The sequence below is a fragment of the Glutamicibacter sp. TV12E genome, assembly GCF_052441935.1.
Lineage (GTDB): Bacteria > Actinomycetota > Actinomycetes > Actinomycetales > Micrococcaceae > Glutamicibacter.
The window spans coordinates 1,263,970-1,377,606 of record NZ_JBQVVF010000001.1; the positions used below are offsets into that span (position 1 = coordinate 1,263,970).

Sequence of the window (113,637 nt, forward strand, 5' to 3'; positions counted from 1 at the left end):
CTCCAGGGGCAAGTGCCGCTATTGCGGTGACTTGGTTTATCGGAAGACGACTAAGGGCGAAAAGCGCCCTGAGATCGAACATGTTGACCCCAAAAAGGCCATCGGTATTCAAAACCTTGTTCTGTCCTGTGGAGCATGCAACCGAGAAAAGGGGAAGCGTACTCCCCAGCAAGCAGGGATGGTTCTGCTGCCCGCTCCAGTTAGAGAAGAAGCTCCTGCTCCGTTGAGCTCGACGATCGCGCCAGAAGGCTCGCAGAACGTCGCTCCAGAGCAGTCGAACTCGACGATCGCGCCGCAAGGCTCGCAGAACGTCATTCCAACTGTTGAGCCAGGGCAGCAGAACCTCGCTTCAGGCTTCGGCCTCATCCTTGACACCACCATTGAAGCTCCTGCTCCGTCGAGCTCGACGATCGCGCCGCAAGGCCCGCAGAACGTCGCTCCGGAGCAGTCGAGCGTTGAGGCGGCCACCGAGGGTGAACCATCTGAAGCTTATGCCTGGATGCGCGAAGAAGACCCTGATTTACCGGCTGCAATAACCAGAACCTCGACCAGCCGTGGTCCAGACGCTGGTCAGGAGCGACCAGAGCCAGACCAGCCGAATGGAGCTATCCACGGGCCTGCGCAGGCGCGGGTACGGGCTGGTGGGGTAGGGAGGGGTGGGGATGGTCAAGGGGCCCGGCAGGGTCAGCCCGACCCGAGCCTTGATTCCTCCAAGCCTCGAAGATCCAGATCCAGACGTAAACGAGGAAGACGAGGAAACCAGCAACCAGACGTGATTAGTAACCATGCTGGGGCTGCTCCTGAAGTTCTTACTGGTGGGAAGTTCGGATCTCCGTACAAGGGAGCTCATGGATGGCAGGAAGAGGCACCGAATTCAGTTTGCGAGATTCACGGGTTGCACCTGCCTTGCCGAAAGTGTGAAGACGAAGTTGAACTCAGGTACCTGGAGGGGGAGTAGCCATGTCGGCACATGTTGATAGCCCAGAGTGTGAGTGCTGGGGATGTGTCTCGCGCCAAGCTCATGAAGCGGGTGTGTGCGTGGTGCACGCCAAAGGCTGGGGTCTGGGCCCGGCGCCGGTCACAGGTGTCGGATCGAGGGTTTGCCATGAGTGCGAGGACCGGATGCGTTCGGATCTGAGGCTTGTGGCTGAGCGGTGGGATGCGGCGCAGGAGGGCTTGCTCCCAGGGCAAGGATCGGGAGGACGGCAGGGGACAGCGGTATCAGCACCGTTGCCGATCCGTGTGCATGTGGTTGATGCAGTGATCAAGGCCAGCCGCCAGGTATGGAAGATCGTGCCCTTGCTTCTGGACGAGTACCCTGATGTGCGATTGCCCGATGACCAATCCACGCCCTCGATCGCCGAGTGGCTGTATCGGTGGCAGGTGCTCAGAGTGGTGCAGATTCAGGATGCCAGTAAGGTGCTGAAGGCCTATTGGTATGCAGCCGAGGCCGCAGATCAGATAGCCCGGGTAACCATAGCTGATGCCCCAACAGTAGAGCTGCCCGTGCCAGACCAGTGCAAGGCCCCCACGCGTCTAGCGGATGGCAGCATAGCCATGTGCGGGGGAGACCTGGCCACCATGTGGGACCAGACAGGGAAGGCCAAGACCGTGGTCTGTACCACCGACAGGTCGCACATGATCCCGTGGGACTCATGGGCTAAGTCCATGGCAGCACGTAGACCGAGAGGCGCTAGACCCCGGAATCATGCGGGAATCTAGTTCCTTGACTTAGCATGATTAAATTAGTGATGAAGTGGAATCACTGACTCCAGCGAAGCCCGACTGTTCCCCAAAGCAGTCGGGCTTCGTCATGCCCAGGACACTGGAGGTGCACGAGATGAACATCAATCAAGCACCAGTCAAGCCATGGAGCGGACGAGCTGCAGGTGAAGCGCTGAGACAGGTCAAGGCGCAAGGCAGACGAAACCAAACTCCATGTGTCATCTGCAACCAGGGCATCGACTACTCGTTGAAGTACCCACACCGACAGTCCTGCAGCGTCCAGCACGTCAAATCACGAAAGCAATTTCCACAGCTCACGTGGGACCCAGCCAACTGGGCACCGGCACACCTCGACTGCAACCGAGCTGCCGGCGCACGAGTTCAGACCGGACTCGGAGTCACCGATGATTGGTGACCTCGGCCGAGGCGAACCCCAAAAAAATCCAGCGCCCTGCCGAGCGGACACTTCACGCATTGCAGTTTCCTCTCCCCCCGGGAAATTTTGAACCGATATTCAGTCTGACAAGGCATTATGGCGGTGAAAGTGAACCCGCCAATGCAGAAAGGTAAGGAAATGCGCGTTATTGACCCTGACGGAACCCATCTTCCTGACAGGACCCATCGTGATGCGGTCTGCCAATTCTTGGAAGCCAACGGCATTGATCCGGAAGACATTGCTAGCCGGCCGATGGTCTATGACGGCCGCGCTCTCCGTGTCCGTGCGGACTACGTGCCACGCATAGATGGATTGCTTATCCCCGATAGATCGCAACACGGATACGTGATCATCCCGATCTGGTACAAGGTCCACCGGGAAGCAACGCCGCGCCGATACGGCATATAGAGCGGCAATCCCATGAAGGACCGCCCCAAGATCATCCAACTACACGGCAGCGGTCATGCCATCAGAGAGATTGCCCGAGACCACGAGGTATCCCGCAACGCTGTCCGCCGGGCGCTCGCCGAAGACGCCCGAATGGAATACTGGCGGCCGAGTGCTTCCGAGGAATTCGAACCGGCTGTTCGTGACGTTCTCGCCGACTACCCCCACATGTCCGTGCCGGATATCGCGACCATGATCGACTGGCGCAAATCCCGCCGGACGCTCTCAGATCTTGTCGCGAAGCTTCGTCCCGAATACATCGAGCGGGCAGAATCCGAAGCGGCAGACGATGGAAACATCTCAGCGGTCAGCATGGACTCTTTGCGAGCTGGCTCATTCAAGGCACTCAATGTTCTTGGCTGCGGCGATCTTGAAGCCCACGAGCTGACTGCCAAGGAGGTGGAATGGTGGACCGAGCTGAAGAACGCGACCCACGTCTAAACCCGCCCGAACGGCTTCCCGACAACGTCAAAGCTGTCTGGGATGAAATTGTGGCCAGTAACGATGTAGCCGGCACCGTAGACCGCCAGGCACTTGAAGCGTTCTGCTACCTGGTGGCAAGGATGCGGCAGGCTCAGGAACGGATCGAAGAGGAAGGCATGGTGGTCCGCGACGCTCGCGGCAAAGTCCAGCCACATCCCGCGCTAGAAGTAGAACGCAAACTAGCCGAGCAGATCCGCGCCTGGGGAGACCGCTTCGCACCGCTGGTCAAGCCAACCAGGAAACGCGGCTACATGGCCGACGCAACCGCCGCAGCCGTGGCCAACGCCCCACACCTGCAGGGCGAAGACGGCAAGAAGTACGCGGGCTTGATCGCCGCTGCTAGGACTCAAGCATGGTTGATTGATGAAGCGCAGCGCGACTCGATGGAAGCGCTCAACGAGGCGGTCATCAAGATCATGCCGCAGTACATCAAAGCCTGTTCGGAATTACAGATCACCCCAGCATCCTTGAGCGTTGGCGTCGCGCCAGAGACTCAGAAGCAAGACAAGGGAGGCGGCAGTGGCAGCAACGTCTCAAGCCTCCAGGAGAGGGCAAACCGCCGCCGGACAGGCTAAGAAAAAACGGCCCAAGCTGTACGGCAAGGAACTGCCACGCGTCTTCACGCCGCCCCTGAGGCCGCTGGAACCGCGCTCGCCGGAGACGGAGCAGTGGACGCTTGGCTACGACGTGATTGACTTCGCCGAAGAGGTTCTGAAGATCACGCTGTATCCATGGCAGAAGTGGCTGCTGGTGCACATGCTGGAGCTGCTTGAAGATGGCCAGCTGCGATTCCGTACCGTGATCGTCTTGATTGCCCGCCAGAACGGCAAGTCCACGCTGTCGCAGGTCCTAGCAATATGGATCATTTGCGTGTGGGGCTGGCCCCTGGTGCTGGGCACTGCCCAGGACTTGGAAACTGCGGAGGAAGTCTGGCAGGGCGCCGTGGACATGGTGGAGGAGTCCGAGGAGCTTTCACCGCTGATCGACAAGGTTGTCAAGGTCAATGGCAAGAAGGCTTTGGAGATCATCCGTGATGTCGAGGATTATCGTCAGGTCAAGAAGCGCAGCAAGACCCGGTACAAGGTCAAGGCAGCCAACCGAAAAGCTGGCCGTGGCTTTACCGGAAACCTGATCCTTCTCGATGAGCTTCGCGAACATCAGAACTGGGATGCCTGGGGAGCGATCACCAAGACGACGATGGCCCAACTTGAGGCGCTGGTTTTGGCGCTGTCCAACGCGGGCGATGTCACCAGCGTAGTCCTTCGGTACTTGCGCCAGATGGGACACGAAGGTGCTGGCGATCCGGACGGAATTTGCCAGTCCGGAGAAGACCTGCTGCCTGATGTCATTGACCTTGGCATGAGCAAGGAAGATGACCCAGATGATGAAGGGTACGACGAGGACGACGAGTGGGAACAAGAACCTGAAACGCTAGGTCTCTTCGAGTGGTCGGCACGTCCTGGCTGCTCCAAGTGGGATCGTGATGGATGGGCCCAGGCCAATCCCTCAGTGGGATGGAACCCGGGATTCACGGAGCGCACTCTCGTTGCTGCCTGCAAGACTGATCCGGAATGGGTGTTCAGGACCGAGTGCATGTGCCAGTGGTCGGATGGCGTTCTGGAAGGGCCATTCCCACCTGGAGTGTGGGAGGAAGGCCAGAACAAGCCCGAGGTCGGGCCGGACGGAACGACCCACATCGCCGAGGAAGACAAGATCGTCTCCGACGTGACAGTGGGTCTGGCACAGTCCAGCGACCGCGAGTACGTCTACATGGCCCGTGCAGGGTACAGGGCAGACGGGCACCCTCAGGTGGAGCTGGTAGCGGCCAGGCATGGCACTGAGTGGACTTTCGGTTACCTGATGAACTCCAAGCGCCGGGACTCAATCAAGGGCGTCACAGGGCAGTCTAAGGGCGCTCAGGTTTCGGCGCTGATGGAAGATCTTGGTGAGGCCAAGAGCGATCCCGAATTGCCATTCGATGTGCCCGTGATCCCTTGGCAAGGCACAGATCTGACGAACGGCTGGGCGCGGTACATGGACTTCGTCACCCAGAAGAAGCTCCGGCATCACAAGCAGCCACCGCTTGATCTGGCAGCCACCACGGCTGTCTTGAAGACCTTTAGCGGCGGCGCAACGATTCCCGATGACAAGGCCTCGCCTTCGGACACTGCGCCGTTGATGGCCACTGTGGCCGCTCTCTGGCTGCTCACTCGCAAGGATGATCGTGAATTGCCGCCACCTCCTCCGCCGGCGGCTGTGAAATCGGCTGATCTGGACACGTCATATGGGAACTATTCAGGTGGGGCGGCCGCTGGCCAGTCATTCTCCTCTGACATTGGTTCTATCGGATTCTGAGAAAGGAGGGACATTGAGCGCACCTACGAACGAAACCGGGTATCAGACTTCAAACTTTTTCGCCTACAGCAGCGACGAGGATACCCAGGAACTTCAATGGCCAAATAACATCGAGATCTACGACAAGATGCGGCGCCAGGATTCACAAGTCATGTCGGTTCTCCGTGCAGTCACACTGCCGATTCGTCGAACTATCTGGCGAATCGAGCCCAACGGGGCCCGACCTGAAGTAGTCCAGATGATCTCCGAAGATCTGGGGCTGCCTATCAAAGGCGAAACAGCATCAACGGCACCGCGTTCCCGGGATCGGTTCTCCTGGAAAGAGCATCTGCGCCTTGCTCTGCTGATGCTTCCCTTCGGCCACGCGTACTTCGAGCAGGTTTACCGCATCGATGAGCAAGGCATGGCACGGCTTCGAAAGCTCGGCTACAGGCCGCCACGAACGATCTCGAAAATAGACGTCGATCGAGATGGCGGATTGAAGCGGATCTACCAGCACGGCGACCAAGCCGGGAACAAGAATGCAATGGACGTTGACCGACTGGTCGCATACGTCCTGGACCGCGAAGGCGGCAATTGGCTTGGCCAGTCGCTGCTTCGGCCAGCATATAAATTCTGGCTGCTCAAAGACCGCATGCTCAGAGTGCAGCTGCAATCAGTAGATCGAAACGGCATGGGATTCCCGGCATACACCACCGGAGATCTCCCCGAAAATCTGCCGGCGGATAAGTACCAGGAGCTCAGGCAGCAGGAGATCGACGCTGGATTGCAAATAGCCAAAGGCGTGCGATCTGGCGAAACCTCCGGCGCTTCCATGCCCAAGGGAGCGAAGCTTGAACTGCTCGGCGTCTCCGGCCAGTTGCCAGACGCCGAGAAGCCTATCCGCTACTACGACGAGCAGATTGCCCGCGCAGTGCTAGCGCACTTCCTGAACCTTGGCACCGAAACCGGTTCCTGGGCGCTGGGAAGCACATTCGCCGACTTCTTCACATTGTCGCTCCAGACGATTGCCGGAGACATCGCGGAAACCGCCTCGCAGCACATCGTCGAAGACATCGTGGACCTGAACTTCGGTCCTGAAGAGAGAGCGCCATTGGTGACATTCGATGAAATCGGATCGCGCCACCCAGCCACAGCCGAAGCCATCAGGGCCCTCATTGAGTGTGGAGTCCTGACAGCTGACGGCAACCTTGAAACTCACGTGCGAACGGTCTACGGACTGCCTGAAGCAGACCCTGAGACGGCCCGCAAGAACACCTCAGAAACCACCGGGGGGTAGCGAGCATGAAGAGATCGAACTCATGAGAGCTCGAACTGAAACCATGGCGACCCTCGCCCGTGCTGGATTCGATGCAGTGGATTCAGCCACCGCAGTAGGTCTTCCCACGATCCAACACACCGGCCTTGTCCCGGTCACAGTCAAAGAACCTGTCGAGAACACGGAAGGGGCCAAAACAGATGACACAACCACATCAGAAGAACATGCTGAAGCCTCCTAGCGATGCAACCAAGGCCAATTGGTACCGCATGGAAGCCACCACCGACGAAGAAGCCGAGATCTTCATCTATGACGCCATCGGCGGATGGTGGGGAGTCGAAGCATCACAGTTCGTCAAGGACCTGTCACGAGTCACCGCGTCGAAGATCAACCTCCGGGTCAACAGCCCCGGCGGTGACGTTTACGATGCCCTGGCCATCATGAACGCTCTCAAGCGCCACAAGGCCACCGTCTCGGTGACAGTAGACGGGCTCGCAGCCTCGGCCGCAAGCTTCATCATCCAGGCCGCCGACGACATCAGCATGGGCAAGGGCGCGGAGATCATGATCCACGACGCGCTCACCATTGCAGTGGGCAACCCGTCGGATTTCCGGGAAGCAGCAGACTTCCTAGACCGAATCTCCAACACCATCGCCTCGGTCTACGCCGACCGAGCCGGAGGTACCAAGGAGGAATGGCGCGAACGGATGACCGCCGAAACCTGGTACACCGCAGAAGAAGCGGTGGCCGCTGGCTTGGCGGACGCCATTGTCGGTTCCGAAGCCACAGAAAAACAGGCTGAAAACCTCAAGAACCATATGGATTTGAGTGTCTTCGCCTATGCCGGCCGACGCGAGGCCCCAGCACCACCCACACCAACCAATGCCACGCCCGCACGGCGTGACATCCAAGACCACTTGACCGAGGCGCTCGCCGTCGCTGGTGAGTGGCGAACCGATCTGGCTGAGACGGAATCCCCGACACAGCCCACACCAAAGGAAGGAGCCGACATGTCGGACTCTCTACTCCAGGGCGTCATCGAGCGTCTGGGGATCAAGAATGAAGGCCAGGAAATCAACGAGGAAACCGCGCTCGCGGCACTCGATGAGGTGCTGGCCGAACAGGCGGAAGCTGACGGCGAGCAGCCAGCGGCAACCGCGGCCAAAGGCACTGTAGTGCTGGACGAGGCCCAGTACTCGCAGCTCAAGGCTGACGCCAAAGCAGGCCGCGAAGCTCGCGATCAGCAGGAAGCGGAACATCGTTCCCAGGCCGTTGAGAACGCCGTGCAGGACGGCCGTATCCCGCCCGCGCGCCGCAATCACTGGCTCAACCTGCTGGCGACAGATCCAGGCGCTGAGGAAAGCCTCAAGGCGCTGGCTCCAGGCCTCGTACCGGTAGAAGCCAAGGGCTACACCGGCGGGGTTGACGAGTCCCCTGACGAGGACCAGCTCTACACGAACATCTACTCCAAGGAGGCCTAACCATGGCTACTCAGTACCTGCCACTCTTCCGTCCAGGTGACACCGTCACCTTCGACGTCACTGCACCTGTAACCGGTGGCCATCCAGTCCAGGTTGGAGCTGCAGACCGCTCTGTGGCTCCCGCCGCAGCCGGTAGCACTACTTATGTCGGCATCGCTGGCCATGACGCTGAGATCGGTGACAAGGTCACCATCGAAGTCGGCAAGGTCATCCACGAGCTCAAGGCTTCTGGACCCGTCGCCCTCGGTGCCGAATTGGAAGCCGCTGGAGCAGGCGCAGTTCGAACCGCAACCACCGGAACCGTCATCGGTCTGGCCCTGACCGCAGCTGCCGATGGCGGCCTCGTTCAGGTGCTCCAGCGCTAAGAAAGGACTCAACCTAAAATGATGACTTACCCATACACTCCAAGCCAGGTGGCGAAAGCCAGCGCGGCAGACCTGATCGCATTCATCAAGTCACCGACCTTGCTTGCTCGTCGTCTGGACGAGATCCTGAAGGCCCAGCAGTTCATTGGCAATTTCTTGCTGCAGGGACGCTACCAGGTGCAGGGCGGCGGCATCATGGTGCCGACCAAGGAGAACATCCGCACCGACCGCCGCGCCGAGACCGTAGCACCTGGTGGAGAGTACAAGCTGACCCAGATGTCTCCGGAGCAGTACGAGATGTACACCGCCTTGAAGGACGGCATTGCTACTGAAGTCACCGATGAAGAGGTTGGCCGCCTGCTGCGCCAGCCGATCGATGACGCATTGAGCTACCTGCAGACTGAACTCGTGTTCAGCGCCAATGACACTGCTCTAGGCGTGATCACTTCCTCGGTCACCCAGACCGTGGCTGGTGGTGCCTGGACCAACGGCAAGCAGATCCTCAAGGATGCCATGGTGGCTAAGGCCAAGGTGCGTGCACTGAAGCTTGGCTACGACATCGACACAGTGGTCCTGGACGGCGTCCAGCACGCCGAAATCGTCCCGGAACTGCTCGACATCCTCCCGGACAACGACAACACCGCTACGACCGGTGCATTCCCGACCATCGGCGGTATCACCTGGGTGGCAGCTGACGGCGGAGAAATCACCGACCCGTTATTCGTTGACCGTCGAGTACTCGGCGGCATTGCCCGCGAACAGATCCCGTCGCCGGAATACCGGCCAGTCGGCAACGACACCGGCGTGGAGATCGCGTCCTTCCGTGAAAAGTCGGACAAGACGCGCCTGCAGGCCCGCAACCCTCATGTGCCAGTGGTAACCAACCCGCTGGCTGGAATCTACGTCACCGGAACGGGGGCTTAACCCATGGCTATTTACAAGGCCAAAGCGCGAGTTGTGAAGGTTTCCGTCGGTTCGCCTGACGGCAACCGCGTTGCTCGCATCGTCCCTGCAGGAAGCATCATCCCGCAGGGCGTGCACGAAGACCAGATCAAGCATCTCCTGGCACGAAAGCTGATTGAGCTCGTGGACGGTACCGAGGACGCGGAGCCGAAGGAAACCGCGGCTGAACGTTTGCAGGCTCAGCTTGAAAAGGCCGTGAAGCAGGCGAACGAGGCAGAAGCAAAAGCGACGGCGGCCGAGGCGAAGGCAACGGAGGCCGAAGCCAAGGCCGCTGCTGCTGAAAGCGAACTGGCTCAGCTGAAGACGCCGCCGCCAAAGGCACCAGGCGCTAAGACCGCCGGAGCGAAGTAGGGGAGCGGGTGACCATGGACGACTTTGCAGAGCCTAAAGATATTGAGTCCGCATGGCGCCCGCTCAACCCTGTGGAAACTTCACGGGCGTCTTACTGGATCGGTGCGGCATCACGCAAGATCCGGCGGGATTGGAAAGACATTGACGCACGGATCAGTGCCGGTGAGCCTACCGCCGATGACGTGAAAGACATCGTCATCGCACTAGTCATCGGAATCCTTCCCGGACTGGAAACCGAAGGCAAGAAATCCCTTTCGGTGCAGGCCGGCAACATGACGCGGTCCTTCACCGTGGAGGAACGACGCAACGAGGACCGGCTCCACTTCGAAAACTGGATGATCGAGATCATCGAAGGCAGTACAGGGAAAGCCGCCTTGCCGAGGATCGAGTCACCGAAACCCTATGGACTCAACCGGATCTTCCCGCAGTGGAAAGACACCTACTAGCAGGCCCAGTAAGGAGACTCGATGATCGTACTTGACGGATTCCCCGAAGACTGGCGATGCACAGTAGCTGTCACCCGCGCCGGAGGCCTGGACGACAACGGCGATCCACAACCAGGACAAAAGTTCTCCGTTGAAAATTGCCTGGTCTCCACCAGCTCGTCAACGAAAGATGACGAAGCCTCCGATGTCGTCACCACGAAGTTGTCACTGTTCAGAGACCCGGATCCAGAATTCGAGTTCCAATCAACAGACAAGATCGTGATACCAGACAGCGCCATGGGGGCAGGCACATACTTCGTTGACGGAAGGCCGCGAGTCACACCACTCGGTGTCGAAGTACCCCTGAAGGGAGCCGAATCCAATGGCTAAACTCTACGAACCAGACCCGATAGGCATTGCAGAAGTCGCGCGCTCGCCGAAGATGCAGGCCGCAATGGTCGCCATAGCAACGGCTGGTGTCTCTGGTGTTCGAGCGATCAGCCCGGTGGTATCAGGCGAGTACCGTGCGGGGTTTGCCGTTGAACCGACAACAAGCATCGTCGGTTGGAAGAATGAAGTGCGGGCAGCAGCTCGCATCGTCAACACCGTTCCATATGCGTCAGCGGTTGAACGGAAGCATCGGATCCTCAGCAGGATTTCCTCAATCGTTGAAAGCGGGTAAATGTGTCTCTCTATGTATTTCCAGACGCTGTGAAGTGTGCGAAGAACGCATTGGCCACTGGCGGATTCAACGCTACCTTGCAGTTGAACCCGGAAGATCTGGACGGTCGCGAAGTCGTGCACATCCAGGACGGCGGCGGTAACGAGCAGAGCATCTTCCGCACTGACAAGATCCTGGTCGACGTGTACGCCACAGGGCGCACGGCGGCCAAGGACCTTGCAGAAGCGGTCAAGGCGAGCCTGATGAATGGCCCGCTGGACACGGAAGATGGAGTCATTGACAAGGTATCTGTCGAAATGGTGCCAACGAAAGAAGATTATCCTTCCCCGGAAATCTGCAAGTTCGTCGCTATCTATCGGGCTGAATCCCGACCGATCTAGTTCGAAATAAAAAAATCAACAGAGGCCTTCCCCGCCGGGGTGGGCCTTTTCTCTTGCCCTCGCATGGGGCGGAAGGAGGCGGCTCAATAATGACCGCTATGACTTGGGGCGCTTTCCAAAGCGCCAACGAGAACACGAAGGGCGTCCGCAAGACGCTCGGTGCCGCGCTGTTCCTGGCACCGGAAAACGCTGAGGTGCCAGGCGATTTGGTTGACACCACCGGCCTGCTGATCAACACCCTGCCGGAAGCTTACCTGCCGGTGGGTCTGCTGTCGCCGGATGGAATCAACCACGAACGCGAAACCGATTCCGAGGGCGTGGATGCCCTGGGTCACCTGTCTCCGGTTCGCGAAGACGTTACCGGCGACACCCGGAGCATCACCTTCACCGCATTGGAGACCGTCCGCGCCAGCATCGTTTCCCTGGTTGAGGGAATCGTTCTGCCGAAGGTAGGCGCTAATGGCTTGGTCAAGTACGAGATCCCGGACTTCCCGGAAAACAAGTTCTTCCGGTGCGTGGCCATCACCTTTGACGGATCCACGACTGAGCCCTGGTTCGAGTCGAAGTTCTACCCGCGTGTCTCAGTGACCAGCTTCCCATCGGAGGCCTGGAGCAAGTCAGATGCCCGTGCATTCGAGATTGGCTTGAAAGCCTACACGGACAGCGGCCTCGGGTACATCAAGGCCGAGCAGAAGGGCGGCCTCGGCTTCAAGAACAACGCTGAAGCCCTCGGCTGGGAAATCACTGCCGCGTAACCACGCCTGGCCAGTTTTCGTGGCGGCCGGATCCATAGGACGTTTTCCTTTCTCACTGGGTGTGTAGGAAGACAACGCTGCTGGCCGCCACGGATTACCTCACACACCCAGAAGACAACAAGGAAAGAGGAGGAGCCACCATGGCAATTCTCATCAGCCCCGACAAGAAGACCCAGATCCCCACTGACAATCCAACAGAGATCGTCCGGCTCAAGGCGCAGGGCTTTACCGTGAAGCCTGAATCAGCAGGAAAGTCTGCCGCTGCCGAGAAGCCGGCATCGCAGGACGCACCTGCAAGCAAGTCCGCCAGCAAGTAGCCCCACAAAAACGCCGCTAAGGCAAAACACACACCCAGAAAGTGAGGGTACATCCAATGACCGATGCACCTAAGATCAACGCAACCATGGCCGACCTCGACTCTTCGGCCCAGGCAGGCCCCTTCATCCAGGCGCTCAGCGGAGGAAAGCGAATCACCTTCCCGGATCCAGGAACGATGGAATGGACCAATGCCGAAGAGTTCCTTGAGGATCTGGACAAGTCCAATACTCGGGGCATGCTCGAAAAGTGGCTATCGGAAGCGGATTTCAAGAAGCTGTTGGAAGCTAAATTGAACCTGTATCAGATCGCTGAGCTTGGCCGCCGAGTCAATGCCCACTACGAGGCAATCTTTGGCCCCCAGGGAAACGGCACCGGCTCTACGGGATCCTAGCCAAGTACCGTGACGCGGTCACGGCGGACCTTGCCCAGGTCTACAATGCAGACCTTGATCGATTATGGGGTGAACGTCGATGGACGTACTTGCTTCGTTTGATCGATGGTCTGCCGTCCGCGTCGCGGTTCCAGGCAGCGATCCTGAAAGATCCAGAGATCGCCAGGATTCTGGTAGAGCAAGACACCGGCGGGGAATACGCCCCGCCACTGGAAGAGTACGACGCCCATCTTGTAGCTCTTTCTGCCATTCATGACCGGCTGGGAGACGTCGCCCAGGCGGTTCTTTCCTCGATTCCAGTAGACAAAGGCAAGAGCACTCCGAAGTACCGGGGTAAGCCCTACGCGCGTCCGCACACGGCTGTCGAAGATATCCGCGAGGAGATGGCCCGTGAAGCTGGCCAGATGCTCATCAACTGGTTCACGCCGCATGCAGCTGAGCATGTGGCCGCTGAATAGCAGCACCCTCCCTAGAAAACTCGACCTTCGAAGGAGGGTGTTTTGGCATTTAACGCTGGTAACGCATTCGTCACCGTGACCCCGCGATTCATCGCTTTCCATTCATACGTCCGTAAAGAGATGAACTCGGTCATGCCGGCCGAAGGACGTGCCGCTGGCAACGTTTTCGGCCGGGCGATGACTCAAGGCGCGCAGGCCGGGATCAACTCCGAATTGCCGGCGTTGAAGCGTGCAGCCGAAGCGGCCGGCAAGACCGTCCAGACTGCCGCCGAAAAGGCAGTGAAGGCCCGCGACTCCGCTGCTGACGCTGCAGGCAAGCTCCGCGTGGCAGAGGAGAAGCTGAACCAGGTTCGCGCTTCTACCAAGGCAACTCCTGACCAGCTGGCGGCAGCTGAAGAGCGCGTGGCATCGGCACAGCGCAGGGTCCAGCAGACCTCCTACGCTGCCGAGACCGCGCAGAAGAACTACGTCGGGGCCATGAAGACCTCGACTGCAGCTCACGAAACCCTTCAGAAAGCCACCGAAGAGTCCGAACGCGCCACGAAAGAAGCAGCCAATGCTTCTTCCGACGCCTCGAAGAAATACGCCAGCGGATGGCGCGGCGTCGGACAGCGTATCAAGGGGTTCGTCAAGACAGGTGTGAAGAACGCCGTCGGCTCGGCAACCAAAGAAGCCGAAGCCGGCGGACGCCGGGCTGGTGGAGGCTTCTCCAGCGCGTTCAAGACTGCTGCAGGCGCGCTCGCCATCGGCCTCTCAGTATCCGAGGCCTTCCAATTTGGCAAGGAATCCATTGACCTTGCTGGAGCTGCTGAGCAGTCTGTCGGGGCAATCGATACCGTCTTCAAGGAGACGGCAAAGACCATGCACGACTTCGCTGCCCAAGCGAAAGACACGGTAGCGCTGTCTGCAAATGAGTATCGCGAGCTGGGAACCCTGCTGGGCTCGCAGCTCAAGAACATGGGTACTCCCATGGACGCCCTGGCCGATAAGACTGACGGCCTGATCCGCATGGGCGCCGACATGTCCAGCATGTTCGGCGGTACGACGAAGGAAGCAATCGAGGCGATTTCATCTGCCCTGAAGGGTGAGATGGACCCGATCGAGCGCTACGGCGTCACTTTGAGTGCTGCTGCACTTGAAGCGGAGGCTTTGTCCAAGAACATCATCAAGCCAGTGGTGGACTCTGAGAAGGTCCAGACGGCGGCTACGAAGATGACGCTGGCCCAGTCGAAGTACAACGCCACGGTCAAGAAGTTCGGCAAGGATTCGGACGAAGCCAAGCGTGCGCAGCTTGCCCTGACTTCTGCAGAGAATGCTTATGAGAAGGCCACCGCAGGCAAGGTCCCGCAGATGGATTCCGAGTCGAAGGCCTTGGCGGTCCAATCGGCTCTGTATGCCCAGAGCGCCGATGCTCAGGGCAACTTCATGCGGGAATCGGATACTTTCCAGCAAAAGCGTGAAAAGGCCATCGCTTCCTGGCAGGACCTGAAAGTAACCCTTGGTAAGGCTTTCCTGCCGGCCATGACTCAGGTATTCGGGTACATCGGTGGCACTGCGATCCCTGCCCTGGAAACTTTCGCGGGCTGGGTCAAGGAGAACCAGAGCTGGCTCAAGCCTCTGTCGATTGCTTTGCTGTCCACGGTGGGCACGATGATGGCCTTCAGGGCGGTGATCCCGATAATCTTCGGGATCACGCGGGCGGTAGCCCTGTTCAAGGGCGGTTTCGCTGCTTTGAACATTGTCATGAAAGCCAACGTTTTCGGGCTGATAGTCAGCGCGATCGCTGGGCTTGTGGCCGGTTTCATCTACCTGTGGAACACCAACGAGGGATTCCGGAACTTCTTCATCGGTGCCTGGGACGCGATCAAGAACGCTGTGTCAGCAGCGGTCTCGTGGATATCCAGTGCGTTGGAGACGATGGGAACGTTCTTCTCGGGGGTGTGGGCCAGCATCGAATCCGGTGTAGGTACAGCTCTTGGCGTCATCCAGGAGATGGCGTCCGGCGTAGCTTCGTTCTTTTCCTCGGTGTGGACCGGCATTCAAACAGCAGTAGGCACAGCCGTCGGATTCATCCAAGGGCTGGTGGCCGATGTCGTTTCGTTCTTCACCGGAACCGTTGCACCGATGTTTGTATGGTTCTACCAGAACGTGATCCTGCCCGTGTGGAATGGGATCAAGACGGCAATCGCCGTAGCGCTATTGCCGACCGTGTTGCTGATCCGCGGCTTGGTCTGGGTATTCCAGAACGTCTTGGCCCCGGCCATGACCTGGCTTTACCAGAACGTGGTTGTGCCGGTATGGAATGGAATCAAGACTGCAATCAGCGCTGTCGTGCTCGCGGTGAAGACCTCCATTGATGCGTGGGTTTATCTCTGCAGGAACGTGCTCGCTCCGGCGACCCAATGGCTGTACCTTAACGTGATCGTTCCGGTGTGGAACGGGATCAAGACCGTGATTTCTACCGTCTGGAATGCGGTCAAGTTCGTGTTTCTGGCAATCGTGAATTTTGTCCGCTCGACCCTCTCAACTGCGTTTACGTGGCTGCGGGATTCCGTAATCGTGCCAGTCTGGAATGGAATCAAGACAGCCATTAGCGCGGTGTGGACGGCCGTCAAGATCACCTTCTGGGCGATCGTGAACTTCGTCCGGACTACCCTCTCGAACGCGTTCACGTGGTTGCGCGACTCGGTGATTAAGCCGGTCTGGAATGGCATCAAGATTGCGATCTCCACGGTATGGACCGGAATCAAGGCCGTCTTCTGGGCGATCGTGAATTTTGTCCGCTCAACATTGACGAACGCGTTTACTTGGCTGCGGGATTCGGTGATCAAGCCGGTCTGGAACGGGATCAAGTCGGCAATTTCCTCGGTCTGGGAAAAGGGAATCAAACCTATTTTCGAAGCCCTGGGCAACTTCATCCGGGACAAGGTTGCACCGGTATTCCAGAAAGGCATCGACTCGGTCAAAGCAATCTGGGACACGCTGAAGGACATTGCGAAAGCTCCTGTGAAGTTCATGGTTGACACCGTGATCAACAAGGGCCTGATCGATTCCTTCAACAAGGTCGCGGACTTCATCAAGATAGGGAAGCTGGATCACGTCAAGCTGCCTGAAGGCTTTGCAGAAGGCGGTTGGACTGGGCCGGGCCACAAGTACCAGGAAGCCGGAATCGTCCATGCTGACGAGTTTGTTGTCAAGAAGTCTTCCCGCCGGCGCATCGAGCGCCGCGCGCCGGGCTTCCTTGACTCGCTCAACCAGTTTGGAGACAAGGCTCTCGGGTACGCCAATGGCGGCCTGGTCCGGCCTCTGCGTGGAGGGCGTGTCTCTTCTGGCTTCGGTGCCAGTCGTGGGCGCTACCCGCATGCTGGCCAGGACTTCGCTACTCCGGTAGGAACACCCATCTACGCGGCCATGGATGGCACCGTCCTGAAAGCTGGATGGAACGCTATCACCGGCCGTACTGGCATTGGCGCGTTCCTGGGTCACGAGGGCGGGCGCAACACCTACTACGGCCACCTCTCCCGTCTGCTTGTGCAGGTGGGCGACATGGTCAAGCAGGGACAGAAGATCGCGCTGTCCGGAAACACCGGCAGGAGCACCGGTCCACACCTTCACTTCGAAACGTGGACTGGTGGCAAGCCGGTGAACCCGGCACCCTTCCTTGGTGGCGCCGCGCTGCCGGAAGGAGCTGAAGGCGGAGGTGGCTGGAATCCCATCCAGTCGCTGCTCGACGTTGGCGGGAAGATCAAGGGCTGGTTCTCGGAGAAGTTCCCAGAGGGCGGAAAATTCCTGGACGCCGCTGTCGGGTTCGGCTCGAAGGTCTTCACCGATCTGAAGGACTGGGCCTGGTCGAAGCTTGCCGCTATCGGCGACTTCGCCCAGGACACCTGGTCCAACGTCAAGGGCTTCTTCACCGGAGGAAAGTCCAAGGCCAAGGAAGCAGTCCAGGGTGTAGCCGGGCAATACGGCTGGGGATCCGGAGACCAATGGGATGCACTGCAATCCATCATTCAAAAGGAATCCAGCTGGAAGGTCAATGCCGCGAACTCAAGCAGCTCGGCTCGTGGCCTCTTTCAGAAGATGACCTCCATCCATGGGCCGATCGAATCCACTGCCGAAGGGCAGGCCAAATGGGGCCTGAACTACATCAAGCAGCGGTACGGAAACCCCATGAATGCGTGGTCCTACTGGCAGAAGCACCACAGCTACGCGGACGGCGGACAGGTCAAGCCAATCCAGGCTTTCGCCAAGGGAGGCCTTGCACGAGGCCTCTCACTCGTCGGAGAAGAAGGCCCCGAACTGGTGAACTTCTCGTCCACAGCTCGGATCAGCACCGCGAGCATGACCGAGAAGATCCTCTCGGACACTGGCCTTCAGGCTCAACTGGCTGCCATCAGCGGAAACCGCTCGTCCTACGTGGACGCGATCCTCAAATCCATTGAGGCATCAAGGGCAACAACGGGACCTGGCAACCAGCCAGGGACCTACATCGGAAACGTCCAACTCCCACCAGGGGCAACCGTTTCCGATCTCACCCGAGAAATCCGCTTCGCAGATCGAGTCAACCGACGAGGAGGAGTACGCAGATGAGATTCCGCTTCGACGGGGTCGAATTCGGAGACAAGCTTCCATTGTTTGTCACCGAGTTCGACCCCGGATCGGCCGAAATACGCTCAGGCGACACCAGCCAATCCCAGCGGGACGGAACCATCCCAGGCCGAGATTTCCTCGGATCCCGCACCTGGGCCTTCAGCATCTCCACCAACAAACGAGACCTCACCGGCGCGCTCGCCGTGGAGAGCTCGTTGGCAGCGGCGTGGATGGATCAGAAGCATCGGGTGAATCCATTGCTTATGGTCCCGCTATCGTATGAGCTCGACGGCCGTTGGCGTCGTGTGTATGGGCGGCCCGATAAGTTCGCTGGCATGGTCGGCGATGTCCTTGCCGTTCAGGGACGTGGCCGGATCGAGTGCGATTTCCGCGTTCTGGATGCTCGGCACTTTGACGAGTCCGAGACAGTGCTTCAACTGCCGATCGTTCCTGCAAGCACCGGTGGATTGCTGGCTCCGCTGGTTGGCCCGTTGTCTACGTTGCGTTCATCGGCACCGCGTGCCGGTTATGTCGACAACAAGGGATCTGCTCCTACGCCGCTCAAGGTTGTTTTTCGTGGACCGATTACTGATCCCTATGTGCGGGCAGCGGCAGGCTGGGAGATTGCGCTGAAAGGCACGATCGCGGCAGGCCAGTCAATCGTGGTGGATGCTTTCGCCGGGACTGTCTTGAGAGGCAATGCTCCGGTTGCCGGCATGCTCACTCGAAAAACTCGGTTGTCCTCAGCCGTCCTCCCGAGGGGCATTAGCGATTTGACCTTCGGGGGCATTGACCCAACGGGAACTGCGCTAGTGGAGCTTCGCTGGCGTAGCGCTTACTACTCAATTTAAGGAGGTCCAAAGTGGCCATAGATGCGACACCATGGTTCGTAGGTGGCGGTGCCCAGCACTCGCCAGAGGTAGCCCGTCTGCTGGCTTACGCCTCGACTTCAGGAGCAGAAGGCGTAGTGGAACCAGCGTCACTTGCGGTAAAAGCTCAAACAACCCCGAACGGCACTGTTGCTGTGCGACCGGGCGCGGCGTTGATCCTGAATCGTTATGCAGGGGGTGGCCAGCAGACTTACGTTTTGCGTAACGCTTCGTCTACGTCCGTCACGATCCCTGCTACTGGCTCGGGTGGTGGACGTACCGACGCCATTGTGGCGAGAATCTTGGATCCGCAATACGAGGGTGCTGCACCATCAGACCCAATAGCCTTTCAGTACGCCCGGCTGGATCGGATTGCCTCGGTGCCATCCAGCCTCAAGAGTATTAGCCAGCTCAATCTTTCCTACCCAGCAGTCCTGCTGGCAAAGATCACGATTCCGGCATCAACTGGAACCATCACCAATGGGATGATTACGGATCTGAGAGAGGTGGCTTTGCCTCGCTCGTTGGACGTTTGGCGGCCGCGGGCGCTAGCAACTCCTGATACCGAAATCCTAACGGCTACACCAACCGGAGTAGGCGAATATTTTCCCAATAACGGCGGACCGCAGAGCGTTGATATTCCGAAGTGGGCTACACGTGCGCTGATTCGTTGCGAATGGATCGGGGTCCGGTACGGCGCCGGCAACGCTTACGGGCAAGCCTGGGTTGAATTCGGCCCATACAGTGCACCGTCCGAACGCGAGCGGGCTACCCAGAAGTTTCAGTTTGATACACCGGCAGCGAACAACGTTTCGCGTGGCAACTGGATTGTTGCCGCCGATGTTTACATTCCCGCAGCTTATCGCGGTACTGAGCAGTTGTTCGTGCCGAAGGCGCAACGTTTGGGCGGAGTTGAAAGGTCGATCAGTCTGGACGGAATGTCGGGCATGAACTTCCAAGTGAGGTTCCTCGAGGCCGCAGATCCATCCACTACCTAGGAGGACTCTTGTCTGATTGGCGTTTTCATCTGATGACTTTGCCCGATGGTGAATGGGTGGATCGTGACCTTCCTTTGCAGGGAGCAAAAGTTATTGAGGCGCTTTCAGCTCCAGCGTCGATCAGCGGGAGGCTGCCGCTGGGGTATCGGATGATCAACACTCCATCAGGGAAGCGCGCCCTGGTGGAGTGGGGTGCTGCCATTATCGCTGAGCAAGACGGTCGAAACCCGGTCTTCGGGATCGTTGACGACTTGTCCAGCGATGGTGATTGGTTGAGCGTCGGATCTGGCGGGTTCTCTTCGTACCCCGCAGGGATGCCCTGGATGAGCGACACGTACTCTTCGACGCACGTGGACGCGTTGGATGTAGTGCGTTTGATCTGGTCGAAGCTTCAGGGCAAAGCGGGTGGAGATCTCGGGGTAGTTGTCGACTCTACTCAATCGGGATACATACTCGGTAAGCCCGAAGGCGGCGAGCTCACTGCCGCCAAGTCCGTTCTGGCCACGAAGAAAGTCATCATGGACAAGGCGAAGGATCAAGTCGAGGCAGACGCTTACGCGGTCAAGCATTTCGCTGACAGTGTTTTCACGGCTGCCGGTCTTCAGCCTGGTGGATCAATCATCCGTCAGCTGTCAGCTCCTTCCGGCGACAAGCGGTCCAAGCGCAATATCTGGCTCAAGGGCGACTCCAGTGGACTGAGCGAAGGCTACACCTGGAACGGAAAGAAGTGGGAGGAACTTCCAGCAGCTAGGTTCGATGAAGCATCGGAGTTCTACTGGAGCTGGGTCGAACAGAAACCGCGACTAGCCGTCGCGAAGTCGAACCTCTCGATGGCCAAGGAGTCTTACAACGACGCGAAATCTCGTGTTTCCGATTTATCTGACCAGGAAGCCGACCCTTTCACCCTGACCTGGTGGGAAGACCACGACTTGGGACAGATCATCTCGGACCTGGCCACGCAGGCACCGTTCGATTATCGCGAACAAACCGAATGGGACGGAGACGACAGGCTGTCCCTCAAGTTGCGAATCGGCTCGCCTGAAATTGGAACGCGCCGCGAGGATCTGCGACTTGAAATCGGAGTGAATGTCACCGCGCCGCCGCCACTAGCCGAGTCGGAGTACGCCTCTGAGGTCTTGGTGATTGGTGCGGGGGAAGGCCGGTCGACGATCAAAGCCACTGCAACGGGAAATCCGGGACGGTTGCGCCGTGCCTCGGTCGTTGAGCGCAAGGATTTCACCAAGGAGTCCCAAGCGACAGTGCAAGCCCGCAGAGAGCTTGAAGCGCGCAATTCAGAATGGACCTTCGAAAATCTTTCCCTGGTTGATCATGACATGTGCCCTTATGGATCTTTCGAAGCTGGCGACTGGCTGTACATGAGCGGCGATGCCGGCTGGATGTACATCGATCAGTGGGTGCGGGTCCTGGAAATTGAAATTGACTGCACCACGGGGCAATTGAATTTGAAAGTGAGCAGCAAATGACGCGTTTAAACGACGAAGCCAGATGGCTCGTATCTGAGATAGCCGAAGCTAAGCGCATGGCCTCGGCTTTGGGCAAGCCGCAACTGGGTAATTCGGCAATCGAGGCCGGGAAGATTGAGGAATATGACCAGGGCGGCACCCTGGTGCAGATCGTGGGCGAGCAGCACGATGGCACCCACGCACCCGTGACGGTAAACGGACCGGTCCCGCCGGAACCTGCAGCACCGGCCGTGACTGCAGGCATCGGGAGCGTGGAAGCTCGGTGGTCTGGAAAGTTCGCAGGGGATGCCTTGTCTCCGATGGACTTTTCTCATGTGGCTTTGCATGCCTCTCGTCTGGAAGCGTTCGCGCCAAGTAACGAGACTCAGCTGGCCACGATCACCGGCGAGCTGGGCGATGTGGCTGTGGTCCTCATCGATGCTGGCGAATGGACTTTTGGTTTGGTCGCAGTCTCGAAGGCTGGCAAGTGGTCTCAGATGTCCGAGACTGTCACCATTGATATACCTGACTACCCATCTCCGGTGGACATTCAAGACGAGCTAATCATTCTTGATGAGAAGTATGACGGTGTGCTCACCGAGTCTGGGAACCTGGGCAACCGACTGAGCCAGGCCGAGATCGAACTGGTCCAGCACGAGCAGCGTCTGGGGCAGGCACAGTCGAGAATTGATGACGCGTTTGTTCAAATCGGTTCTGCTGAGGATCTGGCGAACACGGCACAGACCAATGCTAACCAGGCGAAAGCGGACGCTGCAGCAGCTGCCGGCATCGCCGAGGGCAAGGGCGATGTGATCATTCAAGCGACAGCTCCTGTAACGCAGATGCGCAAGAGCACCACGTTGTGGATTGACACAACCGGTGGGGCTAACACGCCGAAAAGGTGGAGCGGTTCTGCCTGGGTTGCGGTCACGGATAAGACAGCGGTGGATGCTGCAGCTGCTGCGGTTGCTGCTGCGAATAAGGCCCAGCAGGCGATTGAGGCGGCGGCCGAGGCTAAAGCACGAGCTGAAGCAGCTATTCGTCAGGCTCCGACGTTGTTCGAATGGACTGCAGACTATAGCGTCGGTGACACTTCGACCCAGACCAAGACGAGCACCGAGATCAGGTACAACGGTAACCAGGACGCTTCGGTTTATGCCCACCGGGCGGTCTCAAAGAGTGTGCCGATCGTGGCGAACCGTGTCTATCGAATGCAAGCTATCGTGTCTAATCTGGGCAGTGCCGCGGCTCGACTTCAGACAGGCTTCTACCTGAACAATGATGCAGGAGGCTATGTTTCTTCCCTGTGGCCGAGTGATTCGTATTCTCCGGTTCCGGCCGGAGCGTCACGTCTCGCCGTGTTCAGTACTCCTCGTGTGGGAGATCTGCCGGTTGGAACGTCGCAGGCCGCGGCGGCCATCTACTTTGTGGATCGCCAGCCGATGGTCGTGCATGATCTGAAAGTTGTCGATGTCACCGACATCATTACCGCGCAGGAGACCGCTGACAACGCCCTGACTATGGCGGGTTCAAAGAGCAAAGTCTTCTACAGCACGAGCAACCCGACCGGCACTGCTTCACAAGGCGATGTCTGGCGCAAGGTTGATAGCAGTAAGAACGTTATTGCTGAATGGTTCTGGGGTGCTGCGGGCAAGTGGGAATCGTCGTTGGTGACCACGCAGATGATCAGCAATCTTGACGTGGGCAAGCTGACGGTGGGCTCTGGTGTGATTGCGGATCTGGTGGCTCAGACTATCGCTGCCAGCACGGCAGCCTTCCAGACGGTTGATGTGAAGAACCTCTACGTAACCACAGGTACGCTGACCGAAGCGGTCATCAACAAGCTGTGGGCTGATGTGGTGATGTCGCGGAAGATTACAGCGACCATGCTCGCGATCGGCGACTTCGAGAATCTAGCGCCATCGCTCGCTGACCAGCCCAGTGACTGGGAACTGTCTGGCGGGATGGAGATCTCTACATCGAATTTGGACGACTCCGGGCAGAGATTCCGCGTCAATGCGAACACGGCGTCTGCGTTTGCGTATGCCCCGGCGCGTGAAGCAAAGGCCGGAGACCAGTTCTTTGCCTCGGCGAAAATCTACCGATCAGCAGATTCCACAGGTATCGCGTACCTGCGCATGTACTGGTACGACAAAGCCGGTACCGCCATCTCGAATACGAATTTCGGGTACAGCGCGGCAGGTAACGGCGCATCGATTCAAGGAAACGTCAGTGCTCCCGTCGGCACTGCTAAGGCCCGCCTGGCGGTCGCCAAAGCCGCCGGTGCCGGCGATACGGGTTTCTATAGCGTCTACGGCCGCCGCATGTTTGGCGGTGAGGCCGTTATTGACGGCTCGCTGAAGTCAGCCAAGATCGACACCCAAGATCTCGCTGCGAATACCGGCTTCATCGCTGATTTGACGGCTCGAATCGTCAAGGCGGACATGTTCGTTGGTAAAGAATTCAGCGGCGGAACGTTCACGGGTTCAGTGTTCCAGACCAGCGGAGTCGCTAATATCGGGCTCAAGCTCGACAGTGCCGGGCTACGTGTCTACCCTCCAGAGGGCGGCGAACCTGTCACGGAGATCCGCGCAGATGGTGGAACGGTCTACTCAATTACCGACCCGGTAACCGGCGAGGTTCTAGCCGCCCTGGATGCAGAAGGAGGAATCACTGGGCAGTCATTGACAGTCGCCAGCTCATCGCGGATGGACGGACCAGTGGTCATGGGGGCAGACCCGTTGACGGCTGTGCATGGCAGTGGCGATCTTGGACCAACTATTCTTGGTCGTGATCTGCTGGACTCCTCGTTGATGGATTTCATGGAAACCCAGGAAACCATCACGGACGATACGCCGTGGCTATCGGCGCTACCGCGAGGCATGGTCACCCGTGGATTCCGCGACTTGAGCAGCTGGCAGGCCACAGGTAAAGAAGGTGAGTTGCTGGAAGTCAGCTATCAGAACTACCCCAACCGGGGATACAAGATTCTCGTCTCCCCGTTCAGCGCCTACCTGGAAGCCGGAGTCACTGCACACCTGCGAATCTACCGTTCTGTGGGTACTCGCCCAACGATGAACAGCCCCGTGTTTCACCGACAGAGTCTGCGAAACGAAACAACCTCGTCGCTGCTGCTCGACTTCGGCGGCACGTTCTACGACCTCTCCACCTCGGGGCGAGTGCGTTACTTGATCACGCTGGAATCGATCGGTGGCAAGGTGCAAGTCTTCGGATCAGCTGATGGCGGCTCGCTCCGCGTTTGGGTTGAGGACATAGGGCTGGCTGCCCTGGACACCTCGATTGCCCGGGCCGGTGTGCGTGACAACGGATCCACCTCGGCTCCGCCGGCACCAACGGCGCCTGTAGAAAAGACCGACCCGCCGAAGCAGTACACGGCAACCATCGCGGCGGACTGGTGGCAGGCCTATACCGGGGACGGAACCCAGGCAACGCACTCCACCTACAGTGGTACAGCCGCTCAGGGCCGGTCTCCGTACGCGCCCAGCAACGGCGTCATGCGGGGACTCGTGGGTTTCCCATCCCAGGCTTCACGTCTGAGCGGGGCGACAGTGAAGAAGATCGAAGTTTACGTCTATGCGAAGCACTGGCACTCTTCGGCTGGTGGAACTCTCTGCATCGGCGTGCATGAAAACGGATCCAAGCCTTCCAACTGGTCGTCAGCGACAAACAATGTGAAGCAGCAAAAGATGAAGAAGCCTGAGGGGCGTTGGATCACTTTGCCGTCGAGTGTTCACGCACGGTTCAAGTCTGGTGATACCAGGGGCATTAGCTTCCTGCCACCATCATCGTCCACGTCATCGATCTACTACGGGTTGATTACGGGCAGCAGGACGAAGCTTCGCATCACCTATACGAAATAACCCGAACTCATGAAAGGGGAGAGGGAATGGACGAAACACCAAGTGAGCTGGAGGAGAATACGGCGCCGGTCGTGCCGGATCCGGTTCGGCCGCAGACCACTAGCGACCTGCTGAAGATCCAGCGGGCACTCGGCGGCGACACGATGTGGGGTCTTCGACTTGAGATCGCGTTCAAGATCGAAGGCAAACCGGACACGACCAGCAGCCGGATCGCAGTGACCAAGGCCTGTGTGGACAACATCAGCTGCGATATCGACGGCACGGTCTCCACGGAGGGCGTGACCGACGAGCAACTGATGAACGCGGTCAAGGGGCTGGAACAGTGATGCCGACGCATGTTTTCAAACCGACTCGAAACCCGCCTCGCTGGTGGGATCGGCTGCTGGTTCACCCGCTGGATACTACGGTCGCAACTGTCGCGGTGCTTTTCGGGGTGCTCGTGGTCCTGTCGCTGATCATCCCGGATTTCATTCCATCCAAGAGCATGGACAAGATGCCGTGGCCAATCGTTATCCTCGTGTCAGGATTCCTCAGCACCGGCGGACTACTCGCACTGGTCGGCCTGAATTGGTGGGGCGACAACGTTTCCACCGGGTGGGCTGCCGAACAGCTCGGCTGGTGGCTGGCCGCCGGTGGATTCGCCACCTATTCACTGTCTGTCGCATGGCATTACCCGGGCAGTGCTTTTTCCTGGGGAGTGCCACTAGCGCTGGGAATTGGATCAGTGGTTCGGGCGGTGTCGATCATCATGATTGAGCGGTCTGTGCGCCGTACCCTGGCCGAGGTGGAAGGGCATCAGCATGAGTGAAACGTCGATCGTAGCAATCATCCTGGGGGTACTGACATTGCTCACGGGCGGCGGCTTCTGGGGATACCGGCAGTTCAGCCGCGAGGCCCCGGTGCGCAAGCGTGATGCGGATATCGCGGTGGCGGAGAAGTCGCAGCAGATGGCCATGGCCATAGCTGACGATTTGCGGGAGGACTACGGTCGCTTGCGCACTGACCTGAACTCCGAACGCGAAGAGCGGCAGAAGCTGGCCGGCCGGGTGGACTCCTTGGAAACACAAATTCGGGAGCAGAACCGAACGATCCAACGGCTGCGAGAAGCGGTCCGGGTATTCAACGCTGCATGGGATGACCTCTCACATCGCTGGCAGCATTACCGAACATCTGAGCATCCGCCAGCACGCCCGAACATCACCATCGACTAAGCCACCGGAAACGGTGGCTTTTCTCATGCCCAGGCACAACCCGTGCCTGGGCTTTTCCATAACCGGAAGGACTCGCTCATGAGCGACATCAAAGACCCAGAGGCCGGCACCAGTGTCACGGCCGCGGACATCCCCGACGAGGACCAGACCTTGGACTGGGACGTGAAGCGCTTCGGCCGCATGATCGACCACGCCTCCGATGAAGGCCCCGCCACGGTGGCGGCCGGATCCGGCGAAGAAGAAGGAGACTAACCATGCCTCGTATAACTACCCTCGTCCGGCACCTTGAAGCCCGCGGCCTGAAGGTCGAGTACGTGCCCGGATGGTCCACTCGCGGGTCGTCCTCGTTCAATCCCAAGGGCGTGATGGATCACTGGACGGCCGGCCCGAAGGGCTCCACGTCCCGGCCGTCCTTGAACGTGGTCACTTACGGCCGCCCTGGTCTGCCGGGGCCATTGTGCAATGTGTACCTGGACCGCCGCGGCGTGGCAGTGATTGTGGCGGCCGGCCGGGCGAACCACGCCGGGTACGGATCTTGGAAGGGGTATACCGGCAACACGTACTTCTTCGGCATCGAGGCCGAAGCCGCTGGCCCGTCGGACTGGACTGATGAGCAGCGCGAGGCGTATCCGAAGCTCAACGCTGGCCTGCTGGATGCCATCAAAGAGGATGATGCGTCATTCGTTTGTGGCCACTCGGAGTATGCGCTGCCTCGTGGCCGCAAGATCGACATCAACGGCTACTCGATGGACAACATGCGCGCCCAGACTCAGGCCGTGTTGCGGGGCCAGAAGCCGAGCACTAAGCCGTCCGGATCTTCCAAGCCAAAGCCAAAGCCGGAGTCGAAGCCAAAGCCTAAGTCGGTGAAGAAGCAGCTGAACTCGACCCCGCCGAATGGGTCCACGGTCTTCCCGACGGATTATGAGGATCTGGTCCTGGACAAGGATTTCGGAAAGATCACCGTGGGTGCTTTCCAGATCCTGATGGAAGTGGTCAAGATCGGCGTTCGATACAACGAGTGCTGGGACGGCGAGTGGCGCCAGCGCACCATTAAGGACGCGATGGAGTGGCTGCAGTCTAACGGCTACTACTTGGTGACCCAGCACGCCCGTGGCGGGGTGCCGAAGGGGACTCCGCTCAAGGTCGATGGCGGCGACGGTTACTGGTTCTGGTACGAGCTGCAGCGCTTCCTCAAGGCCCGCGGCTTCTACAACAAGACCAATAAGGGTGTGCCGCTCAAGCTGGACGGCGACCCGGAAGGCTGGACCATTCACGGATTCCAGCGCTACATCAACACCAACAATGGAGACTAACCATGATTGAGTTTCACATCCCGCTGTTCCAGATCTTCACGCTTCTGGCAGCTGTGGTCTTCCCGCTCCTGGTCGGCTTGGTGACCAAGCGCGAAACCAACCCGGGCCGCAAGGCCGTGTTCCTCGCTGGGCTTTCGGTGCTGATCAGCTTGTGCACTGAGCTGGCGACCGCGCTGCAGGCCGGCACCGTGTACAACCTGGGCATGGCCCTGCTGACTGGCCTCGGTTCATTCCTGGTCGCCGTGGCTATGCACTACGGGCTGTGGAAACCGACCGGAGTTGCTAACAAGGTGCAGGGCCTGGGCAACGTCCAAGGGAAGCATGAAGCGATCGAGTACACGCACAAGTAGAAGCGTGACTCTCCACTCTTTTGAGTGGACTGGGGTTCTCTGAGTGGCAGCGTGAATTGCTGGTTGCTATCGTGGAATTAGAGCTATCTGATAGCTGAACACTCAAGGGACCTCCAAGTTCGTGTGTGTTCGAAACGTTGATGAGAGTGGTTTCCCCAAAGTTGTTCTCATCAACGTTTCCATTTGAATCCAGGTCTGGTCTGATATTGAGAGGCAATCGATTTCATGACTGTTCCGCCGGTCGAAGCAATCCAAGAGTATCCCGCTGGCAGATATCCGTATGTTGAGGTGACGCTGCGGTGGGGGCAGCTGTTGCACGCCAGGATCAAAGCATGGGCTGGGGATCTCATTCTGATCGAGTACCCTCCGCCATGCGCAGCAGGGACCTTCGAAGGTGACCCGGAACAGTGCTGGATCCACAAGGACACAGCGCGTCGAGTGCGTCGAGCAGATGCCCTGTGGGCCCACACGGATGATGACATGCAGTGGCATGCCGACCAGGACAAGACGATCGAGTACCGGGCAGACCCATCGGTGGTCTACAAGGGCCGCGGCGCTTAGAAGCATTATTTGTCGGTTGGTATATTTACCGGTATAAAATCCAGTGCGAAAACCGCCCCATCCTCAAACGAGGGTGGGGCGGTTTTTTGTCTTATAGCTAATCTGCGCTAAAGCCGAAAATAATCATGGTTACGCCAGCGACCAATAGGACGAGCGCTACGAGCAGCATGATCAATGAACCAGTGCCGACCCATAGATATCCCATGTACAGGCCTATGATTGTGGCTAGTATTCCTGCTAAACCTAATCCAACAAGTGCTGCTTTTTTCGCATTCAAGAATTCCCCCCAAGCAAGTGATGTATCGGGATCATAGCACCGGTACTAGGCGTTAGATAGCGAAGCTTTATGCAATGAAGACGGGATAAAATGATCGGGCGGCTTTTCAGTTAACTTGAACTGGCTATTAGTCTTCGGGCGCGGCCGTTGAGTGCGCTGTCCACTCTTTGCCCGCTTCCTGGAAGGCTTTCCATTCCTTGTATTCTGAGACCAGCCCGTTCGTGGCCATCACCTCTTCGAAGATCCCATGAACAGGCACCGAGACTGTTGAAATTTCTTTTGGCAAAGATCCCTCGTCAATCTCAATCGCGAATAGGAGTGTTCCTTTTCCTCCTGGCTTGATGTTGAAGCGTTGTTTATCTTCCAACTCGTAGCCCTCATCGGTGAGTTTGTCGTACTCAGCCTCAGAGAGTTCTTTCATGCCATCAGCCGTGGTGTAGGAATAGTCTGAATTCATCACGGGGCTTGCTTCGCTGATAGTGCGGTTCATGCTGAGAAACGGGTACTCGACCTCGTCGGCTCCCTCTACAAGGACTTCTGGAATTGAGACGACTTCGGTCCCTTGGGAATTATCGACACGAACTTTCAGATACTCGCGGTGGTAGCCAACAGCTTTTTTCATGAAAGCCTCGACTGCGGCCGCCTCCGGGTCGGTCTCATCTACAAACTTCACCGTACCCTCTGCGCCCTGGCTAGAGACGAACTGATAATCCATCTTCGTTGTGAGCTTGAGATCGGTTGCATCGAGAGTAGTGAAATCCACGCCCGAGGAACTTATATTTCCTTTGCCAGGCGTCGCTGTCTGAGACGGTGACTGACTTGCTGGAGCTTCGGAACCTTCAGGACTCGTTGACGCTGCCCCGCTGCTGCAGGAAGCAAGGCTTAGCGCTAGAGCAGTGAAGGTCAGTATCGCAAGTGACTTTCGCATAGGGGTCTCCTAGGACGAGGTGAGAACAATTATCCTGAGTGTAGGCTGAAAGGGTGGGGAACGGGAAAAGGTGTTCTTTCCATGTCGATTTATCACGGATCTGGAAAGAATTAACTCATGAAGAGCATCCGTTCATGTTCGTGATCCCACGTTGAGAATTTATCTACCGTCAAGAATGTGGGTTTAGAGTTTTGCACGAGCGTATTCACCACCGGGCCTTTGCCGATCGCCTGATGAGCGCCGAACAGGCGGCAGCATTCATCAAGCCGGGAATGACGGTGGCCATGAGCGGCTTCACCGGTGCCGGATACCCCAAGGCAGTGCCCGGCGCCCTGGCCGCCCAGATGGAACGCCAGCACGCTGCCGGCGAGGAGTTCAAGATCAACGTGCTCACCGGCGCCTCCACCGCCCCCGAGCTCGATGGCGTGCTGGCCAAGGCCGAGGGCATGAACCTGCGCCTTCCCTACATGTCCGATCCCGAGCTGCGCCGCCGCATCAACGAGGGCAACATGGAGTACATGGACATCCACCTGTCCCATGTCGCCCAGCACGCCTGGTTCGGCTTCTACGGCAAGATCGACGTGGCCATCATCGAGGTGGTCGGCGTAACCGCCGAAGGCGACCTGATCCCCTCCAGCTCCGTGGGCAACAACAAGACCTGGCTGGAAATGGCCGACAAGGTCATCATCGAGGTCAACGCGCAGCAATCTGCCGCCATGGAGGGCATGCACGATGTCTACTACGGCACCGCATTGCCTCCGCACCGCAAGCCCATCGCGTTGACTACTGTGCGCGACCGGATCGGCCAGAAGTACCTGGACGTCGGCGTCAACAAGATCGCGGCGGTGGTCCAAACCGACGCGCCAGACCGGCTGAGCCCTTTCGCCCCGGTGGACGAGACCAGCGAGAGGATCGCCGATCACCTGCTGGGCTTCCTGGACTCGGAGATCCGCGCCGGCAGGTTGACCGAGAAGCTGCTGCCATTGCAGTCGGGCGTCGGCAACATCGCCAACGCCGTGCTGGCGGGCCTGTCCCGCGGTGGCTACAAGGGCTTGGCCGCCTACACCGAGGTCATCCAGGACGGCATGTTGGAGCTGATCAAGGACGGCACCATCGAGTTCGCCTCGGCCACCAGCTTTTCGCTGTCCGCCGAGGGCATCGAGGAATTCAACCGCAATGTGGAGCACTACCGCGAACGCATCCTGCTGCGCGCCCAGGAGATCTCCAACCACCCGGAGATCATCCGGCGCCTGGGCTGCATCGCCCTGAACGGGATGATCGAGGCCGACATCTACGGCAATGTGAACTCCACCAATGTCCTGGGCTCCCATGTCATGAACGGCATCGGCGGCTCCGGCGACTTCGCCCGCAACGGCTACCTGTCGGTGTTCATGTCCCCGTCCACCGCCAAGGGCGGCAAGATCTCGGGCATCGTGCCCTTCGCATCGCATGTGGACCACACCGAGCACGACACCATGATCCTGATTACCGAACAGGGCCTGGCCGACCTGCGCGGCCTTTCGCCCAAGCAGCGCGCCCAGCTGGTCATCAAGAACTGCGCGCATCCGGACTACCGTGGGCTGCTGCAGGACTACTTCGACCGGGCTTGCAGGCAAAGCTACGGCAAACACACCCCTCACCTGCTGGGCGAGGCCCTATCCTGGCACCAGCGCTTCGAGCAGACCGGGGATATGCGCCCGGCCAGCTAGCCGCCGGTCTGGCGGGGCATCAGGCGCACGATGCGGTCATCGCCAGCACCGGGCTGGCCACGCCCGTCGGTGTTGTTCGTCAGCACCAGCAGCGAGCCGCCAGGATCCACCAGCACATCGCGCAGCCGGCCGAGCCGGCCATCAAGCAGCTCTTGCTCGGTGGCCGGCGCGTCCAGTTCCACCGCGCGCAGCACTTCTCCGCGCAGATTCGCCAGGTAGGCGGTGCCATCGAGGATCGCGATGCCGCTGGGGCTGGCCTCCGAGGGGGACCACTGCGCAATCGGGTCGGTGTACGACCGATCTGCGCCGCCCTTCCCCTCGACTTCGGGCCAGCCATAGTTCCCGCCGGCCTTGATGATGTTCAGTTCGTCGAAGGTGTTTTGCCCGAATTCGCTGGCATACATGGTGCCATCATCGCTCCACGCCAGGCCCTGCACATTGCGGTGCCCATAACTGTAGACGAGGGAATTCTCGAGGGGGTTGTCTTCCGGGACGCTTCCATCGGGTGCCATGCGCAGGATCTTGCCGCCCAGCGCCTGCAGGTCCTGGGCTTGCCCAGGGTTGGACGCATCGCCCACGCTCGCGTAGAGCATTCCATCCGGTCCGATGGCCAGCCGCCCGCCGTTGTGGATATTGGCCGAGGGCAAGGAATCCAGCAGGGTCCGCGGAGCCGACAATGACAAGTTTCCGGCGCTGCCTTGCACCGTGAATTGCTGAATGCGGTTACCGGATTCAGCGGTGGAAAAAGCGTAGAGCTGGTCCGGCGCGAGGAAGGCCAGGCCCAGCAGCCCGCCTTCGCCTATCGCTGCGAGATCCTCGATCCGGGCCACTTCGCGGCTCTGTCCGGACTCCGAAACCTCCAGGATCCTCCCGGAATCGCGTTCGCTGACCAGCAAGCTGTCCTGGACGTAGACCATGGACCACGGAGCTTCCAAGCCGGTGGCCAGTAGTTCTGGAGCGGTTTGCGATTCGGCAGCTGGACTTGGAGGTGGTGTTGGCGTGGAGCATCCGGCGAGGAACACTGCGCCGAGCAGCAGGCAAGCGTCTCGGATGTGCTTCATCGAGCGGCTAAGCGTGCGCCGGCTGGTGGCGCGTCGGGCGATACGTCAGTTCCTGGATCCGGCCGTCCAAAAGCTTTGAATCGACAAGTTCCAGGTCATAGTCGTCGACCCCGCCGAGTACCGGAGCAGAGCCGCTATGCCCGGTCAGCACCGGGAAGATGCTCACCTGGATGAAGTCCACTAGACCTGCCGCCAGCAGCGAATGGTTCATGGCCAGGGAACCGTGAGAGCGCAGCGGCACATCTGAGGTTTTCTTGAGTTGGGCTACGACTTCCAAGGCATCAGCGCGCTCCAGCGTGGCATTAGGCCAAGACAGCGGCTCTTCCAAGGTGGTGGAGATGACAGTGGCGGGCTTGTCGTGCAAAGCCACGCCCCACGCGTCTTCAACCTCGGGATTCATCTCGATTTCTGCCCAGAAGAGACTAAATAAGCGGAAGGTGTTTGCTCCGAAAACCATGCGGCATTCGGGAGTGTAGAGCCCGAGGCGATGGGCCAACAGCTCTGGCCCCTGTTTTCCCCAGTAGCCACCCCAATCGCTGCCTGCACTGCCGAAGCCATCAAGGCTGCTGAACACGTCAAAGGTATAGGTGGCACTCATGGCAAGCCTCCGAAGCTGATCCGCTAGGTGCCACCTAGGATACGCTCAGGCGCCGGGCATATCTACGTTTTGGGTGCGCAATTGTCCGCGCGAGAGTTCCTTTCCGCTGGCCTCATCGGTGATGACGACTTCCCACAACTGCTGGGTCTTGCCTTGGAACAGCGCCTTGGCCTCAACCTGCACGCGCGCACCGGTGGAGGGACGCAGGAAGTCGGTGGCATTGTGCACGCCCACAGCAAATTGATTGCGCTCTGAGACCGCGTAGCTGGCGCCAACGCTGCCGGCGCTTTCAATCATGGAGGCATAGACACCTCCATGAACGACGCCCCACGGGGTGTGGTGCTCTTCATTGAGGTCGGCATGGCCTCGCACGGAAGTGGCGGTGATGTCATCAAAGACCAGGCCAATGCTGTCAGTGAAGCGGCTGGTCTTGTCGGGGATTCGCTGTTCTGGGGAACTCACGGGTGGCTCCAAAAGTGTTGGGGCGCGATGCGCCTGTTCGAGCGGTGGGGATTGCAGTTCAATTATTCGCACTTTACCTGTTGAAGTGCGCGGCAATCCTTCCGGGATGATCCCTGGTGGCGGATCTTCACATTCGGTGTGCGCCATGGCGAACCTTGGCGCCGATTTTCCTGGAAGCGCAGATGCCGGAAAATATTTAGCCCTGCCATAAGTTAATGCGTTACGACGAAGATCACACCCTCGCGGCCCACTGAAGTGCCACTGTGGGCCGAATTGGTGAATAAAGGACTGTTTTGTGACCTTAAAACTGAGCCACTGTCGAATATTTTGTTGAATATTGCGATTTGAGAAGTGAATTGTTTGACGGTGCTTCGTCATGGGCCATATTGTTTTAAGCAGAATCAAGAGCATCAGCTAAAAGCCCTGGCTTGCTGATCGGCAACCCTCTCAACGGTAGTGGGGTGCTCCAGGTGAGGATTCGGTTTTGCGCCAAATGGTGTCAGAACAAGTACCGCGCACGGCGTGAAACCTCAGTGGCAACCGGATTCGGATCAACTCGAACCGCTGTTCCCGCTGGGTCTGACGCGGTGGGCAAGAACCGAAGGAATCGAGCCATGTCATTGAATCGTGAACTTGACCCGCTAACCCTACGCAAGGTTTTCGCTCAACATCCCTCAGGCGTGGCCGCTCTGTGCGCAGAAGTGGACGGCGTAAAAACCGGCATTGTTGCATCCTCATTCACTGTGGGGGTTTCGCTGGAGCCCGCATTGGTGATGTTCGCAGTCCAGAAGACCTCCAACACTTGGCCGAAACTGCGCGAGGCCAGCTACATTGGTGTTTCGGTACTCAGCGATCTTAATGGAGGGGTCTGCACGCAGATCGCTTCGAAGAAGGGCGATCGGTTCCTCGGCGTGGACACCGTGGTTTCTGAGCAGGGCGCTCTGTTTATTGAAGAGTCCACCCTCTGGCTGGAAACGTCGATTTACAATGAAGTCGAAGCTGGTGACCACTGGGTTGTGCTTTTGGAGGTGCATGGGCATCACACATCACAGCACTCGCCGCAGATCTTCCATGATTCCCGATTTCATTCAATCCCAGTTCCTGAGCTCGTCTAGATCTTCTGAGTGGTAGTTTCCCGAAGGCTCGGCGCGGATTTCCTGATGGTGATCTGCACCGGGCCTTGTCGGGTTTCGGGACGCGTTGAACGCCAGGCAAATAGTTATCCACGGTGTGTATGGCGGCCGCTTCGCGAAAATGTGGACTATTGGCCATAATCTGCCGAGTTGGCCGTTATAAGAGACGGTGACTAAGCCTTTTGCGATTCTATGAATATCCACATGGTTATCCACATGACTGTGGGCAAGATGTGCAGAACTGTGTGAAAACCGCGATAATCCCTGTATTGCGGGCGTTTTTGGGTGTTGATAACTACTGTGAACATATCGCTACCTTCAATAAAACATTTCCCTGTCCACAGATGTGAAAACAGAAAACACCTAGTCAATCACTATTACTGTTGGGTACTTGACAATAATCCACAGGGTTCTCCCCAGACAGTGAACAGGCTAGTCCACAGCTGATGGTATGTTATGCACAGGACCTGTGGATAATGGAGTTTACGTGGGTAGACATCGGCCCTACTGTTGGCTTTGGGGCAGAAATATCCACAGACGTAATCCATTGAACAGTTGGCATCAACTAGCAGGTTGGAACGTTGCCATCTGGCAAGGAAGATTTTTCTCCCTGGGGTCAATAGGGGATGGAAGTGTCTGCAATGAGTGCTGAGCCGGTCTACGAAGGACGAGAATCCGACGCAGGGCGCAAGCCGCCACAGGATGTCGAAGCCGAGATGTCCGTGCTCGGTGGCATGATGCTATCCAAGGACGCCATCGCCGACGTCGTTGAGGCGCTGCGAGGAACCGACTTCTACCGTCCGGCTCACGAATCCATCTACGAAGCCATTATCGATTTGTACGGCCGAGGTGAACCTGCCGATGCTGTGACCGTGGCCGACTTGCTGACCAAGCGCGGCGAAATTTCCCGTGTGGGTGGCGCTGCCTACCTTCACAACCTCATTCAGCAGGTGCCCACCGCCGCTAACGCCGGCTACTATGCAGAAATCGTGCGCGAGCGCGCCGTCTTGCGCCGCCTGGTGGACGCCGGAACCCGCATCGTCCAGATGGGCTACTCGCCCGATGGAGAAGTCGATGCCATCGTCAATGAAGCGCAAGCCGAGGTCTACAAGGTTGCGGAAAACCGCAGCAGCGAAGACTACGTACGCCTCTCGGACATCATCGAAGGCACCGTAGACGAAATCGAAAACGCCGCGAACGCCGGCGACGGCATCACCGGCGTGCCCACCGGGTTCTACGAATTCGACGAGCTGACCCAGGGCCTGAAGGGCGGCCAGATGATCATCATCGCGGCCCGTCCTGCAGTGGGTAAGTCGACTTTCGCACTGGACTTCGCCCGGTCCGCCGCCATCAAGAACAACATGGCCACCGTCTTCTTCTCCCTGGAAATGGGCCGCAATGAAATTGCGATGCGCCTGCTTTCGGCAGAAGCCTCCATCCAGCTCCAGGACCTGCGCAAGGGTTCGGTGGAAGATGCACAATGGACGAAGATTGCCACCACCATGGGCCGGTTGAATGAAGCGCCGCTGTTCATCGACGATTCGCCGAATATGTCCATGATGGAAATCCGCGCCAAGTGCCGCCGCCTGAAGCAGCGCAACGAGCTGCGCATGATCATCCTCGACTACCTGCAGCTGATGAGTTCGGGCAAGCGCGTGGAATCACGCCAGCAGGAAGTTTCCGAATTCTCGCGTAACCTCAAGTTGCTGGCCAAGGAACTCGATGTTCCGTTGATCGCGCTGTCGCAGCTGAACCGTGGATCCGAACAGCGAACCGATAAGCGGCCTATGGTTTCGGACCTTCGTGAATCCGGTTCCATTGAGCAGGACGCCGATATGGTGATCTTGCTGCACCGTGATGATGTGTATGACAAGGAAAACCGTCCAGGCGAGGCCGACGTGATCATCGCCAAGCACCGTGCCGGTCCTACCAAAACCATCACCGTGGCATTCCAAGGCCACTACTCGCGCTTCAGCAATATGTCCTCTGAGGGTTAATCCCAGTCAGAACCAACATGGCAGCTACTAAGCCAGCGACTTGCTGGCTATAGTGGGTGCCATGTTCGCTTCTTTGCAGGCCTTGCTTTGGGGCACGGTAGCCGGCTCGGCGCTGTTGCTGGGATCTGGCGCTGCCTGGTGGCTGAAAATTCCGAAGGTCTGGGTTTGCGCGATCATGGCCTTAGGCGCAGGAGTGCTGGTCAGTGCACTGAGCTTTGAGCTTGTACTCGAGGCCTTCGAAACTGGCGGGCTTCTGGCAACGGCGGCCGGTGTGCTGGTGGGAGCCGCGCTGTATTTCTCGGCCAATAGGGTACTGGCCTGGCGCACCGCAAGGCGTCAAAAAGCCTCGGGCAGCGCTCAGGGCGGCGAACCTGCGGGCACCGCTTTGGCAGTGGGAGCCTTGATCGACGGCATTCCCGAATCCGTGGCACTGGGTCTGAGCGTTGTGGCTAGCTCGAGCATCAACCCCGCCATGCTCATTGCCATTTTCATTTCCAACATTCCCGAAGGGTTGGCCAGCACGGCTCAAATGAAGAGCGCCGGCCGCAAAGGTTCGTCTATTGCCCTTCTGTGGGGTTCCATCGCGATTTCTTGTGGGCTGGCTGCCTTTGTCGGGGCACTGGCCATGCAATCCATGCCTGAAGAAGCCTTGGCCTTCGCCACGGCAGTTGCCGCAGGCGGAATCCTGACCATGATTGCCGACTCGATGATTCCCGAAGCCTATTCTGTTGAACATGATTACACCGGGCTGCTGGTCACCGGTGGCTTCCTGTCGGCATTCGCCCTGCATGTTCTGGGCGGCTAGCAGAAAACTGGCATGATTAGGGCATGCCCCTAAGACGTAGTAGCCACAACCCTGCGCCAGCTACAGAAACCATTTACGCACCGCAATTCTTGGCCACCACCATGGGCATGTTTGTTCTGGTGTTCCTTGTTGCCTTTGAATCCATGGCCGTCACCACCGTGATGCCGATGGTCAGCGAACTGCTCAACGGCGAACGCTATTTTGCGCTGGCCTTTGCCGCCCCGATTGCCAGTGGCATGCTCGGCATGGTTGCCGCCGGTGAAGTCACCGACCGCTGGGGACCAAAGCATCCCCTGTTTATTAGCGTCGCGATTTTCTGCGTGGGCTTGCTGATCTGCGGTTCTGCAGCGAATATGCCCATGCTTATCGGCGGGCGCATCTTGCAAGGCGTCGGAGGCGGTGCCATCACCGTGGCAATCTACGTGCTCATTGCCCGTGCCTATCCAGGCCAGCTGCATTCAAAAATCTTTGCGCTCTTTGCCACCGCGTGGGTGCTGCCAGCGATGGTTGGCCCATGGCTGGCCGGCCTGATGGCGGTGCACCTCGGCTGGCGCTGGGTCTTTTCCGGCGTGGCCGTCTTGGTGATCGTCGCCTTCTGCGCAATGGTTCCGGTGCTCAAATCCCTGGATTCCGAACGCAACCAGGAACTCGGTCCGGTATCGGTGAAGCGCCTGGCGCTTGCCGGGCTGACGGGGCTTGCCGTGATCTCCATGAATCTGCTGGGCAATTCGAACAGCCGCTGGTCGCTGGCCGGATTAGCGCTGGCGCTGGTGGTTGCATTGGTGGCGATTCGCCCGCTGCTACCGCGTGGGACGTTCCTGGCGCGCCGCGGACTGCCTGCCACCATCACCACCAGGATCTTCATTACCGGCGCCTTCTTCGGTGTGGAGGTTTATCTGCCCTATCTGCTTCGCGAGGACTACCAGCTCGCTCCGGACCGGGCCGGTTTGATCCTGACAGCCTCGGCCCTGTGCTGGTCGATGGGTTCATGGCTCCAGGGAAGGCTGGGGGAGAAGGTCGCTTCCTCAACCTGCATCACCGTGGGCGCAGTGGCCGGGAGCGTGGCCATAGCCACCGCATTGGCCACCGCGCTCTTCCACCCGCCGGTGCTCGTACTGGTGTGCGGCTGGGCGGTCGGGGGCTTTGGCATGGGGATGATTTTCCCCCGCCAAAACGTCAACATGCTGGCACTGTCCACCAAGGAAGAACAGGGCTTCAACTCCTCGGCGATGTCCGTGGCGGACTCGCTGGGCAATGCCGGGGCCACAGCCATCGGCGGCGTCATCTTTGCGCTGGCCGCTGCCGGCACGGGCTTCGTTGCGGTCTTCAGCTTCAGCCTGGTTCTGGTCCTGGTTCTGATCGCCATTTCGCCACGCACCAAGGGTTCCCCGGGCCTGGCAGCGCGCTAGCCGCGCGGCAAGATCTCCAAGTGCGCCCTGATTGGCTTCACTAGATGCTGGTCGTACTCGCTGTGCTTGGCCACATAGCCCTTGACATAGGGGCAGACCGCCACGATTTTCGCTCCGCTGGCGATGGTGTTCTGCAGCGCGAATTTCACCAGGACGCTGGCTAGTCCCTGTCCGGCGTAGTCCTCATCCACGGTGGTGTGGAAGAAGATCCGCTCGGTTCCTTCGGCTCCATCAAAGTCCCGGTAGTGTGCCGCGCCGATGATCTTGCCGTTATCGTCAAGGGCGAAGCGCTGGCGCTCGGGAAGGAAGACTGGCTGGATCTCACTCATGTTTGGTGTCCTTTTGGTCAGGAGGGGTTCACGCGCGGACGCAGGCGAACGGTGGGAAGTGCTGGGGCGGGCAGGGCCGCCGGGGTGCCGGGCGGGAACGGGCCGAAGCGATCCTCCGACGCGTCTCCTGGTTCTGCTCCGATCTCGGCTTGCCACTGCGCGCGGAAGGCGAGGACTTCCTCGTGGGTGCGGCCCACAAAGTTCCACCACATTAAGATGTCTTCCTTCAATGGTTCTCCGCCGATGAGCAAGGCCAGCACCGGTTCGTCACCGGAAGCCAGGCGCAGGGTGGTGGAACCAGCGCGCACGAACCCGAGATCGCGTGGGGCCAGCTGGTGCCCGTTGAGCTGCAGCGCGCCCGAATCCAGGAGGATTCCGTGCTCATGATGCTCCGGGACCAGGATCTCAATCTGGGTGTTCGGTTCCAGGCGCAGTTCAGCGCCGCCCAACTCCGAGTGGGTCACGATCGGAGAGGCGGAGCGCTGCCCGGAGATTTCGTAGCTGCCCATGAAAACTGACATGGACCAGCCTGGCCCAGAGAGCGATTCTGGCCGATAATTTTCAAAGGTGTGCTCCATGTCCCGGGCGTGCTCGGGCAAAGCAGTCCACAGCTGGGCTCCGTGCAGAATGGTGGTGCCATCGGTGAGGATTTCGGAGTGGCTAATGCCGTGCCCAGCGGTCATGAGGTTGACCTCGCCTGGGCGCACGGTGGCTTTGAAGCCTGCCGAATCCATGTGGTTGATTTCTCCGGTGAATAGCCAGGAGACCGTTTGCAGCCCGGTGTGGGGGTGGCGTGGAACGTTCATGCCGCCGGTGGCTTTGACGTCGTCGGGACCGTAGTGGTCCAGGAAGCACCAGGCGCCGATGAGGCTGCGCTGCTTTTGTGGCAGGGTGCGGAATACTGTCATGGCCCGGGGCCCGCCCAACGGAACCTCACGAGGCGTCAAGACTTCAACCTCGGCATGGGATGTGACTTCACTGCAGTTGACTTCTGCCGGGTTGTGCTCGAGATTGCTCATAAGCCAAGGTTATTCACTGCATCGGGCTTTGGCTACAATCGACTGGCGGTTAGGCCGGGGTACGATCGAGGCACCCGTATTGCCCCGATTTCAAGGAGTTTGCAGCAACGTGGACAGCGCTATTCTTCCGGAGGATGATCTTCTCAAGCTGGAAAAGCAGGTGTGCTTTGGTTTGGCGGTCGCCTCTCGAACGGTGATCTCTGCCTATAAGCCCGTGCTGGATCCACTGGGCCTGACCCACCCGCAGTACCTGGTGATGCTGGCGCTGTGGGATTCTGGCCCCATGAGCGCTCGCGAACTGAGCGAGCAGTTGCACCTGGACCCTGGAACACTGTCTCCGCTGGTCAAGCGGTTGGAGGCCGCCGGCCTGGTGGACAAATCCAAAAATCCGCACGACGAGCGCGCAGTCATCCTCCAGCCCACTGACAAGGGCGCTGAACTTCGCAAGGAGGCGCTGAAAGTTCCGCTGGAGATGATGTCTCGACTCGAGCTCTCAGAGAAGGACGTTGTTGAGCTCAGGGACCTTCTGGACCGCCTGATTGCCGCTGGAGTCAATGCGCCGAAGGAGTAGCCACCCATTTAGTTGGTGTACCAACTAATAGGGTATGCTGGGTCAAAAGCACCAACACCCACGCATACTGCAGAGGACCACTCGCATGGACGAATCTCCGCTGCCAATCATCACCGATACCACCGGGTTGAGCATTGGCTATCGCATTCTCTGGCGACTGAAGTATTTGGGACTGAGCATTTTCGGTCCTGCAGAACGCCTGGTGGAAGCCAGCCCTCGCGAGCGCATCAAGTGGGACCGGGCCATGAAGGTCAAGGCGGCCCATGAGGCCGCGGAGACCCAGCCTGATGAGCAGACGCTGTACACGGCCAGCCGACTGGAACCGCGTCGCCGCCAGTAGTAGCCAGGCTCACCGTCTCCTTGAGCAAGGCCACGTCTCCCAGGGGCGATCCGGGCACAGCTTCGCAGTGTGCGGCAAGAATGCCGCGATACCATTTAACTCATGGAATCGATGACTGAACTGGTGGTTGCGCGACAGTTTTCCGCCCCGAAAACTGCTGTCTGGGCAGCCTTCGTAGAACCCGAAATCATTGCCCAATGGTGGGGACCACAGGGGTGGGCCGTCAATGAGGAGTCGGTTGTTTTTGAAGCAAAGGTTGGCGGCCGCCATGAGCTGGAAATGGTTCAGATCGAGAATCCAGAGGCCAGGGTTCCGCTCAAGGCCGTACTGACTTCCTTCGATGAATACGAATGCCTGGTCAGTGTCGATGGCCCGCATGAGATGACTCTTGACTTGGTTATTGAGACTCGCATCGAATTCAAGGAGTTTGCGGGACAGACCATGCTGACCCTGACCCAGGGGCCGCTGCCTTTTGAAGTCGTAGATTCCAGCACCAAGGCTTGGCATTCCGCCTTGGGCAAGCTTGAAGCGCTGCTGGCCGAGTACTTCTAGATCTCTAACCCGATGGCCGGCTGCTGCACGAAGTAGCTGCGGATTTCCTTGATTTTTGCGGCTTTGCCGGCAGAGGCGAATTTCAGCACATGGCTGAAGTGGACCATTGAATGTTCACTGTCGCAGGTTCGGCCGTCGGTGCTTCCTTCTGAACCGTGGGTCAGCACGCTTAAAAACTGCACAGACCCGGTGGCCGGTGCTTCGAGTATCCACTGCCGCACCGCATCGAAGCCGTCCAAGGACCCTATGCCTGCGATGTTCCACTGGATATCCTCTGAAAACCACTGTTCAAGCAGGGGCAGATCTTTTCCATAAGCCGCAGCCAGGACGTCGGTAATGATCCGATGGCGTGGAGCATTGCCGCAGGTTGCCGGAATCTCGACGTGCATTGCTTTCCGCCTAGCCTCGCCCGATATACGGCATGCCACCGGCCGTGATGGTGAATTGGTTGATTGAGATGCCCAGGGGTACGCCGGCGATATACGCGATGGCTTCGGCGGCCTGCTCCAAGGGGAATGTCGGTTCAACAATCCGTTGGCCACTGGGCTGCAGGGCGCCGTTATTCGCCCCGAAATCATCAAGCAAGTCGCTGGCCGTGTTGCCGATATCTACTTGAGTGGCACGGATCCGATGCGGGCGGCCATCGAGTTCCAAGGCCTTCGTTAGCCCCGCGATCCCGTGTTTGGTTACCGTGTAGGCCACCGAATTCACCCGTGGAACTTGTGCGGAAATCGACCCGTTGTTGATGATGCGGCCACCGCCGTTGGCCTTGAAGTGCGCAAAGGCGCTGCGTGCGGCGTTGATGGCTCCGGTCAGATTGATCTGGCACACCTGATCCCACTGTTCAGGACTCAGCTCGTCTATGGAAACCGAGGGGCCAAAGATGCCAGCGTTATTAAAGAGCACGTCGACAGATCCAAAACGGTGTTGTGCTGCCGAGAACAACTCATCCACGGCGCCGGGGTCGGTGACATCGGCGGGATGAACCAAAGCCGAAGGATGGGACTGCGCGGTTTCTTCCAAGGTTGTCTTGGTGCGTCCCGCCAGAGCGACATTCCAGCCCTGGGATAGGAGCAGACGAGCCGTGGCGCGGCCGATGCCCGTGCCAGCGCCAGTGATCACGATTGTTCGGCCTGGCTCAACTGAGCGAGAGGACTGGGGCATCATTTCTCCTTGCGGGATTCCATCAACATCGGTGTTAACGTGCGTGCTCCCATCCTAGGAATCCGCGCTCGCAATGCCCAGCCGGTGTACCGGATGTTGCGTGACCACCTGAATTCTTGCGCTGCAGTGAGCGATAAACTGGGGTTCTAGATCTGATGGCTCATGGCAAGGTGGCGGCGATGCAAAAGGAATCCAACGATTCAGCGGCGACTGCGGATGAGCGAGCCGCGATGCTCAAGGAGCGCGTGTACGTCACCTTCACTGCGCTCGCCGTGATGATTGCTACCGGTTCCCACGGTAGCGCCCCCACTGCTGGCGGTGCCGCGCTGAGCCTCGTGGTTACGGTTGCGGCGGTGCTGATGGCGAGCCTCGTTGCAGACGTCATTGCCCACTCCGCTATTCACGCCGCGTTGGTTACGCGATCGGAGCTGAAGCATCTGCTCAAGGTGGTGTGGGGCGCAGCCGGCGCTGTTTTTGGCCCCTTGGCTTTGCTTGGGCTCAGCGCGCTCAATGTTCTTGAGGTTCCGCTGGCGTTGCAACTGGGCCAATGGTGGCTTGTTGCGGCGCTGGCCTTTTTTGCATTCCTGGCGATGCGTCGAATGCGCCTGGGCTTATGGCGTACTGCGGTGCTGATGTTGCTGCTGGCCGCGGTTGGCGTGGTGGTCATCTTGCTGCAATTGCTGGCGCATTCCTAAGCGAGCGTGACCCGGGCTGCCGGCACTAGCGGTCGGTGGCTGACCCAAAAATCTTGTTCCACAGCGACGGTGCGGAGCTGGTGATTTTCGGCTGCCGGACAATGTCGGGATCCAGATTGTCGATGGATTGGAACAGTCCCGTGCGCAAAGCCGCGGTGCCGCCCAGCGGGCGATTCCCTTCGGTTGGGCAGGTAATCTTTGTCTGGTTGATGGCGGCCATCGTTCCCTCCTTCAGGTTGCAATACTTTCGCATTGTGAAATCTATATTTTATCTAGTGAAACTAGTATGGGAGCTTCGGGGTGCCGTTGGCAAGGGGTCTGAGCAAATAGTTTCCTGGAGGCGTGAAAGTCTCGAAACAAAATAAGGGCCTGTAAATTTTTTGGTTTTGCTCTTGACGCACCCGCTGTGAAATGGATTACAGTTGAGCAACAAGGTTCCACGAAACCAGCATCGAGTCGAAACCGAAATCAATATTTTCGGTGGTAAGGGTGTTCAGCCAAGGTCCGTGGAATGTCGACCGATGAAAAGAGCTGATCACCCGATGCACCTCGACGTTTTCAACGAACTCTCCGCACCTGAAGCCGAAACGCTTCTTCGGCCCTGCGTCGATGTAGACCGTTGGATCCACGAACTGATCTCTGCTCGTCCTTTCGCAACCCGGGACGAACTTACTTCTTATGCCCTGAGCGGCATCACTCCATTTGACCCGCAGGAGCTGGACGCCGCCTTGGCGCAGCACCCCCGCATTGGCGAACGGGCTCAAGGCGAAAGCAAGGAAGCAGATCTCTCTCGCGGTGAACAGGCCTCACTGAATCTGGATGATGATGCGACCGAGCGCCTGAAAGTAGCTAACCAGAGATACGAACAGCGCTTTGACCGTGTCTTCCTCATCCGTGCTGCCGGTCGCAGCACCGAAGAGATCCTGGCCCAATGCGAACGCCGGCTCGAGAACGACGAAGCTACCGAACTGGCCGAAGTAGCCACGCAGCTGCGTGAAATTGCCGTGCTGCGGCTCAACGACCTCATTACCAACTAATACCCTCCAACTTCTAGGAGATGATCATGGCGAATGACAGTGCAGAACGCAGTCACATCACCACCCACATACTCGACACCGGGACCGGGAGGCCTGCCTCCGGTGTCAAGGCCACGCTGGAAGCCAAGACGGCATCCGGCTGGCAAGAAATCGGAACTGGTTCAACCGATGCCGATGGACGCATCAAGAACCTTGGACCGATACAGGTTGAAGCCGGTCGCTACCGTGTTTCCTTTGAAACCGGCGACTACTTCGGGAAGCAGGGAACGGAAAGCTTCTTCCCCGCGGTAAGCATCGATTTTTTCGTGAACAACGTCGATGAGCATTACCACGTACCTCTTCTTATCAGCCCGTTTGCCTATTCCACATACCGAGGGAGTTAGAACAATGACTACCGAAATCACCGCCCCAGCCCAGACCAAGATCGTGCTCGGATCCAACCAGTACGGCAAGGCGGAAGTGCGCCTGGTCAAGATCACCCGCGACACCGATCGCCATCAGATCCAGGACCTGAATGTCACCAGCCAGTTGCACGGCGACTTCACCGCCGCGCACCAGGACGGCGACAATGGCCGTGTCGTCGCCACCGACACCCAGAAGAACACCGTCTACGGCCTGGCCCGCAACGGCGTGGGAGCTATCGAGGAGTTCCTGGTGCAACTCGGCGAGCACTTCACCGGAGAATTCGACTGGATCACCGGAGGCCGCTGGGCAGCCCAGCAGTTCTTCTGGGACCGCATCAACGACCACGACCACGCCTTCTCGCAGAACAAGTCCGAGGTCCGCACCGCAGTGCTGGAAATCGACGCACAGGGCAAGAAGTCGATCGTTGCTGGTCTTGAAGACCTCACGGTCCTGAAGTCCACCGGCAGCGAATTCCACGGCTTCCCACGGGACAAGTACACCACGCTGAAGGAAACCACGGATCGCATCCTTGCCACCGACGTGACCGCACGTTGGCGCTACACCGAGGAGGCTGTCGCCGAAGGCATCGACTTCGACGGAGTATATTCCTCCGTGCGCAACCTGCTGCTGACCCACTTTGCGCAGACCCACTCCTACGCACTGCAGCAGACCATGTTCCAGATGGGCCAGGCAGTCCTCGAGGCCCACCCGGAAATCGCCGAGATCAAGATGTCCCTTCCGAACAAGCACCACTTCCTTGTGGACTTGGATGTCTTCGGGCAGGACAACCCTAACGAGGTCTTCTTTGCTGCTGATCGTCCATACGGCTTGATCGAAGCGACCATCACCCGTGAAGGCACCGAGGCAAATCACCCAATTTGGGCCAATATCCCTGCTTTTATCTAACTGAACAGCGTTGAGGGTGTGCCGGTGCGGACACACCGGCACACCCTTGGCAGCGACTGACGTAGGAGGTCAGCCTTGAGCGCTACACCTGATGAATCTACCAAAGCCATCCGGCCCGAGGATGTAAAGCTTTCCTTAGGGAAGAGCTTTGCCTACGGTTTGCAGCATGTCTTGACCATGTACGGCGGCATCATCGCCCCACCACTGATCATTGGCAATGCTGCTGGAGTCTCGCCGGAGGAGATCGGCCTCTTGGTTGCGTGCTGCCTCTTTGTCGGTGGCCTGGCCACCATCCTGCAGACCGTCGGCATCCCGTTCTTCGGAGCCCAGCTGCCGCTGGTCCAGGGGACCTCTTTCGCCTCCGTGGCCACCATGGTGGCCATCGTCAACGGCGGTGGCGGAATCCAGGCGGTCTTCGGTGCCGTGCTGGTCGCCGCGCTCATCGGCTTCCTCATCGCCCCGTTCTTCGCTCGTGTCATTAGATTCTTCCCTCCGGTGGTCACCGGCGTGGTCATCACGATGATTGGCATCTCGCTGACACCGGTTGCGGCCAACTGGGCCATGGGCGGAGACGCCAAGGCCGACGACTACGGCTCGCTGGCAAACATCGGGCTGGCCGCCGGAACGCTGCTGGTGGTCCTGCTGCTATCCAAGGTCGGCAATGCCGCGATCTCCCGGATGTCGATCTTGCTAGCCATCGTGCTGGGCACGGTAGCTGCAGCGTTGCTGGGCATGGCGGATTTCTCCCAGGTCGGGAACGGCGCGATCTTCGCCTTCCCGCAGCCGCTGGCCTTCGGCATGCCGGTATTCGAAATCGGTGGCATCATTTCCATGACCATCGTGGTGCTGGTGATCCTGACCGAGACGACCGCCGATATCCTAGCGGTGGGCGAGATTGCCGGGTCAAAGGTGGATTCCAAGCGCATTGCCAACGGCCTTCGCGCCGACATGGCTTCCTCCGCGGTGGCTCCGATCTTCAACACCTTCACCCAGTCGGCCTTCGCCCAGAATGTCGGGCTGGTGGCCATCACCGGCATCACCAGCCGTTTCGTGGTGGCAGCCGGTGGCGGCATCCTGGTGGTGCTCGGCCTGTTGCCGGTCCTCGGGCGCGTGGTCGCGGCCATCCCCACTCCGGTGCTCGGTGGTGCTGGCATCGTGCTCTTCGGCACGGTAGCAGCCTCCGGAATCCGGACCCTGTCCAAGGTGAAGTACGACGGCATGAACCTGGTGATTGTCGCGGCTTCGATTGCCTTCGGCTGTATCCCGATCGTGAAAACTGACTTCTACGCAGGATTCCCTACTTGGTTTGAGACCATCTTCCATTCGGGAATCTCCTCGGCAGCGATCATGGCGGTTCTCCTGAACCTGCTGTTCAACGAATTCAAGTTCGGTAATACGAAGAATGCGTCGGTCTTTTCGGCGGCGCCACCACGCATGGTCAAGACCGAGGAGATCTGCGGATTGCTCGATGGCGACCACTACGAGGGTGGCAAGCTCATCGACAAGGACGGATATGAAATCCCGGTGGTTACGCCCGATGAATTCGAGCAGATCCAGACCGGAGCTATCCAGATGCCTGTACCCAGGCTTGCCCAGTCATCTGAGCACTGAACCGACGGCAGCGCCCGAAGCTGACGCCGTCGAAGAACTCGATGACGAGAAGAACTAGAACACAGGCAAGTGCCCGCAAACCTCGGTTTGCGGGCACTTGCCTGTTGAAGATTCGCTTTTCAACGGTCGCAGCCGGGAACCCGCGGATCGAATCGGTCAGGATAAGGTCAGAGTTCGGCATGTCGGCTCTCCCGGACCTGCTGTTCAATGATTCCGCCTCCGGCAACACCACCTGCCGGTGCCAAAGCTTGTTCACGCTCTAGGGGCCGAGCCCGGGCGCAAGATGACTTTCTTGAAAAGATAAGCTTGCATGATCATAAGATAGGGAACTGTGAGTCCAGCTAATCTTTCCATCGGCGTTGATATCGGTGGTACCAAAATCCTTGCAGCTCTCGTGGATGAAGAGGGAAATGTCTACGGACAGATCCACCGCGAGACACCCAACCACGATGTGGCCGGGACAGAACGGGCCCTGGCGGAGATGATCCGCGAGCTCTCCCAGGGCAACGGCAAGATGCCGGTGGGCATCGGCGCCGCAGGCTGGATGGACCGCAAGGGCAAGAACGTCCTGTTCAGCCCGCACCTTTCATGGCGCAATGAGCCGGTGCGTGATCGCCTGATGCAGCTGGTGGGGCACGAAGTCACGCTCGTCAATGATGCTGACGCCGCCGGCTGGGCCGAACACCGTTTTGGCGCCGGACGCGGCGAAAGCGACATGGTCTGCCTGACCTTGGGGACCGGCATTGGCGGGGCAGTGATCCTCGGAGGCCAGATCCATCGTGGCAAATCAGGCATCGCTGGAGAATTCGGGCATCAGGTAATTGTTCCCGGCGGCCATCGGTGCGCCTGCGGTAACCGGGGCTGCTGGGAACAATACGCTTCTGGAAATGCCTTGGGCCGTGAAGGCGCAGAACTCGTGCGCAGCAAGTCGCCCGTGGCTTTCCGGCTGCGCGAAGCCGTCGGGGATAACCCCGAAGCCGTCACCGGAGCGGAAGTAACCCGCCTGGCGGCCCAGGGCGACCCGGCCTGCGAAGACCTGATTGCAGATATGGGTGGTTGGCTCGGTCTGGGCATCTCGAATCTGGTATCGGTGCTGGATCCAGGCACTATTGTGATTGGCGGCGGCTTGGGCACCGCGTCAAAGCAGCTGGTGGCTATCGCCGAAGAGACCTACCGCCGCACGCTCTCTGGCCGAGGCTACCGTCCTTTTGCGAAGATCTGCCAGGCCGAATTGGGTCCGGCCGCGGGCCTGATTGGTGCCGCGGATCTGGCCCGCTTCAACCTGCAGCAATAGAAAAAGATTGACAGGACATTAGGACCTATCTAGGCTCGGATTGTTATTCAACATGAGAGCGAGGTCTTGGTGTGAACCTGTCGGCCAAGCCAAACCGAGCTCCGGGTACATCCTTAGGCATTGTTCTGGCGACCTACGCAATTGCCATGTGCGGCACAACCATGCCCACCGCCCTCTATCCGACCCTGCAAGATGGGTACGGGCGGAGCACGGCCGCCTCGACGCAGCTTTTTGCCATCTACGCCATCGTGGTGCTCGCGGTCCTTTGCGTCTTCGGATCCCTTTCTGATGCCATCGGACGCAAGCCCGTGATGATCCTTGGACTGCTGGCCTCGGCTGCCAGCGGAATACTCTACGCCGTAGCCGAGGATGCTCCGATGCTGTTCATTGCCCGCACGCTGTCCGGGGTATGCGCCGGGCTGGTGACCGGTACGGCAACGGCCTACCTCACCGATCTGGTCTCCAGTTCCGCGCGCGGTGCCAGCATTTCCAGTGCGGCAAATATGGTCGGGCTGGGCAGCGGGCCAGTGCTGGCGGCCTTCCTCACCTACTTCGTCCCCTCCGTGCCGATGATCGCGTTTAGTGTCCACGCGGTACTCTCCGGGCTGTGCATGGCGCTGCTGGCCATGATCCCGGATACTGCCGCCCACCGCGGGCTCGGGCTCAAGCTCAGCCTGCCTTTGATACCCCGCTTCGCCCTCCGTGATTACTGCGTGGGTGGCCTGATGACTCTGGGGTTCGCCGTGATGGGCGGCTGCACCGCCATGACATCGATCCTGGTGGTCCGCGCCTTCGGCATTACCGATCTGAGGCTTTTGGGGCTCATTGGGTCATTGATTTTCATTGCCACCACGGTCGGACAGAAAACCTGCGGAAAGCTGGTGAGCGAAAAAGCCTATTTTGGATTCGCTGGATTGGTGATCGGTTCAGCGCTCATTTCCCTGGCGCCGGGATTGAATGGATCAGCGGCGGTCATGGTCTACCTTCTCGGGCTGCTGATCGCGGGTCTGAGCCACGGCGCATTGTTCCCGGTGGGCCTTGGCATTGTTCTGCGGCGCATCGAGTTTCGCGACCGCGGCAGCGCCAGCTCAGCCTTCTGGGTGTTGGGTTATGCGCTGACCGCGCTGGGCGCGCTGGGCTTGGGTTGGGCAGGCCAATTTGTCGGTGAATCTATGGCGGTGACCGGCTTCGGCGTCGCCATTGCGCTGTGTTCAGCTGCTTGTCTGCTCCTGCACCGGCGCTGGACCAAGACCGCGCCCCAAGGAGTCCCAAGAAGATGATGTGTCACAAAACACTGCAATTGGCGGAATGACGCAGGTTCGTTGATGGTTGGACAGTCAGAGAACAAATTAGTGTCCGAATATGGCCAGCACGCAGGCCTCGGGCTGATCCGAAAGGCAATCAATGTCTGTTGCATCCCAGGAAACCCAGGTCGACACCGCAGCGTTCAACGCCATTTTTGGCGAGGCCCGCACCGCTAACGCCTTCACCGGCGAGGTGACCGATGAGCAGGCCCGGCGAATCTACGAGCTGGCAAAATTCGGCCCCACCGCTTTCAACTCCCAGCCACTGCGCGTGACCTACGTGCGCTCGGATGAAGCCCGCGCCACCCTGGTTGAGGCAATGGCCCGTGGCAACCAGGCGAAAACCGCCGCGGCCCCACTCGTGGCCATCCTCAGCTACGACACCGCATGGCACCAACAGTGGGACAACTTCCTGCCGGGCTACAACGCGCCAAAGGCGATGTACGATGCCGACGCCGAGTTCACGGCGGCCACCGGCAACAACAACGCACACCTGCAGGCTGGCTACTTCATGCTGGCAGCACGCAGCCTCGGCTTCGCCGTTGGCCCGATGACCGGCGCTGACTTCTCGGCCATCGATGCCTCGTTCTTCCCTGAAGGCGAGCAGAAGAGCTTCCTTGTGGTCAACATCGGGCAGCCAGCTGACAGCGAGCTCGGTGCACCCAAGGCGCGCTTCGACTATGAAGCAGTGGTCCGCACCGTCTAAAGGCAGCTTGCCGAACACGAGCAACACAAAAGGCAAGCCCGGAATTCACTGCCGTGAATTCCGGGCTTGCCGCATTGTTGGGCCAGCTGGCTAGTTTGTGGCCAGCGATGTGGCCAAGGCCGCGTCGGCATGGAGCAGCACCTGGGCCGCTACTTCCAATCCTTCAACCGCGCCCAATTCGGTATCCTCATGCTCGATGTTCACGAGCATCTGCGGATCCACCTCGTGCAGGGCCCGCAGGAACTCGGTCCAGAATGCGGTGTCGTGCCCCTTGCCCAAGGCTACGAAGTCCCAGGCAGAGTTCTTCGGCCACTCATTGGCCCACTCATCTCCGCCGAGATTGGTGCGCGGCTCGTCATCGCGCAACCGGCGGAAGCTGTTATCCAGCACCCCCTGGACGGCTGCGTTCGGGTTGATGCGCACATCCTTGGCGGCGGCGTGAAACACCCATTCGCCCAGATCGCGCACTACCGCCACCGGGTCCATTTGCTGCCAGAACAGGTGCGAGGCATCAAGCTCCACGCCGATGTTGCTGGTGCCGGCGCGTTCAACCAGTTCGCGGAAACTGGCCGGGTTGAAAGCAATGTTCTGCGGATGCAGCTCCAAGGCGACCTTGACCCCGTGTTCGCGGGCCAGCTCGTCGATCTCGCGCCAGAATTCGACGGCCACGCCGAACTGGTAGTCCAACTGGTCCAACGCCGCGGAGTTCCAGGCGTTGACCACCCAGTTCGGACGGGTGGCGCCCGGCTCGCCGCCGGGCAGTCCGGACATGGTGACCACGCGGGTCTGCCCCAGCCGCGCGGCGAGCCGGATTGAACGGCGGATGTCTTCGGCGTGCTTGTCACCGATCTGCCGGTTCGGATGCAACGGATTGCCGTTGCAGTTCAACCCGGCGATGGAAACGCCGGTACCCTCGAACTGCGCAAGGAAGGCGTCGCGCGCCGCATCGGACTCGAGGATCTGGTCGACATTCGGCACGTGGATCGCCGGAAGGAATCCGCCGGTGTTCAATTCAATCCCGGTGAGCCCGAGGCCAGCAATGACCGTCAGGGCTTCGGGCAGCGGGCGGTCGTGGAGGATCGCGTTGTAGACTCCGAGCTTCATAGGGAGACCGTCTTTCCGTCATTGTTCGAGGACTGTACTACTGCCTGCAGGATTTTCATGTTGTGCACGCCTTCATCGAAGGTTGCGTTGACTGGAAGCTCCGATTCCACCCCGCTAACTTCGTCGAGGAAGGCGCGGGCCTGAAAGCTGAACGCGTCGTTCTGGCCGAAGCCGACACCTGGGGCGTCCATTGGCAATCCGCCGCCGATGTAGGCATGTTCTGGACCCAGGTTCACCGTGCGGTAGCCGTTGGTGGCCTCGGGCCCTTCGCAGAGCATGATCTCGATTTCGGCCGGGCGCAGCTGGTTGAAGCGGGCCGCGCCCCTTTCGCAGAACACCTCGAAGGTCAGCGTGTTTGGATGGCCTGCAGCGACGCGGGAGACTTCCAGGCTGCCAGCGGCATCGGCGAACTGGACACTGAAGGCCGCGTAGTCATCATTCTCCACTGGCTCTGATTGCTCGCTGAGTTCCACCAGGTTGTGTCCGGTGACAGCTCCAGCTGGCAGATAGCGTTTGGTGATGCTGGTTCTGAGTTGGCCGCCGCTGACCGAGGTGATCTCGCCGGCCAGGAATTCGGCGACGTAGGCGAGGTGGCTGCCAACGTCTGCCAGCGCGCCGGAGCCCGGTTCGCCTTTGAAACGCCAACTCATCGGCGCCTGTGGGCTGTGCCCGTAGTCCGTCCAATAGCGGCCCGAAAAATGCAGCACCTTGCCCAGGGTGCCGTTGTTGATCAGGTCGCGAATCGCGGCGATTCCGGGAGCGCGGCGAAAGGTGAACCCTACACGGGCGATGGATCGAGCATTTTGCGCAGCTGCCGCCATGGCTTCTGCTTCTTCCAAGGTATCGGCCAATGGTTTTTCGCAGAGGACATGCTTGCCGGCGGCCAGCAGCCCTTCCACCGCTTCACGGTGGAAGCGATTGGCGATGACAACTGAGACCACGTCGATATCAGGGTCTGCGGCGACTTCTTGCCACGAGCCCAGTGCCTTTTCGTATCCGTATCGCTTGGCGACCTTTGCCGCCAGTTCGGTGTTCACATCGGCTACGGCAACGTAGCGCAGTGGAGGCAGGGTTGGTTCATACAGCGTGGGCGCGGTGCGATAGCCGGCGATGTGGGACAGTCCCGCCATGCCGGCGCCAATGACGGCGATGCCGATGCTTTTTGTCACGGTGTTCTCCTGGGAAAGAGTGTTCTGGAATATTTTGGAGCGCTCCAAAAAAGTGTAGAGCTGATTCCAGATCAGGGTCAAGGGGTCTGCAGAAGAAGCTTTTGGAACTGGGGAGAATCAGGGTCGGCGAGGTGCCGCGCAGGTGCCGCGCTCGATCAGCAAAGGCTCGAGCAGCACCCGCTGGGCGTCACGCCCGGGGTCGGCGAGCCGGGAAAGAACCTGCTGGGCCACGTGCAATCCGAGGTCGTGGTTGCGGCTGTCCACGGTGGTCAGATGCAATAGGTGGGTGCCGGAGAGCGGCGAATTGTCGTAGCCGATGATTGACAAGTCCCCGGGAACCGAAAGGCCCGCTGCTTGCGCCGCCGCCATGGCGCCCATGGCCATCGAATCATTGCCAGCCAGGATGGCCGTCGTATCGGGAGCCTCGCCCAATAACCGCTGGGCGCACCGATAGCCGGTGTCTTCGTTGGTCAGTTCGCTGACCGAAACGATGCGCTCCTCCAGACCCGAGGCCTTCATCGCCTCCTGGTATCCGGCCAGGCGCAGCATCGAGGATCCGCCGCCGCCACCGATATGGCCGATGTTCCGGTGGCCCAGGGAGATCAGGTGCTCGATGGCCTGTCGGGCACCGAGCCGGTCATCGCTGGAGGCAATGTCGGCGCCGGAAACCTGCGTGGCGCGATTGCCGGCCACGATCACCGGGATCTGGGAAGAAAAGCGCATGGCCGGCGTCGGCTCGGTGGCCAGCACCAGCGCCTCGACCCGGGTGCTCAGAAATCCGTCCAGCGGATCCGACTCCACGTGCGCGTTCAGCGTTCGGTCGGAAACGGCAATGCGCAATCCGGCGCTGGCCAGTCCTTCTTGGAGACCCCGCAAGAGTTCCACAAACCAGACGTTGGTGTAGTCATCGATGACCACTCCAACCGTTTGGCTGGTGCCGCCGGCCAGTGCGGTGGCTGCCTGGCTGGGGCGATAGTCCAGTTCCCTGATGGCTGCCAGGACCGCGGCGCGGCGCGGCGCCGAGACGCTGGGGGAATCGCGCAGCACCAGTGACACCAGCGACTTGGAAACGCCGGCGGCCTGGGCGACGTCGTAGATCGTGGCTCGACGGCGTTCTGTTGCCACGGCTCCTCCTGGGTTCTACCTGCAGTTCTCGTTAAGAGCCTAGCGTTTTGCCGGAGCGCACAGCCGGCCTGGGCGGTTTTGGCTTCGTCATCGTCCTCGTTCAAGTCATAAAGTCAGGACATAGTATCTGGAGATTCTTTTAATTTTCCGCGTCCGAAACGGAGTAAAAACCACGGAATACCGGGGTTTTGCACCAACTATGTTACTCATGTTGTAAATATGTCAGTACAAACCTTTGACAGCGCTGGATTCATGGTGCAAAGTATTTCCTGTGGCACCGTTCACATTGTCGGCAGCTGGCCGATCCCTGAACTCCTGACTCGAAAGGACGTCGATCTGCGTGACTTACGACGTACTCACCCTCGGACGCATCAGCGTTGATGTCTACCCGAACGACATCGGCGTATCCCTGGCCGACGTGACCTCCTTCGGCAAGTACCTCGGCGGCTCTGCCACCAACGTCGCGGTGGCGGCAGCCCAGCATGGACGCGAAGCGGCAGTGATCACCAAGGTCGGCGACGACGACTTCGGCACTTTTCTGGAACGCGAACTGGACCGCTACAACGTGGACCGCTCGCAGGTCACCCGCGACGCCAGCTTGCAGACTCCAGTCACCTTCTGCGCCATCCTGCCGCCAGATGACTTCCCGCTGTACTTCTACGGCCGATTCCCGATGGCCCCGGACTGGAACATCAATACCAGCGAGATTGATCTCGACGCAGTGAAAAAATCGAAAATTTTCTGGAGCACCGTCACCGGTCTGAGCCGCGAGCCTTCGCGCAGCGCCCAGCTGGCAGCCTATGAGGCCCGCCCGGCCAGCTCGCTGGCTGAAGGGCAGTTCACCATCCTGGATCTGGATTACCGGCCGATGTTCTGGGACTCGGTGGAACAGGCCCGCGAACAGGTCACCCAGGCGCTGGCCTCGGCCACGGTCGCCATCGGCAACGACACCGAATGCACCGTCGCGGTCGGCGAGGGAACCCCGGATGAGCAGGCGGACCGCCTGCTGGAGGCCGGAGTGCAGATCGCCGTGGTCAAGCTCGGCCCCGAAGGCGTCATGGCCAAGACCCGCACCGAACGCGTGGTCTCCGCCCCGGTTCCGGTGCAGACCGCCAACGGTCTGGGCGCCGGAGACTCCTTCGGCGGGGCCTTCTGCCACGGATTGCTCTCCGGATGGCCGCTGGAACAGGTTCTGGATTACGCCAACGCCGCCGGAGCCATCGTCGCCTCCAAGGTCGCATGCTCCGACGCAATGCCTACCCCGCAAGAAGTCAACGCCCTGCTGGCCGAGCGCGGCCGCACCGTCCCCGCCTCCCAGAAAGACCTGGTCCAGCCATGAAACAGGCAACCGAGCTGAGCGTGGATCGCGAAGATCCCCGCCGCTACGAATCCATCACCCGCCAACGGCTGGAAGATCCGGCATCGGTGCAACGCGCGGCGGACGCCCGCCGGAAGCACGCCGGCCCGGTACTGGGGCGCCAGAACTTCATCATCGCCGCCGACCACCCGGCCCGCGGCGCGCTGTCGGTCGGCAAGCGGGCCACCGCCATGGCCGACCGCCGCCAATTGCTGGACCGCCTGCAGATCGCCTTGCAGAACCCGGCCTGCGACGGCGTGCTCGCCTCGCCCGATATCCTCGATGACCTGCTGCTGCTCGGTGCGCTGGAAGGCAAGCTGGTCTTCGGCTCGATGAACCGCGGCGGGCTGACCGGCCTGGTCAACGAGATCGACGACCGCTTCACCGGGCACACCGCGGCCGCGCTGGCCGCCCTGGGTGCGGACGGCGGCAAGATGCTGACCCGGATCAGCTACGAGGACCCGGACACCGTCAAGACCCTGGAAGCCACCGCCGACGCGGTCTCCGATTTGGCCCGGCACCAGCTGGTCGCCATGGTCGAGCCCTTCATCTCCAAGCGGGTCGAGGGCAAGGTGGTCAACGACCTGCGCCCGGACGCCGTGATCAAGTCCATGGGCATCGCCGCCGGGCTGGGGGAATCCAGCGCCTATACCTGGCTGAAGATCCCGGTAGTCCAGGAAATGGAGCGGGTCATGGCAGCCACCACCCTGCCCACGGTGCTGCTCGGCGGGGATCCTGCCGGGCACCCCGATGAGGTCTTCGCCTCCTGGCAGGCCGCACTGGCCTTGCCTTCGGTCCAGGGGCTGACCGTGGGACGGACCTTGCTCTACCCCGAGGACGGGGACGTGGCCGCCGCCGTGGCCACCGCCGCATCGCTTCTGAACACCACCGCACCAGTACGCAGCTGAGAAGGACAAAGCTCGATGACTACACGCACAATGACCGTCGCCCAGGCGGTTGTGGAATTCCTGGGCCGCCAGTACACGGTGGATTCCATCGGCGGAACCCAGTACCGCGAACGGCTGATCCCGGGCATGTTCGGCATCTTCGGCCACGGCAATGTCGCCGGCGTGGGCCAGGCGCTGAAGCAGTGGCAGGCCAAGGACCCAAGCCTGATGCCGTACTACCAGGGCCGCAATGAGCAGGCCCAGTCGCACCAGGCCGTCGCCTATGCGCGGCATACCCGCCGCCGGGCCACCTACGCGGTGTCCACCTCCATCGGCCCTGGCTCCTCCAACCTGCTCACCGGTGCCGCCCTGGCCACCGCAAACCGCCTTCCGGTGCTGCTGCTGCCTTCGGACACCTTCGCCACCCGTGCCGCGGACCCGGTGCTGCAGCAGCTGGAAATGCCCCACGGCTATGACATCACCGTCAACGACGCCTTCCGCCCGCTGTCCAAGTACTTCGACCGCGTCACCCGCCCGGAGCAGCTGGCCAGCGCCCTGCACCACGGGCTGCGGGTACTCACCGACCCTGCAGAAACCGGTGCAGTGACCATTTCCCTGCCCCAGGACGTGCAGGCCGAGGCCTTCGACTTCCCGGAAGAATTCTTTGCCGAGCGCGAGTGGAAGATCCGCCGTCCCGAGCCAGAGGCGCAGGACATTGCCGAAGCAGCCAAGATGATCCGGGCCGCCAAGCGCCCGCTGATCGTCGCCGGCGGCGGGGTGCTCTACGCCTTTGCCACCGGGGAACTGGCTGAATTCTGCGAGGCCACCGGCATCCCGGTGGGCAATACCCAGGCCGGCGTGGGCGTGCTGCCCTGGGATTCCAAGTACTCGCTGGGCGCCATCGGATCCACCGGAACCACCGCCGCCAACGCGCTGGCCGGGCAGGCGGACCTGGTCATCGGCATTGGCACCCGCTACGAGGACTTCACCACCGCAAGCCGCACCGCCTTCCAGAACCCGGAAGTGAAGTTCGTGAACATCAACGTCGCGGCACTGGACGCCTACAAGCACGGCACCGTGCTGCCGGTGGTGGCCGATGCCCGCAAGGCGCTGATCGCGCTGCGCGAAGCACTGACCGGCTACCGGGTCGACGGTGCCCTTGAGGTGCAGGCCGCCAGCGAAAAGCAGCGCTGGGATGCCACCGTGGACGAGGCTTTTGCCGAGCGCCTGAGCCCCCTGGTCAGCCAGAACGCCATTATCGGCGCGGTGAACCAGGCCATGGACCCCCGCGACGTGGTGGTTTGCGCCGCCGGTTCGCTGCCTGGGGATCTGCACAAGATGTGGCGGGTTTCGGACCCCTACGGCTACCACGTGGAATACGGATTCTCCTGCATGGGCTATGAGATCGCCGGCGGGCTGGGCATCAAGCGCGCCGTCATCGATGAGGCTGAGCGCGGTGACCAGGAGAACCGCGATGTGGTGGTCATGGTGGGCGACGGATCCTACCTGATGATGCACACCGAGCTGGTCACCGCGGTGGCCGAAGGCCTGAAGCTGATCACCGTGCTGATCCAGAACCATGGCTACGCCTCCATCGGCGCGCTCTCCGAGTCCCTGGGCTCCCAGCGCTTCGGCACCAAATACCGCACCCTGGATGCCGAAAGCCACAGCTTCGATGACGGCTCCACCCTGCCGATCGACCTGGCCGCCAACGCCGAATCCCTGGGCGTGAAGGTCATCCGGATTGCACCGGGGCCACAGGCCATCGAGGACCTGTCGGCAGCCATCGCCACGGCCAAGGCCGCACCGGAAGGCTCCGGCCCGATCCTGATCCACATCGAATCCGATCTCTACGCCGATGCTCCCTCCAGCGAATCCTGGTGGGATGTCCCGGTCAGCGAAGTCGCCGAGCTTGAGAGCACCACGGCGGCCTACCAGAACTACACCAAGAACAAAGCGCGCCAGAAGCCCCTCTTGGGCTAGGGCCGGCAACAGAACACTCTTGAACAGCAAAGGAAATACGGCAATGACTACCACCGCCACCGACGTCGCAGAAATCTTGCACTTCATCAACGGTGCCCCTTCCGCGGGCACCGGCACCGGCACCCAGCCGGTCTACAACCCCGCCACCGGCGAAATCACCGGCCAGCTGCGCCTGGCCAGCGATGAGGACCTGGCGCAGGCCGTGGCCGTGGCCAAGGCCGCCTCAGAAACCTGGGGCGAAGTATCGATCGCCAAGCGCAGCAAGATCCTCTTCCGCTTCCAGCAGCTGCTCACCGAGCACACCGACGAGCTGGCCCGCATCGTGACCAGCGAGCACGGCAAGGTGCTCTCCGACGCCGCCGGCGAAATCAGCCGAGGCATCGAAGTGGTGGAGTACGCCTGCGGCATTTCGCAGTCGCTGAAGGGCGAGTACTCCGACCAGGTCTCAACCGGCATCGACGTCTTCTCCTTCCGCCAGCCGCTGGGCGTGGTCGCCGGCATCACCCCATTCAACTTCCCGGTCATGGTGCCGCTGTGGATGGCCCCGGTGGCCATCGCCACCGGCAACGCCTTCATCCTCAAGCCATCCGAGCGCGACCCTTCCGCCTCGCTGCTGATCGCCGAGCTGTTCAAGCAGGCTGGCCTGCCCGACGGCGTCTTCCAGGTTTTGCACGGCGGCAAGGAGATTGTCGACGGCCTGCTGACCCACCCGGATGTCGACGGCATCTCCTTCGTCGGCTCCACCCCGATCGCCAAGTATGTGCACGAAACGGCCTCCAAGCACGGCAAGCGCGTCCAGGCGCTGGGCGGGGCGAAGAACCACGCCGTGGTCATGCCCGATGCCGACATGGACCTGGCCGCCGACCACATCAACGCCGCCGCTTTCGGCTCCGCCGGCCAGCGATGCATGGCCATCTCCGTGGCCGTCGCCGTGGGCGATGCCGCCGACGCGCTGGTGGACAAGCTCGCTGACCACGCCCGCAAGGTCAACGTCTCCAACGGCCTGGATGAGAAGGCGGACATGGGTCCGGTCATCACCCCGGCCTCCAAGTCCCGCCTGCAGAAGATCGTCGGCGAGGCTGAACAGGCCGGCGCCGCCCTGGTCATCGACGGACGCGACCTGGTGGTCAAGGACCACGAGAACGGCTTCTTCGTCGGCCCGACCATCCTGGACAAGGTCAGCCGCGAAATGAGCGCCTACACCGAGGAGATCTTCGGCCCGGTGCTGGTGGTCCTGCGCGTGGATTCCCTGGAAGAGGCCATCGAAGTGGTCAACGCCAACCCCTATGGCAACGGCACCGCGATCTTCACCTCTTCCGGCGCCCACGCCCGCACCTACACCCGCCGCATCCAGGTGGGCATGGTCGGGGTCAACGTGCCGCTGCCGGTTCCGGTGGCATGGCACTCCTTCGGCGGCTGGAAGGACTCGCTGTTCGGCGAGCACCACATCTACGGCCCGGATGGCGTGCGCTTCTACACCCGTGGCAAGGCCATCACCCAGCGCTGGCCAGAACCAGCCAAGGGCACGGCTGCGACCTTCAACTTCCCTTCCAACTAGCCTTTTGAGCCAGAGAAACGGTACGCATCATGGCACAGAACATCACCATCGGAACTGCTCCTGACTCCTGGGGCGTATGGTTTGCCGACGACCCCAAGCAGACCCCGTGGCAGCGCTTCCTCGACGAGGTGGCCGAAGCCGGGTACAAAACCATCGAGCTGGGCCCCTACGGGTACCTGCCGACCGACCCATCCCAGCTCGCCGATGAGCTGGCCGCCCGCGACCTGAACGTCTGCGCCGGCACCGTCTTCACCGCCTTCCACCGCGGGATCGTTGGCAGCGCCAATGCGTGGGAGGAAGCATGGGAGCCAGCACGCAAGGTGGCCGAGCTGACCGCCGCCATGGGCGGCGAGCACATCGTGGTGATCCCGGCGATGTGGCGCGACGACGTCACCGGGCAGGCGCTGGAACCAGGTACCTTGGATGCTGCCGGCTGGGACTCGCTGGCCAAGGGCCATGACCGGCTGGGCAAGATCCTGCAGGAGGAATTCGGCCTCAAGCAGCAGTTCCACTCCCACGCCGACTCCCATGTCTGCGGCCAGGGCGACATCGAGAAGTTCCTCGAGGTCACTGACCCGCAGTACACCACCCTGTGCCTGGACACCGGCCACGCCGAATACGGCGGGGCATCCAGCGTGGATTTGATCCGCCGCTTCCCTGAGCGCATCGGCTACCTGCACCTGAAGCAGATCAACCCGGACATCCTGGCCACGGTGCGCGAGCAGGACATGACCTGGGCCGCGGCCAACCTCGCCGGTGTCATGTGCGAACCACCTGCGGGACTGCCGGACCTCAACGAGGTACTGCAGGAAGTCGAGAAGCTGGGACGTCCGATCTTCGGCATCGTGGAGCAGGACATGTACCCGGTAGCCGACTTCTCGGTGCCGCTGCCGATTGCCACGCGCACGCGCAACTACCTGCACAGCTGCGTCTCGCGCAGCCACGTTTAAGCCAGACTGAACCTAGCCAAGAACTCTTGAAAGGACATATCGTGCCAGATATCCTGCGCGTCGCCGTCGTTGGAGCCGGACGCATGGGCGCCGACCACATTCAGCGGATCCACCACCGCATCTCCGGAGCCGAAGTGGCTGCCGTGGTCGACATCGACCTTGACCGGGTCAACGCCGCGATCGACGGCATTCCCGGAGCCAAGGGCTACACCGATCTGGACGCCGCGCTTTCCAGCGGGGAGGTGAATGCGGTGCTGCTGGCCACCCCGGGCTTCCTGCATCATGATGCACTGCTGAAGGTGCTTGAAGCAGATATTCCGGTGTTGTGCGAGAAGCCGCTGACCCCGGATGCCGCCTCATCCTGGGAGATCGTCGAGGCCGAGGCGAAGCTGGGCCGCAAGCGCATCCAGGTGGGCTTCATGCGCCGCTTTGACGCCGAATACCGGCAGCTGCGCCAGCTGATTGAGAACCAGGGCCTGGGCGAACTGCTGGTGCTGCACCACCAGCACCGCAACCCGAGCACCCCTGAGGGGTTCACCAACCAGATGCTGATCAATGACTCGGTAGTGCACGAATTCGATGCCATCCGCTTCTTCACCGGCGAGGAAATCACCTCGGTGCAGGTGCGCCTGGGCAAGGCCACGCGCAATGCGCCTAACGGCCAGCACGACCCGCAGCATGTCTTGCTGGAAACCTCCTCGGGTGTGCTGGCTGACGTGGAAATCTACGTCAATGCTAAGTTCGGATACGAAGTGGCCACCCAGGCATCCTTCGAGGATGGCATCGTGTCCATCGGCAATGACGCGGGACCCTATGTGCGCACCGCAGGCCAGTGGGGCGGCAAGGTCACCCCTGGTTTCGAAGAACGTTTCGGCGCTGCCTACGACACCGAGATCCAGTCCTGGGTTGACGCGGCCCTGCGCGATGAAATTGGCGGGCCGAACGCATGGGATGGCTACGCCACTGCCGCGTGCTGCGAAGCGGGCGTCGAAGCCCAGCGCACCGGCGCCAAGGTAGAAGTGCAGCTGAACAGCAAGCCGGATCTCTACAGCTAGGGGCAACATGAAATACGCATTGGATCCCACGCCATTCCATTCCACCCACTCGGTGCTGGAGTTCCCGAAGCTGGCCGCAGAGCTGGGCTACGACTACATCCAGCTGACTCCGCATGCGGACATCATTCCGTTCTTCACCCACCCGAAGGCCGATGACGACCTGGTCGCCAAGCTGGCCGCCGAGTGCAAGGGCGCTGGCGTGGGCATCGCCTCGGTGCTTCCGGTGCTGCGCTGGTCCTCGCCCGATGAGAACCTGCGCCAGGCAGCGGTGCGCTATTGGAAGCGCGCCATCCAGATTGCCGTGGACCTGGGGGTGACCCAGATGAATACGGAGTTCTCCGGGCGCCCGGAGCGTGCCGAGGAATCCGAGGCCGCGTTCTACCGGTCCATGGAAGAACTGGTGCCGATCATCGAGCGCGAGGGCATCAACGTGGCCATCGACCCGCACCCGGATGACTTTGTGGAAGAGGGCCTGGCCGCCTGGCGGGTGATCCGCGGAGTGAATTCGCCGAATCTGTCCTTCGTGTATGTCGCCTCGCATTCATTCCACATGAAGGATGCGCCGTTGGAGATCATGCAGACGGTAGGGGAGCGGCTTCGCGTGGTCCACGTGGCTGACACCATGAACCACCATGCCTCGCATGGGCTGCGCTACATCACCAACCCTCCGGGCAATCCAGTGCGGGTGCACCAGCACCTGAAGGTTGGCGACGGCGATGTGAACTGGGATGAGTTCTTCTCCGGCCTGGTGGCCAATGGCTTCACCGACCGAGCGGAGAGCGTGATGGTCTCGAGCGTCTTTGCGGAGAACGAGAACGCCATTGAGGTCTCGAAGTACCAGCTGGAGCAGATGCGCAGCCGCGTGGCTGCAGCCCAGGCCGCACGCGTCTAGGCGCAAGCACAGCTGCCCGGCCCGCAATGGGCCGGGCAGCGATCTTTTAAGGAAGGAATCAGCCATGGAAATCGGTCTGATCACCGATTCGCTGTCATCGCGAAGCTTCGACGAGGTCCTGGGCATTGCCGCCGACCTGGGTCTGAGTTCCATCGAATTGCCTACGGGCAATTGGTCCGAGGCCCCGCACCTGGACCTTGATGCCCTGCTGGACAGCGAAGCGGAGCGCCTGGCCTACCTGGGCAAGATTGCCCAGGCCGGGCTGCGCATCAGCGCGCTGAACGCCAATGGAAACCAATTGCATCCGGTATCGGGACCTGAACAGGACTTGGTGCTGCGCAAGACGATCCGCTTGGCCCGGCTCATGGACGTCCCCATGGTCGTGTGCATGTCAGGATTGCCCGGAGCCGCGGGGGACAGCACTCCGAACTGGGTGACCAGCTCGTGGCCGCCGGAAAACCTGGCGATCCTGGAGCACCAGTGGGAGCAAGTGGCCCTTCCCTATTGGCGGGAGCTTGCTGGTTTCGCCCAGGAACACCGCGTCAAGCTGGCGATCGAACCCTGCTTTACGCAGCTGGTGTACAACGCGGCGACCGCCAAGCGGCTGATCGATTCGGTGGCCAGCGACTGGGTTGGCATCAACCTGGATCCTTCGCACCTGATGGCGATGGGGGCGGATATCCCTAGCGTGATCCGTGCCTTGGCTGGCACCATCATGCACGTGCATGCCAAGGACGTGCGATTGAACGCACCGCTTGTAGCCGCGAATGGCTTGCCCGATGGCACCGCCATGACGCAGTGGCAGCAGCGGGCCTGGAACTATGTGACCCTGGGTTTGGGGCACCCGGCAGGCGAAGCCTTCTGGGCTGATTTTGTCTATGAGCTGCGCGCTGCCGGCTATGACGGCACGCTCAATATCGAGCACGAGGACGTGCTGGTCAATTCGGAAGAAGGAGTTCGCCGTGCGGCCGGGCTGCTGCGCAGAGTGGCCCTGCAGGGTGAACCGGATTGGAAGCCTGCCCAGGTATAAGACAGCCATGACAGGAGGTGTCCGAGGCCGGAACCAGTCAGTGGTTCCGGCCTCGGCCTGCTTCTGGCGGACTTTGCGGGGAGCGCTCATCGAGGCCTTGCCTACCCCGTCCAATCCGCTGCATTACGGTGATGACTCGGGTGGCGAGAGCATTGAAGGAGCCGCGGGCAGGGCCGTGCCGATTCTCGGCCCGGGCGTTGAAGCGGTATTTGTCAGGACAAAATAGCCCACAACTCTTGATCGGGCAACACTGATGACGTATTGTCCTTACATAGAGGCTGTGAAGCCAATCACTTTCAGTTTATGTGGCAGGGTCAGGATGATGCGAAGCAGCACCCCGCCGCACCGTGTGAGAGAAGCCGGATCGCAGAAGATCCGATGGATGGCCGAAGGCCAGCAAAGCTTTCACCCGGGCAAACCAAAGGAGTTCCCATGTCCAGTGCGCAGAATCTCTCTGCCAAACCGAGTCTCCCGCCACTGACTGCGGGACCGCATTCCAAGCGTCTCGGTTTGATTTCCATCATCGCTTGCTTCGGAGGGCTGCTCTTCGGCTACGACACCGGAGTCGCCAACGGCGCAGAGGGGCCGATGGCCGCCGAACTTGGCCTGAATCTCCTGCAGGTCGGGGTGGTGATCAGCTCCCTGGTCTTCGCCGCTGCCATTGGAGCACTGGTCGGCGGGCAGATCTCAGATGCGTGGGGCCGGCGCAAAACCATCATCATGCTTGCCGTCCTGTTCTTCGTCGGTACCCTGCTCGTAGTCTTCTCCCCAGCGGGCCCAGAACCAGGAACCTTCTCACCATCGGGCTTCTCTGTCCTGGTCGCCGGACGCATCATGCTCGGACTCGCCGTCGGCGGAGCATCGACCGTAGTGCCGGTCTACCTGGCCGAATTGGCCCCGTATGAGAACCGCGGATCCATCACCGGGCGCAATGAGCTGGCCATCGTTTCCGGCCAGTTGGCAGCGTTCGTCATGAATGCCATCATCGGCACCGTATTGGGCGGAAGCGTGGACGGCGTCTGGCGCATCATGTTCGCCATTTGCGCCCTGCCGGCCCTGGCCTTGTTCTTCGGCATGCTGCGCATGCCCGAATCCCCTCGCTGGCTCGTGGAAAAGCGCCGTTACGCGGAAGCGCTGCGCATACTCAAAACCGTGCGTTCGGCCGAACGCGCACTGGCTGAAGTCCATGAGATTGAAATCGTGGCCGAAGAGGAAAAGCGGAACAACAAGCCGGTAGGCATCAAGGCCATTTTGACCAACAAATGGTTGTTGCGCATTATCGCCATCGGCATCGGTGTCTCCATGACCCAGCAGCTCACCGGCATCAACTCGATCATGTACTACGGAACGAGAGTGCTCGAAGAGTCGGGGATGTCCGAGCAGCAAGCGGTCTTGGCCAATATCGCCTTTGGCGTCGTTGCGGTCATCGGCGGCATTATCGCGCTGCGCAATATGGACCGCATGGATCGCCGCAAGACTTTCTTGATCGGCTTGTCGCTGACCACCATCTGCCACATGCTGGTGGCCTTCGCCGGCATGCTTTTGCCTGCGGGCAGCCCGATCCGCCCCGTTGTCATCATGGTTCTCGTGGTCGCCTTCGTGATGTCCATGCAGACCTTCCTCAATGTTGCCGTGTGGGTCTGGCTGGCAGAAATCTTCCCCTTGCATATGCGTGGGCTGGGCATCGGCATCTCGGTGTTCTTTGGCTGGGGAACCAATGGCGTGCTGGCGCTGTTCTTCCCATCCCTGGTCTCCGGGGTCGGCATCACCGGATGCTTCTTCATCTTCGCTGGAATCGGCGTGCTGGCCCTGATCTTTGTCGCAACCCAGGTTCCCGAAACCCGCGGCCGGTCCCTTGAAGCCCTCGAAGAGGATGTTTCCACTGGAGCCATCTACCAGGTCAAGGCTTCGGCCGGCGCCTAATCCAAAATCCCGGCACCAACCAAGAGAGCCGGCCCCACCATGTGGTGGGGCCGGGTCCCGTTAAGCGGTGTGCCTGCCGGTACTGCCGCGCACTACGAGTTTCGGTGCGTGTGTGCTCGACTCGCCAGGCGAATTCAGGGCCGCCTGCATCGCCGCCTTCGCCAACGCCGCGACATCCTGGCGAACACTGGTCAAATCTGCATGCGCCAGCCTTGAAAACTCGCTGTCGTCGTAGCCAGTCAAGCTGATCTGCTCGGGAACTCTTATGCCAGCGAGGTCGATCGCCTGCCGGGCGCCCAGAGCGGCGCGGTCGTTAAAGGCTAGAATTGCAGTGGCGCGCTCGCCTGGAGGCGTTGCCTCGAAGTAGTTCTGGAGGGCCTTGAAGGTCGCGGCCTCATCGGCACTTGCGTGGAGAACCTGGCCAGAAGCCTTGGTGCATTCAACCGAGGCCAGGAAGGCTTCGCGGCGCTGTTGCGCCGAGACGGCAGTCCCGCCATCCAGATGCAGCATCCGTTCGTGCCCAAGCCTGGCCAAGTGGCTGACAAGCTGCTCAATGCCCGCGGCCTCGTCGGTGGTGATCGAGGGCACTGCCTTGGTCTTGCGCAGCAAGCTGATGACCGGAAGCTGCCTGGCTGCCTGAGCCAGTTGGGTGGCCGGCAAGTCAGGGAAGACGCCGATCACTGCCTCGACGCCAGCGTCAATGAGGGTATTGAGCACCCGGCGCTCATCCCGGTGCTTGCCTGTGGCGCCCAAAATAATTTCGAAGCCGTTGGCATCGGCCTCGGCGTACAAGGCATCTGCCAGTTCAGCATGCAGCGGTTCGCCGAGCGCCAGGGCCAGTCCCAGGGTTCTGCTGCGGCTGCTGCGCAATGAGCGAGCGCGCGAATCAGGGCGGTAGCCCAAATCCGCAGCAGCTTGCTTGACCCGCGCCCGGGACTCTTCGCTCGCCCCTTCGGCCTCCCGCAGCACGATGGACGCCAATGCAACGGAAACCCCAGAGGCGCGGGCGACATCGGCGAGAGTGGGGCGTTTTGCCGGTGGCCGCGCGGAGTTTGAGGACATTGGCCAAACTTTCTTCTAGAACGTTATAGACACTTGCTATCCAGTGTGCCATGATTTTCCTGAACAATATATCTAGAACGTTCTAGGAGAATCCTCATGGCTTACCAGTCATTGCCAGAATCCGCAGCCCAGCCATTGCGGATTGCCGTCATCGGCACCGGCTGGATCGGCGCATTCCACGCCCGTACCGTGGCGCAATACTTGCCCGATGCGCAGCTGCATGTTGTCGCTGATCCCGCGCCAGGGCGCGCAGCCGAGCTAGCCGCGGAACTCGGCTGCACCAACTACACCGAAGACATCGCCGATATCTTCGATGACGAAACCGTGGATGCCGTAGTCATCGGTGCGCCGTCAATTTTCCACGCAGGCCTGATCGCCCAGGCTGCCGCGGCCGGCAAACACATTTTCTGCGAGAAGCCGGCGGCCCACGCGTTGGCTGACCTTGATAACGCGCTACAGGCGGTCGAGGATGCAGATGTTCTCCTGCAGATTGGCTTCAACCGACGCTTCTCACAGGACTTTGCGACCGTCGCAGAACAGGTTGATTCCGGGGCTATCGGCACCCCGCAACTCTTGCGTTCGCTGACCCGCGACCCGGAAGTGGCCGGCGGATTGCCCAATGCCGGAAAGATCCGCTCCCACGTGATCTTCACTGAGACGCTGATCCACGACTTTGACACCTTGAACTGGCTGAACCCGGGGTCCGAGGTTGTAGAAGTGCACGTCATGGCGGATGCCTTGGTCGCGCCAGAGCACCGTGAGACAGGATTGCTGGATACCGCGGTGGTCACCATGCGCTACTCCAATGGGGCGATCGCGGTGGCCGAGGCGAACTTCTCGGCCAGCTACGGCTATGACGTGCGCGGAGAGGTATTCGGCTCCAAGGGCATGGTCCAGGCCGGCAACCCGGTGCAGCTGGCAGCTTCCAGCTTCGACGCGCAGGGGGCGCATGCGCCGACCGAACGCCTGAACATCGAACTGTTCGCCCAGGCCTACCGCGATCAGCTTTCGATCTTCACCCGCAAGATCCGCGGCTTGCGCGAAGGCACCGCCGACGCGGCGCTGGCTGTGCCGACCGGTGCCGATGCGCGTGCGGCCCTGCGCGTGGCACTGGCCGCCCTGGAATCCTCCGAAACCGGCCTCCCGGTCAAGCTGGAGTCGGCAACTCGACTCGCGGTCAACGCATGAGCACGCAACTAGCGGTCTGCGCCGAGATGGTCTTCCTGGATCTTCCGCTGATCGACCGGGTCAAGAAGCTGGACCAGGCCGGATTCGAAATCGAGCTATGGGACATCCGGGACAAGGACCTTTCAGCGCTCGCGGCCACGGACGCGAGCTTCGGCTCCATGACCGGCTACAGCGAAGGCAGCCTGTGCGATGCAGACAGCGCGCATGAAGTAGTGCGCACGGCCAGGGAATTGATTCCCGCGGCCAAGGAGCTGGGCATCAGCCGCCTGGTAGTGCATCCTGCGCAGCTCATTGACGGCCAGGCCGCCACCCCGCGTTTCAGGGCCACCGGCCAAATGTGGCTGACCGCCGCAAGGACCTTGGAAGAACTGGGGCGTCTGGGCGAAGAGCATGAGGTGACGTTCATGCTGGAGAACCTGAATACGATTCTTGACCATCCGGGCATCCCGCTGGGCCGGGCGAAGGACACGCTGGCTCTGGTCAAGGCGGTTGACCACCCCAACGTGAAAATGATGCTTGATCTCTACCATGCGCAGATTGGCGAGGGGAACCTGATCGAGCTGGTGCGTGCGGCATTGCCGCATATCGGAGAAATCCAGGTGGCTGACGTTCCGGGCCGTTGCGAGCCGGGAACCGGCGAGATCAATTATCGCGCAGTAGCCCAGGCGCTGGCCCAGCTCGGTTACTCGGGTCCCGTTGGCATGGAAGCCTATGCCAGCGCGGATTCGCAAGGCGCCATCGCGGCCTTTGCCGACGCTTTCGAACCACTGGCCCAGCTAGCGGGCAGAAACCGATAAAGCGAAGCGGTGGCAACAGGAATTCCTGTTGCCACCGCTTCGCTTTGTGCCATCGTGGACTAGGCCGAGGGCCCAAACGGCAAGCGCGGATCCATGCTCTGCGCATCCCAGGTCTGGCGGATCCAGCCGTGGTGCGGGTCATCGCTGATCAGCCAATCGCGCACCCGCCCTGCTCCAGCCATGACATTCAGGTAGTAGAGGTCATAGCCCGGCGCCGCCATGGCCGGACCATGCCAGCCATAGGGAACCAGGACGACGTCCCCGGTGCGCACCTCTGCATTAACGTCGATAGGACGCTCGTCCGAGGCATAGACCCGGGCGTAGCCAATCGGGTCGGTGTCCTGCGGGGATGGCATATCGCGGGCCAGCTGGGTCTCGAAGTAGTAGATCTCCTCGAGGCTTGTTTCGCCCTCTTTCTCCTCATCATGCTTGTGCGGAGGATAGGAAGACCAGTTGCCGGCCGGGGTGATCACTTCGCAGACGATGAAACGGTCGGCTTCCAGCGCGGCCGGGGTGCCGAAGTTGTGAACCTGGCGCGAGCAGTTGCCCGCGCCGCGCAGTTCAACCGGGGTATCCCCGGCCTTGATCAGGCGCGTCGGATAGGACTGCTTGGCCGGAGCCAGGGCGAGTGCAACGCGGCCACCCTGCTCGGCGGTGATGGTTATGGCCTTATTGATGCCCGTGTACAGGACATCAGCCGGACCGTTGAACACCGATGCGCGACCGGCGAGCTCGTGCTCCTCGCCGTCCACGCTGACCGTGAAGGAGGCGCCGGAGAGCGGTACGACAATTCGTTCTTCGGCCGCGGCATCCAGCTGGATCAATTGCCCGGGAGCCAAAGCGGTCACCTTGAGCCCGGTATGGGCCCAGCCGTCCACCGCGAGGGCGGAGTCATGGGCACCGAGCGAGATGCTCCAATCCCCGTCGCTGGCGGAACCAGCAGGGTAGATCCAGTCGGTCATTTTCATTCCTTTCGACGGCGGTGCCCGGTGCCTCGCGTTGCTAGCGCTGCACCAAGGTCATTTCAAAGCTGTACGCGTCAGCGCGGTAGACGTGAGACCCCGTCTCAACATTGCGACCGGTGTCATCGACAGCGGTGCGCTGCATGGTGACCAGGGCCGAACCCGCGCTGGTATCAAGGGCGTGCGCCTGGGCGTCATCGGCGATGGTTGCACCGATGCGCTGCTGTGCGAGCCGGAAATTGACGCCCGCGTCGCGCAAGAGCTCGTAGAGGCCATGGGCGCGCAAGGACTTTTCATCGAGCTCGACAATGTCGTCGCGCACCCAGTTCTCCATCAGCGCCAGCGGGCTGCCGCCGGCAGAACGCAGACGGGTGAAGTGGTAGACCGAAACGCCATTGGGCAACGAGAGAAGTTCCTGGATTTCCGACGGAGCTGGAATGTGCTCGAAGCTGAGCAGCGTAGTGGAGGGCTTCTTTCCGGCACGCTCAAGGTCGTCGTTCAGGCTGGAGAGTTCAAGGTGCCGGCGGATTTGGCTGGACACGACCTGCGTGCCCACCCCGCGCTTGCGCACCAAGAGCCCCGACTGGACGAGATCATCCATGGCCTTGCGGATGGTGGGGCGGGATAGCCGCAGTCGCTGGGCCAGCTCGATTTCGTTTTCCAGCCGGGTGCCCGAAGCGAGAGAACCGTCGCGGATGGCGCCTTCGATGCCTTGCACTACCTGGTGGTAGAGGGGGATCGGTGAAGATCTGTCGATCTTGATGCTCAGTGGTGTGCTCACAATTGCTCCTTGCCGGCGACTTCGTAGTCATATGTCGCTTTGACAGGACAAACTATATAGGAAAGTTGACGCTTTGGGCATCCCCTGTGTGAAAATCAGCGTGATCCAGAGCAGTTGGCCGCTGTGGGCGTTGTCGGATAGGCCGCGTGCAGCCGCTCCGATGCGGTTGATAATCCCTGTTTTACTAGGGAGTTTGGACGGAAACGTCACCTTGTCCAATTGTCCTGACAAAAAATCGAACGAAATTCATTGCCTGCAGGTCCGGGAGGCGCATAGGGTTTTTTGGAACGGTCCAACAATTGGGGATCCGGAGAGCCGAGAAGGGCACGCGGCCCGCATCGCCGCAGACAGGGAGAGCATCATGAATCAACAGCGCACCGTTGGAGTTGGGCTGATTTCAGTGGGATGGATGGGCAAGCTGCATGCCCGCGCGTATAGTTCCGTGCCCTACGTTTATCCGGAGCTGGGAATCAAGCCGCGACTGGTTGTCGCCGCGGACACCGAGCAGTCCCGGGTGGACTACGCGATTTCCACCCTGGGCTTTGAACGCGGAACCCTGGACTACCATGAAGTCCTTGCGGATCCCGAGGTTGATGTCGTCTCCATCTGCGCGCCCAACTTCCTGCACGCCGAGATGGCGATTGCCGCGGCTGAAGCCGGAAAGCACTTCTGGATCGAAAAGCCTGCCGGCCGCAGCCTGGCAGAAACGCAGTCCATCGAGCGGGCCGTGGCCTGCAATGGGGTCGAGACCTCTGTCGGATTCAACTACCGCCATGCGCCGGCCATAGAACGAGCTCGACAACTGGTTGGCGATGGCCGGTTGGGAGAAATCACCAACGTGCGTGCCAGTTTTCTTGCTGGCTATGCCGCTGATCCGCGGGCAGCTCTGTCCTGGCGCTTCAACCGGGAACTCGCGGGCAGCGGCGTGCTTGCCGACCTGTTCAGCCATGCCGTAGACCTCTGCAGCCACGTGGTGGGTCCCATCCAGAGTGTCTGTGCTGCAACCAATGTCATGATTCCCGCCAGGCCCAAGCTGTCCATGGGCCAGGGAACGCATTTTGATCTGATTGAGGGTGGCGAAATGGGCGAGGTGGAAAACGAGGACTACGCTGCGGCGCTGGTTCGGTTCAGCCCAAGGGGCCTCGCCCAGCGCGCCATCGGAACCATCGAGGCTTCGCGTGTAGCCATCGGCCCGCAATGCGGCTATCGCTTGGAAATCTATGGCACCGAAGGCTCGGTCAAGTGGGATTACGAGCGCCTGAACGAACTCGAAGTAGTCCTTGGCCGGAATAACGAAGAACAAGGGTTCACCACGGTGATTGGCTCACCAAGGCATGGGGAGTACTCGCGCTTCCAGCCCGGGCCGGGCAATGCCATGGGTTTCGACGACCTTAAAATCATCGAAGCCAAAAAATTCCTGCTGGCCGTTTGCGGGGGCGAGAAAACCAACTCCACCATCGCTGACGCGGTGGCCGCTGCCGCCCTCGTCGAAGCCGCCGAAAAATCCGCGGCCACCGGAGACTGGCAGCAAACAGGCAAGCCAACCCAGGGCCAGAAGATGCAATACTGACTGCCATGTTGCCGATGCCAAATCGCCGCCCCACTATCCGCGATGTAGCCAAGCACGCGGGGGTCTCCAAGTCCCTCGTTTCCTTGGTGCTCTCGGATCCCGGCAAGGTCAGTTCGCTGCGGCGTTCGCGGGTCGAGGATTCAATCCGAGAGCTCGGCTACCAGCCCAACTTGGCGGCCCGATCCTTGGTGGCGGAGAACCGCCACGCGATTGGCGTGGTCTTGGGCGAACTGCACAATCCGTGGGTGCTCGAAGTTGCCGAGGTGGTGCGCGAGCAGCTGCAAGCGGCAGGGTTCGACGTGCTGTTCAGTGCCGCGGCCATCCATGATGGACAGGGCATCGGCACGGCGGAGCTGCAAGCCCTGCGTGATCTGCGGGTCAGCGGGATCCTGGTCGTGGGCTCAGCTGATGACGCGGCCAGCTTTGAATCTGCGCTGGGTGAGACCCCCGCGGTATTCGTTGGCAGCGGGCGTGAGCCGCAAGCGAATACCGCAGTAGCGTCCATTGATGACGAGCAGGGGTTTGGTTTGGTGATCGACCATCTGGTCAGTGGCGGCAATGCGCAAATTACCCATATATCAGGTGGTTCTGGTCCAGTGGCCGCACTGCGTGAAGCCGCTTATCACCGGGCCATGCAGCGGCACGGCCTGCGCGAGCAGGTGCAGGTGGTGGAAGCTGGCCCAAGCCTTCAAGCCGGATATGAGGCCGTGGCTCAGTTGCTGGCATCCGGTAAGCGGCCACAAGCGCTGGCCTGCTTCAACGACCTGTGCGCCTTCGGAGCGATGCAGGCCCTGGACGAGGTCGGGGCCAGCGCTGCGGTGACGGGTTACGACAATATTTCCTTGTCATCTTTGGGGAGGATCTCGTTGACCAGTGTCGACTCTGATTCCCAGGATCTGGGCCGCGGAAGCGCGCGGCTCCTGCTTCATTTAATGCGCAACCCAGAAGGAAAATTCGCACGTCAAATAAAGATTTTGCCACGGCTCATCGTGCGCGCATCATCCGAAGTGCCCCCGCGATCCCTATGAGGGTTCGGTGGATCTTCCACCTATTGCGAGAATCCGACTCCTCGTCTTCACATCCTTATGTCTTTACAAAGTCTTGACGGATTGCCTTCCGTGACGCACACTTTAGACATCTTGTGATTCAGGTCACGATAACTAGATCATTCGGCTCGCTCCTGGGGAGTATCGGGGTGTGCCGGCGGATTCCTGAAGGGGAAAATAATGGGAAAGCCAACTTGGCGCAAACTCGCAATAACACTGGCCATCGTCCCGGCTCTGGGCTTGGCGGCCTGCTCGTCCACTGGAGGGCGGGCACCAGAACCTGAGGCCAACGGTGGCGGTGGCTCCGTAGCAACCACCGAACGCATCAAAGTTGCAGTCATCACCCACGCCGCACCCGGCGATACTTTCTGGGACATTATCCGCAAGGGAGCCGAAGAGGCAGCTGCCAAGGACAATGTTGAACTTCAGTACCTCAGCGACCCCGATGGCGGACGCCAGTCCCAGCTCATCGAGCAGGCGATTGACCAGGGAGTAGACGGCATTGCAGTAACCCTGGCCAAGCCGGATGCCATGAAGGGCGCGCTGAAAAAGGCCACCGACGCCGGGATCCCCATCGTCAGCCTGAATGCCGGTGAAGACCGGTTCAAAGACCTAGGCGTCTTCGCCCACTTCGGATCCAATGAGCAGCTCGCCGGCGAAGCGGCCGGTGAAAAGCTCAAGGAAGCCGGTCTCAAGAAGCCTATCTGCGTGATCCAGGAACAAGGACACGTTGGCCTTGAAGCCCGCTGCGCCGGTGTGAAGAAGGTCGTCCCAGACACCGAGGTGCTCTACGTCCAAGGCACCGATATGACGCAGGTTGAATCCACTGCCACGGCCAAGCTCCAATCCGACAAGCAGGCTGATGCCATCATCGGCTTGGGCGCTCCTTTCACCATGACCCTGCTCAAAGCCAAGGCGACGGCCAATTCGAAGGTTGAAGTCGCATCCTTCGACATGAACGCCCAGCTTGTCCAGGAAATCACCAAGGGCAACGTGCTGTTCACCGTGGACCAGCAGCCATGGTTGCAGGGCTACATGGCGGTTGATGCCCTGTGGCAGAACTACCGTGGCGGATTCACTATTGGCGGCGGACAGGCAACGTTGACCGGCCCTGCCATTGTCGATAAGGCCGTGGCAGAGAAAATCACCAGTTTCGCCGAAGAAGGCGTCCGCTAGCCACGTCCCCAGCGCGTGTCCTGCAGGTTGCTGCAACCTGCAGGCACGCATTTTGGACACGGAGGAAAACTCATGTCATCACTAACAGCCTCACCCTCGCAAAAGAAAAGCGCCGCTGAACAAGACGAGCGAGTCGGCAAGAAAAGCACGCTGTCCATTCTCCTTGGCCGCCCAGAGATCGGCGCCCTTGTAGGCGCCGTGGCACTGTTCGTCTTCTTTGCCATCGTCGCCCCGGTCTTCTTGTCCCCGGCCTCCCTGGCCACTGTTCTGTATGGCGCGTCAACCATCGGAATCATGGCAGTGGGCGTGTCATTGCTGATGATCGGTGGCGAATTCGACCTGTCCACTGGTGTCGCGGTGATCTCCTCGGCCCTGAGCGCCTCGCTGATTTCCTGGTATTTTGGCATGAATGTCTGGGTCGGTGTTGTCTTGGCGTTGCTCGTTTCGTTGCTGATCGGATTCATCAACGGAATCATCTTGATCAAGACCAAGTTGCCATCCTTCATCGTGACTCTGGCCAGCTTCCTGATGCTTACCGGTCTGAACTTGGGCCTGACCCGAGCCATTGGCGGCTCGGTCTCCTCGCCTTCCATTGCGGACATGGACGGTTTCCAGAGTGCCAAGGCAGTCTTCGCTTCGTCGGTGAATATTGCCGGAATCGATGTGAAGGTGACTGTCTTTATCTGGATCGCCCTGGTTATCGTGGCCTCGTGGATCTTGCTCCGCACCAAAGTCGGGAACTGGATCTTCGCCATCGGCGGCGATGAAAAGGCCGCTCGTGCCGTCGGTGTTCCGGTAGTTCGCACCAAGATTGGCCTGTTCATGGCCGTCGGCTTCTGCGGCTGGGTCTTGGGCATGCACAACCTGTTCGCCTTCGACGCAGTGCAGTCAGGTGAAGGAATCGGCAACGAATTCCTCTACATTATTGCCGCGGTGATCGGCGGCTGCCTGCTCACCGGTGGCTATGGTTCAGCCATCGGTGGCGCCATCGGCGCCTTCATCTTCGGCATGGCCAATAAGGGCATCGTCTACGCCGATTGGAACCCGGACTGGTTCAAGTTCTTCCTGGGCCTGATGCTGCTGCTGGCCACGGTTGTGAACATCGTGGTGAAAAAGCGCGCGGAATCCAGCAAGTAGGAAGCCAAGGACATGATCATGAAAAATCGACAGAACAAGAAGGCCGAAGAGCTGCTCGAAAAGCTGGAGCCCAAAACCAGCGACAACCTGCTGACACTCAAGGGCGTCGGCAAGCACTATGGCAGCATCATCGCCCTGCGAGGTGTGGACATGGTGGTTGACCCGGGCAAGGTGACCTGCGTGCTCGGCGACAACGGCGCCGGAAAGTCCACGCTGATCAAGATCATCGCCGGACTGCACCAGCATGACGAGGGCGAGTTCAACCTGCATGGCTCTGCCATCAAGCTCAAGAGCCCGCGCGTCGCACTGGATGCCGGCATCGCCGCGGTATACCAGGATCTAGCTGTTGTTCCGCTGATGCCGATCTGGCGCAACTTCTTCCTTGGCTCGGAGCTCACCACCGGTGCAGGTCCATTCAAGAAGCTTGATGTGCAGAAGATGAAGGACATCACCAAGCAGGAGCTCTCCGACATGGGGATCGACCTGCGCGACGTGGAACAGCCGATCGGCCAGCTCTCAGGTGGTGAACGCCAGTGTGTTGCCATCGCCCGTGCAGTGTATTTCGGGGCCAAGGTCTTGATCCTCGATGAGCCAACGGCCGCCTTGGGCGTCAAGCAGTCGGGTGTGGTGCTCCGCTACATCCTGCAGGCGCGCGACCGCGGGCTGGGCGTCATCTTCATTACGCACAACCCCCACCACGCATATCCGGTGGGCGACTCGTTCCTGCTGCTCAAGCGCGGACGCTCCATTGGGTACTACTCCAAGTCGGAAATCACCGTCGAAGAGCTGACCGCCCAGATGGCCGGTGGCGCCGAATTGGCCGAGCTGGCTCACGAGCTCGAACAACTTGGCGGGCACGCCGAGGAACTGGCTGAAGCCGAGGCAGGCGCAGCCCCCAACTAGCAGCCTGAGGCAATCAATGCCCAAATGGCCCGGTCCCTTTCACCATGCTGAAAGGGACCGGGCCATTTGGCTGCTGCGGCACCTATAGCGAGTAGTCGATCATTTCGCTGCGTCCCGAAGCTGCGGAACGAACCGCCGCCTGGGCGATGGCCTGGGACTTGAGGCCTTCGCGAAGAGTAATGGGCACTTCGCGATCGTCCTCCAGGGCCTGGACAAAGGCGCCCAGGCTCGCAGCGTACGTTGGCTGGACCCTGTCGAACCAGTTTCCGTGCAGGCCGTGGGACTGCGCTTGCTGTCCTTGGAACAGGGCGACGTGGCCCGAACGCTGCCGCTCGGATTCTGCCATGCCCGCCGACCCCAGTGCCTCGATGCGTTCGTCGTAGCCGTAATTGGTGTGGCGCACGCAATCGATTTGCGCCAGCGCCCCATCGGGAAAGAGCAGCGAGCTGATCGAAGTATCCACGTCCCCGAAATCGGCGATCTCAGGAGCGGCCAAGGCCGAGCCGAAGGCATGGATCTTCACCGGATCCTGCCCGGTTATCCAGCGGGCCAAATCATAAAAATGGACCGCCTGGTCGCGGAATTGGCCGCCGGAGCTTTTCAGATAGTCGAGCGGTGGCAATGCTGGCCCGCGCGAGGTGAGCTGGAGTAGCGCGACATCTCCGATTCTTCCGGTGTGCACGAGCTCTTTCAGCTCTGCGTGGGCGCGATCGAAGCGCCGATTGAAATTCACCATGGCCTTGATTCCAGCGCGTTCCACGTAGGCCACCGTTGATTTTGCGGTTTCCAGGTCCAGATCGATTGGCTTTTCAACCAGTGCTGCCAGGCCTGCATCGGCGGCATGCCGTAGGTTCTGCGCGTGGGAATCGGTGGATGAGGCGATGAAAACCGCATCAAGGTCATTGTTCCCGAAGATCTGTTCAAGGGATGCTGCCGCGTTGGCGCCATGCTGTTGGGCCAGCGTGGTGGCGCGCTGGAAGTCGATGTCGTAGACCAGTTTGAAGTCAACGTCTGGGTGCGAAGCCAGATTGCGGGCGTGCACTGAGCCAATGAAGCCAGCGCCGATCAAGGCAAATTTTTGCATTTTTGGGATCCGTAAGAAGTAGTTGGCAGCTAGGAAACCATGATGTCCAGAAGGTTGCGCACGGTGCTGGCAACCTTGTGGAAGTCGTGTTCGTTGGCGCGGTCGGAGAACATCTCGGACACCCACCATCCGTCGTAGCCGGTGGATTTGATGGCATCCACCCACTGCTGCAGTGGAATGGCGCCACCGCCGATCACAACATTGCGGTGCACGTCTTGAGCGGGAACTTCGTTTCCACGGTCCAGATCCAGGCCGTCGGAAATATGCGCGGCCTTGATGAGTTCCTTTGGCAGCGCGGCGACCTCTTCCAAGGTGTCGCCGACAGTCCAGAAATGCCAGGTGTCCAAGGCGATGCCGACGTTCTCGCGGCCGCAGCGTTCAATGATTTCCAAGGCCTGGCGGCAACGGTTGATGTTGGACCATGCCAGTGGTTCCAGGTAGATCTCCAGCCCGTGCTCAGCGGCGATATCGGCTGCGGCGCCGACATTGTCTGCCGCAACGGCAATCGCCTGCGACTCTGGAAGACCAAGGGTGCCGCGGTACCGGCCGTCGGAATCTGTAAGTCGGCCGGCCTTGAAATCCTTGACCACGTTCCAGTCCACTGGCCCGGTGCACATTTGAAGGATCGGCGCGCCGACCACTGTGGCGATTTCGGCCATTCGCTGGACTTCGCGGAGCATCTGGTCGCGTGCTGTGCCCCGGCGTTCGAGGTCGAGGACCGCGCCGATTCCTGTGACTTCAAGCCCGGTGAGCATTTCTGGAAGTGTGTGCACCGAGTAGCCCGCGTCAAGATAGCGATAGAGTTTCGGGCTTTGCAGTTCGATGCCGCCGAATCCTGCCGACCGGGCAGCTGCAATGTCGGTTGCCACGTTTCCGTAGAAACTCGTAGTGACATTCATGGAGAGTTTTGCCATGGGTCCTCTTTGGCTTTGGCAGGGATGGAATATAGTTCATATGTACAGTTGTCAGTACAAATGCGCTTTCAAAATCATATGCCCTTGGAAGCCCTGAAAGTAAGACCGTTCGGCGACTTATTCGCTATTTTTTCAGTGCCATCCAGATGGCCGGTCTGCGAGTCGAGAACACCCTTATTCCTCTGACGTTATCCAGCGAACTGGGCTGAAGGTCAGAGATATGCCTTTGATCGAATATGGCAATCTAGCCTGCAAAATGGCCCAGATATGCGAGCGCGACAGTGGTCATGCCGACGGTGTTTGCAATAATGACCGTTGTGAACATTGCTCAGCCCGGTGAAGGGCGCCCAGGAAACCGGCCCCCGTCGATGGCGGATGTGGCGGCCATGGCAGGGGTGTCCCATCAGACGGTCTCCCGCGTGCTCAACGACCATCCAAATGTCCGGGAGGGAACCCGCGATCAGGTGCTGGAAGCCATACGCCAGCTTGGTTATCGCCGCAATCGAGCTGCGCGCGCACTGGCCACATCGCATTCCAGCACTATTGGCATTCTGACGATTGGCAGCGAATTTTTCGGACCGCAGTCCACCGTGCTGGCTATCGAGGCCGCTGCCCGTGCGCAGGGCTACTTCGTTACTGTTACCGCGTTGGATCGATACGACGCGCATAGCGCGAGCGAAGCCCTCAGCCACCTGGTGGATCAGGGGGTTGATGGCGTGGTGATGGTTGCGCCCTTCGAAAAGGTGATCGATGCCCTCGATGACGCTGCCCTGACGATTCCAGTAGTGGTCGTGGCCGCTCGCACCAAGGTGCCCGACGCGGATCCAGCGCATTACGTATACATCGACCAGCGTGAAGGTGCGCGGTTGGCCACTGGCCATCTTCTGGCCTTGGGGCACCGCAAGATCGCCCACGTCTCCGGACCAACCGGTTGGTTCGATGCCACCGAACGCCAAATTGGCTGGCGGGAAAAAATGCTGGAAGCGAAGGCGCCGATTATCGAGGTGCCAGCCGAATCCTGGCAGGCCCAGAGCGGCTACGAGACAGGCCAGCGCCTGGTTGACTCGATACGCGCCGGCGAGGTTACGGCAGTATTTGCAGCGAATGACTACCTCGCCACCGGTGTCTTGCGTGCTTTCTGGGAAGCCGGGCTTCAGGTGCCCAGCGACGTTTCGGTCATTGGTTTTGACGACCTGCAAATCTCCAATTTCCTGATTCCTTCCCTGACCACGGTTCGCCAGCCTTTCCGCGATGTCGGCCATGCTGCGCTGACGGAATTGCTGGAAGGATCGACGGCTGACAAGGGCCCGAAGGTGATTGCGCCAACCCTGGTAATCAGGGCGAGTACCGCACCGCCGAACTCCCGCTAGGCAGGCGCGCCAGCCCCCGGGGCCTGGACCCGGTGTTGCGCATCACAAATTGTTAGCGCTAACATTGCATCGAGGTTCTATTCTGCCCGCGCTTTTTCGCGAGTGGAGCAGGTAACGATGGCTATGGCGCTGCTCACCGAGCTGTGCGAACGGAGATTTCATGGCAACACAGCTCAACGGGCCGGCCGCCCGCGAGATCATCAGCAACGGCCATGCCGTGCTGGGCATCGAGTTCGGTTCAACGAATATCAAAGCCAGCCTGATCGGACCCGATCACCAGCAGCTTGCCAGCGGCAGCCATGCCTGGGAGAACCAGTACGAAAACAAGAATTGGACGTACTCCCGCGGAGCCATTGTCGCCGGCCTGCAGGACTGCGTGGCGCAGGTGCTGGCAGATGCCCAGGATCGCCACGGAGTGCGCCCAACGAAGCTAGGCGCCATCGGAATCTCGGCAATGATGCATGGCTACCTGGCCTTCGACGCCGAGGGAGAGCTGCTGGTCCCCTTCCGCACCTGGCGCAATACGTCCACGGCAGAAGCAGCGGCGCTGCTCAGCGGGGAACTGGACTTCAACATCCCGCAGCGCTGGTCCGTAGCGCACTACTTCCAAGCCCTGCTCAACGGCGAAGGGCATGTGTCGCGAGTTTCCCGCCTGAATACGCTGGCCGGATTCGTGCATGAACTTCTCAGCGGCAAATTCGTGCTTGGCGTGGGCGATGCCGCTGGAATGTTCCCCATTGATTCGGCCACCGGCAGCTACGATGCGCGGATGCTCTCCGCCTTTGACGCGGTCGCTGCCCAGCATGGCGCCACCGCCGGGCTTGGCTCATTGCTGCCCGAGGCGCTGCCCGCCGGCGCAGATGCCGGCACGCTCAACGAAGCCGGGGCCTTGCTCCTGGATCCCACCGGCCAGCTTCAGCCCGGCAGCCCGCTGTGCCCGCCGGAAGGGGATGCCGGAACCGGCATGGTTGCCACCAATTCGGTAGCCCAGCGCACTGGCAACATTTCCGCAGGAACCTCCATTTTTGCGATGGTGGTCCTCGACGCGCCGCTGAAGGAAGTGCACCACGAAATCGACGTTGTCACCACGCCCGATGGCCATCCGGTAGCCATGGTCCACTGCAATAACGGTGCCAGCGAGTTTGCCGCCTGGGCCCAGGTCTTCGGGCAGTTCGCCCAGGCGCTGGGCAGCGAGGCCGACGACAATGCGGTCTTCGAGACCCTGTTGCGCTCGGCCTTGGAAGGCGCGGCCGACGGCGGCGGATTGCTGGCCTACAACAACCTCTCCGGGGAACCGGTGGCGAATTTGGCCGAAGGACGCCCAGCGATCCTGCGCACTCCCGGCTCCAGCCTGGATCTGCCCAACCTCATGCGAGTGCAGGTTTATGCCATGTTCGCCACCCTGAGCCTCGGGCTCCGGGTGCTGGCCGCCGAAGGTGTTGAGGTCAAGCAGATGTTTGCCCATGGCGGCATCTTCCGCACCGCAGGGGTAGCCCAGCGGCTGCTGGCCGCGGCGATCAACACCCCCATCCTGGTCGGGGACAGCGCCGGACACGGGGGAGCGTGGGGCATCGCAGTCTTGGCGGCCTACCGTCAGCGGGTGCTCGAAGGCCTGCAGGCCGCGCTGCCCGAATTCCTGGACTCCGAGGTCTTCGCCGGTGCCGAACTGAGCCTGGCCGAGCCAGTGGAGGAGGACCGCGCTGGATTCGAGGCCTACCTGAAAACCTACGAAGCCGGCCTGGCCATCCAGCGCACCGCCATTACCGCCATCTAGGCACCACGCAGCTTTGGACGAAAAGAGATACCGATGAATCAACAACGAACCCTGGCGAGCTACCCGCAGTCGATGCGTGATGAGATCCAGCGGGTGCGCCAAGTTGTCGCCGACCTGCATGGGGAACTTCCGCGCTATGAACTGGTGGTCTGGACCGCCGGCAACGTCTCCCAGCGGGTGCGCCACCCCGAGGTGGCCGACGGCAGTGCCGACCTCTTCGTGATCAAGCCTTCCGGGGTCTCCTACGATGACCTGACCCCCGAATCCATGGTGGTTTGCACCCTCGATGGACAGCTGCTGGAAGGTGGGCACGCGCCATCCTCGGATACCGCTGCCCACGCCTACACCTACGAGCACATGCCAGAAGTTGGTGGCGTGGTCCACACCCACTCCACCTATGCCACCGCGTGGGCGGCCCGCGGAGAAGAAATTCCCTGCGTGCTGACCATGATGGCCGATGAGTTTGGCGGCCCCATCCCCGTTGGCCCCTTTGCGGTCATCGGCGATGACTCCATCGGGCGCGGAATCGTCTCCACGCTGCGCGACTCGCGCAGCCCCGCGGTGCTCATGGCCAGCCACGGCCCCTTCACCATCGGCAAAGATGCGCGTGCCGCCGTCAAGGCAGCGGTGATGTGCGAGGAAGTGGCCCGCACCGTGCATATCGCACAACAGCTCGGGGACCCGCAGCCAATCGACCCCGCAAAGATCGACTCGCTCTACGAGCGCTACCAGAACGTTTACGGACAGTAAGGACATCATGGCCAAGGCATATAACGACAAGGAAATCTGGTTCTTCACCGGAAGCCAGGACCTCTACGGCGAGGAGACCCTGCGCCAGGTGGCCCAGCAATCCACCGAGGTGGCGCAGGCATTGGACGCCTCCACCGAGGTCCCGGCAAGGATCGTGTGGAAGCCGGTGCTCAAGGACTCCGACTCCATCCGCCGCGCGATGCTCGAAGCGAATTCGGATGACAACGTCCTGGGCGTCATCACCTGGATGCACACCTTTAGCCCGGCCAAGATGTGGATCAACGGACTGAAGGCCCTGCAAAAGCCGCTGCTGCATCTGCACACCCAGGCCAACGTGGAACTGCCGTGGGATTCCATCGACTTCGATTTCATGAACCTGAACCAAGCCGCGCACGGCGACCGCGAATACGCCTACCTGGCTACCCGCTTGGGGGCATCGCGCACCACCGTGGTGGGCCACGTATCCAACCCGGCGGTAGCCCGCCGCGTGGGCACCTGGATCCGCGGGGCCGCCGGCTTCAACGCCGTGCAGAACCTGAACCTGGTCCGCTTCGGCGACAACATGCGCAATGTTGCCGTGACCGAGGGGGACAAGACCGAGGCCGAGATCCGCTTCGGCGTCTCGGTGAACACCTGGGCGGTCAATGACCTGGTCGAGGCGGTGGAAGCTGTTGCCGATGCCGATATCGACGCCCTGGTGGCCGAGTACGAGCGCGACTACGACGTCGTGGAAGAGCTGCGCGCTTCCGGCGCCCGCCACGAGTCGCTGCGCTACGCGGCCCGCCAGGAAATCGCGCTGGAAACCTTCCTGCGCGAGGCCAACGCCATGGCCTTCACCACCAATTTCGAGGATCTTGGAGGGCTGCGCCAGCTGCCAGGGCTGGCAGTGCAGCGCCTGATGGGCAAGGGCTACGGCTTTGGCGCGGAAGGCGACTGGAAGACCGCGGTGCTGGTGCGCGCGGCCAAGGTCATGGGCCAGGGGCTGCCAGGCGGCGCCTCCTTGATGGAGGACTACACCTATGACCTGAGCGAGGGCAAGGAGCTGATCCTCGGCGCGCACATGCTGGAGGTCTGCCCAACGCTCACCACCGCCAAGCCGCGCGTGGAAATCCACCCGCTGGGCATTGGCGGCCGCGAAGATCCGGTGCGCATGGTCTTCAATGCCGACGCCACCGAAGGCGCTGTCGTGGTGTCCATGGCCGATATGCGCGAGCGCTTCCGCCTGACCGCCAACGTGGTTGACGTGGTGGTCCCGCCGGCCGATCTGCCGAACTTGCCGGTAGCCCGCGCCGTGTGGAGCCCGCGCCCGAACTTCAACGTTTCAGCCGAGTCCTGGCTTGCTGCCGGCGGGGCGCACCACACGGTGATGTCCACCGCGGCGGGCATCGAAGCCTTTGAGATCTTCGCTGAAATCGCCGGGACCGAGCTGCTGGTCATCGATGAGGAAACCACTCGCCGGAACTTTGCCCAGCAGATTCGCGTGAACCAGAGCTACTACCGATTGGCTCAGGGTTTCTAGCTCACAGCCGTTAACAGGCGGTTTTTTGCGCTGGCGGAGCCCGTTGGCAGGGCCCAGCCAGCGCAATGAGTAAGGAATCTTAATTTATCTTCAATTAGGGGTGGCGCAACGGATGTTGTTAGCGCTAACATGGTGTGAGCCCCGTCTCACTCGCAGAGTGGGGCACATTTTCAAGGAGGAAAAGATGGCATGGAATAACTGGACCCGCAAGGCTGCGGCGACTGTTGGTTCCCTCGCGCTGGTTACCGCAATGGCAGCCTGTGGCGGCAGCGGCGCAGGTGGCGGTGCAGGCGCCGGCGACGGCGAATCAAAGGCACCGGAGGACATCCAGGTTGGCGTGGCAATGCCTACCGAAACCTCGGAACGCTGGATCGCTGATGGCGCTGCCGTCAAGAAGCAGCTGGAAGAAGTCGGCTACAGCGTCGACCTGCAGTTCGCGAACGATGACATCCCAACCCAGCAGCAGCAGATCGACCAGATGATCACCAAGGGCGACGACATCCTGGTGGTGGCCTCGATTGACGGCACCGCGCTGTCGACCCAGCTGCAGGCCGCGGCGGACGCCGGAATCCCGATCATCTCCTACGACCGCCTGATCAACGGCACCGAGAACGTCGACTTCTATGTCACCTTCGACAACTACAACGTCGGCGTGCAGCAGGCCACCTCGCTGCTGACCGGCCTTGGCTTGCTGGATGCGGATGGCAAGAAGACCGAGAAGAAGGGCCCGCTGAACATCGAGCTCTTCGCCGGTTCCATCGATGACAACAACGCGCACTTCTTCTGGAAGGGTGCCATGGATACGCTCAAGCCATTCCTGGATGACAAGACCCTCGTGGTGAAGTCCGGCCAGACCGACATCGAGCAGGCAGCCACCCTGCGCTGGAGCCAGGAAGAAGCCCAGTCGCGCATGGAAGACCTGATCACCGCCCACTATGCCGGCGGCAAGACCAAGATCGATGGCATCCTCTCGCCATTTGACGGCATCTCCCGCGGCGTGATCACCGCCCTGTCCAACGCCGGCTACGGCAAGTCGATGAAGGCAGGCCTGCCGGTTGTCACCGGACAGGACGCCGAAATCGCCTCGGTGAAGCTGATTGATGACGGGGTCCAGTACTCCACCATCTTCAAGGACACCCGCAAGCTGGCCACCCAGGCTGTTGAAGCCGTCAAGGCCTACGCCGGCGGCGGCGAGCCGGAAGCCAACGACACCGAGACCTACGACAACGGCAAGAAGGTCGTCCCATCCTTCCTGCTGGATTCGGACATCGTGGTCAAGGACAACATCAAGTCCCTGCTCGTTGACTCCGAGTACTACACGGCAGAAGAAGTAAAGGCCGGCCGCAGCAAGTAGCCTCCCGCACCCAGCGCCGGCCGCAGCATCACGATGTTGCGGCCGGCCGCGGGCAGGTCGCTCTCAGCACACACCAAGGACGTCTGCACTATGGACACCACCATCCTGCAAATGCAGGAGATCACCAAGACTTTCCCCGGGGTCAAGGCGCTGGACGGCGTCAACCTTTCGGTTCGCAAGGGCGAAATCCACGCCATCTGCGGCGAAAACGGCGCCGGCAAATCCACCCTCATGAAGGTGCTTTCCGGGGTCTACCCGCACGGCAGCTACGAGGGCCAGATCATTTTCGAAGGCGAGGAACTCAAAGCCTCGAATATCAAGGATTCCGAAGCCCAGGGCATCGTGATCATCCACCAGGAGCTGGCCTTGGTGCCCTACCTGTCGGTGGCCGAGAACATCTTCCTTGGCAATGAGACCGCCCGCAGCGGCTTCATCGACTGGAACGAAACCAACCACCGTGCCGCCGAACTGCTCTCCCGCGTCGGCCTGGATGAACTTCCGGTCACCCCGGTAGCACAGCTGGGCGTCGGCAAGCAGCAGCTGGTGGAAATCGCCAAGGCGCTGAGCAAGAACGTGAAGCTGCTGATCCTGGACGAACCCACCGCGGCCCTGAACGACGATGACTCCGAGCACCTGCTGAACCTGTTGCGCGGATTGCGCGAGCAGGGCATCACCTCGATCATCATTTCGCACAAGCTCGGTGAAATCGAGGACATCGCCAATACCACCACCATCATCCGCGATGGCCAGTCCATCGAAGCGCTGGATATGGCCGATCCGGCCTCCAACCAGAACCGCATCATCCGCGGCATGGTCGGCCGCGAGCTATCCTCGCGCTACCCGGAACGCGAGCCGAAGATCGGCGACGTGGTCTTCGAGGTGCGCGACTGGTCGGTGCAGCACCCGGTGCAGCAGGAGCGCACCGTGGTGGACCACGCCTCGCTGAACGTGCGCGCCGGAGAAATCGTCGGCATCGCCGGGCTCATGGGCGCCGGGCGCACCGAGCTGGCGATGAGCATCTTCGGCCACAGCTACGGCCGGAATATCACCGGCAGCGTGCTGATGGACGGCAAGGAAGTGGATACTTCTACCGTGGGCAAGGCCATCAAAGCCGGCATCGCCTACGTCTCCGAGGACCGCAAGAAGTTCGGGCTGAACCTCATCGAGGATATCCGAGTGAACACTACCGCGGCCGGTTTGGGGAAGATCTCCTCCAACGGGTTCGTCAACTCCAACCGAGAAATCCAGATCGCCGAGCACTACCGCAAGTCCATGCGCATCAAGACCCCCAACGTCATGGCCAAGGTCGGCAACCTCTCGGGTGGCAACCAGCAGAAAGTGGTGCTGGGCAAATGGCTGCACACCGCACCCGAGCTGCTGATCCTCGACGAGCCAACCCGCGGCATCGACGTCGGCGCCAAATACGAGATCTACACCATCATCAACGAGCTGGCCGCGGCCGGCAAGGCAGTGCTGGTGATCTCCTCCGAGCTGCCCGAGCTGCTGGGCATCTGCGACCGCATCTACACGCTGGCCTACGGCCGGCTGACCGGTGAACTGCCACGGCACGAAGCCAACCAGGAACGCCTCATGGAACTCATGACCATCGAGAAGGAAAGCACCCGATGACCATCACAAGCGAGCTGAAGGATATCTTCACCAAGAACCTGCGCACCTCGGGCATTTACATTGCCTTTGTGCTCATCGTGGTGCTGTTTGCCATCCTGACCAACGGGCTGCTGCTCAGCCCGACCAATATCACCAACATCGTCCTGCAGTACTCCTATGTTCTGGTGCTGGCCCTGGGCATGATCATCGTGATCGTCGCCGGCCACATCGATCTGTCCGTCGGCTCGCTGGTCGCCTTGACCGGCGCCGTGTCCGCGGTGCTGATCATCAAGCACGACATGCCATGGTGGGCCGGCATGCTTGCCGGCATCGCCGTCGGCGCGCTGTGCGGCCTGTGGCAGGGCTTCTGGGTGGCATATGTGGGCATCCCGGCCTTCATCGTGACCCTGGCAGGCATGCTGCTCTTCCGCGGCCTGACCTACGAAGTGCTGAACAACGTTTCGCTCTCGCCATTTCCTGGCGAATACGGCCAGATCGCCGGCGGTTTCCTCAACGGCCTGCTCGGCGGCTACGGTTTTGACACCTTCACCCTGGTGATCGGCGTCATCGCGGTGGCCGGACTGATCTACTCGCAGTGGCGCACCCGCCAGGGCCGTGTGAAGTACGGGCAGAGCGTCGAATCCCTGGCCATGTTCCTGGGCAAGAATGTCCTCTCGGCCATCATCATCCTCTGGTTCTTCTGGCAGATCGCCACCAGCCGCGGCATGCCGATCGTGCTGATCATCCTGGCCGTGCTGATCCTGGGCTACCACGTGCTGACCACCCGCACCGTTTTCGGCCGCCATGTCTACGCCATCGGCGGCAACCTGTCGGCAGCCAAGCTCTCGGGAGTGAACGTCAAGAAGATCAATCTGTGGATCTTCATCAACATGGGCCTGCTTTCGGGCATCGCCGGCGTGGTCTTCTCCTCGCGCTCCAACGGCGCCCAGCCCGGTGCCGGCAACATGTTCGAGCTGGATGCCATCGCGGCCTGCTTCATCGGCGGCGCCTCGACCACCGGTGGTGTTGGCCGGGTGACCGGAGCCATCGTTGGTGGCCTGGTCATGGCGGTGCTCTCCAACGGCATGCAGCTGATGGGAGTGGGCGCTTCCACCCAGCAGATCGTCAAGGGCATCGTGCTGCTGCTGGCAGTGGCCTTCGACATCTACAACAAGCGACGCGCAGGCGCCGGCAACTAGGCCGAGGCCCGCGCAGAGCATGGCTGGGCCCTTCCGCACCGGTGTGTGGGAGGGCCCAGCGTGTGCCACGAGCTCCAAAAACCGGACCAGCACAGAAAGAGGAACCATGCCCAGCATGAGCGAACCCAAGCTGACCAGCGCCAATGGCCAGGTGGTGGCTTTGGCCGCCCATGGCTTCAGCGCACAACTAGCCAGCGTTGGCGCCACCCTGGTCAGCCTGGAGCACCAGGGCCGGCCGCTGGTCCGGGCCTTTGATCCGCAGCAGCCCCGTCCAGTCTTCTCCGGGGCGATTCTTGCTCCTTGGCCCAACCGCGTAACCGATGGACGCTACACCTGGGAATCGGCGCAACTGCAGTTGCCGATCACCGAGCCCGATCGGGGGCATGCCCTGCACGGGCTGGTGGTCGACACCGGCTTCACCCTGGCCCAGCACGGTCATGATTCTGCGGAATTCCGCACCACCATCACACCGAGCGAAGGCTACCCCTTCGAAGTGGAACTGGTGATTGACTACCGGCTGGAGCCGCAGGGACTGCGCACCACCGCCACCGCCACCAACCTTGGGGCTGAAGCGGCGCCATTCGGCTGGGGATCGCACGCCTACCTGGTGGCCCCAGGCGGGAAGGCCGATGCCTGGACGCTGAGCCTGCCGGCGCACGAGGTCCAACTGACCGAGGGTGCGCGCCTGCTGCCCAGGCAGGTCGTCGCGGTGGCCGGCACCGAACTGGATTTCCGTGCCCCGCGGACGCTGGGCACCACCTTCATTGACCATGCCTACACCGGCCTGGAATTCGACGGCGAGAAGCTGGCCCGGGCGGTTCTCACCGATGAGCACGGCGTGGGCTCGCAGATCATCTGGGATGAGGCCTGCGGCTGGGTGCAGGTGCACACCGCGGACCGCGATGAGCCGGCCTTGAACCGTACCGGCTTGGCCATCGAACCCATGACCTGCCCGCCGGGGGCCTTTAATTCCGGCCAGGACGTGATCCGGCTGGAACCCGCCGCCACGCACCAGGCCAGCTGGCTGATTGGCCCGGTACAGGCCAACTGGGCTGGCTAACCTGTTCTAGACCACTGAACTCAAGAAGCATCTGGAGACATTGCCATGCCGCAGGGCAACGCAGCACATGAAGCAACCCACCGGGTTCACCACCTCGCCGATGGCCGCCAGGCCATCTTCTTCGCGGATGCATCGGGCGCCGTGCCTGAGGCGGTGCATGACACCCGGGCCTTGGACCCGCGCGGTGAAACCGGGGAACTGCGCTACGACAGATTGACCGGCGACTGGGTGGCGGTGGCGGCACACCGCCAGTCACGCACCTACCTTCCGCCCAAGGACCAGTGCCCGCTGTGCCCGAGCATTGACGGGCGCCTGAGCGAAATCCCGGCCGAAGATTTTGAAGTTGTGGTTTTCGAGAACCGCTTTCCTTCCCTCGGCCCGGCACTGGGGAAGATTCCGGAGCATGCCAAGGAACAGGCTCCGCTGCCGGCTTATGGCCGCTGCGAAGTCGTGGTGTTCACCCCTGACCATGCCGGATCCTTTGCCTCGCTGAATGACGAGCGCGCCCGCACCGTCGTGCAAGCATGGGCCCAGCGCACCGAAGAGCTTTCCGGCATGGAAGGCATCGCCCAGGTCTTCCCATTTGAGAACCGCGGGCAGGATATTGGCGTGACCCTGCATCACCCCCACGGGCAGATCTATGCCTATCCGTACCTGACACCCACGGCCCGCAAGATGGCTGAACAAGCGGTCCAGCATCTTGAATCCACCGGCCGAACGCTGATGGGCGACATCCTCGAATTCGAGCAGGCCGAAGGCACGCGCATGGTCGTACAGGGCGAGCACTTCTCCGTTTTTGTTCCCTATGCAGCACGCTGGCCGTTGGAAGCCCACCTCGTCCCGCACCGGCATGTGCCTGATTTTGCGGCCTTGACCGAAGAGGAAAAAGACGAATTGGCGATCATGTATCGGGATCTGCTGCGCCGTTTTGATGCACTCTATGACACGCCCACCCCATACATCGCAGCCTGGCACCAGGCGCCACTGGCCGCCAGGGAACGCGCTGCATCCCGGTTGCACCTGCAGCTGACCAGTCCGCGGCGAGCCGAAGACAAGTTGAAATTCTTGGCTGGATCCGAGGCAGCCATGGGCGCTTTCATCAATGACATTCCGGCCGAAGCAACGGCTGCACGATTGCGCGAGGTGACCCTGTGAGCATTAGCGACAGCAAAGACCACGCAGCGCGCGTCAGCGCACTGCGCGACAAGTTCACCAAGACCTTTGGACATCACCCGGAAGGCATCTGGCGTGCGCCGGGACGTGTGAACCTGATTGGGGAGCACACCGACTACAACATGGGCTACGTCCTGCCCTTTGCCATCGACAAGAATGCCCTGGTGGCCATCCGGCGCAAGTCCCAGCTGGAGCCGGAAAACACCTCGCTGGACTTCGCATCGACCTATGGCGGCGGAGAATCCATACCCGTCACCTCGATTGCCATCGACGAGCTGGTGCCCAAGGCCGTGCCTGGCTGGGCTGCTTATCCGGCCGCCGTGGTGTGGGCATTGAACCAGCTGGAAGGTGTCGAACTAGCCGGTCTTGAGTTGTTGGTGGACTCGGATGTTCCGGTGGGTTCGGGCTTGTCCTCTTCCCACGCGCTGGAAGTCGGAACCATTGTTGCCCTCAACGACCTCTATGAGCTGGGGCTGTCGCTCACGCAAATGGCCCAGTTGACTCAGCGGGCCGAGAATGAGTTTGTGGGTGCTCCGACCGGGATTATGGATCAGAGCGCTTCTCTGATGTCCCATGCGCAGCATGCGTTGTTCCTGGATTGCCGTTCCATGGAAGCACGGAGCGTGCCATTGCCGTTGGCGCAGAATGATGCTGTTGTCTTGGTGATTGATACCCGGGTGGAGCATTCGCATGTTGATGGCGGGTACGCCGCCCGCCGGCGCAGCTGTGAGCAGGCCTGTGAATTCTTGGGAGTGGAAGCGCTTCGGGATGTGGACAGCGTTGAAGGGCTTGAAGCCATCGAAGATCCGGTGATCAAGCGCCGCGCAAAGCACATTGTCACCGAGAACCAACGCGTTCTTCAGACCGTGAAAGTCCTGGGCGAGGGAGACCTTGAAGCGGTCGGCGAGCTCCTGTACCAGTCCCACGTTTCCATGCGTGATGACTACGAGATTTCCAGCGAAGAACTTGATGCCGCGGTGGAAGCATCGATGGGTGCTGGGGCGATTGGCGCCCGGATGACCGGCGGTGGTTTTGGCGGAAGCGCTATTGCCCTGATTCGCCGTGAACAGGTGGAACCGGTCAGCCAGGCGGTGCTGGCCGCTTTTGAACAGGCAGGTTATGTGCAGCCGAATATCTTCACCGTGGTTGCCGACGAGGGCGCAGGCCGAGCTTAGGCCGGCTGCGTCCTCGGCCAGCGCCTCAGAGCTGCAGCTTGAGCCCTACATGGCTCTGCTCGTAGCCCAGGCGTGCATAAAACGCATGGGCCTTGAGCCTCGACGAATCGGTAGTCAGCTGTGCAAGCCGCGCTCCGCGAGCCCGGCCATGCGCATGAGCCCATTCGAGCATCGCCCGGCCGACGCCCTGGGACCTTTCGCTGGCAGCTACGCGCACGCCTTCGATCTGCAAGCGCGTGGTGCCCTTGCGGGACAGCCCAGGGATGATCGATAGTTGCATCGTTCCGACGACGGTGTCTTTTTCATCGCGCACCACCGCAAGATAGTTTGACCAGTCGCGGCTGATCTTGTCGAAGGCCCGTTCGTAGGCCACCAGCTCCCCGCTTTCGCGGGCAGCTCCCAATTCATCATCGGAAAGCAATGCGACAATGGCTGGTACATCGGAGCGCTCGGCACGCTGCACACGGTATCTGCGCTCGCCGAGGCGAAGCAATCCGCCCACCGATGCCTGGGCCTGGGAACGAAGCTTGAGGATCAGCGCATCCAGCCATCCGCCCACATGCTCACGGCCTTCGGGAGTATCCGGGTAGCGGCACCGCAGGTGCAGCCCGGCGTCATCGAGGATGAACCACAGCATGACCCCGTCGGTGCGGATGCTGGCACCAATATACTGGGCCTCAAGGCCGATGGAATCAACTCGAACCGGAAGCCTGCGCAAGTCCAGCCAGGAAATGGCGAACATGCCCGGTGCTTCGGGCATCCCGCCCCACGGTTCGAGTATCTCCTCCAATGGCCATGAGCCAAGCCGCACCGCTTCCTTGACTGCGGCCGCGCAGGCGAGTGGGGATGGATCTCCAGATTCGATGACCGAGTTGGTGATGAACCAGCCCACGGAGTCATCCCACTGGTGATCGTAGCGGCTGTGCACGGGGAAGACTGCGCGCAGCGGGGCCTGGGCGAGATCCAAGGTCACCGAGGTCATCGCAGAGATGACAGCGGTCAGCGTGGAGACAGAATCCTCTTTGGCCTGGGCCGCAAAGGCGGCGCTGTCATCCACGTCCAAAACATCGCGGACCTCTACCCGTTCTGCGTGGGGCACTGGTTCGCCTAGCGGCAGCGGGAAGCGGGGCATGACCGAACCACTGGCATCCAGCACCTCTGCCCACCGCTGGTGGACCTCGCGCGGGGCGCGTTCGTGTTCGGCCAGGGCCCGGGTGTGCTCGGTGAAGCTTGCCGCGGCCAGTGGCTGCGGCACCACATCATCATCGGAGAGCCCCAGGGCCCGCAGCAGGTCACGCACGATGACCAGCATCGACCACATGTCCACATGCGAATGGTCGGAAGCGATGACGACCGTCGATTCCAACGCGGTCTCCAGCAGGCACAACCGATGGGACGGAGCATTAAGCGGCGAGCAAGCCTGGTCAAAAACGTCCCGAAGCGCATCGTTCATCGACTGCCCGCTGGCTACCGGGTGCTGTGTCCAAGCCCCGGGTGACACGTTGATCTCTTCAAGACGCAGTTCGCCCTGCTCATTGTGGCTGAAGGCAGAGCACAGGGTTCCATGTCGGTTGACGACTTCCAGCCACGCGGCGGCTAGCTCATCCAGCGCCACCTTGGCGGGCAAGCGGAAGCTTATGGCCATCCATGATCCCGGGCGCTGGCCAAGCGAGACATGACGTCGCTGGTCAAAGGAAATCGGCAGCTCAATTCCGGTGCGCTGGACAGCGGCGTCGTATCCGTGCAACTTTCCAAAGGGCAACCGTAACTGTGCGACGTTCGTCAGTCTCATGGCGTTATCCTATTACCCAAGATTGACTATGACGGAAGCGAACTTGGATTATGGCGAAATTTAGTGTTCAAGGCGCTGATCTTGCAGTAGAACTCAGTGATGAAGGCGGGCATCCGGTAGTCCAGCTACATGGCTTGACCTCAAGCCGGGCACGCGACCGCTTGTTGAATTTGGATTTAGGTCGAGGGCTCAGCGGCACTCGGCTGCTTCGCTATGATGCGCGCGGGCACGGCGAATCAACTGGGCGTGCAGTGGCTGAAGACTACGAGTGGAAGCACCTCGCCGATGATCTGCTGGATCTGCTGCACGAGTACTTCCCTGGCGAAAAAGTCTACGGGGTAGGCCCGTCGATGGGTTGCGCCACCCTGCTGTACGCAGCGATCAAGGAACCCGAGCGCTTTTGCGGGTTGACGCTTCTGCATCCGCCCACGGCGTGGGAGTCTCGCAAGGCGAAGTCCCAAGCCTATGCGAATCACGCCCGGATGCTGGAAACCGAGGGCTGGGATGCCTTCATCCAGGCAGATATCAATCAGCCGGTCCCTCCAGCCGCCATCGGGAATCCCGTGACTGTGCCGGATAATCCTCCGGAGCTCCTGCCCGCCATTTTCCGAGGTGCTGCCGCCAGCGATTTGCCCCAGCTTGCGGATCTGGCACGCGTCACCGTTCCCACGCATATTCTTGCGTGGACCGAGGACCCCTCCCATCCGGTGACTACCGCACAAGCCCTGTTGTATGCGTTGCCCCAGGCGAGGCTGCAAGTTGCGAGCACGCGCGGCGAAGTGAATGCATGGCCGCAGATCTTGATGGGTGATGTGGCCAAGCATGGTGCCCCGCATCCCGCGGAGCCGATCCACTAGCCGCTGCGAAGCTCGGCCGCGATGCGGTCCATGGTCTGCGCGATGGCCAGCGATTCGTCCAGCGGAATGACAGGGGATTCGAGCAGTCCTTCGCCGATGCACCGGGCAGCATGGGCAGCTTCCCAACCAAGGCCAGTGGCAGCAGAGTGCTCGCTGAATTCCTGGCTGTCGGCGATGCTGCCATCACAGTTGCGCAGCACGAGTCGTGAACCGGCAAATATGGGGCGCTGCACTTCGAGGGTCGCGTCGGTGCCGGCAATCCAGGCGCTCTGCGGTGAATCAGTTTCAATGCTGCTGAACACGCTGGTCGTGGATCCGTCCTGGTTGGCAAGCACTGCCGTGAACGATGCGTCGACACCCGTCTCGGTCATTCGCCCCGAAGCGTGAAGCAGCTGCCGAACCGGGGAGACCATGGCACTGAATGCGATCGGGTAAATGCCAACATCAAGCAAGGCGCCGCCACCCAGGGCAGGATCGTAGATCCGCGAAGCGGGATCAACTGCAAATTTCGCTCCGAAGTCGGCGTTAATGGAGATGACCCGCCCGAGCAGCCCAGACTCGATTACCTGGGCGATCACGTTGCCCACGGGCAAAAGACGCGACCACATGGCTTCCATGGCAAAAACGCCGGCAGCCCTGGCCGCGGTGATCACCTGTTGGGTTTGCCCGGCGTCCAGGGTCATCGGCTTTTCCACCAGGACATGTTTCCCGGCGTTGATGGCCCTGATGGCTAGTTCAGCGTGGCCGCTATGGGGGACCGCAATGTAGACAACATCTACCGATGGGTCGTTGAGCACCTGGTCATAGGAATCGTAGGCCCGCGTCTTGCTGTCACCATGCCTTTGGGCAAACTGTGCCGAGCGCTCCTGGCTGCGCGAACCAACTGCGGCAATGCGGCTCCGGGTCAAGGTGTTTAGCGAGGTAGCGAATTGTTCGGCAATCCAACCCGGGCCCAGGATTCCCCAATTCAACGCTGGCGCCGTTATTGGTTGCGGCAGAGCCGGTTTGGGCAAGGCTAAGGGCACAGGGACTCCATCGAGAAGCGTTCGGGTGACTGGTAATTACCCTAGTGGCCGGAATCATTTTGCGGAAGAGCGGAGCCGCGCTGATGGTTTTTTGGATAAATCAGCTCACAACAATTCGGGCGAAGCGCGTCAATTGCTGGCTCTCGTTGATGTAGGAAAAGTCCTGGGACGTGGCGAATGCGTAATGCTCACCGGCCGCCCGTAAAACCTTCTCTTCTGTGGTTTCGATGCAGAGCTTGCCTTCAAAAACCAGAATCATTTCGGACCAGCCTGCGGGATCCGGCTCACCGACGTAGCGTTCTGTTGGTTCCAGTGACCAGCTCAGAAGCTGCGCTTCTTTATTGGCTGGGACGGAAGCCATCAGCGTCGCGACGCTTCGGGGATGCTGTCCCCTCCATACGACCTCGTTGATCGAGGAGCGTGGAGCCGTGGGCTCTGCAACCAAATCGACAAATGTCACGCCTAGGGATTCAGCAAGCCGATCGAGCCCGGTGAGACTGATGTTAGCTTCGCCAGCTTCAAGCTTGATGACTGTGCGTCGGCTTACTCCCGACTGGTCCGCAAGCGTTGCCTGGCTCAGGCCTGTGGCTTGTCGTAGCCGACGAACGTTTCGACTGACGTGAGTCAGGACATCTGTGCTGTCGCTCATTTGCATGTGCACTATTATTCACCATAAGATTGTGCATTATGTTGCACAATGAATCCCGGTGGCGTGCGTTCTCCCGTCAAGAAGCGGTCCTGGTCCTTGCCACAGTCATCTGGGGCGCAACCTTTTTGATCATCCACATTGCTGTGCAGCACAGCGGCCTATGGTTCTTCGTCGGAATGCGGTTTATTACTGCCGGCCTTATCAGCGCCCTGCTATTCGCGCGAGTACTCAAGGGCCTGACTCTGAGGGAAATAGGCGCCGGCTCGGCCATCGGAGTCATGATCTTCTTCGGCTACGGCCTGCAAACCGCCGGCTTGCAGACGCTCAACAGCAGCACCTCGGCCTTCATCTCTGCGCTTTATGTTCCTCTGGTGCCGTTGCTGCAATGGGTTGTCTTCCACAAGAGGCCAGGGCTGCTCACCTGGATTGGCGTGTCACTGGCTTTCATTGGGCTTGTTCTCCTGGCCGACCCCGGCAGTGTCGGTCTCACCTTCGGCACGGGCGAGCTCGTCACGATTATCAGCACATTGCCAATAGCCCTGGAGATCATTCTTATTGGCTGGTTCGCCGGCAAGGTGCATCTTGGGCGCGTCACCGTAGTCCAGTTATTGGTGGCTGGGGCACTCGGGTTTCTGGCGGTTCCTGTCGTCGGCGAGCAGGTCCCCGAGTTCTCGTGGGTGTGGGTCATTGCTTCTGTTGCCCTCGGCGTGGCTAGCTGCATGATCCAGCTCGCGATGAACTGGGCGCAGAAGTCGGTCTCGCCGACGAGGGCCACAATTATCTATGCCGGAGAACCTGTATGGGCAGCGATCATCGGGCGAATCGCCGGGGACCGGCTGCCACCGGTGGCCATCGCCGGCGCGCTGCTCATCGTGGCCGGATCGCTAGCCAGCGAGCTGCGGCCGCGATGCCGAGGCAAGACGGTGACGCCAACAGACGCGCTGGAAGACGCCGGTCAATAAACAACCGGCAGGACATCTGCCGCCGCGCTTTGGGGGATGCCGAGCTCAAATAACGTTGGCCTCGGCCGGTTTGGCGCAAGGTCGACGAATTTGCCGTCCACGTATGTGCCAAGCGCTTCAAGGGAACAAAGGTCTTGGCTAATACGTCTTTCGCTGAGCCGAGCGCGTGTATCGTTCGTGCGCAGGGCGCGATGTGAGGGGCATGTATCGGCTTACTAAAAAATATTAATAATGTTAATTATTATTGAGACTAACGGCGGTTCAATTTTCTGTCCATGGTTTGATGGAGGTTGATTGGACCCAACGAAGCAGGAAGAATCGCATGTCGCAAAGAGTCGCAGGACGTCCCGTAACGCCGATACTTACCCAGCAGGTAATTGTCGCGGCGGCTTTTGCCTTGCTCGATGAGGTTGGGTCAGAAGAGTTTTCCATGGGCCGATTGGCGCGCTCGTTAGGCGTGCGCACGCCAGCGCTCTACAACCACGTTGATAATCGGCAACACTTGGTTAATCTCATGAGGCGCGACATCGTGCGGTCCATTGATCGAAGCATGCTGGCGGATCTGCCGTGGACAGAGGCGCTATTCCACTTCTCGGTTCTCTTCAGGGAAGCGCTCCTGAAAGTGCCTGCAGCGGCGGAGCTTATCGTAGCTACTCCGATTTCCGAGGAATCGGAGTCGGGCGTCATTTATGACGAGATGGGCCGGATCTTGCGACGTGCAGGCGTGGCCATTCCGCGCATTCTCATGATGATGGTTGCTATCGAGTCGTTGGTTGTTGGTGCCGTGCTCGACATTGTCGCGCCAGGTGCACATGTGACTACAGTGCCAGCGAATGGCGAAGCCGCCGTGCAGAGTAGCCATGGCGAAGTCATGGATCTGGGCGAAAAATACGCCCGGCAAGCGAGAACTACAGTTAGCGATCAGTCGTTTGAATTTGGGTTGCGAGCGATTATTTCGGCCGTTGAGCGTGAAGTGGCGCAGTCCTAGGCCAGCGAAACATCTCTCGCTTAATGTTTCCTTCAAATTAATCTTATAAATTTATTCACCCGGGAATGGCACCCGACTGCCACGGCATTCATGGTGCGTGTGTACGATGAATATCCTAGTCAATCTTGTTCAATAAGCGGAATAACAGGCTTTCCACGCCTTGCTCAAACCCGTTCATGCGCTCGAAATACTGCTGACCAGCGCGCCCTGCCCCTTGTTATCGGTGAGCGTGATCACTACATTAAGTGAACGGTCTTCATTATTTAGTAGCCCTACTTCGACTTGGCAATGCGTCTGGCTCGATTGTCCGTGGCTGCGCGCTGGCAGGGAGGTTGCCATGAATCAATTACAACAGACGCCTGAGGCTGGTCCTGAGGGTTCTACGCAAATGCACCGAGTACTAGGGCTGCCGAATCTTGTGCTCTTTGGCATGGTGTACATGGTTCCACTGACGATCTTCAGCACCTACGGGATCGTTACAGAAATCACCGGTGGACGCCTGCCGGTGGCCTACGCGATTACGTTGTTGGCGATGCTTTTCACCGCGCGGTCCTATGGCTTGATGTCCAAGGCGTTTCCCGTCGGTGGTTCCGCGTATGTCTATACCCAGAGGTCGTTCGGTGCGAATGTAGGCTTCATGGCAGGATGGGCCTTGCTGCTGGACTATCTTTTCCTGCCAATGATCAACTACTTGCTTTTGGGGATCTATCTCAACGAATTCTTCCCTGCGGTTCCACCATGGGCGTTCATGCTTGCAGGGATGCTGCTGGTTACGATCCTGAATGTAATAGGCATTGTCTCAGTGGCGCGAACAAACATCGTGATCATTGGCTTCCAGTTCCTATTCATCATCCTGTTCATCGGATTTTCGATTGCGTACTTGCGGGGACAAGGCAATGTTGATCTGATGGCCCCGTTGCGCGGCACTGGCGAGTTGTCGGGGTTCGCACCGCTTGCCGCGGGGGCAGCAATTCTCTGTCTTTCATTCCTGGGCTTCGATTCGATCACCACATTCGCTGAAGAAGCACGCAACCCCAAGAGGGATCTGCCGCGTGCCATTCTTCTGACAACGCTGATATGCGGACTCTTGTTCATCGCCCTGGCCTATGTCTCGCACTTGGTCTACCCATCGCACCAATTTGAAAATGCCGATTCTGCATCTATTCAAGTGGTATTTACTGCTGGCGGGCAGTTCCTATCGATCTTCTTCACTGCGGGCTTCATCTGCGGGGCCATGGGCTCAGCACTGGTATCGCAGGCCTCGGTTTCCAGAATCCTCTTTAGCATGGGCCGTGACGGCGTGCTGCCGAAGAGGGTCTTCGGCTATTTGCATCCTCGGTTCAAGACGCCGACCTACGCGATTATCATCGTCTCCATCATTTCCCTGACATCTCTATTTGCCAGCCTTGAAATGGTTTCCGCTATGATCAGCTTCGGCGCGCTTGTCGCTTTCTCGGCGGTCAATCTTGCGGTGATCAAGTACTTCTTCCTTGCTCACCGCCAACGTGGAGCAGCGGCAGCATTCAATTACTTGGTTCTACCTTTGATCGGCCTGGTTCTGACCATCTGGCTGTGGACGAGCTTGAGCGCGCTGTCGCTTGTCATAGGAATTATTTGGATTGTTATTGGTCTGGCATATCTCGCATATGTCACCGGTGGCTTCAGGCGAAGCGCGCCAATGCTCGACCTCGCTGAATAACTGGACAGACGCACCCGAGAACTATTTACTGATCAGTAACATACGCATAGGATGGCCGTATGTTGACCCAGAACATTACCACTGAAGTTGTCAGTGTCCTTGTGACCGCACGAGATAGCGTGCAAGCTACAGTGTTCAAGCCTGGCGGCGACATTACTGGCGTCCTGGTGGTTCATTCGGCAACGGCAACACCGCAAGGTTTCTATCGTGCCTTTGCTCAGTATGCCGCCGGTAGGGGACTACTGGCTATCACCTACGACTACCGGGGAACAGGGCTCTCGGGTTCGCCACGATCTCAGCATGAGATCAAGATGCGCGACTGGATTCAGCGCGACATTCCCGCGGTGGCCCAATGGGCGGCTGAACGCTATCCAGATCTGCCGCACTACGCCATTGGGCACAGCGTTGGTGGGCACGGGCTGGTGCTCAACTACGGGACGGCCAACCTCAAAGCTCTTGCCATCGCGGCCAGCCATGTCGCAGCATTACGCAGTATCTCCCCATGGACCGAGCGTCTGCGAGTGATCGCTGTCCTGAACATTCTGGGCCCAATTCTTAGCCGCCTTTGCGGTTATATGCCTGGACAGAAGTTGGGGCTTGGTGAGGACATTCCGCGCGCTGCGATGCTGGATTGGAGCAGCTGGACACTACGAAAGAATTACTTTTTCGATGACCCCAGCATGCAAGCCAAGCGAAAGGCCGAAGAGCTGCGAGTGCCCATGCTTGCGATTGGCGCCAGCGACGACCTGTGGGCATCCGAGAAGCAGATGGACTTGTTGGCCGAACATGTTACCGGGGCACCGGTGGAACGCCGCACCTACTCGCCTCAAGAGATCGGAGCCACTAGCATTGGCCACCATGGCTTGTTGCGACGAGGTGTTGGCGAACCGGTGTGGAACGACATTCTGAATTGGCTGACCCGTTAAAGGTCCACGGTATTAGCGACCACCGGCAATTGCCGTCGTGCTTTTTCAACCAAGGCAACATCCAAGTCCACCACGAGCAATTCGGGTTCAGCGCCGGCCTGGGCAATGATTCGGCCTAGTGGATCCACTGCGACAGAATGTCCTACACCTAGTGGGACGGAGCTTGGCACTTGCTGTCCCAGGCTTTCCGGATCAGCCTGCCCCACTGCCACCACAAAGGTAGTCGAATCCAAGGCGCGAGCTTTGGCCAGGGTGGTCCACTGCTCAACTTTGCCGTCGCCCGCACCCCATGATGCGCAGACAATGTTCACAATTGCACCCGAAATAGCGTGGCGGATAAAGAGCTGTGGAAAACGGAGGTCGTAGCAGGTGGCCACGCCTAGAGTCTGTCCCTGATGCGAAAACTGTACCGGAACATCTCCCGGGGTCACCGAGTCGGATTCGGCATAGCCGAAAGCGTCGTACAGGTGGATCTTGTCGTAGTGGGTATCTGCCTCGGCGCCGGTAATCAATAGGGTATTGCGGACCCGTCCGGCTTCTCCGGGGGTAAACATTCCGGCGATGATGGTGATCCCGATTTCCCGTGCCTGCTGGCGGATCAGAGTCGCCCATGGCCCATCCAGTGCCTGGGCGTTCCTGGCCAGATCATTGCCAAACGCAATTTGCATCGCTTCCGGGAAGACGACCAGGGAAGCGCCGGCCTCCTTGGCCTGCTTCGCGTAATCCCGCACCATCACCAAGTTACGTTGCGGATCCGAGGTGCTCAGTACCTGGGCGAGAGCAATTTTCATGAGGCGATGCCTCCTTCGGCCATCTGTTCTTCTTCGCGTCCCTTGGATACCGACATGATGTCAGCCTGGCGCTCGCCGTCGACTCGATCAGCCAACGCGTTCAGCGTGGCCATTGAGTCCGCCGAAAGCCGGACATCCAAGGACCGCAGATTGTCATCGAAGTGGGCGCGGAAGCGGGTTCCCGGGATCGGCGAGACCTCGACGCTCTGGATTCGGGCCTGCTCATAAACCCAAGCCAGCGAGAGCTGGGCGGTGGTAATACCTTCACGCCGCGCAGTTTCCTCGATGATTGCGCGCAGCGGACGATTATTCTGCATTCGGGCGTCTTCGAAACGCGGGAAGTTCCGGCGGACGTCGGTCGCATCCAGCTGATCCAGTGAATCAACCTCGCCGGTGAAGTAACCGCGGCCCAGGGATGCATAGCTGACCAGGCCCACGCCGAGCTCGCTGGCGGCCGGTAGCAACCAGCGTTCGATGTCGCGGCTGAAAATGGAGTACTCCATTTGAACGGCGGTGATAGGGTGCACCTTGTGCGCGCGGCGCAATTCATCGGCGGTCACTTCGGACAATCCGATATGGCGTACTTTGCCGGCGTCGACCAGTTCCTTGTAGGCGCCGACGGTATCTTCAATTGGCACCCTGCTATCGACTCGGTGGTAGTAGTACAGGTCGATATGTTCCACGCCCAGGCGCTTCAGGCTTTCGTCGAGGCATTCCTTGATGAAAGCGGGGGAGCCATTGGCGCGCGGGTCACCCGGATTCTTGGGGCGGACAATCCCGGCTTTGGTTGCCAGGGTGACTTCGTTGCGGCGGGTCTTGAGCACCTCGGCGAGCAGGCTTTCGTTGTGCCCGGCGCCGTAGATGTTCGCGGTATCCAAGAAGGTGACGCCGGAATCGATCGCATGGTTCACGGTGCGCAGGGATTCTGCATCATCAGCAGCTCCATAGGCGCTGCTCAAGGACATGCATCCAAACCCCTGTTCGGTGACCTTTAACCCCTGGCCAAGTTCGATGCTGTTTACGCTTCCTTGCTGTCCCATGCCCGTCCTTCGTATCGGATTTGCTGCCCGCTCTTGAGCCTACCGAAGTGGTGGGAGGTGGGCATCAATAACGGGCAATTATTGAGTATCGTGAATCGGCAACGATGCGACACGCCTGCCCGTTTCATCGGTTGATCAGGCCAAAGAGACGTAGTCTCATTAATGGATGGTGATCTCAGAGTAAAATTCTTGCCATGGGCAGCGTAGTGCGCGATCGGGTGCGCGAGAAGATGAAAACCGAGCTGGCGCAGCAGGTGTATGCTGTTTTTGCCGAGCGCGGGTTGGAGAACGTCACGGCCCAGCAGGCGGCCCAGGCTGTTGGCATTTCCCGTGCGACATTCTTCAGGTATTTCTCTTCAAAAGAAGACGCCGTGGTGACCGCATTGCGGTCCATGAATATGCATTTCTCCCAGATGCTCGAATCCATGGCATCGAATCCCAGCGAGAGCTTGCTCGAGCTTTTGCGCCGAAGTTTCGAGCCAACCGTTGTGGCCGCGGACCAGGACCCTGGCACTATGCGCTCGCGAGTTCAATTGGTATGGAGCACCCCTGCGCTGCGGGCCAGCTGGCAGGATTCGCGCAGGGAGCAACAGGCTGCGCTGGCGCACGCGTTGCACCCCTTTTGCGCCAACCCCCGATTGGCCGACACCTCCGCGTTGCTGGCGCTGACCCTCTATGACCACGCCCTGGTCAGATGGATCGAATCGCAGGATGAGACCCTGCGCGAAATCCTCGATGAGGTTTTCGACTTTGCGGCCATGATTGATGATCGCTGGACCGCCGGCACTTCCTAGTTGAGCCCTCGTGGCATCTGGAGAACCTGTACGGCGTTGGCCAGAAAAGGAGCTGGATCCGGCTGGGTGGACTGCGCCCAGCGGACGCACGCAGTGAAAAGAACTGCGCCGAAAGCTATGGCCAGGTATTCGGCTTGCTCTTCGTTCACTCCATGTTCCATGAAGAACCGCGTGGTTCGTTCCCGGTCCTCAGACATGCGCAGTGACGCCTGCGAGAGCAATTCAGGCTGCTCCGCGATCAAGCGCAGCCGTCCACGCGCAACTTCCAAATCAGGCAAGGACCGCAAGGCGCCCAGTATGGCCTTGTGCAGGGACTCGATCAGGCCCAGCCCGGTTTGCCGCCCTGTATTCAGAGCGGCTTCGGAAACCGAAATTGCCTCAAGCGCCCCACCCCACACGAGATCAGCTTTGGATGAGAAGTACCGGTATAGGCTCTTGCGCCCAATTCCAGAGGCTTCCGCGATTTGGGCCATTGAAACCTGGGCATAGCCATGTTGGTCAAATAACTCCAAGGCAATCCTGGCCACGCCATCCGGGTCGATGGATTGCGGCCGCCCGGAGAGGCGCGGGGAAGTGGAAGTGTTGCTGTCCGGCATATCTCAAGTATGGGCCATTGAATTATGACACTGTGAGTCATAAGCTGTTCGGGACAGCTGGTTTATCAGATGGGGGAGTGCAATGAGCACGGAAAACACTTGGCAGGAACGCATCGCAGCAGGCCGGTTCACCGGCAAAACGATCGTCGTGACCGGAGCTGGATCTGGAATTGGCAAGGCCACGGCACTGCGCGTGGCCAAGGAAGGCGGCAAGGTTATCGCAGGTGACATCAGCGCTGGCAGGCTTGAAGACCTGATGGCTGAGAATCCCGGGTTGGACATGGTTGTTGTGGCCGGCGATATCACCGAGCAAGAAGTCGCTGACCGCGTTTTTGCCGCCGGCGAAGGAAGAATCGACGGCTTGGCAAACGTCGCGGGCATCATGGACAAGTTCGAGCCCATCCATGAAGTTGAGGATGCGACCTGGGAGCGGGTCTTCAACGTGAACGTCAATTCCATCTTGAAGCTAACTCGCAGTGTCCTGCCGCTGATGCTAGACGCGGGCCATGGAGCTGTAGTCAACGTTGCCTCCGAGGCTGGACTGCGCGGCTCGGCTGCGGGAGTCGCCTACACGGCGTCCAAGCACGCGGTGATCGGAATGACGAAGAACTCGGCAGTCATGTATGCCAAGAAGGGGATACGGTTCAACGCTGTTGCCCCGGGAGCCGTGCAGACGAATATCGAGGCGCCGATGGATTCGGTATTCGCCCAAGAAGCCATTGGCCCGCTCATGAGCATCATTCCGGGGCTGGCTACCGCTAGCCAGCTGGCCGCGTCCATAACCTTCCTGCTCAGCGAGGACAGCACCAACATCAATGGCGTGGTGGTGGCTTCCGATGGCGGGTGGAGTGCAATCTAGGCGCACTCGCGGCAGGTGCGGCCACTGAAAACAGCCAGATCGAGATTGCGTTAAAAGGCTGGCCGGCCAGGGGAAAGGGATAACCTTTCACCGCTGGCCGACCAGCCACTCTTCATTTATGAAGCCTTGTCACAACCGGTTGAGGATCATGTCTTCGACTGGGTTGCGACCTGTGATGAATCTTCGTTCGCAATTGCCGAGTCCGCTTCGGTTGCCGGTTGCATGTCGATTCGCGGCAAGGCCTCCGGAGCCGGCCCTCCGCCGAACTTCGGCGATGGAGCGTTGCCGCTAGCCAGGCGTTCGGCTTCCATCGCCTCCCATTCCTCATCGCGTCCCAGCATTCGGGCGGTGTCTTCGTTGGTGATTTCACCTGCGAAGGCACGCTTCATCGTCTCGCGGTCGAACTGCCCTTCCCACTTGGCAACTACGAACGTTGCCACGCAGTTGCCGAGCAGGTTTACAGCGACGCGCATGGAATCCATGATGCGGTCTGCGCCCAGCAGCAATGCCACGCCTGCGACCGGGAAGATGCCCAGGGCGGCTGCGGTGGCCGACAGCGCCAGGAAGGACGAGCCGGGAACGCCTGCCATGCCCTTGGAAGTCAGCAGGAGGACACCGAGTGCTGCCAGCTGCTGGCCGAAGCTCAGGTCATGTCCAAAAGCCTGGGCCAAGAAGAGCAGGGAAATCGACAGGTAGATTGCTGCGCCATCAAGGTTGAAGGAATATCCGGTAGGTACAACCAGCCCGGTTGTGGCGCGCGAGCAACCTGCATTGGTCAGCTTGGTCATGATGCGGGGCATCACGGATTCAGTTGACGCGGTGCCCAGCGCGAGAAGGAATTCTTCGCGGGTGTATTTGATGAATTGCCACAACGGGACTCGGGCGAAAATCCATGCCACCAGGAACAAGATGCCGATGAACAAGAGTGCTGCGGTGTAGCAGGCAAGGATCAGCTTTGCGTAGGTGCCCAGGGTTTCGATGCCGTACTGGCCAATAATGAAACCCATGGCGCCGAACGCGCCCAAGGGAGCGACGCGCATAACCCAGCTCATCACCTTGAAGATCAGTTCCAGGACGTTTTCGAATACTGCCAGCAATGGCGCACAGCGTTCTTGGCCGACCACGACAATGGCTGCACCGAAGAAGACCGAGAAGAACAGGACCTGCAGCAGGTTGTTCTCGGCGAAGGCGCCTATGACGCTCACCGGAATGATCCCCAAAATGAAGTCCGCTGCGCCCTTGGGTTCCCCGGATTTTTCTTCTAGGGCAGTCGTATCCAAAGTGGAAGGGTCGATGTTAAGTCCAGCCCCGGGCTGGGTGAGGTTGGCAATGATCAGTCCAAAGATCAATGCGAAGACGGTGGCGCAGGTGAAGTACAGCAGGGCTTTGACCCCGACTCGGCCAACCGCTTTCACATCGCCTACGGCCGCGATGCCGGTTACGATCACGAGGAAGATCAGCGGGGCGATGATCATCTTGATCAACATGATGAACCCATCACCCAATGGGCGAAGTTCTGATCCTACTTTTGGAAGGAAATGCCCAATCAATACGCCAGCTGCAATAGCAATGCCGAGTTGGAAAAACAACGACGTGTAGAAGGGTTTTTTGGCTGACGGTTCTTGGAAGTTCAAGTCGTCGGGCGATTTCATTTTCATGGCTGCTCCTGAGGGAAGTCTCACTCCGAGGTATGTGCCTGAGTGGTGGATGCTGTCAACTGTAAGTCAGATCACAAAATTCCGCAATGAAAAATTGAAATTCCATAATTCGGAATGAATAGCTTCTGGATCGTGGAAGTGAAGGAGGTGGAATGAGGCCAGACCTGCATCGAACGAGCCAGAGTGAGGCGCTGACAGGGCCCCTCTCGGCCTGCCTTGTAAAAATAAGTTGACCCTACCTAGAAGTTGCAGAAGAGTTGCTGGAAACTGGGCAAGGTGGAACCCACCGAATCCCCGAGCAGGATTGCGAGCAAAAATTCATGAGCATGGAAAGTGCCGCTTGGCATTCGCTATGGAAACTATCTGGCGACAAGGGGAAGGCCTACGCCGCAACTACGCCCAAGCGGGTCCTGAAATTTGCGGCGGAATATAAAACCCGGCTCTTGATCTTCGTGCTCTTCTCGGTGGTCGCCGCCGTGCTTGCTGTCGTGACTCCGGTGCTCGCTGGGCGGGTGGTTGACGAGATCGTGGCGCAGTCCGGAGTGCGCGCCATTACCAATCTTGCCATCATCATGGCAGTGATTGCGGTGTTGGATGCCATTACCTCCGTGATTGTTCGCTGGTTCTCCTCTCGGCTTGGCGAAGGGATCATCTACGACTTGCGCACCGCGGTCTTCGACCATGTCCAGAAAATGCCTGTCGCCTTCTTTGCGCGTACCAGAACCGGTGCTCTGGTCAGCCGACTGAACAACGATGTCATCGGCGCCCAATCGGCTTTCGCGGGTACGCTTTCTGGATTGGTCTCCAACACGGTGGCCTTGATCCTCACCGCGGCCGTCATGTTCACCACCTCGTGGCAGGTGACCCTCATTGCGCTAGTGCTTTTGCCTATTTTTCTTCTGCCTGCCCGTCACTTCGGCAAGTCTGTAGCATTGATGCGCCGTGAGTCCGCGGAATTGAACGCAAGCATGGGCAATCAGATGACAGAACGCTTTTCGGCACCCGGCGCTACGCTGATCAAGCTCTTTGGCAGCCCCAAGGATGAGTCAAGGCAATTCGCCATGCATGCTGGCAGGGTCCGGGATATTGGCGTGAAGATGACCATGCGCCAGTTCTACTTCGTCACCGCACTGACCTTGGTTGCCGCTCTGGCCCTCGCTCTGGTCTACGGCTTGGGCGGAATGTATGCGGTTCGCGGCGAACTGGCTGCCGGTGACGTGGTCACCCTCGGCATGCTGCTGACCAGGCTCTACACTCCGCTGACTGCGCTGGCTAACGCCCGAGTGGAAATCACCAGCGCCCTGGTCAGCTTCGACCGAGTCTTCGAGGTTCTGGACTTGGAACCGCTCATTACCGATGCTCCCGACGCGCGTCGTCTGGAGGCCGGAGCACCCATTCCGGTGAAATTTGATCACGTGAATTTCTCCTACCCGAGCGCGGAGAAGGTTTCGCTGGCCTCGCTGGAGGAAGTTGCCGTTCTGGATACTCGTGGTGGTGAAGAAGTCCTGCATGATATCAACTTCGAAATCCCGGCAGGCCAGACCTTCGCGCTGGTTGGCTCATCCGGTGCGGGCAAGTCCACCGTGGCTTCGCTGCTGGCCCGGCTTTATGACGTGGACTCGGGAAGCGTTCAGCTGGCGGGCGAGGATATCCGCCAGCTCAAGCTGGATTCACTGCGCACCTCAGTTTCGATGGTGACCCAGGACGGCCACCTCTTCCATGAAACCATCCGTTCCAACCTGACTTTGGCGCGGCCCGAGGCGACGGACGAACAAATCTGGGAAGCGTTAGAACGCGCCCGGCTTAAGCCGGTCATTCAAGCACTGCCTGATGGCCTGGAAACCGTGGTGGGCGAGCGCGGCTATCGGCTCTCCGGCGGCGAGCGACAGCGCATGACCATCGCTCGCTTGCTGCTGGCTGCTCCCCAGGTGGTCATTCTCGATGAGGCAACCGCTGCCTTGGATTCAGCCAACGAAGCTGCTGTGCAGGCCGCCTTGGCTGAGGCTCTGGAAAACCGCACCGCACTGATCATTGCCCACCGGCTCTCCACCATCCGTTCGGCTGATCAGATCCTCGTGGTGGAGGCCGGCCGAATCATTGAACGTGGAACGCACACCGAACTGCTTGACCTCGGCGGACGCTACACCCAACTATATGAAACCCAGTTCGCCCAGTAGCGCGGTCGTTGGCCCACTGCGCTCGCGTACTCTGGCGACGGCAGCAAAAACGTTGGTTGCCTAGAGGTGTAAGGAAGGGCGAGAGAAATGATCGAGCTGACTCGCAGAACGGTTCAGAAAAGAACATTGTGGATCCTTGCCGTCTCCCAGATCTTTGGGACCATCGGAGTGGGCGTCGCCCCGTCCATCGGTATCCTGCTAGCTGAAGAGGCCACCTCCAGCGAAGCCTGGGCGGGCCTTGCCCGCACAGCCAGCACCCTTGGCGCGGCTCTGCTGGGACTGCCTCTAGGCAACCTGGCAGCGCGATTCGGCCGTCGCATTGCCCTGGCTAGCGGTTGGTGGCTGGCGGCCCTCGGCGCCTTGCTGCTGGTTCCCGCGGCCCAGTACCAGCTGGTGATTCCGCTCTTTGGTGGTTTGCTGTTGATTGGTTCGGGGTCGGCCATCAGCTTGCAGGCACGCTTTGCCGCGACGGATCTGGCTGCTGATGACCAGAAGGGGCGCAGCCTGGCCCTGATCGTATGGGTGGGAACCATCGGCACAGTCTTGGGCCCAAATCTAGGCATTCCTGCGCAGCGGATCAGCGACGCGACCGGACTGCACGTCTACGCCGGGGCGTTTCTCATTGCAGGTGTCGCCATGCTGGTTGCTGGCCTGTTGGTATTCCTCCTCCTGCGCCCGGACCCCCTATTGCTCAACCGTGATACTGACCAATTGGCAGGCGCGGCGCTGCCTGTTCGCCATCGAGGCGGCCTCAAGCGCTTTGCCGCCGAGCTGCGCAACAACCAGCGCGCACGCTATGCCGTGGTGGCGATCCTCAGCGCGCAGGTGGTGATGGTGGCCATCATGACGATGACGCCGATTCACGTCACCCATCATGGCGGCTCGGTTTCGCTGGTCGGGGTGACCATCTCGCTGCATATTCTTGGCATGTATGCGCTGGCGCCTTTGGTCGGCTACGTGGCAGATCGCTGGGGCTATCGCTTCTCCATTGCCGTAGGACTGGCGATTTTTGCCGGCTCGCTTCTGGCCGGAGGGTTGCACCCGCAAAACATGGGATGGATCATGGCCAGCCTGATTCTGCTTGGTGTGGGCTGGTCCTTTATCAACGTTGCCGGATCCGCCTTGTTTGCCACGGTGATCAGCAAGCACGACCGCGCCTCGGTGCAGGGCGGTGTCGATGCGCTCTCCAACCTCTGCGGCGCGACAGCTGCTTTTGCAGCCGGCCCTTTGATGGCGCTGAGTTCCTTTTCGACACTGGCCGCCATTGCGGGCATCGTGCTGATTCCCCTGGTGCTGATGACAGTGGTGGCTACCGATGGAGTTGAATTCGCACCTTAAGATCATCGAGGACATGGATGGTGCCCAAGGAAACCGCGAATTTTCGGATCCTGTCCACGATCGCGAGCGGTTCGCCGAGTATGTTCTTCCTGAGACGTTCCCATAACGGCAGGCGATCCGACCTTGAATCTTCGAGAACACCTTGGCCGGCATCCTACAAAAGTATTATTTACAGTGGATAGAGATAAATAATAGAGTATTTCCTGACAACATTTACACTAATCTAGGATGAATTTATGAAATCAAAAGTTCTTCGCCTCTCTGTAGCTGCATCAGTCTCTGCAGCTTTGGTATTGACTCCAGTAGTGGCCAATGCTTCCCCCTCGGCTCCATCCGCCAATGCAGCGGGAGCTATCCAGAACGTTACAAGCACTTCATGGTCATTGACAGCAAGCGACTGGAAAGAAATTGCAAAACGCGCTTCCGGTGCCTCCGACGTTTCCTCGGCACGAGTCGCAAACTCCATGGCAGCACAAAGATCAGGGTCTATAAGTGTCGCCAAGCCAGCAAACGTCATCACTTCGATCGCCAAAAAAACTGCACTTATCGCACTTCGATACGGCGCCGATAAGCTGCCCAAGGCTATGCGCCCCTACGCGAATAGAATTGCCAACTTCCTCGATGATCTCCAAAACTGGCAAGAAGGACCCATCATCACCGGTCTGGTGGCACTCGGTGTCCCTTATGACGTGGCAGAGGCTGCCGCAACTTGGGTGGTCTTCTTTGCAGGGGTATGAGCAGGCCCAACAACCTTAGGTACTAATGAGCACACTAAAGACATCAGAAAAGTTCGGATTCGGGTTTTACCTATCGCTCGTAACCATTGCAGCTGGACTGCCAGTACTGCTTGGATTTTTCACACCGCTGTGGTTCCCTCAACTGGGCGCGCCTAAACACGGCATACTTCTCTGGTCGCCACTACTAACCATAGGTTTTGTCTTGGTTACCCTGGTTCTAGGCGAAATATCCGATCGAATCGTCCTCACAATATTTAACAGTGCAAGCAAGGTCGCAACCCAGGCGTTACAGACGCTTCTGTCGTTCGTCGTCCTGCTCGGCTGCTACCGGCTGGTAATGACTGAATACCAGGCGGCGCTGGTGGCATCCGTCACCGCAACCCTGGGATATCTGGTCCTGTCGCCACTAATCAACAAGTTGGCAGTGAAGGCCCCTAAGGCTGATTCCTGAGCAACGCTTAGTTGTAGTTCCTCGGGAGCCAGCAGCGCCCTCGGCAATGTCCATTGGCGATTAAGTGCTGGTGAACTACTTTAAAGTGGCGTCGAAGAAGTCCTCATAGATTGGAAAATTTCAACGCCCGCCTCAGCGAACCGAGTTCTCGGATCGCTGAGGCGGGCGTTTGCACGCTGAAAGCGCCGAATAATGATCAGTCGGCAGCAGCAACTAGTTGCACGCCGAGTTCCTTGGCTGCTTCTTGCAGCACCGGCACCGCGGACTTGATGAAAGCCTCATCTACGCGGGTGACCGGCCCGGAGACCGAAATGGCCATCGGGGTCGGGGCCCCGGGAACCGGGACGGCGATGCACCGCACGCCCAATTCCTGCTCTTCCTCGTCGATGGAGTAGCCGCGTTCGCGGGTGGCCTCGACATCGGTGAACAGCTTGCCCAGCGTGGTGATGGTGTTGGCGGTCTTCGGCGGCATGCCGGCCTGGGAAACCAGGCGCTGCACGCGCTCATCGTCAAGCACCGAGAGCACGGCCTTGCCGACCCCGGAGTTGTGCAGCATGGCGCGGCGTCCGACTTCGGTGATCATGCGCATCGAGTGCGCAGACTGCACCTGGGCGATGTAGGTGACCATATCGCCATCAAGTACGGCGATGTTGGCTGATTCGCCAAGCTTGGCGACTAGATCCTTGAGTACCGGTGAAGCCAATGCGCCGAGCTGCCGGTTGGCGACTTCACCCAGGCGAATCAAGCGCGGACCCAGGGAATAGCGGCGGTTGGGCAGCTGGCGGACGTAGCCGACTCCTACCAGGGTGCGCAGCAGGCGGTGGATCGTCGGCAACGGCAGGGGAGTGTCGGCGGCCAGTTCACTCAGCGCCGCCTCGCCGCCGGCGCGGGCGATGACTTCGAGAAGCTCAAATGCGCGTTCAACGGATTGCACTCCGCCAGTGGTGGACTTGCTGGAAGTCTGCGTCATCTTTTGCTCCTTAGTTAAGGCACTCATTTTGGAAGTAGCTCACGCGTAAGTTCTACGATGCGAAATCCTCGTCTCAACAATAGCCTAAAAACCGGCATTTCTTCCACGATCCGATAATTTATCGACAAAAATCCGTGCAAAAGGTTCCAAGCACCCCTTGCATTTTCATTTTGAGGATAATAGTATCCACTATACGGAAATCTTTTGGATCGCCGAGATCATGAACTGGCAGCCGATGCCGTCACGGCAGAGCAGGTTGCAGCAAGACAATTGGGTGCATGTCAAAGCATCCATACATGGAACAGAGCAGTGCAAAAGAGCACAAGAGGTTAAGGAACAACTCATGAGTATTTCAATTACCAGCATCCCTGATGTCGCTGATGCCCAGCAGATCCTCTCCGATGACGCCCTAGCTTTCATCCAGAAGCTGCACCAGAAGTTCGCCGGAACGCGCGACGAGCTGCTGGCCGCCCGATCGGTGCGCCGCAAAGAATTCTCCGATGCCAAGGCCATCGACTTCGACCCGCAGACCGAATCGGTGCGCACCGGCGACTGGAAAGTCGCTGAAGCTCCAGAAGCGCTGCGCGACCGCCGGGTAGAAATCACCGGGCCGGCCTCCCCAGCCAAGATGGCCATCAACGCCCTGAACTCCGGTGCCAAGGTCTGGCTGGCCGATCTGGAAGACGCTTCCACTCCGAGCTGGTTCAACGTCATCGACGCGATCTCCAACCTGTCGGCTGCCGCCCGCGGCACCCTGGCCTACACCGACGCCAAGACCGGCAAGTCCTATGAGCTGCGCACCGACGCGCCACGCGCAGTGGTCGTGGTTCGCCCACGCGGCTGGCACATGACGGAAAACAACGTGCTCGTGGACGGCAAGCCTGCCGTCGGCGCCTTGGTGGACTTCGGTTTGCACTTCTTCCACAATGCCAAGCTGCTCGCCGAGTCCGGACAGGGACCGTTCTACTACCTGCCGAAGATGGAGCACTACCTCGAAGCCCGCCTGTGGAACGAGATCTTCACCTTCGCCCAGGCAGAGCTGGGCATTGCGCATGGCACCGTGCGCGCCACCATGCTCATCGAAACGATTCCAGCTGCATTCCAGATGGAAGAATTCCTCTACGAGCTGCGCGAACACGCCTCGGGCCTGAACGCCGGCCGCTGGGACTACCTGTTCTCCATCATCAAGACCTTCCGCGAAGCCGGCGAGGGATTCATCATGCCGGACCGCTCCGCAGTCTCGATGACCGCACCGATGATGCGTGCCTACACCGAACTGCTGGTGAAGACCTGCCACAAGCGCGGAGCCTTCGCCATGGGCGGCATGGCCGCAGTCATCCCGAACCGCCGCGAACCAGAAGTCACCGCGGCTGCCTTCGGGAAGGTCCGCGATGACAAGACCCGCGAAGCCAACGACGGATTCGACGGCTCTTGGGTAGCCCACCCGGATCTGGTGGGCATCTGCAAGGAAGTCTTCGACGCCAAGCTCGGCGAGAAGCCAAACCAGATCGACCGCCAGCGTCCAGAAGTCGAGGTCACCGCAGCCCAGCTGCTCGACGTCTCCAGTGCCCCGGGCGATGTCACCGAAGCCGGCGTGCGTGCCAACCTCTACGTGGCCGTGGCCTACACCGCTGTTTGGCTTTCGGGCAACGGCGCTGTGGCCATCCACAACCTGATGGAAGATGCTGCCACCGCCGAGATCTCCCGATCGCAGATCTGGCAGCAGATCCGCAATGAGGTGGTGGCTGCCGACACGGGCAACACCATCACCGCAGAGTTGGTGTCCACCATTCTGGGCGAAGAGGTGGAACGCCTGCGCGGCGAAGTCGGCAATGACGAACACTTCAAGGCCTACTACGAGCCAGCTGCACA

Annotated in this window: 112 protein-coding genes, 1 pseudogene and 1 riboswitch (2 of these 114 cut by a window edge); of the genes and pseudogenes, 88 read left to right on the top strand and 25 right to left on the bottom strand. The window is 60.2% G+C overall.

What is annotated here, in order from left to right:
- The 32 genes from ACT7DV_RS05880 to ACT7DV_RS06035 form a co-directional block, all read left to right on the top strand.
- Positions 1 to 958, top strand: partial view of an HNH endonuclease gene (locus ACT7DV_RS05880; RefSeq protein WP_444661301.1) — the 3' portion only. The gene continues 434 nt to the left of window position 1, outside the view; only the last 958 of its 1,392 coding nucleotides appear in the window; its start codon lies off the left edge, out of view; it ends in the stop codon at positions 956 to 958.
- Between the two features lie 80 nt (positions 959 to 1,038).
- Entirely contained in the window at positions 1,039 to 1,722 is a 684-nt protein-coding gene (locus tag ACT7DV_RS05885; protein ID WP_444661302.1) for a hypothetical protein, read from the top strand.
- Between the two features lie 118 nt (positions 1,723 to 1,840).
- Positions 1,841 to 2,140, top strand: a complete 300-nt coding sequence (locus ACT7DV_RS05890; protein ID WP_444661303.1) for an HNH endonuclease — start codon at positions 1,841 to 1,843, stop codon at positions 2,138 to 2,140.
- Positions 2,141 to 2,281: 141 nt separating this feature from the next.
- The gene (locus ACT7DV_RS05895) at positions 2,282 to 2,569 is read left to right on the top strand and encodes a hypothetical protein (RefSeq protein WP_444661304.1); all 288 of its coding nucleotides are present in this window, start codon (positions 2,282 to 2,284) and stop codon (positions 2,567 to 2,569) included.
- 12 nt (positions 2,570 to 2,581) lie between these two features.
- Positions 2,582 to 3,049, top strand: coding sequence for a hypothetical protein (locus ACT7DV_RS05900; RefSeq protein ID WP_444661305.1), 468 nt, complete (start codon positions 2,582 to 2,584; stop codon positions 3,047 to 3,049).
- A complete protein-coding gene (locus tag ACT7DV_RS05905) occupies positions 3,013 to 3,666 on the top strand; it encodes a terminase small subunit (protein WP_444661306.1) in 654 nt (217 codons plus the stop codon). The genes ACT7DV_RS05900 and ACT7DV_RS05905 overlap by 37 nt, the downstream gene beginning before the upstream one ends.
- Complete coding sequence (locus tag ACT7DV_RS05910; protein ID WP_444661307.1) at positions 3,611 to 5,446, top strand: hypothetical protein; 1,836 nt, start codon at positions 3,611 to 3,613, stop codon at positions 5,444 to 5,446. The genes ACT7DV_RS05905 and ACT7DV_RS05910 overlap by 56 nt, the downstream gene beginning before the upstream one ends.
- Before the next feature lie 13 nt (positions 5,447 to 5,459).
- On the top strand, positions 5,460 to 6,725 hold the full coding sequence (locus ACT7DV_RS05915) for a phage portal protein family protein (RefSeq protein ID WP_444661308.1): 1,266 nt from the start codon (positions 5,460 to 5,462) through the stop codon (positions 6,723 to 6,725).
- 179 nt (positions 6,726 to 6,904) lie between these two features.
- Entirely contained in the window at positions 6,905 to 8,185 is a 1,281-nt protein-coding gene (locus ACT7DV_RS05920) for a head maturation protease, ClpP-related (RefSeq protein WP_444661309.1), read from the top strand.
- 2 nt (positions 8,186 to 8,187) lie between these two features.
- On the top strand, positions 8,188 to 8,550 hold the full coding sequence (locus ACT7DV_RS05925; protein ID WP_444661310.1) for a capsid cement protein: 363 nt from the start codon (positions 8,188 to 8,190) through the stop codon (positions 8,548 to 8,550).
- Between the two features lie 18 nt (positions 8,551 to 8,568).
- Entirely contained in the window at positions 8,569 to 9,474 is a 906-nt protein-coding gene (locus ACT7DV_RS05930; RefSeq protein ID WP_444661311.1) for a phage major capsid protein, read from the top strand.
- A gap of 3 nt (positions 9,475 to 9,477) precedes the next feature.
- Positions 9,478 to 9,864: a hypothetical protein gene (locus ACT7DV_RS05935; protein WP_444661312.1), complete on the top strand. Its 387-nt coding sequence runs from the start codon at positions 9,478 to 9,480 to the stop codon at positions 9,862 to 9,864.
- A 14-nt stretch (positions 9,865 to 9,878) separates the two neighbouring features.
- Positions 9,879 to 10,310, top strand: a complete 432-nt coding sequence (locus ACT7DV_RS05940; RefSeq protein WP_444661313.1) for a Gp19/Gp15/Gp42 family protein — start codon at positions 9,879 to 9,881, stop codon at positions 10,308 to 10,310.
- A 21-nt stretch (positions 10,311 to 10,331) separates the two neighbouring features.
- On the top strand, positions 10,332 to 10,679 hold the full coding sequence (locus ACT7DV_RS05945; RefSeq protein ID WP_444661314.1) for a hypothetical protein: 348 nt from the start codon (positions 10,332 to 10,334) through the stop codon (positions 10,677 to 10,679).
- Positions 10,672 to 10,971, top strand: coding sequence for a hypothetical protein (locus tag ACT7DV_RS05950; protein ID WP_444661315.1), 300 nt, complete (start codon positions 10,672 to 10,674; stop codon positions 10,969 to 10,971). The genes ACT7DV_RS05945 and ACT7DV_RS05950 overlap by 8 nt, the downstream gene beginning before the upstream one ends.
- Positions 10,972 to 11,000: 29 nt before the next feature.
- The gene (locus ACT7DV_RS05955; protein ID WP_444661316.1) at positions 11,001 to 11,351 is read left to right on the top strand and encodes a hypothetical protein; all 351 of its coding nucleotides are present in this window, start codon (positions 11,001 to 11,003) and stop codon (positions 11,349 to 11,351) included.
- An 89-nt stretch (positions 11,352 to 11,440) separates the two neighbouring features.
- Positions 11,441 to 12,106 carry a hypothetical protein gene (locus tag ACT7DV_RS05960; RefSeq protein ID WP_444661317.1) on the top strand — a complete coding sequence of 222 codons (666 nt, stop codon included), beginning with the start codon at positions 11,441 to 11,443 and terminating at the stop codon, positions 12,104 to 12,106.
- A 140-nt stretch (positions 12,107 to 12,246) separates the two neighbouring features.
- Entirely contained in the window at positions 12,247 to 12,423 is a 177-nt protein-coding gene (locus ACT7DV_RS05965; protein ID WP_444661318.1) for a hypothetical protein, read from the top strand.
- 56 nt (positions 12,424 to 12,479) lie between these two features.
- Positions 12,480 to 12,815: a hypothetical protein gene (locus tag ACT7DV_RS05970; RefSeq protein WP_444661319.1), complete on the top strand. Its 336-nt coding sequence runs from the start codon at positions 12,480 to 12,482 to the stop codon at positions 12,813 to 12,815.
- A gap of 89 nt (positions 12,816 to 12,904) precedes the next feature.
- A complete protein-coding gene (locus ACT7DV_RS05975; RefSeq protein ID WP_444661320.1) occupies positions 12,905 to 13,273 on the top strand; it encodes a hypothetical protein in 369 nt (122 codons plus the stop codon).
- Positions 13,274 to 13,315: 42 nt separating this feature from the next.
- Positions 13,316 to 17,863, top strand: coding sequence for a peptidoglycan DD-metalloendopeptidase family protein (locus ACT7DV_RS05980; protein WP_444661321.1), 4,548 nt, complete (start codon positions 13,316 to 13,318; stop codon positions 17,861 to 17,863).
- Entirely contained in the window at positions 17,860 to 18,714 is an 855-nt protein-coding gene (locus ACT7DV_RS05985; RefSeq protein ID WP_444661322.1) for a hypothetical protein, read from the top strand. Before ACT7DV_RS05980 ends, ACT7DV_RS05985 begins: the two co-directional genes overlap by 4 nt.
- A gap of 11 nt (positions 18,715 to 18,725) precedes the next feature.
- A complete protein-coding gene (locus ACT7DV_RS05990) occupies positions 18,726 to 19,730 on the top strand; it encodes a hypothetical protein (protein WP_444661323.1) in 1,005 nt (334 codons plus the stop codon).
- A gap of 32 nt (positions 19,731 to 19,762) precedes the next feature.
- A complete protein-coding gene (locus ACT7DV_RS05995) occupies positions 19,763 to 21,214 on the top strand; it encodes a hypothetical protein (RefSeq protein ID WP_444661324.1) in 1,452 nt (483 codons plus the stop codon).
- Positions 21,211 to 25,074 carry a hypothetical protein gene (locus tag ACT7DV_RS06000; RefSeq protein WP_444661325.1) on the top strand — a complete coding sequence of 1,288 codons (3,864 nt, stop codon included), beginning with the start codon at positions 21,211 to 21,213 and terminating at the stop codon, positions 25,072 to 25,074. Before ACT7DV_RS05995 ends, ACT7DV_RS06000 begins: the two co-directional genes overlap by 4 nt.
- Positions 25,075 to 25,100: 26 nt before the next feature.
- Positions 25,101 to 25,400 carry a hypothetical protein gene (locus ACT7DV_RS06005; RefSeq protein WP_444661326.1) on the top strand — a complete coding sequence of 100 codons (300 nt, stop codon included), beginning with the start codon at positions 25,101 to 25,103 and terminating at the stop codon, positions 25,398 to 25,400.
- Positions 25,400 to 25,882: a hypothetical protein gene (locus tag ACT7DV_RS06010; protein ID WP_444661327.1), complete on the top strand. Its 483-nt coding sequence runs from the start codon at positions 25,400 to 25,402 to the stop codon at positions 25,880 to 25,882. The genes ACT7DV_RS06005 and ACT7DV_RS06010 overlap by 1 nt, the downstream gene beginning before the upstream one ends.
- Positions 25,875 to 26,285 (top strand): hypothetical protein, encoded by a 411-nt coding sequence (locus tag ACT7DV_RS06015; protein WP_444661328.1) that lies wholly within the window; start codon positions 25,875 to 25,877, stop codon positions 26,283 to 26,285. Before ACT7DV_RS06010 ends, ACT7DV_RS06015 begins: the two co-directional genes overlap by 8 nt.
- A 78-nt stretch (positions 26,286 to 26,363) precedes the next feature.
- The gene (locus ACT7DV_RS06020; protein ID WP_444661329.1) at positions 26,364 to 26,537 is read left to right on the top strand and encodes a hypothetical protein; all 174 of its coding nucleotides are present in this window, start codon (positions 26,364 to 26,366) and stop codon (positions 26,535 to 26,537) included.
- A 2-nt stretch (positions 26,538 to 26,539) separates the two neighbouring features.
- Positions 26,540 to 27,598 (top strand): peptidoglycan recognition protein family protein, encoded by a 1,059-nt coding sequence (locus ACT7DV_RS06025; protein WP_444661330.1) that lies wholly within the window; start codon positions 26,540 to 26,542, stop codon positions 27,596 to 27,598.
- Positions 27,599 to 27,600: 2 nt separating this feature from the next.
- Positions 27,601 to 27,948: a hypothetical protein gene (locus tag ACT7DV_RS06030; RefSeq protein WP_444661331.1), complete on the top strand. Its 348-nt coding sequence runs from the start codon at positions 27,601 to 27,603 to the stop codon at positions 27,946 to 27,948.
- 225 nt (positions 27,949 to 28,173) lie between these two features.
- Positions 28,174 to 28,509 (top strand): hypothetical protein, encoded by a 336-nt coding sequence (locus ACT7DV_RS06035; RefSeq protein WP_444661332.1) that lies wholly within the window; start codon positions 28,174 to 28,176, stop codon positions 28,507 to 28,509.
- 404 nt (positions 28,510 to 28,913) lie between these two features.
- Here the strand turns inward: ACT7DV_RS06035 and ACT7DV_RS06040 are convergent, their stop codons facing one another.
- Complete coding sequence (locus tag ACT7DV_RS06040; protein ID WP_444661333.1) at positions 28,914 to 29,549, bottom strand: hypothetical protein; 636 nt, start codon at positions 29,547 to 29,549, stop codon at positions 28,914 to 28,916.
- A gap of 356 nt (positions 29,550 to 29,905) precedes the next feature.
- On the opposite strand from ACT7DV_RS06040, the gene ACT7DV_RS06045 reads away from it, so the two are divergent.
- Positions 29,906 to 31,423, top strand: coding sequence for an acetyl-CoA hydrolase/transferase family protein (locus ACT7DV_RS06045; protein ID WP_444661334.1), 1,518 nt, complete (start codon positions 29,906 to 29,908; stop codon positions 31,421 to 31,423).
- Here the strand turns inward: ACT7DV_RS06045 and ACT7DV_RS06050 are convergent.
- From ACT7DV_RS06050 to ACT7DV_RS06060, 3 genes are read right to left on the bottom strand one after another with little or no spacing between them, the layout of a single operon-like run.
- The gene (locus ACT7DV_RS06050) at positions 31,420 to 32,484 is read right to left on the bottom strand and encodes a PQQ-dependent sugar dehydrogenase (RefSeq protein WP_444661335.1); all 1,065 of its coding nucleotides are present in this window, start codon (positions 32,482 to 32,484) and stop codon (positions 31,420 to 31,422) included. The genes ACT7DV_RS06045 and ACT7DV_RS06050 overlap by 4 nt on opposite strands.
- Positions 32,485 to 32,491: 7 nt before the next feature.
- On the bottom strand, positions 32,492 to 33,082 hold the full coding sequence (locus tag ACT7DV_RS06055) for a dihydrofolate reductase family protein (RefSeq protein WP_444661336.1): 591 nt from the start codon (positions 33,080 to 33,082) through the stop codon (positions 32,492 to 32,494).
- 45 nt (positions 33,083 to 33,127) lie between these two features.
- Complete coding sequence (locus ACT7DV_RS06060; protein ID WP_444661337.1) at positions 33,128 to 33,544, bottom strand: PaaI family thioesterase; 417 nt, start codon at positions 33,542 to 33,544, stop codon at positions 33,128 to 33,130.
- A 399-nt stretch (positions 33,545 to 33,943) separates the two neighbouring features.
- A riboswitch (SAM riboswitch) is annotated at positions 33,944 to 34,061 on the top strand.
- 97 nt (positions 34,062 to 34,158) lie between these two features.
- On the opposite strand from ACT7DV_RS06060, the gene ACT7DV_RS06065 reads away from it, so the two are divergent.
- The 4 genes from ACT7DV_RS06065 (at position 34,159) to ACT7DV_RS06080 (ending at position 38,888) form a co-directional block, all read left to right on the top strand.
- Complete coding sequence (locus tag ACT7DV_RS06065; protein ID WP_444661338.1) at positions 34,159 to 34,659, top strand: flavin reductase family protein; 501 nt, start codon at positions 34,159 to 34,161, stop codon at positions 34,657 to 34,659.
- A gap of 659 nt (positions 34,660 to 35,318) precedes the next feature.
- Entirely contained in the window at positions 35,319 to 36,674 is a 1,356-nt protein-coding gene (dnaB, locus tag ACT7DV_RS06070; protein ID WP_060703562.1) for a replicative DNA helicase, read from the top strand.
- 61 nt (positions 36,675 to 36,735) lie between these two features.
- Complete coding sequence (locus ACT7DV_RS06075) at positions 36,736 to 37,479, top strand: ZIP family metal transporter (protein ID WP_444661339.1); 744 nt, start codon at positions 36,736 to 36,738, stop codon at positions 37,477 to 37,479.
- A 23-nt stretch (positions 37,480 to 37,502) separates the two neighbouring features.
- Positions 37,503 to 38,888, top strand: coding sequence for an MFS transporter (locus ACT7DV_RS06080; RefSeq protein WP_444661340.1), 1,386 nt, complete (start codon positions 37,503 to 37,505; stop codon positions 38,886 to 38,888).
- Here the strand turns inward: ACT7DV_RS06080 and ACT7DV_RS06085 are convergent.
- The gene (locus ACT7DV_RS06085) at positions 38,885 to 39,217 is read right to left on the bottom strand and encodes a GNAT family N-acetyltransferase (RefSeq protein ID WP_444661341.1); all 333 of its coding nucleotides are present in this window, start codon (positions 39,215 to 39,217) and stop codon (positions 38,885 to 38,887) included. The genes ACT7DV_RS06080 and ACT7DV_RS06085 overlap by 4 nt on opposite strands.
- A 17-nt stretch (positions 39,218 to 39,234) precedes the next feature.
- A complete protein-coding gene (locus tag ACT7DV_RS06090) occupies positions 39,235 to 40,236 on the bottom strand; it encodes a pirin family protein (protein ID WP_444661342.1) in 1,002 nt (333 codons plus the stop codon).
- Positions 40,237 to 40,345: 109 nt separating this feature from the next.
- On the opposite strand from ACT7DV_RS06090, the gene ACT7DV_RS06095 reads away from it, so the two are divergent.
- The 3 genes from ACT7DV_RS06095 (at position 40,346) to ACT7DV_RS06105 (ending at position 41,699) form a co-directional block, all read left to right on the top strand.
- Entirely contained in the window at positions 40,346 to 40,807 is a 462-nt protein-coding gene (locus ACT7DV_RS06095) for a MarR family winged helix-turn-helix transcriptional regulator (protein WP_444661343.1), read from the top strand.
- An 85-nt stretch (positions 40,808 to 40,892) separates the two neighbouring features.
- Positions 40,893 to 41,147 (top strand): hypothetical protein, encoded by a 255-nt coding sequence (locus ACT7DV_RS06100; protein WP_444661344.1) that lies wholly within the window; start codon positions 40,893 to 40,895, stop codon positions 41,145 to 41,147.
- Between the two features lie 102 nt (positions 41,148 to 41,249).
- Complete coding sequence (locus ACT7DV_RS06105) at positions 41,250 to 41,699, top strand: SRPBCC family protein (RefSeq protein WP_444661345.1); 450 nt, start codon at positions 41,250 to 41,252, stop codon at positions 41,697 to 41,699.
- Here ACT7DV_RS06105 and ACT7DV_RS06110 read toward each other — a convergent pair.
- Positions 41,696 to 42,088, bottom strand: coding sequence for a hypothetical protein (locus tag ACT7DV_RS06110; protein ID WP_444661346.1), 393 nt, complete (start codon positions 42,086 to 42,088; stop codon positions 41,696 to 41,698). The two genes, ACT7DV_RS06105 and ACT7DV_RS06110, sit on opposite strands and share 4 nt — an antisense overlap.
- A gap of 10 nt (positions 42,089 to 42,098) precedes the next feature.
- A complete protein-coding gene (locus tag ACT7DV_RS06115) occupies positions 42,099 to 42,863 on the bottom strand; it encodes an SDR family oxidoreductase (protein WP_444661347.1) in 765 nt (254 codons plus the stop codon).
- A gap of 179 nt (positions 42,864 to 43,042) precedes the next feature.
- On the opposite strand from ACT7DV_RS06115, the gene ACT7DV_RS06120 reads away from it, so the two are divergent.
- Positions 43,043 to 43,558, top strand: a complete 516-nt coding sequence (locus tag ACT7DV_RS06120; protein ID WP_444661348.1) for a hypothetical protein — start codon at positions 43,043 to 43,045, stop codon at positions 43,556 to 43,558.
- 25 nt (positions 43,559 to 43,583) lie between these two features.
- Here the strand turns inward: ACT7DV_RS06120 and ACT7DV_RS06125 are convergent, their stop codons facing one another.
- Positions 43,584 to 43,778: a hypothetical protein gene (locus tag ACT7DV_RS06125; RefSeq protein ID WP_444661349.1), complete on the bottom strand. Its 195-nt coding sequence runs from the start codon at positions 43,776 to 43,778 to the stop codon at positions 43,584 to 43,586.
- A gap of 301 nt (positions 43,779 to 44,079) precedes the next feature.
- Here ACT7DV_RS06125 and uraD point away from each other — a divergent pair, with 301 nt between their 5' ends.
- The 7 genes from uraD (at position 44,080) to ACT7DV_RS06160 (ending at position 50,821) form a co-directional block, all read left to right on the top strand.
- Positions 44,080 to 44,595 (top strand): 2-oxo-4-hydroxy-4-carboxy-5-ureidoimidazoline decarboxylase, encoded by a 516-nt coding sequence (gene uraD / locus ACT7DV_RS06130; RefSeq protein ID WP_444661350.1) that lies wholly within the window; start codon positions 44,080 to 44,082, stop codon positions 44,593 to 44,595.
- A 26-nt stretch (positions 44,596 to 44,621) separates the two neighbouring features.
- Positions 44,622 to 44,978 (top strand): hydroxyisourate hydrolase, encoded by a 357-nt coding sequence (gene uraH, locus ACT7DV_RS06135; RefSeq protein ID WP_444661351.1) that lies wholly within the window; start codon positions 44,622 to 44,624, stop codon positions 44,976 to 44,978.
- A 4-nt stretch (positions 44,979 to 44,982) separates the two neighbouring features.
- Complete coding sequence (pucL, locus tag ACT7DV_RS06140) at positions 44,983 to 45,906, top strand: factor-independent urate hydroxylase (RefSeq protein WP_444661352.1); 924 nt, start codon at positions 44,983 to 44,985, stop codon at positions 45,904 to 45,906.
- A gap of 75 nt (positions 45,907 to 45,981) precedes the next feature.
- On the top strand, positions 45,982 to 47,517 hold the full coding sequence (locus tag ACT7DV_RS06145; protein WP_444661353.1) for a nucleobase:cation symporter-2 family protein: 1,536 nt from the start codon (positions 45,982 to 45,984) through the stop codon (positions 47,515 to 47,517).
- Between the two features lie 331 nt (positions 47,518 to 47,848).
- Entirely contained in the window at positions 47,849 to 48,811 is a 963-nt protein-coding gene (locus ACT7DV_RS06150; protein ID WP_444661354.1) for an ROK family protein, read from the top strand.
- A 71-nt stretch (positions 48,812 to 48,882) separates the two neighbouring features.
- The gene (locus ACT7DV_RS06155; RefSeq protein WP_444661355.1) at positions 48,883 to 50,091 is read left to right on the top strand and encodes an MFS transporter; all 1,209 of its coding nucleotides are present in this window, start codon (positions 48,883 to 48,885) and stop codon (positions 50,089 to 50,091) included.
- Positions 50,092 to 50,215: 124 nt separating this feature from the next.
- Complete coding sequence (locus ACT7DV_RS06160) at positions 50,216 to 50,821, top strand: malonic semialdehyde reductase (RefSeq protein ID WP_444661356.1); 606 nt, start codon at positions 50,216 to 50,218, stop codon at positions 50,819 to 50,821.
- A gap of 90 nt (positions 50,822 to 50,911) precedes the next feature.
- Here the strand turns inward: ACT7DV_RS06160 and ACT7DV_RS06165 are convergent, their stop codons facing one another.
- The 3 genes from ACT7DV_RS06165 to ACT7DV_RS06175 form a co-directional block, all read right to left on the bottom strand.
- A complete protein-coding gene (locus ACT7DV_RS06165) occupies positions 50,912 to 51,925 on the bottom strand; it encodes a sugar phosphate isomerase/epimerase family protein (RefSeq protein WP_444661357.1) in 1,014 nt (337 codons plus the stop codon).
- Positions 51,922 to 53,094, bottom strand: coding sequence for a Gfo/Idh/MocA family protein (locus ACT7DV_RS06170; protein WP_444661358.1), 1,173 nt, complete (start codon positions 53,092 to 53,094; stop codon positions 51,922 to 51,924). Before ACT7DV_RS06170 ends, ACT7DV_RS06165 begins: the two co-directional genes overlap by 4 nt.
- Positions 53,095 to 53,211: 117 nt before the next feature.
- A complete protein-coding gene (locus ACT7DV_RS06175) occupies positions 53,212 to 54,219 on the bottom strand; it encodes a LacI family DNA-binding transcriptional regulator (RefSeq protein WP_444661359.1) in 1,008 nt (335 codons plus the stop codon).
- 340 nt (positions 54,220 to 54,559) lie between these two features.
- On the opposite strand from ACT7DV_RS06175, the gene iolC reads away from it, so the two are divergent.
- The 10 genes from iolC to ACT7DV_RS06225 all read left to right on the top strand — a co-directional run bounded on the left by iolC (position 54,560) and on the right by ACT7DV_RS06225 (position 65,854).
- Entirely contained in the window at positions 54,560 to 55,558 is a 999-nt protein-coding gene (iolC, locus tag ACT7DV_RS06180; protein ID WP_444661360.1) for a 5-dehydro-2-deoxygluconokinase, read from the top strand.
- A complete protein-coding gene (locus ACT7DV_RS06185) occupies positions 55,555 to 56,484 on the top strand; it encodes a Cgl0159 family (beta/alpha)8-fold protein (RefSeq protein ID WP_444661361.1) in 930 nt (309 codons plus the stop codon). The genes iolC and ACT7DV_RS06185 overlap by 4 nt, the downstream gene beginning before the upstream one ends.
- A gap of 30 nt (positions 56,485 to 56,514) precedes the next feature.
- On the top strand, positions 56,515 to 58,446 hold the full coding sequence (iolD, locus tag ACT7DV_RS06190; RefSeq protein WP_444664784.1) for a 3D-(3,5/4)-trihydroxycyclohexane-1,2-dione acylhydrolase (decyclizing): 1,932 nt from the start codon (positions 56,515 to 56,517) through the stop codon (positions 58,444 to 58,446).
- A 43-nt stretch (positions 58,447 to 58,489) separates the two neighbouring features.
- The gene (locus ACT7DV_RS06195; protein WP_444661362.1) at positions 58,490 to 60,004 is read left to right on the top strand and encodes a CoA-acylating methylmalonate-semialdehyde dehydrogenase; all 1,515 of its coding nucleotides are present in this window, start codon (positions 58,490 to 58,492) and stop codon (positions 60,002 to 60,004) included.
- Between the two features lie 29 nt (positions 60,005 to 60,033).
- The gene (locus ACT7DV_RS06200; protein WP_444661363.1) at positions 60,034 to 60,954 is read left to right on the top strand and encodes a sugar phosphate isomerase/epimerase family protein; all 921 of its coding nucleotides are present in this window, start codon (positions 60,034 to 60,036) and stop codon (positions 60,952 to 60,954) included.
- A 41-nt stretch (positions 60,955 to 60,995) separates the two neighbouring features.
- Entirely contained in the window at positions 60,996 to 62,009 is a 1,014-nt protein-coding gene (locus ACT7DV_RS06205; protein ID WP_444661364.1) for a Gfo/Idh/MocA family protein, read from the top strand.
- Between the two features lie 7 nt (positions 62,010 to 62,016).
- Positions 62,017 to 62,901 carry a sugar phosphate isomerase/epimerase family protein gene (locus ACT7DV_RS06210; RefSeq protein WP_444661365.1) on the top strand — a complete coding sequence of 295 codons (885 nt, stop codon included), beginning with the start codon at positions 62,017 to 62,019 and terminating at the stop codon, positions 62,899 to 62,901.
- A gap of 64 nt (positions 62,902 to 62,965) precedes the next feature.
- Positions 62,966 to 63,931, top strand: a complete 966-nt coding sequence (locus tag ACT7DV_RS06215) for a sugar phosphate isomerase/epimerase family protein (RefSeq protein WP_444661366.1) — start codon at positions 62,966 to 62,968, stop codon at positions 63,929 to 63,931.
- Positions 63,932 to 63,938: 7 nt separating this feature from the next.
- Positions 63,939 to 64,157: a hypothetical protein gene (locus tag ACT7DV_RS06220; RefSeq protein WP_444661367.1), complete on the top strand. Its 219-nt coding sequence runs from the start codon at positions 63,939 to 63,941 to the stop codon at positions 64,155 to 64,157.
- Positions 64,158 to 64,309: 152 nt separating this feature from the next.
- Positions 64,310 to 65,854: a sugar porter family MFS transporter gene (locus ACT7DV_RS06225; protein ID WP_444661368.1), complete on the top strand. Its 1,545-nt coding sequence runs from the start codon at positions 64,310 to 64,312 to the stop codon at positions 65,852 to 65,854.
- 60 nt (positions 65,855 to 65,914) lie between these two features.
- Here the strand turns inward: ACT7DV_RS06225 and ACT7DV_RS06230 are convergent, their stop codons facing one another.
- Complete coding sequence (locus tag ACT7DV_RS06230; protein ID WP_444661369.1) at positions 65,915 to 66,916, bottom strand: LacI family DNA-binding transcriptional regulator; 1,002 nt, start codon at positions 66,914 to 66,916, stop codon at positions 65,915 to 65,917.
- Positions 66,917 to 67,012: 96 nt separating this feature from the next.
- Between ACT7DV_RS06230 and ACT7DV_RS06235 the strand changes: the two genes are divergently transcribed.
- Positions 67,013 to 68,104: a Gfo/Idh/MocA family oxidoreductase gene (locus tag ACT7DV_RS06235; RefSeq protein ID WP_444661370.1), complete on the top strand. Its 1,092-nt coding sequence runs from the start codon at positions 67,013 to 67,015 to the stop codon at positions 68,102 to 68,104.
- Positions 68,101 to 68,901 carry a TIM barrel protein gene (locus tag ACT7DV_RS06240; RefSeq protein ID WP_444661371.1) on the top strand — a complete coding sequence of 267 codons (801 nt, stop codon included), beginning with the start codon at positions 68,101 to 68,103 and terminating at the stop codon, positions 68,899 to 68,901. The genes ACT7DV_RS06235 and ACT7DV_RS06240 overlap by 4 nt, the downstream gene beginning before the upstream one ends.
- Positions 68,902 to 68,960: 59 nt before the next feature.
- On the opposite strand, the gene iolB is transcribed toward ACT7DV_RS06240, so the two are convergent.
- Entirely contained in the window at positions 68,961 to 69,863 is a 903-nt protein-coding gene (gene iolB, locus ACT7DV_RS06245; protein ID WP_444661372.1) for a 5-deoxy-glucuronate isomerase, read from the bottom strand.
- Positions 69,864 to 69,903: 40 nt separating this feature from the next.
- Entirely contained in the window at positions 69,904 to 70,644 is a 741-nt protein-coding gene (locus ACT7DV_RS06250; protein ID WP_444661373.1) for a GntR family transcriptional regulator, read from the bottom strand.
- Between the two features lie 361 nt (positions 70,645 to 71,005).
- On the opposite strand from ACT7DV_RS06250, the gene ACT7DV_RS06255 reads away from it, so the two are divergent.
- From ACT7DV_RS06255 to ACT7DV_RS06275, 5 genes are all read left to right on the top strand, one after another.
- Positions 71,006 to 72,214, top strand: coding sequence for a Gfo/Idh/MocA family protein (locus tag ACT7DV_RS06255; protein ID WP_444661374.1), 1,209 nt, complete (start codon positions 71,006 to 71,008; stop codon positions 72,212 to 72,214).
- A gap of 5 nt (positions 72,215 to 72,219) precedes the next feature.
- The gene (locus tag ACT7DV_RS06260) at positions 72,220 to 73,242 is read left to right on the top strand and encodes a LacI family DNA-binding transcriptional regulator (RefSeq protein ID WP_444661375.1); all 1,023 of its coding nucleotides are present in this window, start codon (positions 72,220 to 72,222) and stop codon (positions 73,240 to 73,242) included.
- 198 nt (positions 73,243 to 73,440) lie between these two features.
- Positions 73,441 to 74,436, top strand: a complete 996-nt coding sequence (locus tag ACT7DV_RS06265; RefSeq protein WP_444661376.1) for a substrate-binding domain-containing protein — start codon at positions 73,441 to 73,443, stop codon at positions 74,434 to 74,436.
- 72 nt (positions 74,437 to 74,508) lie between these two features.
- Entirely contained in the window at positions 74,509 to 75,573 is a 1,065-nt protein-coding gene (locus tag ACT7DV_RS06270) for an ABC transporter permease (protein ID WP_444661377.1), read from the top strand.
- An 18-nt stretch (positions 75,574 to 75,591) separates the two neighbouring features.
- On the top strand, positions 75,592 to 76,476 hold the full coding sequence (locus ACT7DV_RS06275; RefSeq protein WP_444661378.1) for an ATP-binding cassette domain-containing protein: 885 nt from the start codon (positions 75,592 to 75,594) through the stop codon (positions 76,474 to 76,476).
- Between the two features lie 82 nt (positions 76,477 to 76,558).
- On the opposite strand, the gene ACT7DV_RS06280 is transcribed toward ACT7DV_RS06275, so the two are convergent.
- Together ACT7DV_RS06280 and ACT7DV_RS06285 are read right to left on the bottom strand one after the other, a co-directional pair.
- Positions 76,559 to 77,560 carry a Gfo/Idh/MocA family protein gene (locus ACT7DV_RS06280; RefSeq protein ID WP_444661379.1) on the bottom strand — a complete coding sequence of 334 codons (1,002 nt, stop codon included), beginning with the start codon at positions 77,558 to 77,560 and terminating at the stop codon, positions 76,559 to 76,561.
- 29 nt (positions 77,561 to 77,589) lie between these two features.
- Complete coding sequence (locus ACT7DV_RS06285) at positions 77,590 to 78,474, bottom strand: sugar phosphate isomerase/epimerase family protein (RefSeq protein WP_444661380.1); 885 nt, start codon at positions 78,472 to 78,474, stop codon at positions 77,590 to 77,592.
- A 308-nt stretch (positions 78,475 to 78,782) separates the two neighbouring features.
- Here ACT7DV_RS06285 and ACT7DV_RS06290 point away from each other — a divergent pair, with 308 nt between their 5' ends.
- The 10 genes from ACT7DV_RS06290 to galK all read left to right on the top strand — a co-directional run bounded on the left by ACT7DV_RS06290 (position 78,783) and on the right by galK (position 91,456).
- Positions 78,783 to 79,844, top strand: a complete 1,062-nt coding sequence (locus ACT7DV_RS06290) for a LacI family DNA-binding transcriptional regulator (protein ID WP_444661381.1) — start codon at positions 78,783 to 78,785, stop codon at positions 79,842 to 79,844.
- A gap of 160 nt (positions 79,845 to 80,004) precedes the next feature.
- The gene (locus ACT7DV_RS06295; protein ID WP_444661382.1) at positions 80,005 to 81,618 is read left to right on the top strand and encodes a xylulokinase; all 1,614 of its coding nucleotides are present in this window, start codon (positions 80,005 to 80,007) and stop codon (positions 81,616 to 81,618) included.
- A 72-nt stretch (positions 81,619 to 81,690) separates the two neighbouring features.
- Positions 81,691 to 82,368 carry an L-ribulose-5-phosphate 4-epimerase gene (locus tag ACT7DV_RS06300; protein WP_444664786.1) on the top strand — a complete coding sequence of 226 codons (678 nt, stop codon included), beginning with the start codon at positions 81,691 to 81,693 and terminating at the stop codon, positions 82,366 to 82,368.
- Between the two features lie 7 nt (positions 82,369 to 82,375).
- Positions 82,376 to 83,887, top strand: a complete 1,512-nt coding sequence (gene araA / locus ACT7DV_RS06305; RefSeq protein WP_444661383.1) for an L-arabinose isomerase — start codon at positions 82,376 to 82,378, stop codon at positions 83,885 to 83,887.
- Between the two features lie 184 nt (positions 83,888 to 84,071).
- The gene (gene chvE, locus ACT7DV_RS06310; RefSeq protein WP_444661384.1) at positions 84,072 to 85,241 is read left to right on the top strand and encodes a multiple monosaccharide ABC transporter substrate-binding protein; all 1,170 of its coding nucleotides are present in this window, start codon (positions 84,072 to 84,074) and stop codon (positions 85,239 to 85,241) included.
- Between the two features lie 90 nt (positions 85,242 to 85,331).
- On the top strand, positions 85,332 to 86,870 hold the full coding sequence (gene mmsA, locus ACT7DV_RS06315) for a multiple monosaccharide ABC transporter ATP-binding protein (protein WP_444661385.1): 1,539 nt from the start codon (positions 85,332 to 85,334) through the stop codon (positions 86,868 to 86,870).
- On the top strand, positions 86,867 to 88,048 hold the full coding sequence (gene mmsB, locus ACT7DV_RS06320) for a multiple monosaccharide ABC transporter permease (protein WP_444661386.1): 1,182 nt from the start codon (positions 86,867 to 86,869) through the stop codon (positions 88,046 to 88,048). The genes mmsA and mmsB overlap by 4 nt, the downstream gene beginning before the upstream one ends.
- A gap of 115 nt (positions 88,049 to 88,163) precedes the next feature.
- Complete coding sequence (locus ACT7DV_RS06325) at positions 88,164 to 89,108, top strand: aldose 1-epimerase family protein (RefSeq protein ID WP_444661387.1); 945 nt, start codon at positions 88,164 to 88,166, stop codon at positions 89,106 to 89,108.
- 45 nt (positions 89,109 to 89,153) lie between these two features.
- A complete protein-coding gene (gene galT, locus ACT7DV_RS06330) occupies positions 89,154 to 90,263 on the top strand; it encodes a galactose-1-phosphate uridylyltransferase (protein ID WP_444661388.1) in 1,110 nt (369 codons plus the stop codon).
- Positions 90,260 to 91,456 (top strand): galactokinase, encoded by a 1,197-nt coding sequence (gene galK, locus ACT7DV_RS06335; protein ID WP_444661389.1) that lies wholly within the window; start codon positions 90,260 to 90,262, stop codon positions 91,454 to 91,456. The genes galT and galK overlap by 4 nt, the downstream gene beginning before the upstream one ends.
- A gap of 25 nt (positions 91,457 to 91,481) precedes the next feature.
- Here the strand turns inward: galK and ACT7DV_RS06340 are convergent, their stop codons facing one another.
- Positions 91,482 to 93,248, bottom strand: coding sequence for a GNAT family N-acetyltransferase (locus tag ACT7DV_RS06340; protein WP_444661390.1), 1,767 nt, complete (start codon positions 93,246 to 93,248; stop codon positions 91,482 to 91,484).
- 50 nt (positions 93,249 to 93,298) lie between these two features.
- Here ACT7DV_RS06340 and ACT7DV_RS06345 point away from each other — a divergent pair, with 50 nt between their 5' ends.
- Complete coding sequence (locus ACT7DV_RS06345) at positions 93,299 to 94,105, top strand: alpha/beta fold hydrolase (protein ID WP_444661391.1); 807 nt, start codon at positions 93,299 to 93,301, stop codon at positions 94,103 to 94,105.
- Here the strand turns inward: ACT7DV_RS06345 and ACT7DV_RS06350 are convergent.
- The gene (locus ACT7DV_RS06350) at positions 94,102 to 95,076 is read right to left on the bottom strand and encodes a Gfo/Idh/MocA family protein (RefSeq protein WP_444661392.1); all 975 of its coding nucleotides are present in this window, start codon (positions 95,074 to 95,076) and stop codon (positions 94,102 to 94,104) included. The two genes, ACT7DV_RS06345 and ACT7DV_RS06350, sit on opposite strands and share 4 nt — an antisense overlap.
- A 154-nt stretch (positions 95,077 to 95,230) precedes the next feature.
- A complete protein-coding gene (locus ACT7DV_RS06355; protein ID WP_444661393.1) occupies positions 95,231 to 95,779 on the bottom strand; it encodes a helix-turn-helix domain-containing protein in 549 nt (182 codons plus the stop codon).
- 38 nt (positions 95,780 to 95,817) lie between these two features.
- Between ACT7DV_RS06355 and ACT7DV_RS06360 the strand changes: the two genes are divergently transcribed.
- From ACT7DV_RS06360 to ACT7DV_RS06375, 4 genes are all read left to right on the top strand, one after another.
- Positions 95,818 to 96,741 carry a DMT family transporter gene (locus tag ACT7DV_RS06360; RefSeq protein ID WP_444661394.1) on the top strand — a complete coding sequence of 308 codons (924 nt, stop codon included), beginning with the start codon at positions 95,818 to 95,820 and terminating at the stop codon, positions 96,739 to 96,741.
- Positions 96,742 to 97,063: 322 nt separating this feature from the next.
- Positions 97,064 to 97,729: a TetR family transcriptional regulator gene (locus tag ACT7DV_RS06365; RefSeq protein WP_444661395.1), complete on the top strand. Its 666-nt coding sequence runs from the start codon at positions 97,064 to 97,066 to the stop codon at positions 97,727 to 97,729.
- Between the two features lie 337 nt (positions 97,730 to 98,066).
- Positions 98,067 to 99,428 carry an APC family permease gene (locus tag ACT7DV_RS06370; protein WP_444661396.1) on the top strand — a complete coding sequence of 454 codons (1,362 nt, stop codon included), beginning with the start codon at positions 98,067 to 98,069 and terminating at the stop codon, positions 99,426 to 99,428.
- 59 nt (positions 99,429 to 99,487) lie between these two features.
- A complete protein-coding gene (locus ACT7DV_RS06375) occupies positions 99,488 to 100,354 on the top strand; it encodes an alpha/beta hydrolase family protein (RefSeq protein ID WP_444661397.1) in 867 nt (288 codons plus the stop codon).
- Here ACT7DV_RS06375 and ACT7DV_RS06380 read toward each other — a convergent pair.
- Together ACT7DV_RS06380 and ACT7DV_RS06385 are read right to left on the bottom strand one after the other, a co-directional pair.
- Entirely contained in the window at positions 100,351 to 101,145 is a 795-nt protein-coding gene (locus tag ACT7DV_RS06380; RefSeq protein WP_444661398.1) for a carbon-nitrogen hydrolase family protein, read from the bottom strand. The two genes, ACT7DV_RS06375 and ACT7DV_RS06380, sit on opposite strands and share 4 nt — an antisense overlap.
- Positions 101,142 to 102,185 carry an aldo/keto reductase gene (locus ACT7DV_RS06385; protein WP_444661399.1) on the bottom strand — a complete coding sequence of 348 codons (1,044 nt, stop codon included), beginning with the start codon at positions 102,183 to 102,185 and terminating at the stop codon, positions 101,142 to 101,144. Before ACT7DV_RS06385 ends, ACT7DV_RS06380 begins: the two co-directional genes overlap by 4 nt.
- Positions 102,186 to 102,415: 230 nt before the next feature.
- Here ACT7DV_RS06385 and ACT7DV_RS06390 point away from each other — a divergent pair.
- Together ACT7DV_RS06390 and ACT7DV_RS06395 are read left to right on the top strand one after the other, a co-directional pair.
- Positions 102,416 to 102,502, top strand: a pseudogene (locus ACT7DV_RS06390) (hypothetical protein); the annotation flags it as partial.
- 108 nt (positions 102,503 to 102,610) lie between these two features.
- On the top strand, positions 102,611 to 102,979 hold the full coding sequence (locus ACT7DV_RS06395; protein ID WP_444664788.1) for an acyl-CoA-like ligand-binding transcription factor: 369 nt from the start codon (positions 102,611 to 102,613) through the stop codon (positions 102,977 to 102,979).
- Here the strand turns inward: ACT7DV_RS06395 and ACT7DV_RS06400 are convergent.
- Positions 102,976 to 103,575, bottom strand: coding sequence for a TetR family transcriptional regulator (locus ACT7DV_RS06400; RefSeq protein ID WP_444661400.1), 600 nt, complete (start codon positions 103,573 to 103,575; stop codon positions 102,976 to 102,978). The two genes, ACT7DV_RS06395 and ACT7DV_RS06400, sit on opposite strands and share 4 nt — an antisense overlap.
- A gap of 82 nt (positions 103,576 to 103,657) precedes the next feature.
- On the opposite strand from ACT7DV_RS06400, the gene ACT7DV_RS06405 reads away from it, so the two are divergent.
- Entirely contained in the window at positions 103,658 to 104,434 is a 777-nt protein-coding gene (locus ACT7DV_RS06405) for an SDR family NAD(P)-dependent oxidoreductase (RefSeq protein ID WP_444661401.1), read from the top strand.
- A 146-nt stretch (positions 104,435 to 104,580) separates the two neighbouring features.
- Here ACT7DV_RS06405 and ACT7DV_RS06410 read toward each other — a convergent pair whose 3' ends face one another.
- The gene (locus ACT7DV_RS06410; RefSeq protein WP_444661402.1) at positions 104,581 to 106,092 is read right to left on the bottom strand and encodes a cation:dicarboxylate symporter family transporter; all 1,512 of its coding nucleotides are present in this window, start codon (positions 106,090 to 106,092) and stop codon (positions 104,581 to 104,583) included.
- A 320-nt stretch (positions 106,093 to 106,412) separates the two neighbouring features.
- Between ACT7DV_RS06410 and ACT7DV_RS06415 the strand changes: the two genes are divergently transcribed.
- From ACT7DV_RS06415 to ACT7DV_RS06430, 4 genes are all read left to right on the top strand, one after another.
- Positions 106,413 to 108,269: an ABC transporter ATP-binding protein gene (locus tag ACT7DV_RS06415; RefSeq protein ID WP_444661403.1), complete on the top strand. Its 1,857-nt coding sequence runs from the start codon at positions 106,413 to 106,415 to the stop codon at positions 108,267 to 108,269.
- Between the two features lie 87 nt (positions 108,270 to 108,356).
- Positions 108,357 to 109,607, top strand: a complete 1,251-nt coding sequence (locus ACT7DV_RS06420; RefSeq protein ID WP_444661404.1) for an MFS transporter — start codon at positions 108,357 to 108,359, stop codon at positions 109,605 to 109,607.
- Between the two features lie 236 nt (positions 109,608 to 109,843).
- Positions 109,844 to 110,344, top strand: coding sequence for a hypothetical protein (locus tag ACT7DV_RS06425; RefSeq protein ID WP_444661405.1), 501 nt, complete (start codon positions 109,844 to 109,846; stop codon positions 110,342 to 110,344).
- A 25-nt stretch (positions 110,345 to 110,369) separates the two neighbouring features.
- Positions 110,370 to 110,795: a hypothetical protein gene (locus tag ACT7DV_RS06430; RefSeq protein WP_444661406.1), complete on the top strand. Its 426-nt coding sequence runs from the start codon at positions 110,370 to 110,372 to the stop codon at positions 110,793 to 110,795.
- Positions 110,796 to 110,991: 196 nt separating this feature from the next.
- On the opposite strand, the gene ACT7DV_RS06435 is transcribed toward ACT7DV_RS06430, so the two are convergent.
- Positions 110,992 to 111,765, bottom strand: a complete 774-nt coding sequence (locus ACT7DV_RS06435; protein WP_444661407.1) for an IclR family transcriptional regulator — start codon at positions 111,763 to 111,765, stop codon at positions 110,992 to 110,994.
- Positions 111,766 to 112,108: 343 nt separating this feature from the next.
- Between ACT7DV_RS06435 and aceB the strand changes: the two genes are divergently transcribed.
- On the top strand, positions 112,109 to 113,637 hold the 5' portion of the coding sequence (gene aceB, locus ACT7DV_RS06440; protein WP_444661408.1) for a malate synthase A. The gene runs 103 nt beyond the window's last position; the window shows 1,529 of its 1,632 coding nt (coding positions 1–1,529); the start codon lies at positions 112,109 to 112,111; its stop codon lies beyond the right edge, outside the window.

Bases quoted from the DNA above. Each gene is read 5' to 3' on its own strand.
- ACT7DV_RS05890 (WP_444661303.1), top strand. From the start codon at position 1,841: ATGAACATCAATCAAGCACCAGTCAAGCCATGGAGCGGACGAGCTGCA.
- ACT7DV_RS05895 (WP_444661304.1), top strand. From the start codon at position 2,282: ATGCAGAAAGGTAAGGAAATGCGCGTTATTGACCCTGACGGAACCCAT.
- ACT7DV_RS05900 (WP_444661305.1), top strand. From the start codon at position 2,582: ATGAAGGACCGCCCCAAGATCATCCAACTACACGGCAGCGGTCATGCC.
- ACT7DV_RS05905 (WP_444661306.1), top strand. From the start codon at position 3,013: ATGGTGGACCGAGCTGAAGAACGCGACCCACGTCTAAACCCGCCCGAA.
- ACT7DV_RS05920 (WP_444661309.1), top strand. From the start codon at position 6,905: ATGACACAACCACATCAGAAGAACATGCTGAAGCCTCCTAGCGATGCA.
- ACT7DV_RS05925 (WP_444661310.1), top strand. From the start codon at position 8,188: ATGGCTACTCAGTACCTGCCACTCTTCCGTCCAGGTGACACCGTCACC.
- ACT7DV_RS05930 (WP_444661311.1), top strand. From the start codon at position 8,569: ATGATGACTTACCCATACACTCCAAGCCAGGTGGCGAAAGCCAGCGCG.
- ACT7DV_RS05935 (WP_444661312.1), top strand. From the start codon at position 9,478: ATGGCTATTTACAAGGCCAAAGCGCGAGTTGTGAAGGTTTCCGTCGGT.
- ACT7DV_RS05940 (WP_444661313.1), top strand. From the start codon at position 9,879: ATGGACGACTTTGCAGAGCCTAAAGATATTGAGTCCGCATGGCGCCCG.
- ACT7DV_RS05945 (WP_444661314.1), top strand. From the start codon at position 10,332: ATGATCGTACTTGACGGATTCCCCGAAGACTGGCGATGCACAGTAGCT.
- ACT7DV_RS05950 (WP_444661315.1), top strand. From the start codon at position 10,672: ATGGCTAAACTCTACGAACCAGACCCGATAGGCATTGCAGAAGTCGCG.
- ACT7DV_RS05960 (WP_444661317.1), top strand. From the start codon at position 11,441: ATGACCGCTATGACTTGGGGCGCTTTCCAAAGCGCCAACGAGAACACG.
- ACT7DV_RS05965 (WP_444661318.1), top strand. From the start codon at position 12,247: ATGGCAATTCTCATCAGCCCCGACAAGAAGACCCAGATCCCCACTGAC.
- ACT7DV_RS05970 (WP_444661319.1), top strand. From the start codon at position 12,480: ATGACCGATGCACCTAAGATCAACGCAACCATGGCCGACCTCGACTCT.
- ACT7DV_RS05985 (WP_444661322.1), top strand. From the start codon at position 17,860: ATGAGATTCCGCTTCGACGGGGTCGAATTCGGAGACAAGCTTCCATTG.
- ACT7DV_RS05995 (WP_444661324.1), top strand. From the start codon at position 19,763: ATGACTTTGCCCGATGGTGAATGGGTGGATCGTGACCTTCCTTTGCAG.
- ACT7DV_RS06000 (WP_444661325.1), top strand. From the start codon at position 21,211: ATGACGCGTTTAAACGACGAAGCCAGATGGCTCGTATCTGAGATAGCC.
- ACT7DV_RS06005 (WP_444661326.1), top strand. From the start codon at position 25,101: ATGGACGAAACACCAAGTGAGCTGGAGGAGAATACGGCGCCGGTCGTG.
- ACT7DV_RS06010 (WP_444661327.1), top strand. From the start codon at position 25,400: ATGCCGACGCATGTTTTCAAACCGACTCGAAACCCGCCTCGCTGGTGG.
- ACT7DV_RS06015 (WP_444661328.1), top strand. From the start codon at position 25,875: ATGAGTGAAACGTCGATCGTAGCAATCATCCTGGGGGTACTGACATTG.
- ACT7DV_RS06020 (WP_444661329.1), top strand. From the start codon at position 26,364: ATGAGCGACATCAAAGACCCAGAGGCCGGCACCAGTGTCACGGCCGCG.
- ACT7DV_RS06025 (WP_444661330.1), top strand. From the start codon at position 26,540: ATGCCTCGTATAACTACCCTCGTCCGGCACCTTGAAGCCCGCGGCCTG.
- ACT7DV_RS06030 (WP_444661331.1), top strand. From the start codon at position 27,601: ATGATTGAGTTTCACATCCCGCTGTTCCAGATCTTCACGCTTCTGGCA.
- ACT7DV_RS06035 (WP_444661332.1), top strand. From the start codon at position 28,174: ATGACTGTTCCGCCGGTCGAAGCAATCCAAGAGTATCCCGCTGGCAGA.
- ACT7DV_RS06050 (WP_444661335.1), bottom strand. From the start codon at position 32,484: ATGAAGCACATCCGAGACGCTTGCCTGCTGCTCGGCGCAGTGTTCCTC.
- ACT7DV_RS06055 (WP_444661336.1), bottom strand. From the start codon at position 33,082: ATGAGTGCCACCTATACCTTTGACGTGTTCAGCAGCCTTGATGGCTTC.
- ACT7DV_RS06065 (WP_444661338.1), top strand. From the start codon at position 34,159: ATGTCATTGAATCGTGAACTTGACCCGCTAACCCTACGCAAGGTTTTC.
- dnaB (WP_060703562.1), top strand. From the start codon at position 35,319: ATGAGTGCTGAGCCGGTCTACGAAGGACGAGAATCCGACGCAGGGCGC.
- ACT7DV_RS06075 (WP_444661339.1), top strand. From the start codon at position 36,736: ATGTTCGCTTCTTTGCAGGCCTTGCTTTGGGGCACGGTAGCCGGCTCG.
- ACT7DV_RS06080 (WP_444661340.1), top strand. From the start codon at position 37,503: ATGCCCCTAAGACGTAGTAGCCACAACCCTGCGCCAGCTACAGAAACC.
- ACT7DV_RS06085 (WP_444661341.1), bottom strand. From the start codon at position 39,217: ATGAGTGAGATCCAGCCAGTCTTCCTTCCCGAGCGCCAGCGCTTCGCC.
- ACT7DV_RS06090 (WP_444661342.1), bottom strand. From the start codon at position 40,236: ATGAGCAATCTCGAGCACAACCCGGCAGAAGTCAACTGCAGTGAAGTC.
- ACT7DV_RS06100 (WP_444661344.1), top strand. From the start codon at position 40,893: ATGGACGAATCTCCGCTGCCAATCATCACCGATACCACCGGGTTGAGC.
- ACT7DV_RS06105 (WP_444661345.1), top strand. From the start codon at position 41,250: ATGGAATCGATGACTGAACTGGTGGTTGCGCGACAGTTTTCCGCCCCG.
- ACT7DV_RS06110 (WP_444661346.1), bottom strand. From the start codon at position 42,088: ATGCACGTCGAGATTCCGGCAACCTGCGGCAATGCTCCACGCCATCGG.
- ACT7DV_RS06115 (WP_444661347.1), bottom strand. From the start codon at position 42,863: ATGCCCCAGTCCTCTCGCTCAGTTGAGCCAGGCCGAACAATCGTGATC.
- ACT7DV_RS06120 (WP_444661348.1), top strand. From the start codon at position 43,043: ATGCAAAAGGAATCCAACGATTCAGCGGCGACTGCGGATGAGCGAGCC.
- ACT7DV_RS06125 (WP_444661349.1), bottom strand. From the start codon at position 43,778: ATGGCCGCCATCAACCAGACAAAGATTACCTGCCCAACCGAAGGGAAT.
- uraD (WP_444661350.1), top strand. From the start codon at position 44,080: ATGAAAAGAGCTGATCACCCGATGCACCTCGACGTTTTCAACGAACTC.
- uraH (WP_444661351.1), top strand. From the start codon at position 44,622: ATGGCGAATGACAGTGCAGAACGCAGTCACATCACCACCCACATACTC.
- pucL (WP_444661352.1), top strand. From the start codon at position 44,983: ATGACTACCGAAATCACCGCCCCAGCCCAGACCAAGATCGTGCTCGGA.
- ACT7DV_RS06160 (WP_444661356.1), top strand. From the start codon at position 50,216: ATGTCTGTTGCATCCCAGGAAACCCAGGTCGACACCGCAGCGTTCAAC.
- ACT7DV_RS06165 (WP_444661357.1), bottom strand. From the start codon at position 51,925: ATGAAGCTCGGAGTCTACAACGCGATCCTCCACGACCGCCCGCTGCCC.
- ACT7DV_RS06185 (WP_444661361.1), top strand. From the start codon at position 55,555: ATGAAACAGGCAACCGAGCTGAGCGTGGATCGCGAAGATCCCCGCCGC.
- iolD (WP_444664784.1), top strand. From the start codon at position 56,515: ATGACCGTCGCCCAGGCGGTTGTGGAATTCCTGGGCCGCCAGTACACG.
- ACT7DV_RS06195 (WP_444661362.1), top strand. From the start codon at position 58,490: ATGACTACCACCGCCACCGACGTCGCAGAAATCTTGCACTTCATCAAC.
- ACT7DV_RS06200 (WP_444661363.1), top strand. From the start codon at position 60,034: ATGGCACAGAACATCACCATCGGAACTGCTCCTGACTCCTGGGGCGTA.
- ACT7DV_RS06210 (WP_444661365.1), top strand. From the start codon at position 62,017: ATGAAATACGCATTGGATCCCACGCCATTCCATTCCACCCACTCGGTG.
- ACT7DV_RS06215 (WP_444661366.1), top strand. From the start codon at position 62,966: ATGGAAATCGGTCTGATCACCGATTCGCTGTCATCGCGAAGCTTCGAC.
- ACT7DV_RS06220 (WP_444661367.1), top strand. From the start codon at position 63,939: ATGACAGGAGGTGTCCGAGGCCGGAACCAGTCAGTGGTTCCGGCCTCG.
- ACT7DV_RS06225 (WP_444661368.1), top strand. From the start codon at position 64,310: ATGGATGGCCGAAGGCCAGCAAAGCTTTCACCCGGGCAAACCAAAGGA.
- ACT7DV_RS06230 (WP_444661369.1), bottom strand. From the start codon at position 66,916: ATGTCCTCAAACTCCGCGCGGCCACCGGCAAAACGCCCCACTCTCGCC.
- ACT7DV_RS06235 (WP_444661370.1), top strand. From the start codon at position 67,013: ATGGCTTACCAGTCATTGCCAGAATCCGCAGCCCAGCCATTGCGGATT.
- ACT7DV_RS06240 (WP_444661371.1), top strand. From the start codon at position 68,101: ATGAGCACGCAACTAGCGGTCTGCGCCGAGATGGTCTTCCTGGATCTT.
- iolB (WP_444661372.1), bottom strand. From the start codon at position 69,863: ATGACCGACTGGATCTACCCTGCTGGTTCCGCCAGCGACGGGGATTGG.
- ACT7DV_RS06255 (WP_444661374.1), top strand. From the start codon at position 71,006: ATGAATCAACAGCGCACCGTTGGAGTTGGGCTGATTTCAGTGGGATGG.
- ACT7DV_RS06260 (WP_444661375.1), top strand. From the start codon at position 72,220: ATGTTGCCGATGCCAAATCGCCGCCCCACTATCCGCGATGTAGCCAAG.
- ACT7DV_RS06265 (WP_444661376.1), top strand. From the start codon at position 73,441: ATGGGAAAGCCAACTTGGCGCAAACTCGCAATAACACTGGCCATCGTC.
- ACT7DV_RS06270 (WP_444661377.1), top strand. From the start codon at position 74,509: ATGTCATCACTAACAGCCTCACCCTCGCAAAAGAAAAGCGCCGCTGAA.
- ACT7DV_RS06275 (WP_444661378.1), top strand. From the start codon at position 75,592: ATGAAAAATCGACAGAACAAGAAGGCCGAAGAGCTGCTCGAAAAGCTG.
- ACT7DV_RS06280 (WP_444661379.1), bottom strand. From the start codon at position 77,560: ATGCAAAAATTTGCCTTGATCGGCGCTGGCTTCATTGGCTCAGTGCAC.
- ACT7DV_RS06285 (WP_444661380.1), bottom strand. From the start codon at position 78,474: ATGGCAAAACTCTCCATGAATGTCACTACGAGTTTCTACGGAAACGTG.
- ACT7DV_RS06290 (WP_444661381.1), top strand. From the start codon at position 78,783: ATGACCGTTGTGAACATTGCTCAGCCCGGTGAAGGGCGCCCAGGAAAC.
- ACT7DV_RS06295 (WP_444661382.1), top strand. From the start codon at position 80,005: ATGGCAACACAGCTCAACGGGCCGGCCGCCCGCGAGATCATCAGCAAC.
- ACT7DV_RS06300 (WP_444664786.1), top strand. From the start codon at position 81,691: ATGCGTGATGAGATCCAGCGGGTGCGCCAAGTTGTCGCCGACCTGCAT.
- araA (WP_444661383.1), top strand. From the start codon at position 82,376: ATGGCCAAGGCATATAACGACAAGGAAATCTGGTTCTTCACCGGAAGC.
- chvE (WP_444661384.1), top strand. From the start codon at position 84,072: ATGGCATGGAATAACTGGACCCGCAAGGCTGCGGCGACTGTTGGTTCC.
- mmsA (WP_444661385.1), top strand. From the start codon at position 85,332: ATGGACACCACCATCCTGCAAATGCAGGAGATCACCAAGACTTTCCCC.
- mmsB (WP_444661386.1), top strand. From the start codon at position 86,867: ATGACCATCACAAGCGAGCTGAAGGATATCTTCACCAAGAACCTGCGC.
- ACT7DV_RS06325 (WP_444661387.1), top strand. From the start codon at position 88,164: ATGAGCGAACCCAAGCTGACCAGCGCCAATGGCCAGGTGGTGGCTTTG.
- galT (WP_444661388.1), top strand. From the start codon at position 89,154: ATGCCGCAGGGCAACGCAGCACATGAAGCAACCCACCGGGTTCACCAC.
- ACT7DV_RS06340 (WP_444661390.1), bottom strand. From the start codon at position 93,248: ATGAGACTGACGAACGTCGCACAGTTACGGTTGCCCTTTGGAAAGTTG.
- ACT7DV_RS06345 (WP_444661391.1), top strand. From the start codon at position 93,299: ATGGCGAAATTTAGTGTTCAAGGCGCTGATCTTGCAGTAGAACTCAGT.
- ACT7DV_RS06355 (WP_444661393.1), bottom strand. From the start codon at position 95,779: ATGAGCGACAGCACAGATGTCCTGACTCACGTCAGTCGAAACGTTCGT.
- ACT7DV_RS06360 (WP_444661394.1), top strand. From the start codon at position 95,818: ATGTTGCACAATGAATCCCGGTGGCGTGCGTTCTCCCGTCAAGAAGCG.
- ACT7DV_RS06365 (WP_444661395.1), top strand. From the start codon at position 97,064: ATGTCGCAAAGAGTCGCAGGACGTCCCGTAACGCCGATACTTACCCAG.
- ACT7DV_RS06370 (WP_444661396.1), top strand. From the start codon at position 98,067: ATGAATCAATTACAACAGACGCCTGAGGCTGGTCCTGAGGGTTCTACG.
- ACT7DV_RS06375 (WP_444661397.1), top strand. From the start codon at position 99,488: ATGTTGACCCAGAACATTACCACTGAAGTTGTCAGTGTCCTTGTGACC.
- ACT7DV_RS06380 (WP_444661398.1), bottom strand. From the start codon at position 101,145: ATGAAAATTGCTCTCGCCCAGGTACTGAGCACCTCGGATCCGCAACGT.
- ACT7DV_RS06385 (WP_444661399.1), bottom strand. From the start codon at position 102,185: ATGGGACAGCAAGGAAGCGTAAACAGCATCGAACTTGGCCAGGGGTTA.
- ACT7DV_RS06395 (WP_444664788.1), top strand. From the start codon at position 102,611: ATGGCATCGAATCCCAGCGAGAGCTTGCTCGAGCTTTTGCGCCGAAGT.
- ACT7DV_RS06400 (WP_444661400.1), bottom strand. From the start codon at position 103,575: ATGCCGGACAGCAACACTTCCACTTCCCCGCGCCTCTCCGGGCGGCCG.
- ACT7DV_RS06405 (WP_444661401.1), top strand. From the start codon at position 103,658: ATGAGCACGGAAAACACTTGGCAGGAACGCATCGCAGCAGGCCGGTTC.
- ACT7DV_RS06410 (WP_444661402.1), bottom strand. From the start codon at position 106,092: ATGAAAATGAAATCGCCCGACGACTTGAACTTCCAAGAACCGTCAGCC.
- ACT7DV_RS06415 (WP_444661403.1), top strand. From the start codon at position 106,413: ATGAGCATGGAAAGTGCCGCTTGGCATTCGCTATGGAAACTATCTGGC.
- ACT7DV_RS06420 (WP_444661404.1), top strand. From the start codon at position 108,357: ATGATCGAGCTGACTCGCAGAACGGTTCAGAAAAGAACATTGTGGATC.
- ACT7DV_RS06425 (WP_444661405.1), top strand. From the start codon at position 109,844: ATGAAATCAAAAGTTCTTCGCCTCTCTGTAGCTGCATCAGTCTCTGCA.
- ACT7DV_RS06430 (WP_444661406.1), top strand. From the start codon at position 110,370: ATGAGCACACTAAAGACATCAGAAAAGTTCGGATTCGGGTTTTACCTA.
- ACT7DV_RS06435 (WP_444661407.1), bottom strand. From the start codon at position 111,765: ATGACGCAGACTTCCAGCAAGTCCACCACTGGCGGAGTGCAATCCGTT.